We start from the raw sequence: 115,343 nt of genomic DNA, 5'->3' as shown, positions 1-115,343 counted from the left end.
TCTCTCAATCTAGAAGAAAAGGTTAACGTTAATATTAGATGTGATTCTTGAGATAATATCATACTCTGGAGTCCCTATCTTAATAGCGTTAGCCTTTTTTGTTGTTTTATTTTGTGTTCTCACTTTTTTACTATATCTTTGCGACTCGGAATAAAGTTAATCTATAATTAATTAAAGCAACAAATGAATCAGGAAGACGATATCAAAAAAGCTATTGAGGTGATGAAACAAGGCGGAATCATACTTTATCCGACAGATACTGTATGGGGAATTGGTTGTGATGCTACCAATGCAGAAGCTGTTGCAAAAGTCTATTCATTGAAACGTAGAGACGATTCTAAAGCTCTAATCTGTTTGGTTGATTCTGATAATCGTCTACAACGTTATGTTCATAATATCCCTGATGTTGCTTGGCAACTAATTGATGCTGTAGAGAAACCAACAACATTAATTTTAGATGGTGCAGTGAACCTTGCACCTAACTTGATAGCAGAAGATGGTTCTATTGGTATTCGAATCACAAAGGAACCCTTCTCGCATGAATTATGTTATCGATTCCAAAAGGCTATTGTGAGCACATCCGCTAATATAAGCGGTGAGCCTGCTGCTCAGAACTATTGCGATATTTCTCAAGAGATACTTGATGGTGTAGACTATGTTTGTCAGTCTCGTCGTCAAGGACATAAGCCCCATACACCTTCTAGTATTATAAAGTTGAGTGTTGATGGTGAGGTGAAAATTATTAGAAAATAAGTAAACGTATAGATGGAAGTATCGGCTAAATTAGGCTTTCTCTCTCGATTTGATGTTTGGCGTCAGAAGCATATATCTAATCGTGAGTTAGTTTTAGTACTAGCATTTGCTATTGGTTTTCTTGCTTCTTTAGCTGCTTATATTCTCCATATTATTATTGGTCAGATAGAGGAACTTGTTACTTCAGGCTTCCATGTGATGACAATTAATTGGCTCTATCTGCTTTATCCTGTTATAGGTATTTGGCTTACGAGTTTATTTGTCAAATACATAGTTCGTGATAATATCTCCCATGGTATTACACGTGTCCTGTATGCTATTTCCACAAAGCAATCTCGTTTGAAAGCTCATAATACATGGTCTTCTATTGTTGCATCTGCCATTACGATCGGATTTGGTGGTTCTGTTGGAGCTGAGGCTCCTATCGTATTGACGGGCTCCGCTATTGGAAGTAACTTAGGACGCATTTTTCATCTAGACAATCGTACACTCATGCTCCTTGTGGGATGTGGGGCGACAGCAGCAGTATCTGGTATCTTTAAGGCTCCTATTGCAGGGTTAGTCTTTACGCTAGAAGTATTGATGGTAGATCTTACCATGGCTTCTTTGTTACCAATACTTATTTCCTCAGTAACAGCAACATGCTTTTCTTACTTCTTCACAGGTGGATCTCCGATGTACCACTTCCAAATGGATTATCTTTGGAGTCTTGAACGTGTACCGCCTACGATACTCCTTGGTATTGCTTGTGGTTTTATTTCGCTTTATTTCATGCGCCTTATGTCGTGGTGCGAAAATGGTTACGGCAAACTTTCTAAGTATCCTTATCTAAAGCTACTTGTTGGTGGCTTAGTACTATCCTCTCTCATCTTCCTTTTCCCTTCTCTCTATGGTGAAGGCTATAACAGCTTAGGGTTATTTATTGAGGGGAAGACTGAGGCTGACTGGATGCAAGTTATGAGTGGTTCTATGTTTGCTGGTCAAACGAACTTACTTGTACTCTATGTTGGTTTCGTTATGCTTACTAAGGTTTTTGCTACTAGTGCTACAAATGGTGCAGGTGGATGTGGTGGAACTTTTGCTCCAGCACTATTCATTGGAGGTTTTGGCGGATTCTTCTTTGCTCGTCTTTGGAATATCCAACAGTTAGGTGTTTATGTTCCTGAGAAGAACTTCACGCTCTATGGAATGGCTGCTGTCATGGCAGCTGTCATGCATGCGCCCTTGACTGGAATATTCTTGATTGCGGAATTGACTGGTGGGTATCAGCTTTTTATACCTTTAATTATTGTAACCATCTGCTCTTATCTGACAATCAATATTTTCGAGCACCATAGTATCTATGCTGTCCGATTAGCCAAACAAGGCAAATTAGTCACGCATCACACAGACAAGTCTATCCTTACGTTGATGACAATGGATAAGATTATTGACCGTGATTTTACCTCTGTTGCTCCTGATATGGAAATGGGGCAACTCATTCATGCCCTTAGTTCGAGCCGCAATGATTATATCCCAGTTCTCAATGAAAGCGGCTGCCTTATGGGCGAGATAGATATTACCAAACTTCGCCATATTATTTTTCGTACAGAGCTTTATCATCGATTTCATGTGAGTCAACTTATGACTGCTCCAGCAGCGACATTAGGTGTTAATGATCCTATGGAGGATGTGATGAAAACGTTTGATAGTACAGGAGCGCAGTATTTACCAGTGGTAGGTTTAGATGGTCATTTGGTAGGATATATCTCACGAATACGATTGTATAGTATGTATCGTCAGTTCGTTGCAGATTTCAGTGCCGAGTAAGTCTTGCTCTTACTCTCATTTTATTCAGCATCCTTAATTGTAAAATCTCAAAGAATGAATAGTAAAGATATACGCATCATCTTTATGGGTACCCCCGAGTTTGCGGTGGAGTCCTTAAAGGCTTTAGTAGAAAACGATTATAATGTAGTAGCCGTCGTTACTCAACCTGATAAACCTGTTGGGCGGCATCAAGAGAAGCTGCAACCTTCTGCAGTTAAGCAGTATGCTTTAGAAAAAGGCTTACCAGTACTTCAACCAGTGAAGATGAAGGATCCTGAGTTTATCGAGGAACTTCGTTCTTATCATGCGGACTTACAAGTTGTTGTTGCCTTCCGTATGTTACCGGAAATCGTTTGGGCAATGCCTCGTTTGGGAACTTTCAATGTCCATGCTGCTCTATTGCCTCAATATCGCGGTGCTGCTCCCATTAATTGGGCAGTAATCAATGGAGAGACGCAAACGGGTGTTACGACTTTCTTCCTTGATAAAGACATTGACACGGGTAGGATTATTATGCAAAAGCCATTCGACATCCCTGATACAGCTGATGTTGAATATGTTTATGATGGTTTAATGCACTTAGGGGCAACAATAGCAATAGACACAATCAATCTTATTGCCTCTAAGTTGCCAGAAGATAACTTGGATGTTGATTTCTCTCATGTCTTAGACGAGATTAGTGTACCCCAAGAGCAAGAGAATATCGAACTCAAGAGCGCACCGAAGATATTTAAGGAAACCTGCGAGATAAATTGGAGTCAACCAGCAAAGACCATTTATGACTTTATTCGTGGACTTAGTCCTTATCCTGGTGCATGGGGTTCGTTAGTCTTGAATGATGGTTCGAAGAGCAAATCATTGGTTATGAAAATCTATAAAACATCAAAGACGAATCGTGCAGCCACAGGCACAGTTGGTAGCCTTGTTGTTGAGAAGAATCATTTATATGTGAATACCACAGATAACTTGCTTGAGCTTTTGGATATTCAATTATCTGGAAAGAAACGCATGGGTGCCCCCTCTTTTCTTAATGGCTTTAAAGTAATCTCTAACTATCATTTCTGTTAATTTTTATGGACTAATACGAAAAGAGACAAGAGAGTTCTCCTTACCATCGAACAAACGCCCTTCTGGATTCCAAAAGGGCGTTTGTTAGTTTTAAAGAGAAGGTATACTTGTATGTGGAGATATTGAATAGGTCAGAATAGAAAGGTCTGGAACTATTTCGAGAAAGTTAGGAGCTTTTTATTAAAAGTTTAAGAACTTTTGAGGGCTTGCTATATAACGAGATATAGATTATTTATTTTTGAGATAAAACAAGTTACGGCACTACCAAACGATTGTTTGATAATGCCGTGATAGAGACATTTATAAATATTGGGTTTAATCGCTCTAAATAGAGCTTATGCTTTTAACCAAGGAAGTGGATTTCGCCGATGAAATAGAGTAGGATATAGCCTAAGATGATAGAAACCAGACCACAGGTTAGTCCCGTCTTTAGCATATCCTTTTGTTCGATTAAGCCTGTTGAGTAAGCAATGGCGTTCGGCGGTGTTGATATTGGTAAACACATTGCTGTTGATGCAGCAATGGCAATACCAATGAGGACTGTGCTTGTACCACCAATACCACCAAGCTTGTTGCCCATACCACGGCATACAACAGCGAGGATGGGAACTAACAAAGCTGCGGTTGCTGTGTTTGAAATGAAGTTAGAAAGGAAGAAACAAATCAAACCAGAGACGGCAAGGATGACGATAGGACTCCAATTGCCGAACGGAATACTCTCAATAGCGGCATCAGCCAAGCCTGATCCGTTCATACCCAATCCAATAGCAAAACCTCCAGCAACCATCCAGATGACGCTCCAGTTAATCTCCTGCATATCTTTTGCGGTAATAACGCCCGTGACAGCGAAAATTGCCATTGGAATCATTGAGACAGTGTTGGTGTCAATACCTGTGATGTCCTTTGGAATTACCCATAAGAGAATTGTGATAATGAAGGTAATGATAACTACCCACATACGCCATCCACGGTGTACTTCACCATCAATCTTTAGATGGATAGTCTTTTGTGTGAAAGGGAAGAAATACAGAATAATTCTCCATGATAACAGCATTAAGACGATTACAAGCGGTGCCATGAATGCCATCCAGTGCATGAAGTCGATATTCATGTTAAGACCTGCTGGATCATTGAGATATTTAAGTGCGATGAGGTTTGGAGGTGTTCCAATCGGTGTTCCCATACCGCCGAGGTTGGCTGCAATGGGTATAGACATCGTCAAGGCAATACGTCCTTTGCCATTAGCAGGCAGGGCTGCAAAGACAGGAGTAAGGAAGGTAAGCATTAAGGCAGCTGTGGCTGTGTTCGAGATGAACATTGAGAAGAGTCCTGTGATAAGTAGGAATCCCAAAAGAACATTCTCACTCTTGTTACCGAAAGGCTTGATAAGGTTACGTGCCAAGAGTGTGTCAAGTCCCGACTTCGAAGCGGCAATCGCCAATATAAAGCCCGCAAGGAAGAGCATAATAATTGGGTCAGCAAAGGATGCCATGATTTCCTTCGAATCAAGTAAATCCCCGACTCCCTCGCCTTTGAATACTCCAAAAGCGTTCTTAGATACGGTGACACACATGATAGACATGATGCTTAGCGAGGTTGCCCATGCAGGGATGCACTCCGTCAGCCACGACAGGGTAGCAAACACAAAGATTGCAATGATACGTTGTTGTACAATGGTTAATCCATCAATACCGAAAGCACTTGTTGGAAGGTTCCAAACGATAGTTGTTACGGCGATAATAGCCAGTAGTTGCCAAACATGTTTTGTTTCGACGTGGCTACTAAGTGCATTAGACTTTTCTTCAGCCATGGTGTTGGTTGTTTAGATTAATACTTTAGATTGTTTAGTTATTTGTGGTCGCTAAAGTATAAAAAATATCCTTAAAGAACAAGAGAATACCTCTTTTTTTGTATTTTTGCATATCAATTTCTAAGTTATGCGCCAATTATCAGTACTTGTCCTTTGTTTCTCATTGTTGGTTTCTTGTAGTCTTCGACAGCAAAAGGCAAACGAAGAAATAGGGGAGACAGGGTTTAAATATGCTCGGAATATCACAATGGAGCATAAAGATGGTTATGTTGTTGTAAAGTTGCTGAACCCTTGGAAGAAAGGAACAGTCCTACAAACATATTATCTCATGCCACGTAATGTTGAGTCGGAGAATATCTCGGATGGAGTACGTGTGGATGTTCCGATCCAGCGAAGCGTTGTGTTTACGACGGCTCATGCGAATCTTCTTGAGATGTTACATGCTCAGAAGGCTATTGTGGGTGTTGCTGATTTGAAGTATATGCTTATCCCCGATGTTCAACAGCGAGCACGGAAGGGTGAGATTGCTAATTGTGGTGAGTCGATGAAGCCCGATGTAGAACATATTATAGACTTAAAGCCTGATGCTATCCTGCTTTCTCCTTTTGAGAATAGTGGTGGTTATGGACGATTGGAGGAGATTGGTGTACCCCTTATTGAGTGTGCAGATTATATGGAGCGTTCAGCCTTAGGGCGTGCCGAATGGATGAAGTTCTATGGAATGTTATATGGTCGTGAGCATGAAGCAGACTCCTTGTTTGCGGTTGTAGAGCAGAACTATAAGGATTTGAGTGCAAAGGCGAAGAAGAGCAAGGTGAAGCGAAGTGTCTTGCCAGATAGGAAAGTTGGTGCTGTTTGGTATTTGCCCGGTGGAGAGAGTAGTGTTGGCTTATTGTATAAGGATGCCAATGGTTCTTATGCTTATGCGCAAGACAAACATAGCGGTAGTCTTTCAATGCCCTTTGAGACGATATTAGATAAGTTTGGAGACAGTGACTTCTGGATTCTCAGTTATAATGGAAACTTCAGTTTGAATACCTTATTGGCGGAGTATCAAGGCTATGGAGCATTGAAGCCTTATAAAACAGGAGAGGTTTATGGCTGTAAGGTGGATAGTACGCCCTACTTTGAGGAGGTCAGTTGGCGACCAGATTGGCTACTTTCTGACTTGATCCAACTCTTCCATCCCGACTTGCATTTAGGTGCGATGCGTTATTACAAGAAACTTAAATGATGAAGAGGAACGTCAGTATCATCCTATTGTTAGTGGCTGGCATAATCATGCTATTTGCCATGAATCTTATAGTGGGTTCGGTGAGGATCCCATTAGCCGATGTCTGCGATATACTCTTTGATAAGTTTGATGGCAAGGAGAGTTGGAAGTATATCGTAATGGAGAATCGACTCCCTCAAGCCTTAACAGCAATGCTATGTGGTGCGTCGCTGGCAGTCTGTGGTCTAATGCTTCAAACTGCATTTCGTAATCCTTTGGCTGGTCCTGATGTCTTCGGAATCAGCTCGGGAGCAGGATTAGGAGTGGCAATCGTGATGTTATTCTTAGGTGGAAGTGTGTCAACAACCCTGTTTACCGTATCAGGTTTCCTTGCTATTCTTACATCTGCATTCATCGGTGCAATAGTCGTTACGATGATTATTCTGTTTCTTTCGACCATGGTAAGGAACAGTGTACTATTGCTTATCGTTGGTCTGATGGTGGGCTATGTCTCCTCGTCAGCTGTGGCATTATTGAATTTCTTTGCTTCGGAAGAAGGGGTAAAGAGTTATATGGTATGGGGTATGGGCAACTTTGGAGGTATATCAATGGATCACATGTTGCTCTTCGCTTTACTCTGTTTGGTTGGTATCATAGCCTCCATATTCTTAATAAAGCCCCTCAACATTATGCTCTTAGGCACTCAATATGCAGAAAGTCTTGGTATCAATATCCGCCAGATACGTAACCTATTACTCGTGACAATCGGTTTATTGACAGCCGTAATAACAGCCTTCTGTGGACCTGTGTCTTTCCTTGGTTTGGCTATACCTCACATGACCCGATTATTATTGCATACGGAGAACCATCAGATTCTTTTACCCTACACAATTCTTTGTGGTGCCGTGATTGCGTTGTTGTGCAATCTTATTTGCTATTTACCGGGAGATGGAGGGATTATTCCTCTTAATGCTGTTACGCCGCTCATCGGTGCACCTATTATTATATATGTCATAGTGAAACGATAGGTATTTGCCCATACCTACACAATAACTGAACGATTGATAATATAGATACCCGTAGAGTTTCATGGCATGAGACTGTGTGTCTCAAAGCCTGAAACAGTGTGTCTCAAAGCCTGAAACTGTGTGTTTCAAGGGCTGAAACAGTGTGTCTCAAACTTTGAAACGACTATGAGACACTATTCTATTCGAAAGAGTAACGATCAATGTAATTGTCAAAACTTAACTTTTCGGTGTAACCATACGAACGGAATATGTCGATAATATCCGCTTGTTGTTCAGGAGTGAGCGTAAGTTGTCCGTTCATATAACGATAGTAAGTAGGGCGACTTCCGAGATATTGCTGTATTTCTCTGCGTATCGGCGTGTCGTCTACATGCTTGACATTGAGAAATAGATTATGGAATCCCCATGCTGCACGTATCACTTTCTTCTCTACATAAAACTCGCATCTGCCGTTTTGTAGCGCATTGGGGAAGACGGCTAAGCCTATTTTTTTGTCTTCCGGTAGATGTTGTCCAACAAAATAACGCATACAAGTATCCTTGTGTGGGCAATCTTTGTTGAAACAAAGTTCCCATATTGATGGGACGGAATCGAAGTTGAATGCTGATTTATCCATGTTTGCTTTTATAGAATATAGAAATAGTTATATCAATAATAGCGGTGTCCTATATGGGATGTAAAATGACTGACTTCCATTTTGGAAGGAATCATTCGCCCATAAACTTACCCATGAAGCATACATTACCGAATTGGTCTGTAATGTAATAGAAGAATGGGTGATCCGCTGTAAACGTGAATCTTGTTGGGTGTGTTGTCATACCAAGAGTCATCATTGAGGTTGATTGAACGGCTTTTGCAGCTACTCCTTTCTCATTAACATCCAGTCTGATCTGTTGATACACCTTATCTATATATAAGGGTGACGGGCTCATCTGACTGAAATCTGCTGCTTGTTGAGAGAAAAGAACGCCTAATCCTGATTTGGTGTATAGCTCTTTCAAAGGTAATTTGATAGATGTTGAGAATTTAGGAAGAGCAATCTCCACCTCGTCATATTGCTTATGTAGCTCTGTTAACTTATAAAGTGTACTATCCTTAAAGTTGTTGATGATATCTCTCAATTGATAGCCTTTGTTAGGGAGAACGACATACATATTGAAGCCATTCTGCATGCCTAAGGTCAAAACCTTGTATTCCTTTCCTTCATAACCTCGGAAGTTCTTGTCTTGATCAACGGTGTGCATCATGTGAACCTTGGTCTGTTTACCATCTTGCTTATAGAAAGTTTGAAGATCTGTACTCTCTTCCATAAACTCATAACTCCATGGGATTCGTAGAGCTACAGCATTGATGATCTGTGCAGAGTAAGGAGTTGAGACATCTATTGGTAGTGTCGTGATGTCGCCTTTCGTTACCTTTGCACAAAGGGTATCAGCCTTTATCTTCTCTTCTTGTTGGTTAGCTGAGGCAATGATATTCGTGAAGTAATAATCTTGAAGTGCTTTCTGATATTCGGGTAATAGTTCCGTTGCTTCATTGAGAGCGATGAAGTTAGCGGTGACCATATACCCATTAGATGATTTCTTATCCTTTGAATTACCTGCGCCTATATTGGAGAAGGTCTCTCGCCTTTGACCTATAAGTATCTTCTTATTAAGTTTGTTGACATCATCAAGTTGCTTTTCTGAATATCCAAGAACATGGCATAATGCCTGCTTTGTTTTCCCAGCAGCACCATTGTTTAACATGTTAAGAGAATAGATGACAGCAGTCGGTGAGAATACAATGCTCTTCTCGTTCTCTTTATTGGATAGTTGCTGAAAGAGTTTTAGTCCGAATGCGTTAGAAGAAGATATGAGCTTGCTCTCTTCCGTTGAAAGAGTGTAGTCTGGGACTTCTTCCTCAGTAGCAGCTTCTTCGAGCGTTTTAGCAGTCTGATTGGTATTGATGCAGCTTGCAAATAGCAATAGAAATGGGAGGTAGAATAATCTTGTTTTCATAAGGCAATGTTGTTTTGAATTAATGATTAAGACTTCAAAGGTACAAAATATATTCTTTTGCTTGTATATTCGTAACTCTTTGATAACCAACACTTTAAAAATATTATACTTTTTACGTGTTATTAAGCGTAAATACAAAGGTAAAAAGAGTATTTGGAGTGACAAAATAATAGGGAACAACTTAACACAATTTAACTAATAGGGGATAAATTCTATATATCAAAAATGATATATAAAGGTATGGTATTTCTTCTAATATACAAATTAAAAATTAAACTCATATATAAATATGAAAAATCAAAATTGATATTTCATTTATATTTATATAAGACCCATACCCCCATATAATAGGGGGTATATATTTATTAATAGAATTTTTTGGACTTTGGAAACTAATATGTGTGTAAAGAATAGTTAGGGTGGGGTATAATACATTGATTATCAAATAGTTACATACCCCCCCTCTAACAAAAAATACATTTGAAAAACAATATAATATTATTAATTACAACACATAACAACAATATAGAGTACAATATTAAATATATGATATATTATTTTCTTATCAATAATATTAGTAAGAATATATTACATTTGATTTAAGCGTATTTTAAAGCGTTTTAAGACGTTGTAATACATTTGTGGTATTGTTGTTCACAAGTTGAAAGATAACGCAATACAACGCATTTAAATGATATGTTTTTAAATGATAGAAAAAAAGAAATAACCATACCTTGATAGTTGGTAGTGTTGTTGGTGGTGTTGATATTATTATTATTATATTATATCATTTGCAACTACTTTGATAGTGTTGTAATGATATAATATAATGGTGTGGTTTCTTTTTTTTATAAATAAAAAATGGCAATACATATATCAGTATTACCATTATTTAAATCATTCATAAGGTGTTGGTTTCTGTACTATCTTCTTATTTTCCTCAAATTTAATTGAAACATATTCAACACCTAATTTGTTTAATCGCTTTATTATTTTTTTTCTTCTTTGGGTGTTTGCGGTATTATTGTTATTAAATTTAATATTTCCCCATAATTCCTACATGGTATCATACTCTACATTGTTTTAATTTTCGTTATTTTGTTTTTCGTTTCTTCATTGATTAAATTACATTTATCTACATATTGTTGTTTCGCTTGTTCTTTTTCTTTCCTTGCCTTTTCTTTTGCTCTTCGTATTGCATTGGTTTTCAGCATATTCAATTTATACTTTGCGAATTTACGCATATTATCCATTGTCTCGATACTTTCCATTTTCTCCATATTATATTAATTTAATGTGTTATTTTTTGCCTTTTTGTACATATCAAAGAACAAATTAATTCTACAAGGTTGGTAACTTGAATTTGCCACGTACTCAAAGGTGTTATCCAACTTTGCAGCGTCATAACCTTTCCTTTGTTGCCGTAAAATCTGTACACATTGCAAACCATCATATCCGAAGGCATTGTAGAAGATATTGCATAACGTCAATGTATCAGTATGATTACGGGTTACAATTATGTTATTTGCCATAATATCATCAAATACCATGCGTAACTTGTTCTTATCCCTTTGCGTAATTGGTCTATCTGTACCCTCTTTCATTGATACGCCTTGAGTGGCTCTCAATGAAATTTGGGGTCTGTTATTATTAGGTATGGTTAACTTCTTATCATATAATACGCATGAATCGTTCCAATACTCATTGGTATCATAACTTACATAACGTTGCCTATTGTGATTCCAACATTGCTTGTCGATTACAATTCCTAATTCCTTGAAATCACTTTGTAAGGCGTTAAATACCTCCTTGAAATTATCTTTGTTTGCGTATTCCTTCTTAAATGGTATAAGGCAATATATACCTTTCCCACCAACTGACATTGCGCAATATCTTACAAATGGTAACTTTGTAACAATTTCCTTCATGTTATAAACTGACAAATTAGGGTTATCCTGTCCGTCAATATCAATGGCAATAACGTTATTAATTTTTACCACATTTTCCTTTTTCAAAGTTTCCCCCTCGCATACGCATGACGGCGTAAATGCAAGCAATTTGCCCTTTAAATTATTATATAACGCATGATTCTTTGCCTTATCAATTTTTCTAATTTCGTCTATTTGTTGGATATGTTTTTTTCCCTCGTTTATGGCTGTAATTATATCAATTTTTCCTTTAATTCTGCCACGTTTGGCAATTGTGACTATTACCATATTTTATTGTTTTTCAATATGTTATTTTAATTTGCTTTACCAAATATTTCATCTAATACCTCATCATTATCAACGTTGATAAATTCCCTTGTTTGTTTGTCAAATTGTAGGGAAATTTCATCACCACCATTATTGCCACCGAAAAATTCGTATCTTCGTTTCAGCACACGAAATGTTGATATGCAATTTTCCTTGTCCGTTATCTCAATAGATAGCATGAAGTCACACGTGCTTTCCATGAAAGTACCACCATAACTTGTATTTATGGAGGGTCGTTGCCCCTCCTTCAATCTGATAGAGTGTGCACAAAGTATAATGGAAATACCTAATTTCTTTGTCAACCTTGATAAATTTAATAGGTATTGTTTGCGTATGAGGTCGGTGACATCAGTACCCATAAGTGCCTCGATACACGTTGCATTATCTACTATGACAAGTAAGTTATCAAACTTTGCTGCCACTTGAGTAATTGCCTCCATAACTTCATCAAATGTATTTAATTCCATATTGAGAATATGATTATTTTTTAACATTTCCTCAACACTACCATTGAAGTATTTTGTTAACAATTTAATTTCCAACCTATCAGGTGTTTCCATCATTATATAAAGTACGTGCCAATTATTTAGTTTGGATAACTTTACACCATAATAATTAAGAAAGGTTGTTTTGCCCTGACATGGTGGGGCTTGAAGTATTCCGAAGTACCCCTTTGCCAACTTGAAGATATTATCCAAATTATTATTTATTCCAAAGGTACTTGTTGGCGGTTCTGCTAACTTTGCGGTGGCTGTTTCTATATCATATAATTTTAATTCCATCTTTTTTTAAAAATCTTCGTACACTTGCACAAGTGGGTTATTTTCTTTCTTTTCAACTTTACTTGCAACTGCCTTCTTTGGCGTTGCTGCTTTCGTTGATGGTATGGTTTCTTTTTTTATAACCTTTTTTTTAGCCATATTTTGCTTGATAATATCTATTGTTTTTGTTGATAGCACCCATTTTGATGTGTGAAATATCCTACCTTTTACTTCGTGGTACGCACCCTCAACACTTTCAATATAGCCATTATCAACTAATACTTTAATCAACTTATCGATGTATTGCCTTTGATTTTTGGGGGCAATTTTGCCCTCTCCCATTCTTTGGGCAAAGTATAACTTTTCTGCAAATATTTCGCTTTCTATTTTACCTCCCCTTGTTGCCAAATCAATTAGCATTTGTAACAAAAACCCCTCCTTGAGTGGGTGCAAATTTGGAAAATTATCATTATTAAATTTCAATATAAAATTTGTATATGTCATTTTATATCCTTTCAAATTTTAGTAAGTGTTTGGGGTGGTGTTGTTACCACCCCTTGCACGAAATTATATATAATTGTGTGGTGGTTGTTGTATCACTTTCCCACCACACTCAAAGAAAGGATATTATATTTTTTTTCTAATCATTTTCATATTGAAGTAAGTACATCGCATTGTGTATCTCTCTCCATTTTTTTTTTGAGTTTGTCAGAAATTGCCTTCTTTTGTTCTTCGCTCATTCTTGCATGTCGTGCTTTTTGGGAGGCACTCATTTTTAATTTTGTCTCATCAGTATGATTTTTTACACTCATATTATTTTATTTTTAAATTTATTATTATTGTAATAATTAATTACTTTCTACAATAATAAATAGTATTTAATTTCAGGAAATAAACATTTTATTTAAATTAATTCATAAAAAACCTTGCAATATATTGAATATTAGCAAGTTATGAATTAATTTTTTTATTATTATTTTTATATTTTAGATTAAATTCTAATTAAAATATAATAATATTATGTAAATCAAGTAATATAATATAAATTATTAATTCTTAATTACAATGCAAATATATGTTCTTTGTTTTTAAAATCAAAATTTTAAAGATACTTTTTTTATATTTTTTTTGATTAAATTAAATTTACCTATATAATATAAAGATGTACGCATACACGTGCGTACATTATATTATATAATTCGATTTAAGGCGGTTTTAAGCCATTTTAAGGCGTTATAAACGCTTTGGGGTATAATTATAAGGGTAAAGGGGAAATAACGCCTTGTAGCGCATTATTTGGGGTATTTCTTTTTTGGGGGTATTTCTTGTTGTTGGTGGTGGGTATGTTTTGTTGTGTATTGTCGTAATTGTCGGTGTTTATCGCATTGCTCCCCCTTGAAGGTACGCATGCTTGCACCTTTCTTTCTTTTTGGGCGGTTCTTTTCTTTTCTTTGCCCTTGAAAAGGTGTTGTACTTTCAACGACTTACTTTTGGTATGGTTCTTTTTTTTTATTAATATAAAAACCACACCCCATTGATTGAGTGTTTAAACGAAATCAATGGAAGGGAGAAAAAACAAAGGTATATGGCTTTGCTTTTTTCTCCTTATATATATGTAATATATATATTAATTTAATGTAGGGACCCACAGGGTCCTTAATAGGGACCCACAGGGTCTCTATGCTTATTTAAAAATAATAAGGATAAGCACCCTGTGGGTCTCTATGCTTATTTGCATTATATAGGTCTACTTAATAAAAAAAAATAACCACACCAATATAACGACTATTCAAGCAACACAATTAACCACCAACACCACCCATTATATTTGGTGGGTACTGCCAAAGTAAACCCACCAAATATATAATGGTGTAAAACTACTACTATAAGGTATGGTTTTTTTTATAAAAAAAGGAACAAAACATTTACGCCTTGTTCCCTTTATATTTCATGGTAATTTATCAATTTCAATTAATTGTACCACCTTGTGCTTGCGATATGCTATTAATTATATCCATATCGCTTTGGTGCATATATACATTGGTTATCATTTGTTCAGTACAACCCATCATTTTTGCAATACTCCCTTTGTCGGTGGTATTTCTAACTTGTTGAGTGGCAAACGTGTGCCTACCGTAATGGCTTGAAATTTCCTTAAATAGTGGTTTTCCATTTACACTATTACGAGTAATATTTGCACGTTCAAATAACTTTTTCAAAATAACATTATACTCTTTTCTCAAAAAATTATAGCAACTTTCTTTTACTTTGCTTTTTTGCAAAATTTCGATAAGTCCCTTAACTTCTGTTGTAAGTTCAATATAGGAAAATTTGTAATTGTTCATTTTGGGTCGTGAACCCTTTTTATTCACAACTTTAATGAAGATTTTAACCCCATTTGATATTACTTGATACTCCCCTTGTAAGATTGTATAAAGGTCGCTAACTCGTTGACCTGTAGCGATTTGCAACAAAAATAAGTTTTTATAAAATTCTTCACTTTCGTTGAAACATTCAACGACCTTAAAGGAAGTAATATCCTCGCTTGTTATCTCTTCCTTTTGCTTTTTATTTTTAACAAAATTTTTAAGCAAAACAAGTTTTGGCTCAATATAATTGATACCTTTTTTTCTCTCATTGGTTGCTGCTAATTCATTAATTACTTGACAAAGTAATCGTAATTTGTAATTAATGGTATCAGGTTTCACACCCTTTTTTGTCAAATACTCTCTATACGCAATTACTCCATCAACATTGAAAAGAGAGTAACCATCTCTTTGATTGGTTTTCTCAACCCATTTAACCCATGCCATTAAATCGTAGTAGTATTGATTTAGCGTACCTTCTGATTTTGGGCTATTTTCTTTCCAATTTTTAAAAACTCGCTTAATTGCCTTTGTGGCTTTTGGCGTTCTTTTTGCGCTAATAAATTGTGCAGTAATAGGCATTTTATTTTTATTTTTAATTAATACTTGACATTTTGGCAACTTTTCCTTATAATTGCTTTCATTGTCATCAACACCTGTAATATACCCTTTATTTTTTAAAGTCCCATACTCATTTTGTGAAATTATGTTAATGGTTTTATTTTCTATTAATTTTCTAATTTCGTCTATTGTATAACTATTACCCACGCATAACGTACACTTAATATCAGTAATTAATTGATTGATAGTTAGTTGTTGTTGCTTCATTTCACTACTCATACCCTTTGCGGTTAATATTGGTAGTTGCTGCTTACTATTCCAATACTTCGCTATTACCTTTGCAAATGGCAATTTATATTGTTTGTTTTTTCCCTTCTCTCCAACATACAATACAAGGTAGATAAGGGTATAATTGTTTTTATCCTTATCATTCCTAATATTGAAATTAATACTTTTTAACAATACCTTTTCCATAACTTTTTCGTGTTAAATTCGTTCTAAAACATGGTATTACACCATTTTTTTGCTTTACACGTTTTAAGTATAAATTGCTCTATAAATTATTGATTTTCAGTAAGTTATAAACCATTAAAATGGTGTTAAAAACAAAATATATTCTTTTGTTACTCTCTAATTGCATGTTTTTAAGTGATACTTAAACTTTTCTAGTATTGTAGCCCTGTACTGCACAATTTTTTATAAATTTGCAGTTGAAAACCATTCTTAGTCTACTGACTATTAGTGTATATTCATATTAATCAATCAATACATGGATAATTTAAAACTATCACCAGTGCGGAAAACTATAGTGGGAGTGCAATTCCTTTTTGTAGCTTTCGGTGCTACTGTTCTCGTCCCTTTGCTTGTTGGGCTTGATCCAGCAACAGCGTTATTCACAGCAGGTATAGGAACTTTTATCTTTCATTTGGTTACGAAAGGTAAGGTTCCTATTTTTTTAGGTTCATCATTTGCCTTTATCGCACCAATCATTGCTGCTTCAAAGCAATGGGGAATGCCCGGTACATTGGCAGGAATAGCAGGAGTCTCTCTCGTTTATTTTGTTATGTCAGCCTTAATTAAATGGCAGGGAAAGAAACTATTAGATAAGTTATTTCCTCCAGTCGTTATTGGACCAGTAATTATTTTAATTGGTTTGTCATTATCGACATCGGCTGTTGATATGGCAAAGACGAATTGGTTATTGGCATTTGTTTCATTAGCTGTAGCTGTGAGTGTATTGTCTTTGGGGCGTGGTTTAATGAAACTTGTACCTGTTATCTGCGGTATCATTTGTGGTTATATCGTTGCTATTTGTATGGGAGTTGTTGATTTCTCACATGTCGAGGCAGCACCATGGTTGGCTTTGCCTCCTGCCTTGTCAGACTTTCATCTTCCACAATTCGCTTGGGAACCATTCCTCTATATGATTCCTGTGGCTATTGCACCAGTGATAGAGCATGTGGGCGATATTTATGTAGTTAGTGCTGTTGCAGATAAGGACTTCACTGCCTCTCCAGGATTACATCGCACAATGTTAGGTGATGGTTTGGCTTGTTTGGCTGCTTCTTTCTTTGGTGGACCTCCAGTTACAACTTATAGTGAGGTAACAGGAGCGATGAGTATTACAAAGGTAACACACCCACAAGTAATTCGTATTGCTGCTGCAACAGCTATTGTATTCTCGGTTATTGGTAAGTTGAGTGCTCTCTTACAGAGTATTCCTGCAGCCGTGTTAGGAGGTATTATGTTATTGCTCTTTGGTACCATCGCTTCTGTAGGTATTCAGAACCTCATTCAGCATAAGGTTAACTTCAACCGTACTCGCAATATCATAATAATATCCATTACGTTGACAATGGGTATTGGAGGAGCCGTACTACAATGGGGTAGTTTCTCGATCAGTGGTATCGGACTATCGGCAGTCGTTGGTGTTATCCTGAACCTATTGTTACCTCCAGCAAAGGAAAAGAAAGTGCAAGACTAATGATTGCGTAAGGATTCGCGATATTGTTGTTTTATCTTGCGCTCTAAGTCCTCCAATGTCTTTTTACTAGTAAGCATGCTTTTGATAAGGCGATAGCCAAGCCATATAATGACCATGCCTACAAGTGCTATAAGATATTGGAGGATTATATTGTTCACCAGCCCTTTTGTAAAGTTCTCACAAATAACGAATCCTATTATGAAGATGATATAATCTATCATTCCCCAGCTATTATAGCTTTTGGCAATGCGTTGATATTCTTCATTGTTAGCGAGAACATCATTTCGGTTCTCCGCCCATTTCTTTTCAAATTCTTCGTTAGTCATCTTTCTAATATTATGTGTTAAATGCTATTGATGATATGGATATGTAAGGATTAAATCTTCATTAAATCACTCATGATGGCATCACTAACATATATTCCATTATGCGTAAGATGTAGCCATCCATCATCTTCTTTTAGTAAATTCTGTTGTATTAAAGGTTTCGCAAGCCGCATGAGATAGTCTTGATAAGGCTCTGAAAGTGTAGATAATTGCAATCCTTCCCGGGTGCGGAGAGCCGTCATTATCATATCATTATAATGTGTATCCTCATCTATAAATTCTTCTTCATAAGGACGTTTGTTGTCCTTTAATGCAGAAATATAGGCTTTGATATCTGCTACATTCCAACTTCTTTTACTGTTGTTATAAGAGTGGGCTGCAGCACCAAGTCCAATATAGGGTACATTATGCCAATAAGAACTATTGTGTAAAGAGCGGAAAGGACTTTGGTCTCTGCCCTTTGATGTTTGACCTTTGAAGTTTGATCTTTGAGGTTTGAGTTTGGCAAAGTTGCTAATCTCATAATGCTCATATCCTGCCTGTGTAAGACCATTGATGAGTAGATCATACATTTGGCGATAAAGTTCATCATCCATTTCTTTTACCTTCCCATTCTTTAATAGCTGATAGAGTGGAGTACCTTCTTCGTACATAAGACTATAAGCAGAAAGGTGTTCAACGTTTAGTTGGATAGCTCTATCAATGTCCGACTTCCATTCATTCATTGTCTCGTTTGGGAATCCAAACATAAGATCAATAGATATATTATGAATTCCGATTTTACGTAATCTTTTTATTGCAAGTTCAACTTCATCTGCCGTATGCCTTCTATGTAAGAAACGTAGACGTTCATCCGAGAATGTCTGAACACCCATAGATATTCTATTGATAGGTAACTTTTGTAAGTCACGTACAAATGTATCTGTTACATCGTCTGGGTTACACTCCATAGTTATTTCTAAAGGACTATTATTCTTATTCCATGTTATGTGAAATGCCTTTTTGATGGTTGAGAATATCTGTTGTAGACTCTTATATGTTAATTGCGAAGGAGTCCCCCCTCCTAAATATATACTCCTTATAGGTTCATCTAGTTCGTTCGCCCGAAGCTGCATCTCATTACAAAGAGCATTTACATATTGTTCTTCTATTGTAAGTCCGTTATCCTTTTGCCTTGTTGGAATAGTAGAATAAAAACCACAATATATACAGCGACTTGCGCAGAAGGGAACGTGAACATATAAGCCTGCCATGATTCTGATGTTGTGTTATATATAATGTAATGCTGTGGGAAACATTGCAAATGTACTAATAAGTTTTAAAAAATAACGCCTTTTGAGTAAAAACTTTTGGTGCTTTCATAGGAAATGGCTACCTTAGGCGACTGAAAATAAGAGCTAAGGCTCATAACCTAAAAGCAAATTATAAGTTTATTACTAATAGCTTAAATCTATCGGATATGAGGGTATATCAGACAAACGAAATTAAGAACATTGCCTTAATTGGCAGTGCGGGTAGTGGCAAGACAACTCTTGCCGAAAGTATGTTATTCGAAGCTGGTGTTATCAAGCGGCGTGGTACGGTTGAAGCTAAGAACACGGTTAGTGACTATTTCCCAGTAGAACAAGAGTATGGTTACTCGGTGTTCCCAACTGTTGTCCATGTTGAATGGAACAACAAGAAGCTAAACATTATTGATTGTCCAGGTAGTGATGACTTTATTGGTGGTGTTATCACTGCTCTTAATGTTACCGATGAGGCTGTCATTCTTATTAATGGTCAATATGGACCAGAGGTTGGCACACAGAATAACTTCCGCTATACAGAGAAACTCAAGAAGCCTGTTATCTTCTTGGTAAATCAACTTGATTCTGATAAATGCGACTTCGATAATCTTATTGCAAGTATGCAAGAGATCTATGGCTCGAAATGTGTTCCAGTACAATATCCATTAGAGACAGGACCAGGGTTTAATAGTCTGATTGATGTTCTGTTGATGAAGAAGTATAGCTGGAAGCCTGAAGGTGGAGAACCAATCATTGAGGATATTCCTGCCGATCAGATGGATAAGGCTATGGAACTTCATAAGGCACTTGTTGAGGCAGCAGCAGAGAATGATGAAGGGTTGATGGAGAAGTTCTTTGAAGAAGAAACACTCTCTGAAGACGAGTTGCGTGAGGGTATTCGTAAAGGACTCATTACACGTTCTATATTCCCAGTCTTCTGTGTATGTGCTGGTAAGAGTATGGGTGTTCGTAGATTGATGGAGTTCTTAGGTAATGTCGTTCCGTTCGTTGACGAAATGCCTAAACTACATAACACACGTGGTGAAGAGGTCGCTCCGGATTCTAAAGGTGCAGAATCACTCTATTTCTTCAAGACGGGTATGGAACCACATATCGGTGAAGTAAGTTACTTTAAGGTGATGAGTGGTTGTGTGAAGACGGGTGATGATCTCACTAACTCTGATCGTGGTTCAAAAGAGCGCGTTGGACAGCTTTATGCTTGTGCGGGGGCTAACCGTATTCCTGTTGATATGCTAAATGCAGGTGATTTGGGTTGTATGGTGAAGTTGAAGGATGTTAAGACTGGTAACACTCTCAATGGTAAGGGGACAGATCAGCGTTTCGACTTCATTAAATATCCTAATTCAAAATACTCTAGAGCTATCGAGGCTAAGAGCTCACAAGAGACAGAGAAGCTCATGGCAGCATTATTAAAGATGCACCAAGAGGATCCGACGTGGGTTATTGAACAAAGTAAGGAGTTGAAACAAACAATTGTTCATGGACAAGGCGAGTTCCATCTTCGTACTTTGAAGTGGCGTTTAGAGAACAATGAGAAGCTACAGGTAACCTTTAAAGAACCTAAGATTCCTTATCGTGAGACGATAACTAAGCAAGCAAAGGCAGAGTATCGCCATAAGAAACAGAGTGGTGGTGCTGGTCAGTTCGGCGAGGTTCATTTGATTGTCGAGCCATACGCAGAAGGAATGCCTGATCCAACAACCTATAAGTTCAACGGACAAGAGTTTAAGATGAATATCAAGGGACGTGAAGAGCGTGATCTTCCTTGGGGTGGAAAGCTCGTGTTTATCAATTCTGTTGTCGGTGGTGCTATTGATGCTCGTTTTATGCCTGCTATATTAAAAGGTGTCATGGATTGTATGGAGCGTGGACCATTAACGGGTAGTTATGCGCGTGATGTTCGTGTGATTGTCTATGATGGTAAGATGCACCCAGTTGACTCTAACGAACTTTCTTTCACTTTGGCAGCTCGCCATGCTTTCTCTGATGCCTTCAAAGCTGCTGGTCCAAAGATTCTTGAACCTATTTATGACTTGGAAGTCTACGTACCAGGTGACTATATGGGCGATGTGATGAGCGATTTACAAGGACGTCGTGCCATGATCATGGGTATGGATTCAGAAGCAGGCTATCAGAAGTTACAGGCAAAGATTCCTCTAAAAGAGCTTGCTAACTATAGTATTTCTCTCAGCTCCCTCACTGGTGGTAGAGCTAGCTTCACAACTAAGTTTGCTAGTTATGAGCTTGTTCCTAATGATCTTCAGCAGAAGCTAATTGCAGAGCATGAGGCAGAAGTAAAGGACGAAGAAGAATAGCATAATCATTTTAAGGTTAATAGAGTAATCCAAAGGGTGCGTTCACTCTTATTTTGTAATGATGAGAGTGTAATGTGCCCTCTTTTGTGCACTCTATTATTGCTTAGTTTTACTTTAACTTAAGGTTCTTTTGGCATTTAAGTTAAAGTATGATAGATGTTTAATTTAAAGTATTCTTATGTCTTTATCTTGGCTTGCTTATACGTTAATATGTCTCTTTATCCTTTCTCTGTGGATAGAGGAAGTGTCGTTCTTGATTACTTACTTATAGTATTTACTTAACATTTAATCTTATTGTCATTTCCTTAGTCCTCCTCTTTATACAATGATTTTGATACGCTTGACAATCATTAATTATATATTCTCAAAAATGTTAATTAATTAAAATCGCATTCTATTAATTAACGTTTATGTGTTAATGGATTAATAAAATATTATCTTTGCAATCGTGAACATCGTAGTAGAGCTGTAGTCTGAATATACTTCTGGGATCGCAGCATACACGAATAGAAGTAATAATAATGAAGAAGAAGACAATTTGGATTATTGCAGTAATCATGGGATTATCATTCCTAGGCTTACTTCTACTCCAACTCAATTACATAGAAGAAATGGCTGAGATGAAGAAAGAACAGTTTGACGAATCAGTCAATCGTGCTCTTTATCAGGCTTCTCGGAATATGGAATTGAATGAGACCCTTCGTTATTTAGAAGATGATGTAAATAAGAAAGAACGTAAGCAGTCGGAACAACATTCAACTTCAAAGGATAATTCCGTTGCTACACATCAAACTCTAGCAGTAGATAGTCAAGGCGATGCATATACATCTTTTGAAGCGAAGTTATTACAATCGAAGCCATCATTGACCCCTAAGGCAATGATTCTCCGTAATGATAGTAATTCGCTTTCTGCTACAAAACGTAACATGCAAGAGATTGTTCGTAATCGTTATGTCTATCAGAAAGCAATGCTTGAAGAGGTTGTATATAATATACTTTATTCAGCATCAGATAAGCCTCTAAAACAACGTATTAACTTTAAATTGTTAGACCAAGATTTAAAGGCGGAGATGATGAATAATGGTATTAACATCCCCTATCATTTTACGGTTACAACGCAAGATGGTCGTGAAGTCTATCGTTGTCCAGATTATGTATCGGATGGGGAAGAGAATACTTACTCACAGGTGTTATTCCGTAATGACCCAGTGAATAGAATGGGAGTTGTGAAGGTACACTTCCCTGAGATGAATAATTATATCTTCTCTAGTATTCGTTTTATGATACCTTCAATCATCTTCACGTTTGTATTGTTGGTAACTTTTATCTTCACTATTGTAACGATCTTCCGTCAGAAGCGTTATAGTGAGATAAAGAACGATTTTATCAACAATATGACACATGAGTTGAAGACACCTATTGCAAGTATCTCTTTGGCGGCACAGATGATGAACGACAAGAGTTTGGAAAAGTCTCCGAAGATGGTGGAACACTTGGGCGGTGTAATCAATGATGAGGCTAAGCGCCTTCGTTTCTTAGTTGAGAAAGTATTGCAGATGAGTATGTACGATAGAAAGAAGGCAGTACTAAAGAAGAAGCATACGGACTTAAACGAAATGGTTGAAACTATTGCACACTCATTCGCACTGCGAGTAGAACATACTGGTGGTAAAGTCTATACGGAGATTGAAGCTGTTGATTCAACCGTGTATGTTGATGAGATGCACTTCCAGAATGTGATATTTAATCTCTTGGATAATGCTGTCAAGTATGCAAAGCCAGACGAACCATTAAATGTCTATTTGAAGACATGGAATACGAATGAACACCTTTATCTTTCTGTGCGTGACACAGGTATGGGAATAAAGAAAGAAAACTTAAAGAAGATCTTTGATAAGTTCTATCGTGTACATACAGGTAATAGGCATGATGTAAAAGGATTCGGTTTAGGTTTAGCTTATGTAAAGAGAATGGTTGATTTACATAGTGGTGAGATTAAAGTATTAAGCGAGTTTGGTAAGGGAACTAAGTTTATTATAAAACTTCCCGTAATTCGTGATGAAGAAATAGAAGATGAAGTATAAAAATAAACATTAAAAGTTATAGATTATGGATGATAAGTTAAAGATTTTATTGTGTGAAGATGATGAGAATCTCGGAACACTATTGAGTGAATATTTACAGGCAAAAGGCTTTCAAGCTGACCTTTGCCCAGATGGTGAAGTAGGCTATAAGGCTTTCTTGAAGAATAAGTATGATATTTGTGTACTTGATGTGATGATGCCAAAGAAAGATGGATTCACACTAGCACAAGAGATTCGCCAGGCAAATGCGGAAATTCCTATTATCTTCCTTACAGCAAAACAACTGAAAGAAGATATACTTGAGGGCTTCAAGATTGGTGCAGATGACTATATCACCAAGCCTTTCTCTATGGAAGAACTTGTTTTCCGTATTGAGGCTATTCTTCGTCGTGTAAAGGGAAAGAAGACGAAAGAATCTACTATGTATAATATTGGTCGGTTTACTTTCGATACACAGAAGCAATTGTTGACATTAGATAATAATCCAGAGAAAGTAACTAAGCTTACTACGAAAGAGAATGAATTGCTAGCTTTGTTGTGTGCTCATTCTAATGAGATACTCCAACGTGATTATGCCTTAAAGACCATTTGGATTGATGATAATTACTTCAATGCTCGTTCAATGGATGTGTATATCACAAAGCTCCGTAAACACTTGAAGCCAGATAATCAAATAGAGATTATTAATATTCATGGTAAAGGCTACAAGCTTATTGTGCCAGACGAAGATTGAGAACTGTTGGTTAATGACACATTAACTATTTAATAGGAGTAAGTAAAAGTCCAATAGGAATCTTCATAATATGCAATCCTATTGGGCTTTGCTTTTTGTTATCTAATGGTTGCTTGAATTCAAGGTAAATCAAGTTTGTTACCTTTTATAAATACAATAGTTCCACCAATGATCAATATCAAACCTGAGAATAATAGAGTATTCCTTTGAAAGGAAATAATGACATGTATTGTAAATAAGAGAATGCCAATGATGATGGCAATAAGACCTAAATATTTGATATATCTTCTCATAACGAACCTGTAATTATGCTATACGATGAGCAAAAGTACTAAAATTATTTGGTCAATTGCATGGAAAGTAGTACTTTTGCGTTGCATTTGCGTATGCAAGGTGCATTTTTAATTCATTTTATATATTTAAAGTAGTATGAATCAATACGAAACCGTTTTCATTTTGACTCCCGTTTTATCTGACGAACAGATGAAGGAAGCGGTCGCTAAATTCAAGACACTGCTCACTGATAATGGTGCTGAGATCTTGAACGAGGAGATCTGGGGTCTGAAGAAGTTGGCTTACAACATTCAGAAGAAGTCATCAGGCTTCTACGCATTGTTAGAGTTCAATGCAGAACCATCAGTTATTAACACTCTCGAAACCGGCTTCCGTCGTGACGAGAAGGTTATTCGTTACATTACCGTTAAGCAGGACAAGTATTCTGCAGCATACGCAGAGAAGCGTCGTGCTAAATGGGCAGCTAAAAAGGAGGCATAATTATGGCAGAGCAGAAATCAGAGATCCGTTATTTGACAGCTCCTTCTATCGACACAAAGAAGAAGAAGTATTGCCGTTTCAAGAAGAGCGGTATTAAGTACATCGACTATAAGGATGGTGAGTTCTTGAAGAAGTTCCTTAACGAGCAGGGTAAGATCCTTCCTCGTCGTATCACAGGTACTTCATTGAAGTATCAGCGTCGTGTGGCACAGGCTGTTAAGCGTGCTCGTCAGATTGCATTACTTCCATACGTAACCGATTTGATGAAGTAAAAAGGAGGTCAATAGATGGAGATTATATTAAAAGAAGATATTATCGGTCTTGGATACAAGAACGATATCGTTAATGTAAAGAACGGCTACGGTCGTAACTATCTCATTCCAACAGGTAAAGGTGTTATCGCATCTCCTTCAGCTAAGAAGCAGTTGGCTGAGAACTTAAAGCAGCAGGCATCTAAGCTTGCAGCTCTTAAGGCTGAGGCAGAGAAGAAGGCATCACAGTTGGATGGTGTAGAACTTGTTATTGAAACAAAGGTATCAGCTACTGGTGTAACTTACGGTTCTGTTAATGCAGCAACTGTAGTTGAAGAGCTTGCAAAGCGTGGTATTGAGATTGATCGCAAGATTGTCACAATGCACGATATGAAGAAGGTAGGTACTTCTGAAGCTACTGTACACTTCCACAAGGAGGTTGAGGTTAAGATTCCTGTAACTGTTGTTGCAGAGAACCAGCCAGCACCTGCTGTTGAGGAGGCTCCAGTAGAGCAGCCTGCAGAGGCACCTGTTGCAGAGGAGGAAGCTCCAGCAGCTGAGTAATTCAACAAATGACATTTTGCACTGTAAAGCAGTAATGTTAGATAATAGTCCCTTTCACTTCCGGGTGGAAGGGATTTATTAGTTTATTATGAAACGAATAGTACTTACCGGCGGACCTTGTGCCGGAAAAACGACAGCACTTGTCAAGATTATCGAGCATTTCTCCAGTCTCGGTTACAAGGTGTTTATTATTCCTGAAGTGCCAACGCTCTTTAGCCAAGCAGGTATGGATTACCTTACGGATAATCACGCTTTCTTTTATGAAGGAGAGAAAGCGACACTAGAAATGCAGCTTGCTTTGGAGGATAAGTTTACGCGGATAGCCGAAACAATTACTACTCCAACCATCATCGTTTGTGATCGTGGAACGATGGATATTTCTGCTTATATGAAACCAGAAATGTGGGATGAGATTACGGCTGGCGTTGGAACCTGTTCGGAGAAGTTACGTGCTAGATATGATGCGGTACTTCACCTTGTCAGTGCTGCTGATGGTGCAGAACAATTCTATACCACGGCTAACAATGCGGAGCGTACAGAAGGATTGGAGCTTGCACGTGAACTTGATAAGAAAGTCATTCAAGCCTGGTCAGAGCATCCTCATCTGCGTGTAATCAACAACCACGAGAACTTTGACACAAAGATCAATCGTGTTATTCAAGAGATATCGAATGTGCTTGAGATTCCGCAGCAGATTGTAGAAGAACGTAAATATATTGTTCGCTTAACAGGTGAGATTCCTGATGCTATAGAAAGTGAGATTATTCAAACTTATCTCACCTCCGACCCACGTAGTGAGGTGCGTCTTCGTCGTCGTACATTGAACGGCGTTTCTGTTAATGTTCGTACAACGAAAAAGACCTTAGCAAACAATGCACAGGTAGTTACCGAGCGACAGATTGATAATAACCTCTATGAATCCTTAATGCGTCAAGCCGACCCTTATCGTCAGTCAATCCATAAGATTCGTAAAACCTTTATATGGCGTGGTCAATTCTTTGAGCTTGATACCTATTTATCTCCAATGCGCAATCTTCAGATACTTGAGACGAAAGGCATTGTTGACCATGAGGATGTCAACTTCCCTCCCTTTATCGAGGTTGTAGAAGATATTACAGGTAAGACAGAATATTACAATTACAACTTAGCCTTGAGAAAGTAAGAGGTTAAGTTGAGCATAACTTAAAAAGGTGCCGTAACTGAGTTATCAGTTGTGGCACCTTTTCCGTATATCTAAGGTCTAAACCTTATTTCTTCTTTGCAGCTTTATCAACCTTCTCCCAATACTTCTTACCCTTTTCTTTTAGTTGGTTCGTAAAGGCAATGGCATCAGCATTAGCTTGTGCCTCGTCAGCAGGAGATGCGTAAGCATGACGGAAGCCCTTAATCTTATTCCATTCACCACGTGTAAAGTCAGGTACTTCCACAGGGATATTACCATTATCCATAGAGATAGAACCTAACTCGGCTAGACAGCACCATTCAGCTAAGTCGTACACATCAATATCCAATGGCAAGCCGTTCTGTAAGCAATAAACTAGACGTGAATCCATAATGAAGTCCATTCCGCCATGACCACCAACTTCCTTCGCTTGTTTCTCATACTTTGTGATGATAGGACTTTCGTTCGCCTTCTCCAAAGCTTCTCTATCTTTCGCTGATAAGTAGCTGTGCCCCGATAAGTCATCTGCTGAAGGGGTTACACCTGCTTTTGCAAGCTCTTGAGACGATAAAGCATAGCCTTCAACAGGATATTTATTAGCGAATCCCTTTGTACCAGTCAACTGATACATACGATTGTAAGGCTGTGGAGTCATTACGTTATGAATAATCTCAATCACCTTTCCATTCTCTGTGCTGATCAGCGTTGTGGTTTGATCACCATTGCGGAACTCCTTACAAGGCTCACCGCTCATTTGTTCAACGTGCATCTTACCATTAACAGACTTTGTATCCATTGCTATAAGCGTCTTCATACGATCGCCACGGTGAATGTCTAACACTTGTGCAATAGGACCTAAGCCGTGAGTAGCATATACATCACCACGGAACTTCTGGTTGTAATCCAATCTCCAGCCTAACTTATCCTCTTTATCCTTCTTCCAATAAGCATTCCAGAACGGAGTAAGGTCGTGGCGATAAGCTCCTTGTACATAAAGAATCTCACCAAAGATACCTTTCTGAGCCATGTTTAAAGAGTTCAACTCAAAGAAGTCATAGCAGCAGTTCTCAAGCATCATACAATGTAGACGATTCTTCTCTGATAATTCGATGAGTTGCCATATCTCTGACATATTCATCGCTGCAGGAACTTCTATTGCAACGTGCTTACCATGTGTCATTGCTTCTTTTGCAACCAGGAAGTGATGTTTCCAATCAGGTGCAATATAAACAAGGTCTATATCTTTGCGCTTACACAATTCTTTGTAACCATCTTCGCCCGAATAAATATCCGCAGCAGGCATACTAGCCTTACGTAAATATTGCTGACACCTTTCTGCACGATCCTTCTCAAAGTCACACAACGCCATAACTTGTATTCCAGGGATATGCGTCCATCGTTCAACGGCACCTGGACCACGCATACCAAGTCCAACGAAGGCTACACGTACAACCTTCATCTTTGGTGTTGCAAGGTTTAAAACACTTTGCTCACCAGCAGGACGGGTAGGAACCTCTGTGACAGCTTTTCCGTTAACAATCTTGTAAGGCCAATTGAATTGTGCTAAAGCATTCGTTGGTAATAAGAAACTGCCTGCAATGAGTATTGCAGCAAATGTCTTTTTAATTCTCATAGTTTGGGTTTTAATTTATTGATTATTGGTTTTTAATTATAATTGCATGGCAAAGATACTGAATATTAATAAGACATGAAAATACTTTGCAGTTTAATTTCGTAAATAAGTTGTATGCTCGCCCCGCAATATGAGATAGAAGCATCGGACTTATAGTTACGCTCACTACCTTTACATATAATGAAGTGAATCGTCTTTATATTGGAAGTACTTCTTTATACACGTTTGTATAGTCTATTATACAGACGTGTATAACCAATTATACAGACGTGTATAACCAATTATACAGACGTGTATAATCAATTATACAGACGTGTATAATCAATTATACAAACGTGTATAACCAATTATACAAACGTGTATAATTTATTATACAAACGTGTAGAGAAGAGATTATTAACTTAAAGTACCTTCGTACTTTAAGTATAAGTACAATCGTACTCTAAGTTAGAGGTCACTTGTACTTTAAGTATAAGTACGTTTGCACTTTAAGTTATACGTCATTCGTACTTTAAGCATAATAGTAAGTGCGCTATGAATTAGAGAGTTATAGTGTTTAAATTCATGCTTACTTAAACTTATAGAGTATCATCGAACCCGAGTTCTTCTTGCAGTTAAATCCATGGTTTATGCTATGTTTCTATCGGCTTTAGTAAGCTGCGCTTGCCTTGATCAGTTGGATAGACCTATGTGCGTATCGTCTACAGCTTATGCCTATTTAATATATATGCTTTGGTTTTAGGGCGTAATTCTTCATTATCTATTTAATTTTCTGTACCTTTGCACTCACAAAGTATTAATAATTAAAGCATAAAATAAGATGAAAGCATTTGTATTCCCTGGACAGGGATCTCAGTTTGTTGGGATGGGTAAGGATCTTTATGAGAACAGCCCATTGGCAAAAGAATTATTCGATAAAGCAGATGAGATTCTTGGTTTCAAGATCACAGATATTATGTTCGCAGGCACTGATGACCAACTAAAGGAAACGAAGGTAACTCAACCAGCAGTATTCCTTCATAGTGTAATCTCTGCCCTTTGCTTAGGTGACGAGTTTAAGCCAGATATGGTAGCGGGTCATTCATTGGGTGAGTTCTCTGCTCTTGTTGCTGCGGGTGCATTAAGTTTCGAGGATGGTTTGAAGTTGGTTGCAGCTCGTGCTAACGCAATGCAGAAGGCATGTGAGCAGAACCCTGGTACTATGGCTGCAATTATAGGCTTGCCAGACGAGAAGGTTGAAGAGATTTGCGCTCAAGTGTCAAAGGAAGGTAAAGTTTGTGTAGCAGCCAACTTTAACTGCCCTGGTCAGTTAGTTATTTCAGGTTCTGTTGACGCTATCAACGAGGCATGCGAGTTGTTAAAGGAAGCAGGTGCTAAGCGCGCATTACCATTGAAGGTTGGTGGTGCTTTCCACTCTCCATTGATGCAGCCAGCTAAAGACGAATTGCAGGCAGCTATTGAGGCAACTAAATTCAATGCTCCAAAGTGCCCAGTTTATCAGAATGTAGATGCATTGCCGCATACCGATCCAGCCGAGATTCAGAAGAATTTGATAGCTCAGCTCACCTCAAGTGTACGTTGGACGAAGAGTGCCCAGAACATGATTGCTGATGGTGCTGATGAGTTCATCGAGTGTGGACCTGGTAAAGCATTGCAGGGTATGCTTGGACGTATTGACAGAAATGTTAATGCTCACGGCATAGCTTAATACTATAGCTAATAGTCCCTCTTCTTAACCTCTCCTTGCTTTAGGAGCGATACGGAAGAGGGACTTTTGTTTATCCATTGTATGAAAACTAAATTAGTTATCTATCAAGTCTTCACTCGTACTTTCGGTAATAAGAACCTTACGAGAAAGGAGAACGGTACATTAGCAGAGAATGGGGTAGGGAAGATGAATGACTTCGACGAGTCGGTACTTCGTCGCATTCATGACTTCGGTGTCACTCATCTTTGGTATACTGGTGTTATCCGTCATGCAACGTGTACTGATTATTCTTCTTTCGGTATTCCTTGTCAGAACCCACGAGTTGTAAAAGGATGCGCTGGTTCCCCATACGCCATTACTGATTATTATGATATTGACCCTGACATTGCGGTTAATGTTGATGAGCGCATGGCAGAGTTCGAGGCTCTTATTAGTAGAACACATGGTGAAGGACTGAAAATGTTCATCGACTTCGTGCCTAATCATGTTGCACGTCAATATAAGAGTATAGCAAAGCCGCAAGGAGTGAGTGATTTAGGAGAAGGCGATGACTTAGGGAAGCATTTTGATTCACAAAACAACTTCTATTACTGTCCGGGTGAAGCACTCGACCTGTCTGGGGTAGCCGAGAATGAATATGCACACGGAGCGGAGCCTTACCATGAATATCCAGCCAAGTGCACGGGTAACGATCGCTTCGATTCGCATCCACAGCAGAATGACTGGTATGAGACGGTGAAACTCAATTATGGAGTAGACTATTGTGATGCTGGTGGGCGTAGTTATCATTATCATCCCATTCCTTCTACTTGGAAGAAGATGACTGAAATACTCCTCTTTTGGGCAGCTAAAGGGATTGATGGTTTCCGTTGTGATATGGCGGAGATGGTACCACACGAATTCTGGTCATACGCCACACAACAGGTCAAGGAGCGATATCCTGACGTGATATTCATCGGAGAGGTATATGATCCTAACCAGTATCGTATGTATGTTGAGTCTGGCTTTGATTACTTATATGATAAGGTGGGTATGTACGATTGCATACGTGGTGTCATCTGTGACGAGCGTCCGGCTTCTTCTATCACGCACGAGTGGCAGCAAGTTGACGATATACGCGACCACATGCTTTACTTCCTAGAGAATCATGATGAGCAACGCATTGCCTCCAACTTCTTTGCTGGTGACCCGTGGAAAGGAGTGCCGGGCATGATTGTTTCCGCATTGCTCCAGCAAAATCCAGTTATGGTTTATGCAGGGCAAGAGTTTGGCGAGCGGGGTATGGATAAAGAGGGCTTCTCAGGACGTGATGGTCGTTCAACCATCTTCGACTATTGGACGAGTGAAGCTATTTATAAAGGTTTCTTCAATCACGAGGAACTTACAACAGATGAGAAGAGATTATCATTGGTCTATCAAGGTCTGCTTCGCTTCTGCAATCGCGAGAAGGCAGTGCGTGAAGGATTGACATTCGACCTCATGTATGTTAATAATCAAAGCTATCAGTTCAACCCTCGCAAACAATTTGTCTTCTTGCGCAAGGCTGACGATGAAGTGTTACTCGTTGTAGCGAACTTCGATCAGAAACGTGTGCAAATCAATGTTACAATTCCTGCTCATGCCTACGACTTCCTTGGTTTACCAGAGCGGGAAGTAGAGATGACCGATTTGCTTTCAGGTTTTACGAAGATGGTAGAACTGAAACGAGATGGACAGGTTGCCTTAGATGTCGAGGCAAATTATGGTAGGATATATAAGTTTAACGTAAAGGAGAAGCCCATGGACTATGTATTGAATACGCATAACAAGGAGGAATTCCCACCGGCTCATACAGCAGAACATTTATTGAATCAAGTCATGGTTCGTATGTTTGGGGCGGAGCGTAGTAATAATGCACATATTGAACGAAAGAAGAGTAAGATGACATTCATCCTTGATCATAAACCTAATCGTAAGGAAGAGAAGGCTATTGTTGATGAGATGAATCGCCTTATAGCAGAGGATTTGCCAGTAACGTTCGAAATGGTTGATAGGAATCATATTCCTGAAGGAGTGAGCTTGGATAAGCTACCAGATGATGCTTCCGAGATGTTACGACTTGTGCGAATAGGCGACTTCGATGTGTGCCCTTGCATTGGTAAGCATGTTCGATCAACGAGTCAGATAGGTCGCTTTGAATTGTTAGGTACTAATTGGGACGAATCAAAACATGCCTTCCGTATTCGGTTTAAGGTTGTTGTATAGAAAACTCTCACTACCACTATAAGGATGTGACAAGTTAATCAACCCTCGAAAGTCAAACAAATGACTTTCGAGGGTTTCCTATGAATGGGAAAAAGAGATGTCAGAGGTACGCTGATGCTGTTTGATAGATGTTTAGGCAAATGCTAGTAATACGATATTCAAACGTGTAGGGATGTATTTATGAACCTTCAATTACTTGTTTGTTATACTTATATGCGGGCTCCGTATTAAATTTATACGGATCTTGTTATATTTTTATGCGTATTGTGTATTTACGGAATACGTATGTTTTTATATTATCTAAGTCTGATAATTAATTATCAGACTTAGATAAAGTATTATCAGACTTAGATAATTAATTATCACGCTTAGATAATAGAATTACGCACGTACAAAAAGAATGCAGAGCATATAGAAAAACAAAAGAGAACTAAGGAAGAACAATTACAACACATGTGTTGTGAGTTAGTTTCTCTTATACAAACAAATAAGAGATAAGCTCTTTGATTGTGCTTACCTCTTACTTGTTTTACCTTTCTTTCTTATCTAATGACTTGTGAGCGACTTATGATTTATCGCTCTGTTCCTTCATATCAATAAACTGCTTGTTTGCATCATAAAACTCATATTGCAAATAAGCTAGCTTCTGTGAAGGAATAATATTTACGCCTAATCCGTATCTCATTTGCCACTTACGTTTTAACGAGATGAAACCCTTGTTAATGTAAGCAGCTACGTATGGGTGGACGTGTAGGTAGAACTTCTTTACTCCTACCTTATTGACAAGGCGATCAATCTTTCGCTCTAGCTGGTCAGTAAAGAGGATACTTGAGTGAATCTTACCTGTTCCAAAGCAAGTGGGGCAATTCTCATCTACGTCAACATCCATTACAGGACGAACACGTTGGCGAGTAATCTGCATTAAGCCGAACTTACTTAATGGAAGGATGTTGTGACGGGCTCGATCCTTCTGCATGTTCTTACACATACGCTCGTAAAGCATCTGTCTGTCTTCAGCAAGATTCATGTCTATAAAGTCAACAACGATGATTCCTCCCATATCACGTAATCGAAGTTGACGTGCTAATTCGTCGGCAGCTCCAAGGTTTGTGTCAAGTGCGTTCTGCTCTTGTGCTTTCTCCTTGGTTCTGTTACCACTATTTACATCAACAACGTGCATAGCCTCTGTGTGTTCAATGATGAGGTAACAACCATGCCCGTAGTTGATTGTCTTGCCAAAGCTAGACTTGATTTGCTTTGTAACATCGAAATTGTCAAAGATAGGCACCTTTCCATTGTACTTCTTCACTATGCTTGCCTTTTCAGGGGCTATTAGAGAAACATAGTGGCGTACAGCTGTGCAAATGTCATCATCATTGACATAGATGTTCTCGTAGGTTGGGTTGAAGAGATCACGTAACATAGCAACGGCACGTCCAGTCTCCTCAAATACTAATTGAGGACGCTCTTGTGTCTTCTGTACCTTCGTGATAGCTTCATTCCAACGATTCAGAAGGACCTTCATCTCTGCATCAAGTTCTGCAACACGCTTGCCTTCAGCTACAGTTCTAACAATTACGCCAAAGTTCTTTGGAGTGATACTTTGGATGAGTTGCTTTAGGCGTGCTCGTTCTTCGCCGCTCTTAATCTTAGATGAAACACTGACTTTATGCCCAAAAGGTATAAGCACCAGGTAGCGACCAGCAAATGATATTTCGCCTGTAAGACGCGGACCTTTGGTGGAAATGGGTTCTTTGACAATTTGTACCAATACTTCTTGACCTACTTGCAAGGCATTCTGTATCGTGCCGTCTTTTTGTATGTCAGGGAGATGATTGGCTTTCTGAATGGGATAAAGTTTTTTACGATCGCTCTGAACCTGTTTCAGATATTTGGCGTAGGAGTTGAATTGACTCCCTAAGTCTAGATAATGAAGAAAGGCGTCACGCTCATAACCTACATCTACAAAGCAGGCGTTTAGCCCAGGCATCAGCTTCTTTACTTTTGCCACGTAGATGTTTCCAACCGAAAAGCTAGCTTCTCTTGGTTCACGTTGATATTCAACCAAACGCTTATCCTCGAGTAGTGCTATCGAAATCTCTTTCTGTTGGACATCAATAATTACTTCGCTTGTCATCTATCTTCTCTTGTTATAAACACCATGATTGTATCGAATCGTATAAGTTAGCTATAAATGTTTTATACGTTATGATTTGTGGTAATAAATAATACACCTAATCGTACTACATGATATTTATAGGTAATAAAAAAGGCGGAACCTGCCGTCGCATTCCATGGTTGGAATTAATTGCGATGACACGCCCCGTCATGTTTGAAAGTCGTAATAAGTGCTTTCGGCCTATGGGGCTTACTTACTCTTATGTCTGTTCTTTCTTAATCTCTTTTTACGCTTGTGCGTAGCCATCTTATGTCCCTTTTTCTTTTTTCCGTTTGGCATAGCTTTAATGTTTTAAATTGTTATAATATTTATGTTTACTTATTCTTCATATCCTCAATGAAAGTCTTTGCAGGCTTGAAGCTTGGGAAATCATGTGCAGGGATTGTGATTGTCGTATTCTTTGAGATGTTACGAGCTGTCTTTTCTGCACGATGCTTAATAATAAAGCTACCGAAACCACGTAAATATACGTTCTCTTTCTTCCCTAATAAGCTATCTTTGATTGAATCCATGAATGATTCAACTACAGCTGAAACGTCTTTCTTGGCAATACCAGTTGATGTTGCAATCTCATTGATAATGTCTGCTTTCGTCATTTCCTTTTTATTCTTTTTATGTTTAATTCTTTATTCTCTCATTATTTCGGATTGCAAAGATACTCATTTTCAGCTTAATAGAGAAATGTTTTGAGTGTTTTTTTGCAAAAACTCTCTGTGATAGTTCCCTACTCTTAAGTTTTTTGTATCTTTGTAACCTAATTATATAAGGTGTATGAAGATTGCCATTGGAATTGATGTGGGGATTTCAACAACGAAGATTGTTGGAATTAGAGAAGGGAAGGTCGTTAAACCTTTACGTATAAAGGCTACTGACCCTGTGACTTCCTTGTATGGTGCATTTGGTAAATACTTGTATGATAATAAGATTGATTTATCAGATGTAGAGCAAGTGATGTTGACAGGAGTTGGCGCTCATTATGTTAATAAGCCTGTTTATGGACTTCCAACAGCAAAGGCTGATGAGTTTTTAGCTGATGGTTTGGGAGCTCAGTTTGAGTCGAAACTTCAACGGATGATAGTTGTCTCTATGGGTACAGGAACCTCTTTAGTGCTTTGTGATGGCAATGAAATCCGTCACATTGGTGGTATTGGTATTGGAGGCGGTACATTAAGTGGGCTTTCTCGGTTGTTATTACAGACAGATGATGTTAAAGAAGTTGTGTCTTTAGCAATGAAAGGAGACATCTCACGCATTAATCTTCAGATAAAAGATATATCAACGAGTCCACTACCAGGTTTGCCTATGGATGCAACAGCGTCTTTGTTTGCAAATGCACAAGTAAATGCTAGTAGGGAGGATATTGCTCTTGGTTTAATAGGTTTAGTGTTGCAATCAATAGGTTCTGCAACAATCTTAAGCTCCTTAAATAGTGATATTCGTGATTTCGTTCTGATAGGTAATCTCACTTTGTTACCACAATGCGAATTACTTTTTCCTGTCATGGAGAAGATTTATGATGTTCGATTTATTATTCCCAAGTATTCGGAGTATTGTACGGCTATTGGTGCAGCATTGCAAGGGTTAAAGCGTGGATAAGTATTGCTTATTATTATCTGATAATGTTTTGACATTCATCATGCTATTAGTTAAGTCTTAATAGTCGGGGATATACGAAAGCCTTTCTTGCGATAGAGAAGATGCTCTTCTACGTGCAAGAAAGGCATTTCTTTAAGTGCTAAAGAGGCTTATCTCTATCTTCAATATTTATTAATTCCTTTATACCTCCTCACACCATATAGTGTGAACCAACATCACCTATATATTAAAAGATTTATAGTACACCTTTAAAAAAGATTTATTAATTTGTGATTTTCATTGAAAATATTTATCTTTGCAACTATAGGTTATGAGGATCTGTACATTACTTTAAAACTGAATGGCGTGAGAAATAGATATCTTATTATATTACTATTACTTCTAACTTCTCTTTCAGTCTTTGCGCAGAAGATAGAGATAGGGTCGTGTGTTACCAGTGATGGGGGGAATTACCATGGGCAGATGTTCCGAGGGAAGCCTAATGGTAAAGGTAAGACGGTCTACAAAAATAAGGATGTCTATGAAGGCGAGTATATGAAAGGTTTGCGCCATGGGGATGGTACTTATATCTTTGCTGATGGTGAGAAGTATGTTGGACAATGGTTCCAGAATCAGCAACATGGAATGGGAACCTTTTATTTTTCGAATGGGAACCGATATGAAGGCTTGTGGTATAAAGATTATCAACAAGGTCAAGGCACCATGTTTTATTACAATGGAGACAAGTATATCGGTAATTGGGAACATGATAAACGCAATGGAGCTGGTAAGTATATCTTCGCAAATGGAGCCTCATACGATGGTATGTGGGCAAATGATATGAAGAACGGAAACGGCTGTTTTAAGTGGACGGATCATTCTTCGTTTACGGGTAACTGGGTTAATAACATAAAAGAAGGTAAGGGCGTTTATATCTATTCGGATGGTGATAAATACGATGGTGAATGGAAGAACGACCTTCAGAATGGTAAGGGGATCTACAAGTTCAAGGATGGCGAGGTTTATGAAGGCGAATATGTAGATGGTCAGCGCACAGGACAAGGTATTTTCCAATATAAGAATGGAGATCAATACACAGGTCATTTCCTAAATGGAATGAAGTCTGGTTTTGGTACGATGTCCTGGCATAATGGGGATATATATACAGGTTATTGGGAAAAGGATTTGCAAAATGGGCAAGGAAAGTTGACTAAGAAGAATAAAGACGTCTATGAAGGGCAGTTCAAGAATGGTGAAGTTGAAGGGCTCGTTATCATTCACTATGTTGATGGAAGCAAGTTCAAGGGAAACTATCATAATGGTAAACGAAATGGTAGTGCTATTGAAGAAACTGCTAATGGCGTACGCTTTGAAGGCAACTATAAGGACAACCAACGTGACGGAAAGTTCATAGAGCGAGACAAGAATGGTAAGATTACTGCCGTCGGATATTATGAGAATGGAAAACGTCATGTCAACTAGCTTAACTTAAAGATATAATAACGAACAAAATACATTTACCATGGTTACAAAGAAGAGTATAACTAAGAGTGCACCTAAAGATGTTGTAAAGAAGAAGAGTAAAAGCGCACCGGCTCATATTGGGCTTGTTAAGAATGACTCATATTTATCTCCGTATGAAGATATTATACGTGGGCGGCATGAGCATGCGCTTTGGAAAATCAAGCAACTGACGCAAGACGGGAAGATGACCCTTTCTGATTTTGCCAATGGATATAACTATTATGGGCTACATCTTACCGATGAAGGCTGGGTCTTTAGGGAGTGGGCACCTAACGCTACAGATATCTATCTTGTAGGCGATTTCAATGGTTGGAACGAGTTACCCTCTTACAAATGTAAGCGTATTGAAGGTACAGGTAACTGGGAGTTGCGTCTTCCTGTTCATGCAATGGAGCATGGGCAATACTATAAGATGCGAGTTCATTGGAATGGTGGAGAAGGAGAGCGCATTCCTGCTTGGGCACAGCGTGTTGTACAAGATGAGAATACAAAGATATTTTCAGCACAGGTATGGAATGTTGAAAAGCCATACGTTTGGAAGAAGAAAAACTTTAAACCTAACACCGATCCACTACTGATTTACGAGTGTCATATAGGAATGTCACAAGATGCAGAGAAAGTTGGTTCATATACAGAATTCCGTGAGAATGTTCTGCCACGTATTATAAAGGATGGTTATAATGCTATTCAGATTATGGCAATCCAAGAACATCCTTATTATGGTAGCTTTGGTTATCATGTTAGTTCTTTCTTTGCGGCTAGTTCGCGCTTTGGTACTCCCGAAGATCTGAAAGCACTTATTGATGAAGCACATTGCAATGGGATAGCGGTTATTATGGATATAGTCCATTCGCACGCTGTAAAGAATGAGGTGGAAGGACTAGGAAACCTTGCTGGTGATCCTAATCAGTACTTCTATCCAGGTGATCGACACGAACATCCAGCTTGGGATTCTTTATGCTTTGATTATGGTAAGGATGATGTACTTCATTTCTTATTGTCTAATTGTAAGTATTGGTTAGACGAGTATCACTTTGACGGCTTCCGCTTTGATGGTGTAACCTCCATGCTTTATTATAGTCATGGCTTGGGTGAAGCTTTCTGTGACTATGGTGACTACTTCAATGGACATCAGGATGATAACGCTATTTGTTATCTGACGCTTGCTAATTGTCTTATTCACGAAGTAAACAAGCATGCTATCACGATTGCAGAAGAAGTATCTGGTATGCCTGGATTAGCTGCAAAGTTTAAGGATGGCGGCTATGGTTTTGATTATCGTATGGCAATGAATATCCCTGACTATTGGATCAAGACCATTAAAGAATTGCCAGACGAGGCTTGGAAGCCATCATCTATCTATTGGGAAATAAAGAACCGACGTGCGGATGAGAAAACCATTTCCTATTGCGAATCTCACGATCAAGCACTTGTTGGAGATAAAACGATTATCTTCCGTTTGATAGATGCCGATATGTATTGGCATTTCCGTAAGGGAGATGAGAATGAAATGGCTCATCGTGGTATAGCATTGCACAAGATGATTCGCTTGGCAACTATTGCGGCTATGAATGGTGGCTATCTCAACTTCATGGGTAATGAGTTCGGTCATCCAGAATGGATCGATTTCCCACGCGAGGGCAATGGTTGGAGTTATAAGTATGCTCGTAGACAATGGAATCTCGTGGATAATAAAGAACTCTGTTATCATTATCTTGGTGACTTCGATCGTAAGATGTTAGAGGTTATAAAGAGTGAGAAGAAATTTAATGCAACACCTTTACAAGAGATATGGCATAACGACGGAGATCAAATATTAGCTTTCAGTAGGGGAGAACTATTGTTTGTATTCAACTTCTCACCAACTCGTTCTTATGCTGATTATGGGTTCTTAGTACCAGAAGGTTCTTATGTTGTAGAGTTAAACTCAGATGCGAAAGAGTTTGGAGGCAACGGCTTTGCTGATGATTTAGTAGAACATTTCACCAACCCAGACCCTCTTTATACCGATCAACATAAGGGATGGCTTAAGTTATATATTCCTGCTCGCAGTGCAGTAGTATTGAAAAAGAAGTAAGTAGATGATGGAAAGTAGGTTTATACGCATAGTATGTGCTGTTTTGTTTTGTTTATTCTCATTCTGCTATCTCTATTTCTTTCAAGCAGATGTGATGACGATTGTACAGCATTTAGCGTCAGGGGGACAAACGTTCTATAATCCTTTGTTGGGTGCAGTACTGATAACGATTACCTTAAAGTTATTGCAAATAGGTGTCAGTTCCTGGACGAAACTCTCTAAGCGTGGCTATGCTTTAACCTACTTTCCCTCTTTCCTTCTTTTGACAATAGTATCGGATATTAGACCAACTGCTACTGGGGTTACTTTAGGTAGTTGGTTGTGGATAGCTCCATTATTGCTTATCCTTTATGCTATTATCGTAATAATGACAAAGCGATTTGAACCTTATGAACCAGAGTTACGTAGTTTTGGCATATTCTCTCAATTAACATGGATGAGTTTAGCTATCTTCCTTTCGTTCTTCTTGTTCACAGGACTCTTCAGCAATACCGATAAGTATTATCATCAGCGCGCAAAGGTTGAGACTTTGATAGATAAGAGAGATTATGCAGGCGCATTACAAGTTGTGAAGACTATGCCACATACCGATTCCGTCACTTCGATGTTGACTGTGTATGCGGTTGCACGTAGAGGACACTTAGCTGATAGTCTATTCTACTATCCCTTGGTAGGAGAGGGAAGAGCCTTACGTCCTGGAAAAATTCATTCATGGCTCCAGCCCGATAGCGTTCTACTAAAGGTAACTCGCACCTCTGCCAATTATCAATTAACAGGCTTCCTCCTCGATCGTAACCTTCAAGAGTTTGTGCGTTACCTACCGCAATATTACCCAGTAGATAGTCTCCGTCCTCGATATTATAAGGAGGCATACGAACTTTACGTGCTTCGTAAGAAAGGACTCACACCAGATAAACCTTATAAGAAAGGTAGTTATACCGCATATTACTTCTCAAAGTAGAAGTCTTTCCTAGCCTTTCTCTACAACCTCCATTCTATTAGGAGGAGCCACCTTTTACCTAATCACACTCATTTAAAACCTTACGTCTATGAAGCGGCTAATACTCTTTTGTTTGATATTATGCTCCACCATCCCTATCATTGCACAGCAAAGCATGACATGGGAGGAATGTTTTGAACAGTTTTATGCAGAGAGTGATATCAATGAGTCAGATAAAGAGGAAATCTTTGCTATATTGTCCGAATTGGCAGAACGCCCATTAGACCTCAATACTGCTACACGTGAAGACTTAGAGTGTATTCCTTTCTTGAATGCCCAACAAATAGAAGATATCCAAGCGTATGTATATCAATACCATGGGATGCGAACGTTAGGCGAGCTATCCATGATAGAGTCCTTAGACTTCCAGCGAAGACAATTACTCTCTTACTTTGTTTATCTGTCGCCAGTAAATGATAATAAACCATTCCCCAGTCTGAAAGAAATCCTAAACAAAGGGCGTCACACATTACTCTTTACTTTCAAAGTCCCTTTCTATCAGCGAAAGGGCGATATAAATGGCTATCTCGGCTATCCGTATAGTCACTCCTTCAGATATAACTTTCATTATAGTGATTATTTCCAACTGGGTTTGATAGGGGCACAAGACGCAGGCGAACCCTTCTTATCCAATAAGAATAAGTTAGGCTATGACCACTATAGCTTTTATATCCAACTGCGTAAGCTGGGCAGAATAAAGAACTTGATTCTGGGAAGATACAAACTTAGTTTCGGACAGGGACTAGTCATTAATAATAATTTGAGCTTTGGTAAATATGCCGCTTTATCAACGTTGGGCAGACAGAATAATGGGATTCGGGTATATTCTTCCCGCTCTTCGATAAACTATTTGCAGGGAGTGGCTGCAACCATCGAACTTGCTCACAATTTGGATCTAACCACATTCCTTTCATATCGAACGATTGATGCATCATTAACAAGTAACGGAGATATAAAGACGATTCTTAACACTGGATATCACCGCACTGCGAAGGAGATGGAACGGAAAGATAACGCTTCCCAATTCACAACTGGAGGTAATCTTAACTGGCGATGTGGCAGACTGACGCTTGGATTGACCGCACTCTTCACTCACTTTGATAAAGCTCTTAGCCCTAACACAGATCTGTATTATCGTCGTTATGCGCCATCGGGCAATGACTTTTGGAATGTTGGTATAAACTATAGCTATATGCGTAAGCGTTGGAGTTTGGCAGGTGAGACTGCAACCAGCAATGGAGGGACATTGGCTACAATCAATAACATTTCTGTTCAAGTGAAGTCGAACTTATCATTATTAGCCATGCAACGTTACTATCGTTACGATTATGCGGGATTGTTCGCACGTGGTTTTGCCGAAGGAGGGAAGATTCAGAATGAAAATGGATTGCTCTTAGGAACTAATTGGGAAATAAAACATGGACTTTCACTCATAGCTTATACTGATTATTCTTATTTTTCTCATCCTCGTTTTGGATCGCATACTGCTAGTCATACTTGGGATAATGTCCTAAATCTATATTACACACATAAAGTCTGGTCCTTATGTGCAAGATATAAATTTAAATTGAGGGAGAAAGACGATTTCAATAAGACCGCACTTATCAATGAGATTACCCAGCGCGGAAGATTAGCATTGAATTATAAGGCAAAAACGTGGAATAGCAAGACGCAATTCGATATATCAGTATGTCATTACCTCAACAATAGTATTGGATACATGGCGAGCGAAAGCGTTACGTGGGCACCCAACTCCTGGCTTCAACTCACAGCATTACTCGGATACTTTCACACAGATGATTTTGCCTCACGCATCTATATCTATGAGCGTCGACCACTTTATTCGTTTTCCTTTCCTTCATTCTATGGGATAGGTTTACATTACGCTCTATTTGCACGTGCAGATCTTTCTCCCAATCTAATGCTTATCCTCCAATCCTCTACAACCAGTTACTTTGATCGTGATAAGATTTCATCAGGTTTGCAACAGATTAATAGCTCTACAAAGTCCGATTTAGAACTACAAATACGGTGGAAATTCTAGTAATTTTGACGGGTAGTGTCCTAAAAAGTGTGTAAGTTTTCTCTTTCTTTTCTTTGTATCTTATTCATTTTTCTTTCTTTTGTTTCCAGAATTTCCATTGATAAATTTTTCTTGCATATGTTGTTTTTGTTTCTTGCATTGCAACACTTGCAAGTAGGAAAAGCACAGACTTACTTGTAGGCATTGATGTCCTCATTTTTATGGTTCTCTTATATTTTCTATTAAGTCTTTCAATCCAGTTAGTCGTATATTGCACCTTTGCACTTGCACAGGGAAGTCCATATATGTAAAGTAAGCGATGTCTCGCTCGGCTTTATACTTTTTCAATATTGGGTATTTCTTTTCCCATTTGGCTACAAAAGTAATAAATTGTTCATATCCCAACAAAGATTTCATCTCTTTGTCTTCTAAAGCAAAGACCTCATTGAGTTCTTCTGCTATCTGCGGTTTATCTTTATGTGAGACACAATTTAGTATTTGTCGCTTAATATGAGCTACGCAAAACTGATGAGATGCCTGGGGGAAAGCTGCACAAACAGCATTCTGTATTCCTTGAAGTGCATCAGATACTACTAAGTCTATTTGAGTAACTCCTCGCTCTTTCAACATTTCAAGCTCTTCCTTCCAGCATATAGCCCCTTCAGTGGGATGATTGACTACACTTAACACCTCTCGGCTTCCATCTTCCAATACTCCTAAAATGGTATAATAAGCCTCTTTAGAAACCTGTTTGTCCCTACGAGTGGCAATGAAAGTAGCATCATCGATATAAACAGCCAAATAATGAGAAGAAAGCGAGCGGTTGAGCCATTGATTAACGTCTTCACGGCAACTGGTACTTAAATAAGAAACTTGCTGTTTGCTATAAGTGCGTCCATAAATGGTTTCAGATATTTCACCTATCTGCTCAGTGGTAAGACCTTTGGTGTAAAGAAGGTTGAACAACTTTGCACGTTCTTCACTTTCACTACGAATTAAGCCTAAAAGAACAGGATAGAAATTACCACTGCGACTGCGTGGAATACGAAGAGAAAACTCAAAACCAAGACTGTACCAACGACGAGAACGAAAGTCATTACATTGTTCATGGGCATTCTCGTTGACAAATAAATCACGTTCATGTTTCATAAGAGAATTCATGATTAAAGACTGAAGCGTAACAAAACCCTCGCTACTGCTTGTGTAATTGGAAAGAATTTCCGAAATTTGTAATTGTGTAAGTTCCATTGTTTCTTTATTTTAATGTTTCCAAATACAAAGATAAGAAAAATATGGGCTTACACACTTTTCTAAGATAGTACCTTTTGACGTGCCTAAAGATACCAATTTATATAGAAAATTAGGAGCTTTATAATTCGTTGAAAATCAATCATATATAGGATTTACAAAAAACGTGAGGGTGTGTCAAAATAGCCACACACTCTTTTTTATGCACAAAGCCCCGACTTTCTCAAGCCAGGGCTTTGCTATTTCCTAAAGTTTTTGTACCTTTAGGCATACAAAAAATCTCATTATGACAAAGGTACACTTTCGTTCTTACATACACAAGAAAATGATTCTTTTTCCTCAAAGAATCGATAAGGATATCGCAGAAGATAACCCTGTTCGTCTTTTAGACGCCTTGGTGGATAATCTTATATTGGATAATGTCTACAAGCTTTATAAGCCCAGTGGGCGTAAGCCTTATCATCCACAAATGATGCTCAAGGTGATTCTTTACGCCTATATGAATAATATCTATTCCTGCCGTCGTATAGAGTCGCTTCTCAAGCGTGACATTCATTTCATCTATCTGGCAGGATATGAGCAGCCTGATTTTATTACCATCAATCGTTTTCGTAATCGTGTGAAAAAGGAAATCAACAATATCTTCACACAAGTGGTATTAGTACTTGCAGCCAAAGGTTTGATAAGTCTTGACGTTGAATATATTGACGGCACAAAAATAGAATCGAAAGCCAACAAGTATACCTTCGTTTGGAAGAGAACCGTGGAAAAGAACCGCGCCAAGTTGCAGGAACAAATACGCACACTCTTGCTTCAGGTTGATGATGTCATAGCGCAGGACAATGCCGCTAAGACAGAAGGTGTCGAGTTTACTGCAGCTCTGCTCGATGAGATATCCGAGGAATTGAACAAGTCTTTGGAATCAGCCCCTGAGCCTAAGACAAAAGAAGAGAAGCAGGCTGTTAGAACCAAGAAAAAACAGCTTAAAGAGCTTGAGAAGAAACGTAATAAACTCCAAGAGTATGACCAACACCTTGAGATTATGGGGGAGAGAAACTCCTACAGCAAGACCGACCTTGATGCTACGTTTATGCACATGAAGGAGGATGCTATGCGGAACGGACAGACTAAGCCTGGATATAATCTGCAGATAGCAACTGAGAACCAGTTTATCATCGACTTTGCACTCTATGCTAACCGTACAGATACGCTTACACTTCCTTCTTTCTTGGAGTCCTTCAACTCACGTTACCATCGTTATGCCAAGACAGTCGTAGCCGATTCAGGGTATGGCTCCGAGGAGAACTATCTGTTCATGGACGTACATAATATGGAAGCCTATGTGAAGTATAACTACTTCCATAAAGAGCAGCATCCACGCTATACACCTAACCCATTCTGTCCTGCAAGCCTTTATTATAATAAGGAACAGGATTTCTACTTTTCTACTCCTCTTTACTTCATCTACCGCATAATTCGTTATTTACTGCAGCTATGCCGCTAATTTCATATAAAATGATTTGTTGGGCTTCCAATAGCTTATATAAACTTCTATAGAGCATCTGAAGGTGACTGTCTGCCCTATGGGACAGCATATGAAGCGTATAGGCATGAAGCGTTCCCTAACCTCTAATGGATTCGTTACTTACAGTGTACGTTATCAGGCAGAACGCTGTGATGGTTGTCCGTTGAGAGGCTCATGTTTTAAGGCAAGAGGGAACAGAATTATAGAAGTAAACCATCAACTACAGTACTATAAACAAAAGGCACGGGAACTACTGACCTCGGAAGAAGGCATCAAGCATCGAGGACGAAGGTGCATAGAACCTGAAGCTGTTTTTGGACAAACAAAATACAATAAAGCCTACAAGAGGTTTAGGCATTTTGGAAAAGACAAGGTCAATATGGATTTTGCCTTCTTTGCTATTGCCTTTAACATAGGAAAAATGTGCAAAAAAAATAATCTCAAGGAGCTAAAAGCTATTATGGAGGTACTTTTAGTCACCTTCAGATGCTCTATAGAAGTTTATATAAGCTATTGGAAGCCCAACAAATCATTTTATATGAAATTAGCGGCATAGCTGCAGTAAATAACGAATTATGCGGTAGATGAAGTAAAGAGGAGTAGAAAAGAGGATGTGTCCATTTTGACACACCCTCACATTTTATCGAAAACGGAGGTACGTTTTTAGTAAAACGGAGGTACGTTTTTTCGAGTTTACATATTTAAACTCAAAATTACGTCCGAGCGGATCTAAAATATTCACTTAAAATCTTTGTTGATTCAGGGGTGATATGATCGATGTTTTTGATAATCTCCCCATGTTCCATCAAGACAACTCTGTCGCTGATATCTATTGTGTGTTGAAGATTGTGACTAGAGATGATGACAGAGGCATGATACTTATTTTTGTAATCGACTAACAACTTTTTAAGAAGATTCTGACTACTGGGATCAAGGAAGTTGAAAGGTTCGTCCAGAATTACTGCACTCGCCTTGGGAAGTAAGGCAGCTACTATTCCAACTTTCTGCTTGTTACCAGCTGACAGCTCGCGGATATACTTTGTTTGACCGATAATCTCACTGCTTAAAAACTCCTTATAATCCTCAAGTGTTTCTTCCAATCCTATGGTTTGGAGATTGTTCGCCCTAAGAATAAACGAGAAGAACTCCTCTGCTGTGAGGTAGTCTATCAGGAAAACCTCGTCTAAGTAAGCTGTTATATACCCTTTCCACGCTGTATCAATATTCGAGATAAGTTGTGTGGGGTGGGTAGGGCAGTTCTTATCAGAGTCTGATTTGTCTTGTAGCTGCTCAAATTGAAAATCTACTGACCCACTGTCAGCTTTCAGAAGATTAAGTATCAACCGGAAAAGTGTAGTCTTTCCCGCACCATTATTCCCTACTAATCCTATGATCTCATTCGTAGGAAAACAAAATTCGGGGATAGACACTGCGGTCTTATCCCCGAATTCCTTAGTGAGTTTATTAATTGAGATTGCGACCATGGCAATTCTTAAACTTCTTTCCACTGCCACATGGGCATGGATCGTTAGGACGTGGAGTCTTTTCTGCGTGATATGGAGTGCGATTTACCTGCTGAGCTCCCTCACGGGTATCCTGCTGTGCAGCGGCACGCTGGTTAGGATCGTCAAGTTCCACCTTCTCCTCATTATAACGCTGGCTATGTTGTTCTGGCGCTGCTTCCTGAACTTCATCAGCTTGTTGCATCTCTGGAATCTGACCACGCATGAGAACACTTGTTGTACGATTGTTCATATCGTCAATCATGTTGTCCCACAATTTCACACTCTCTAGTTTGAAGATGAGCAATGGATCTTTCTGTTCGTAAGAAGCATTCTGTACAGAGTGACGTAAGTCGTCCAACTGACGGAGATTCTCCTTCCAATCGTCATCGATGATATGGAGTAGGATAACCTTCTCAAACTGTTTTACAACCGACTTTGCCTCACTTTCGTATGCTTCCTTCAAGTCGCAAGGAATGTTATAAACGCGTGTTCCGTCTGTGATTGGAACCATAATGCGCTCATACATTGCACCTTGTTTCTCATATACGTCCTTGATAATAGGCCATGCTACGCTCTGGATGCGATCTGTCTTGCGCTTAAAGGCGTCCATAGCAGTTTGGAAGCAAGGTTCTGCCAGTTCCTCGTGATCAGTACTCATAAATTCCTCTTCTGTGAAAGGACATTCCATTGTTAGAATCTTTAAGAACTCTTCTCTGCAGCCCTCATAGTCATTCTTCTCAATAATGCTTATGCAACGATCCCAAATGATATTGGATATATCCATACCGATACGCTCACCCATGAGGGCGTGACGGCGTTTCTCGTAGATAACAGTACGTTGCTTGTTCATGACATCATCATATTCCAACAGACGCTTACGGATACCAAAGTTGTTCTCTTCAACCTTCTTCTGGGCGCGCTCAATACTATTTGAAATCATAGAACTCTCAATACGCTCTCCATCTTCGAAGCCTAGCTTGTCCATGACCTTTGCTATACGTTCAGAGCCGAAGAGACGCATCAACTTATCTTCAAGAGATACATAGAAAACTGATGATCCTGGGTCACCTTGACGACCTGCACGACCACGAAGCTGACGGTCTACACGACGACTTTCGTGACGCTCGGTACCAATAATTGCCAAACCGCCTGCATCTTTTACTTCCTTGGTGAGCTTGATATCGGTACCACGACCAGCCATATTAGTTGCGATGGTTACGGCACCGAGTCCATCTACTGAACGTCCTGCCTCAGCAACAATCTGAGCTTCCTTCAAGTGCTGTTTAGCATTCAATACCTGATGTGGTATCTTGCGCATGGTAAGCATCTTACTTAGTAACTCACTAATCTCGACAGATGTAGTACCAACAAGACAAGGACGACCTTGGTTTCTCATTGCCTCTACCTCATCGATCACAGCAGCATACTTCTCACGTGCTGTCTTATATACGCGATCCTCCATATCCTTACGAAGAATAGGGCGGTTTGTCGGAATTTCGACAACATCTAACTTGTAAATGTCCCAGAACTCACCTGCCTCTGTAGAAGCAGTACCCGTCATACCTGCTAACTTGTGATACATACGGAAGTAGTTCTGTAATGTGATGGTTGCGAAGGTCTGTGTAGCTGCTTCCACCTTTACATGCTCCTTTGCCTCAACAGCCTGATGCAAGCCATCGCTCCAACGACGACCTTCCATGATACGACCAGTCTGCTCATCAACAATCTTAACCTCACCATTCAGAACGACATACTCATCGTCCTTGTTAAACATTGTGTAAGCCTTCAATAGCTGTTGCAATGTATGTACGCGTTCGCTCTGTACACCATAATGTGCCATCAGGGCATCCTTCTGATCGATGTATGTTTGCTCATCAATTAACTTGTCATCCTTTTGCTTCTCAAGTACAGAAAGCTCTGTTGTGATGTCAGGTAATACGAATAGCTGATTATCATTTACCTTATTAGCTAACCAAGCTGTGCCCTTATCAGTAAGGTCACAAGAGTTCATCTTCTCATCTGTTACGAAGTAGAGAGGCTCAATAGCCTTAGGCATTTCACGGTTATTATTAGCCATGTAATACTCTTCGGTCTTCAACATGCCTGCCTTGATGCCATCTTCTGACAAATACTTGATGAGAGCCTTATTCTTTGGTAGAGCCTTGAAAGAGCGATACAAAGCAAGGAATCCTTCTTCTTGTAGCTTTTGTGCAGCAGACTTATCGTTCGTTTTCTGTGCTTCTGATAACTTGTGGCGTGCTTCTGATAAAAGCTCAGTAGCTTGCTTGCGTTGAACCTCATAAAGACTTTGTACTAATGGCTGATACTCCTCAAACATTTGATCATCGCCCTTTGGAACTGGACCACTAATGATAAGAGGGGTACGAGCATCATCAATTAACACTGAGTCGACCTCATCGACGATAGCATAGTTATGTTGGCGTTGTACGAGATCGGCTGGAGATACTGCCATATTGTCACGAAGGTAGTCGAAACCGAATTCATTATTGGTTCCGAAAGTAATATCTGCCTGATATGCCTTACGGCGTGCAGGAGAGTTAGGTTGGTGCTTATCAATACAATCAACAGATAGTCCGTTGAACATGTAGAGAGGTCCCATCCATTCTGAGTCACGCTTTGCAAGATAATCATTGACGGTTACGACATGTACGCCATTACCAGTCAAAGCATTGAGGAATACAGGTAGGGTAGCTACCAAGGTTTTACCTTCACCCGTTGCCATCTCTGCAATCTTACCCTGATGTAAGACAACACCACCGAAGATCTGTACATCATAGTGAACCATCTCCCACTTGAGGTCGTTACCACCAGCAGTCCAATGGTTGTGGTAGATAGCTTTGTCTCCATCTATAGTGATGAAGTCCTTAGCAGGGTCAGCTGCGAGTTCTCGGTCGAAGTCAGTAGCTGTTACAATAGTCTCTTCATTCTCTGCGAAACGTCGAGCTGTATCTTTCACAATAGAGAAAGCTACTGGCATAACCTCATTAAGCGCCTTCTCGTAATTGTCAAGAGCCTCTTTATCAAGTTTATCAATCTGATTGAAGATTTCTTCACGCTCATCAATCGGAGTCTCTTCAATCTTAGCACGTAGTTCAGCTATCTTGTCGCGCTGCTCTTTACCTGCATCTTGAACATACTTCTGTATCTCTTTTGTCTTTGCACGTAACTCATCGTTACTGAGAGCTTTAATCTCTGGATATGCTTCCTTAACCTTATCTACGAAAGGTTGAATAAGCTTCATATCACGACTTGACTTATCTCCGAAAAGTGCTTTTAATATCTTATTGAAATTCATTTCTTATTTTTTTATTCGTCCGCTTATGTGTTGTTGTTTTGTTTATGGACGATGGATGTTATTATTCTGAATCTATTTATTCCATACACGTGTCTAACTTATTGTGTATATGGATGTCGCTTTTGAACTTGTTAGGTTCTATTATATAGAGGTAAGGCTGGGTGCACGAATTTTAATCCCCGTCCTTAATGAAGGGTTTGGGAGGAAGGAGGATAATTGTTGTATATGATGTGTATAATGTGTAAATACCGGAGTGTATTTATTAGATAAGTCTACAATAAATGCAATTTGACTTTGTGCAGGCTCTATCTCTTCTTCCTCTTTTATCTGTTTTATTGCATCGAGGATAGAGAGAATATCCTGTTCTATACCTTTAAATGCCTGCTTATGACATAGATCCTCTATTGTAGTATCACCCAATGCAATTCTAAGCGCAGACTGATAGGTCTGTGCTTCTACCCCTGTTGAGGCAAGAATTACAAGTAAAGTGGTGATGTACTTATTCACTTCTAATTATATTTTCTAACCGGTCTATCCAGTCTAATATGTAATATGCAGTGTAAAAGCAAGAATAATGCCACAATTAAGACTGCGGTAGGAATGCGTTGGAAGAATGCACCAATGAAGCCTAATATAATGAGCGAGCCCCATATCTTCCACCATATATTAGCCTCTTGTCGCCTCGTTTTTTTGATAGTCTTATAAAGAAAGAACAGTGGAAGAGGATTGAAGAAACAAATAATAACATTGAGACTTACACATGGATGCTGTGAGAATAGCATCATAAAATAGATGATTCCGATAAGTCCTGCTGCTAGCATAAGTATTGTATCCCATATCCAATACATTTTATGTTTGCGGTTACTTACTATCATCATTATGGTGCATAAGATTACAAATATACATGCTACAGATAGTGGAGATAAAGGTGTTTCTGTATTAATAATAGCGTTTTGTGGTGCTAATAGTTCATGTGTCTCCATTACTAGAGGTGTTCCATTGTATATTGCTTTAGCAAAATCACGTCTTAAATTATCTGGAAGGAATTGCTGTTTAGATTGTGAAACCTTTTTATCTGCGTTTATTCCTAATAGTAAGTCTTCTCCAAACTGTGACCATTCATAATTATGATTCCACTCATGTATTAATGAACGGAATGTTGGTTCTTGCCCTTTGGGCGTAGGATATATGACTTTTCCATGTAGGTGGTTAACTATCATATTTCGTGCCCTCGTAGTGCAATTGTCATAGAAGAAGTTATAACGATAGACCTGATTTTCTGGTTTTAGGTTCTCTTCTATAGCTTTGCCGATAAGTTCCTTATCTTTAGGAGATATATTTAGAACTTGTTCTATGACGCCACGCCCTTCATAACTATATTGGGCAAGAAACATATCCATTGGTTCTGCACCAACACGATAGTCTGTTAATCCAAAGATGAAACGAAGTATGAAGAAAGGTTGATCAGATGAGAATAGACCATAATTAATGGCAATGTCTTGCCCCGTCACCTTATTATTATATCTGATTGCAGTGTGTCCGTACTGAGCCCATATCTCTTTTCCAGGTGAACATGTCAAGAGGGAAATCTGACAGCTATCGTTATTATGATTCACAGGCTGTGCTTCTACTGCTATCTGAAAGACCGACAGAAGACACATTGTTATAATATATAGCAATCCCTTTTTCATTATCGACCGCAAAGATAACAAAAAAGCTTGAGAGCACAAAGAAAGCTTATTAAAAAACAAAATCCCTTATCGTTTTTCCGCTATATAGATTTTTTTTAATAACTTTGCGCCATTATATTGTTTAGACATTATAGTCAAACCAGAAAAAGAAATCGGATGAGAAAGATTATAGCAGTAGTGCTATTGGCAGGAGTGGTTGTACAGTCTTCTGCTCAAAGTGGTACCAATTCGCCTTACAGCCAATACGGGTTAGGAGCTTTAGCGTCACAAGCAACAGGATTTAATCGTGGTATGAATGGATTGGCGTATGGCTTCCATGAGCGTAATCAGGTTAATTATATGAATCCCGCATCCTATGCTTCTGTTGACTCTCTTTCTTTTATTTTTGATGCAGGAGTAGGACTTCATTTGACTAATTATGAAGAGAATGGTCATAAGGTCAATGCAAAGAATGCTAATCTAGAATATATAGTTGCTTCTTTCCGTGCCTTCAAGCATTTAGGTGTTAGCTTTGGAGTATTACCTTATTCGAATGTTGGTTACAACTTTAGCAATACAAAGAATATCAATGCCTTTAATAATCCATCATCTCCAAATGCCACTTTTTCTAATATATATAGTGGTAATGGAGGGTTGCACCAAGTGTATTTAGGTGCAGGATGGTCACCATTCAAAGGCTTTGCTTTTGGCGCAAATGCTTCTTATCTTTGGGGCTCATTGAACCGTAATGTCATTAACACTTATAGTGATACTTACGTTAACACATTGTCCAAGGAATATGCTTCACAAGTTAAGAGTTATAAAATTGACTTTGGTGTACAATATACTCAGAAACTTGATAGGAAAAATAAATTGACTTTAGGCTTGACTTATTCTTTAGGTCATAAATTGAATTCTGATTCAAAGTGTTCTGTGGTTTCAAAGAATTCACAAACTGGTGTTTCGGATACGACAAGCTATATTCTTGCAGATGCATTTGAACTTCCTAACGCTTATGGTGTAGGTATGATGTGGAATCATGACAATCGTTTGAAGATAGGAGTTGATTATCAATTGCAGAAGTGGGCTAAGATTAAATATCCACAGTTAGATGTAAATGGTACTACCATGAACTATCGACTTGTGGGTGGACAGTTTAAAGATCTCCACAAATTAACATTAGGTGGTGACTATTGCAAGGGCGAACGTTATCGTGGATTCTTCGATCGTATGCATTATCGAGCAGGTATTAGCTATGCGAGTCCATACCTAAAGATAAATGGGAAAGATGGTCCTCGCGAGTTATCCGCAAGCCTCGGTGTTGGTATTCCAATCGTTAATGCCTATAACAATCGTAGCATCTTGAATATTAGTGCTGAATGGGTAAACCGTAGTGCAACAGGTTTTGTAAAAGAGAACATGTTCCGAATCAATGTTGGTTTAACGTTCAATGAGCGTTGGTTTGCTAAGTTTAAGGTTGAATAATATGCGTTCCAACCTTTCTATATTATTTGTAAGTTCCGCATTCATTATAATGGGCTATGCTATGATCTCTTGTTCTGAAGAACATGAGCACATGGCTCCTGCTATACGTGATCGTGACTCTGTTCCAGTCATGACCACGTATGGTGTTAATACTCTTATATCAGATTCTGGTGTTATCAAATATAGAATTGTAACAGAACAATGGGATGTCAATGAGAATAAGAAACCATCTAGGTGGACCTTTAATAAAGGAATCTTACTTACTCAGTTTAATTTAAAGAAGCATGTTGTAGGTTATATTCAGTGTGATACCGCTGTTTATTATGATCAAGATCGCCGTTGGGAATTACATGGGCATGTGAAAATACTTACAGCTCAAGGACTTTCTTTTTATAGCAATGAACTTTATTGGGATGAACGTAATCATCAGATGTGGTCACATACTTATTCACATCTCAAGACTCCTGATAAAGAACTAGAAGGAAATTGGTTTAGAAGTGATGAACAGATGACAGATTATGAGATTCGCCAAACGAAAGGGTGGGGAATATTCTCAAATGACAAAGTGTTTTCTGGTTCTAACCTTGGTAATATGCCTATTGATACTGGTCATGTTGACAGTCTGAAGGGTTCTGTGATAAAAAGACGATAGAGGAAATTGGATATAAGTTTAATTATAGAAATTGTAATCACAATGGTTTTATCTGCATTCTTTTCTGGAATGGAGATAGCTTTTGTGTCTAGTAATCGTCTCCTTGTTGAGATGGAGAAAGAGAAGAATGGTTTAGCACAAAAGTGTCTAACTGTTTTTTATAATAATCCTAATGGCTTTGTTTCTACTATGCTTGTAGGAAACAATATAGTGTTAGTTGTTTATGGTATACTTTTCGCACAGCTATTCGATGCAACGCTCTTTCATCAGTATGAGCCTGCTACTCGTGTTGTCCTTGATACGATATTGTCAACACTAATTGTCTTATTTACTGGGGAATTCCTGCCAAAAACTCTTTTTAAAAGTAATCCTAACCGATTACTTACTTTCTTTGCCCCGTTGGCATACATCTTCTTTATTGTCTTATGGCCTATTAGTCGTTTTACAACTTTTATTGCTCGTGTTCTTTTACGTCTTTTTGGAGTAAAGATAGATGAAAAAGAAAATGATGGAACGTTTACAAAAGTTGATCTTGATTACTTAGTACAAAGTTCTATTGATAATGCTGAGAATGAAGATGATATTGAGGATGAGGTGAAGATCTTTCAAAATGCTTTAGATTTTCAAGATACCAAAGTGCGTGATTGTATGGTTCCGCGTACAGAGATAAATGCCATAGAAGAGAATTGTTCGCTTGATGAACTTCAGCAGATGTTTATTGAAAGTGGTAATTCTAAGATTATTGTCTATGAAGGTGACATTGATCATATAAAAGGTTACATCCACTCTTCTGAGATGTTTAGATCGCCAAAGAATTGGCGTGATAATATTCGCCGAATGCCTTTCGTTCCAGAGACAATGGCTGCACAGAAACTTATGCAAGTATTCCTTCAACAGAAGAAGAGTCTAGGTGTCGTTGTTGATGAGTTCGGTGGAACTAGTGGTATAGTATCATTGGAAGATATTGTCGAAGAGATATTTGGAGATATTGAGGATGAGCATGATAACTTGAAGTATGTTGCTAAGCAGACTTCAGACAATGAATATGTTCTTTCTGCTCGTCTCGAGATTGACAAGGTTAATGAGATGTTTGATTTGGAACTACCTGAGAGCGATGATTACATGACGGTAGGTGGACTCATCTTACATGTATATCAAAGTTTTCCTAAACTCAATGAGATTATAACCATTGGGCAATATGAATTTAAGATAATCAAGAGTACCATGACTAAAATTGAACTCGTGAAGCTAAAAGTCAATGTAACTGACTAAGTTTGTGCATGAAAAATTGTGATAATTGCCTTTTTCTTCGTATTTTTGTGGGCAATTTGTTGTACAAAAGGAATAATTAAAATCAAATAATAAATCTAAAATGGCAGCATTAGGAAAAATTAGAAGCAAAGGAGGTATACTGGTAGCCGCTATCGGTTTGGCCTTATTTGCTTTCTTAGCTGAAGAAGCTTTCCGCTCTTGCAATGGAATAAAGAGCGAAACCCGACAGCAGATTGGTGAGATTCTGGGCGAGAAGATTAGCGTTCAGGATTATCAAAAGTTGATTGATGAATATCAGTCTGCAATTAAGTTCACCATGCAACGTGATAATCTTACCGAGAATGAGCTTAATCAAGTAAAGGATCAGGTTTGGCAGCAATTGGTTAATAATCGTGTATTAGAAGCTGATGCAAAGAAGGTTGGATTGACTGTTACAGAACAGGAACTTTCAAATGTATTGAACGATGGTACTAATCCAATGTTAGCACAGACACCATTTGTAAATCAGCAAACTGGTCGTTTTGATATTAATGCACTCCAACAGTTCCTTGATGGTTATAATAAGGCAAAGGCTTCAAACTCTCCACAGCTTGAGCAGATGCAGACGATTTATGACTACTGGCTCTTTGTTGAGAAGAATCTCCGTACACAACTTCTCGGTCAGAAGTATCAAGCTTTGTTAGCTAGCTGTGTTCTTTCAAATAAGGCAGAAGCTAAGATGGCATTCAAGGATAATAATGAGGAAAGTGAGATTCAACTTGCATCCTTGGCATATAGTACTATAAAAGATGCTGATGTAAAGGTTACAGATGAAGATCTTAAAGCTAAGTATGAGGAATTGAAACCAGCTTTCCGTCAGAATACAGAAACACGTGACATTAAGTTCGTTGACTACCAGATTAAGGCTAGTGCTTCTGATAGAAATGCGATTGTTAAGGATATGAACGCACTTCAGAAACAGCTTGCGACAGCTACTGACCCTTCAATGGTTATTAGCAAGAGTGGCTCTATGATTCCTTATCTTGGTTTACCTGTAAGTAGCAAGGCTTACCAGCAGTATCCTGACATAGCTTCAAAGATTGATTCTCTTGCTGTTGGAACAACAGGTGTAACAGAGAATAAGCAAGACAATACATTGAATATTATTCGTGTGATGTCAAAGGCTCAATTACCTGATTCTGTTCAGTTCCGTCAGATACAAGTTGCTGCTAATACTCCTGAAGAGGCTCATGCAAAGGCTGATTCTATACAGAAAGCATTAGCTGGTGGTGCTGATTTCGTTGCCATTGCAAAGCGTTATGGTCAGACAGGAGAAAAGGTTTGGTTCACTGGTCAGCAGTATGAGGTTGCTCCTAGCATGAGCGAAGATAATCGTACATACATTGAGGCGCTCCTTAATGGTGAGGTAAATGCAATCCAAAATGTTGCACTTACACAGGGCAATATTATCCTACAAGTTGTCGATAAGAAGGCTATGAAGACAAAGACAACAGCCGCTATTATCAAGAAACTTATTGATTTCTCTAAGGCAACACGTAGCGATGCTTACAATAAGTTCTCTGAATTTGTTGCTAAGAGTGCAACTGCAGCCGACCTTGAGAAGAATGCTAGTAAGTATGGCTATCATGTACAATCTCTTAACGATGTCTCAACTTCAGAACATTATGTAGCAGGTGTACATGGCACGCGCGATGCACTTAAGTGGCTATTCGATGCTAAGCAAGGCGATGTTTCTCCACTTTATGAATGTGGTGACAATGATCACTTGATGGTTATAGTTCTTTCTGCTATCCATCCAAAAGGTTATCGTTCTTGGGATGACCCACAGGTTAAGGAGATTCTTAAACGTGAAGTAATCAAGGATAAGAAGGCTGAAAAGTTGATGGCTAAACTCAAGGGAGTTAATAGTATTGCAGCTGCTCAAGCTAAGGGTGCTAAGGTTAGCACAGTTAGCCAAATTACCTTCGCAGCTCCTGCTTTCGTACAAGCTACAGGTTCTGCAGAGCCTGCTCTCTCAGGTGCAGTCGCAGCAACTGCTGCAGGCAAGTTCTCTAAGAATCCTGTAAAGGGTAATGCAGGTGTATATGTTTTCCAGGTTGTAAAGAAGGCTCTTCGTGCTGGTTCTAAGTACAACGAGGCTATGGCAATGCAGCAAGCAGCACAACAGAACATGCAGTTCTTGAGTAACTTTATGCAAGACCTTATCCTCAAGGCAAATGTAGTTGATAATCGTTACCTCTTCTTCTAATTAGAATAAGAGTTCAAACTAAATACGGGGCATGTCCTTCATGGGCATGCTCTTTTTAGTTCCTTATAACTTAGTGTAATGGAAAAACACACTTTGCATGTCTAATAATCTTATTAATTGTAATTAATGAAGAGTTCTTTTTAGTGGCTGTTCCACATGTTCCATGATATTACAAGCCTTTTGTAGAACTTCTCCAAAGCACTTGTAATACTTCTCCAGATGTTTTGGAGAAATAGAGTAGAGCATTTGTCTTGCCCCTCTTAGTTAAAACTAAGTACCTTAATACTCTATTAGTTGTACTTATAGCTATCCATTGTTTGAGCCTGTTGAACGATAAACTCAAGTAGTATATATGTACATGAGAAAGTGATGAACTCTTAGTAACTGCTCTAAAAAACAATAGCTATTATCTTATACTTGTTATCCCTTTGTATAATAAAATCGGATAAGAATGTTTGAAGTTTCCCTTACATTCTTACCCGATTGATTCGTTTTTTAGCTTTACTTTATCTTATCTATTTAATAAACTTACGTCTGTTCTGAATGTAGATGCCATGTGGTAAGGCGTCTCTGTCAGTTCCAACATAACGACCATCAAGCGTGTAGATACGGTTGTCAATTATCTGTTGTCCTGTAGTAATATCGTTGATACCAGCAGCAGTTAAGTCTTTGAGATACTCAAAAGTGATGTCTCCATTAGCAGAATCTTCTGTAATATAAAAGAGAGGTTTGTTAAGAGTACTGTGATTAAGTACAATCTGACCTATATTCTGAACATTTCTACTTCCAGGATAAGGGTCACCTGCATAGCTCTCCATATATGCTTTTCTTTTTTCTTTCGTCTTAGCACTATAGCTTGAAATAAGTTCTCTATCGGCAGGTACAATGGTCATTCCAGGTGTTCCTAGTACATCGTTTACATGATCATTGCTGTTAACATTATCTAGTTCATAATTTACACGATAAACAAGCATACCATGACCTGGAAGCTTTGATGCCCAACCCTTATTCTGAATATTGTGTAGTATTAAGTACTCCTTTGCATAAGATGTAGGGATCTTCAAAGCCTCATCAGCTTGTAAAGTTACTTTAGATGGAGTCTCTGTGATTGTAGATAAGGTCTTCCAACCCATTTGCTCCTTCTCCCAAGGGGTATAAGGGGTAGGAGTATAACCATTGTCAGTGTATTCACCACCATCCATTAAATCCCAAATCTCCATAGCTTGATTATCCTTCTGGGCTTCCTTATTGTATGGGTAGAAATCAGGTAAACCCATAGTATGGGAAAACTCATGGCAGAATAAACCTATGCCATTAATACGTTTACTCGGTCCGCTTTTGAAAGTATACCCAGGATAATAATTTAGTTCATTACTAACACCATAACGCATAATCTTTTTGCCACCAATCTCAAGTGGAATTGGAAGTGTCCATGATTTAGGCCAAATAAGGTCATCTTTATATGTTTCAGGGGCTGCATTTTGACCATAACCAGCGAAGAGTACATAAACTAAATCAACGAATCCATCATCGTTGCTATCATAATCAGCAAAGTTGATGCTACCTTGTGCTGCTACTGCATTACAAGCATCAGTAATGAATTCAGCTATTTTTAGATCATGATTATTTTTTCCTGCACCATCTTTACCATAGTACATACTTGTATTAGGGACGGTTATTGGACCAACAATATCAAACTGAGGGGTGAATTGCCCGTTACTCATGTCCTTAAAATATTGCTTTACACTTCCATGGTTTCTTTTTTCATTATTAGCATAGTCTGGCATGAGACTGCTACTTGAATCAAAATTGAAGTAGTCATTGAAACTCTTCTTTGGGTCGGGAAGAGAGAATGATACATCCCTAAATTGTGCTAATATCACTAAGACTTTAGGGCTACCAGTATGTGGAAAATAAGCTGGTGTACGTGTACCAATGGCTCTTGTCTTAGCTCCATGTTGTAGTTGTCTTGAAAGTGTGCTGAAAAACAGGTCATGTCTTGCTAGTTGCTTTTTAATTAGTTTTTTCTCTGCAACTGTTCTCTTGTCTTCGTTATGAGCTAACTGGTTTGATGCTTTTAGCCTTCCATTTGCATCAATATTAGCTATATAAAAATCTTTACCAACAGTTGTTAGTAGAACTCCGTCTGTAGTGGTTGACCAGCTGGCATGTTCATCTCCATGTTGATACACTGTTAGTTGTGTGCCATCCGACAGTGTTATTAAGAAAGGAGCTGGATTAGCTTTGCCAGCCCATGTCGCTAAGGCATTTAAAGCCATACAACATGACAGGATAATCTTTTTATTCATTAGTCTTTATAGTGTTATAATGTTTATTGCATGTTAATGTAATCTATTCCTATTATAGAAGTACTGTCCCCTCTTCACTGTACGCTTGCCATATTCTATAGCATGATGTGGACAATGATGGTAACAGGCGAAGCAGGTGAGGCATTTCTTGTTGTGCAACCATTCGGGTTCGTAACCTAAGCCACCTTTTATATCAGCAACAGGACAAACGTTAGCACAGATGCCGCATTTGACACAACGTTGATGATCCACATGAAAGGGTTTGTCCGTGATGAGGAACCGCTCAAAGAAACCACCTACAGGAACAGAGAAGAACCACGGTAGTGGACCAACCATGAGTTCCTTCCAACCATAAGGCTTATAATCATCCTCTTTCTGTTTCTGAATGATCTTCTTTCCGAAATCTCTTAAATAGATCTCTGCGGCTTGCTTCTTTTCGAGTTCTTTCTCCTTGGTGTCAACATCCATACCTGGTAAGCCCACATACGACTCTGGCATGATGACGGAACCAACAAGGTCAAGGTCTAACATCCTTCCAATAGGGACTTCATGCAGGTGCTGTTGGAATCGTTCCATAGCTTTGGCTATTGTGTCTCCTGCGGTCATTAAGCAGAAACAATGATGCTTTAGTGGTTGATCCTCTTCATCTGTAAGTTTAAGTTTCTGTAGGAATACCCTAACGATGCGTGGTACTCTCCATCCATGTACAGGAAAGACAAAACCAACTTGCTCGCCCTTCTTTAATTGAAACGTACAATCGGTTTTAATGATTTTAGCGATAGAATATAACTCATCTTGGGTTTGTAAAGCTAACGTCTTCGCTGCCCATTGACTATTACCTGTACCAGAGAAATAGAAAATCATGTGACAAAGGTAGTCATTATTTATAAATCTAACAAGATTAATAATAGCTAACTAGCACATTTACTTTGTTTTTTCATAATAATTGCCTATATTTGTGAGCAATACATGAAGTAGCACACTATGAAGGAGAAAGTAGACTTAAAGATGTATCCCTTTGTTAAGTTGCTTATACCATTTGGGTTCGGAATCTTTATGGGACAGTTTGCGAGCAATTCTATCACACTATATTATTGGTGTGGTTTCCTATTGTTTGCAATCATTTTGACAATGTTATCATGGTGTTGGAAATACATTCAAAGTGCATTGCTTCTGCTTTCTATCTTCCTATTGGGGGCTACCTTCTTCACGGCGAAAGAACGAGTTAATCATGTCAATTTACCACAAAGCGAGATAACCTTTGAGGCTGTTTTACTAACAGAGCCTGTTGTGGTTGGGAATGTTATCCAGACAGACTTGTTAGTAGTTAGTCAGTCAAAGCCCATGAAGATAAAAGCAAGAATATTACGTGATAGTTTGACAAACAATTATAAGCATTTACATGTAGGTGATGGTATTATTGCTTCCGCCCGTCTTACCGAGCCAACGAATCTTTTAGGTGGGAGTTTTGATTATGCTAGATGGTTAAGACTGCATGATTATATTGGCGAGACATTCATTTACTATAACCAATGGCAAAAGAAACAAATTCGCCTTGATAAACTCAATTTGTCCCAGCGACTTTCTATTGCTTTCCGACGCTATCAGCATAAGGTGTTAAGCCAATTAAAGAAGAATCTTAAAGGTGATAATTTGGCTATAGTTACGGCAATGACTGTTGGAGATAAAACGCTATTAAACAAGAGTTTAAAAGAGGATTACTCAATAACTGGCGCAAGTCATGTGTTAGCCTTGTCGGGCTTACATCTAACAATTATCTATGGCATGCTTGTTCTTATAATGAGTTGGTGTAGTAGGTTGTTTTCCTTCTTGCGTAGTAAGTTTACAACGGAACCTATCATCCTTTTTGGCGTTTGGCTCTTCGTTATGTTAGTGGGTGCTTCTCCCTCCGTTGTACGTTCTGCAATTATGTTATCTATCTATTCGTTTGTCACCCTCTTAAATAGGGAACGTCTATCAGTGAATGCCCTGTCATTGACAGCCTTTATCATGCTTGTTATTAATCCTTATAGTTTGTTTGACATAGGTTTTCAGTTATCTTTTGCTTCAGTTTGGAGTATCATGCTATTCTATCCACTCATGATAGCAATGTTCCGAAAGGGAAAACTTCTGCACTTTACTATCATGCGTTGGCTATGCTCAATGATAGCATTATCCGTAGCAGCCCAGTTAGGAACCCTACCTCTAATTGTCTATTACTTTGACAGAGTGTCACTCGTCTCACTTCCTTGTAGTTTGATAGCAGTGCCCTGTACAACTCTAATCATTTACATGACAGGTTTATTGTTCTTATTTGCTCCATTATCCTCTTTCTCTTTGTTTATTAGCAAGTGCCTTTCCATAACTATCGAATGGTTGAACAACACTCTACATTGGATTGCCTGTCTGCCAGGTGCTAGCATGGAGCAAATTCATATTTCCTCCCTTCATATTATTCTTTATTATGTGGCATTGTTGACAGCTTGGAGATTATGGAGTTTTTATATTGGCAAGACAGAGTTTAGCTAATTTTTGTGTACCTTTGCACGCAATTATGCAGCGATATTTTATAACACTATCCTATGACGGGACAGCCTATCATGGTTGGCAAATTCAGCCTAATGGTATATCTGTTCAAGAAGTGCTGGAACGTTCCTTATCAACTCTTTTACGTGAAGAGGTTAGTATAACTGGGGGTGGGCGTACAGATGCGGGTGTACATGGACGGATGATGGTTGCTCACTTTGATACAGACAAGACTATAGCTTGCCAGCAACTGGTTTATAAACTCAATCGATTGTTACCCCGTGATGTCTCTGTTAGTCAGATTGTGCCTGTGAGTGAAGACTTACATGCACGATTCTCCGCCACATCCCGTACCTATCATTATTATGTACATACAACGAAGCAGCCCTTCTCACGCCAATACTCATGTGAGATTCACTATCCGTTGGATTTTGATAAAATGAATGAGGCAGCCGACTATCTGATAGGAGAAAAAGACTTCAAATGTTTTTGCAAGACAGGTGCAGATGTAAAGACAACCATCTGCAATCTGACAGAAGCACGATGGATTCCATGTAAGGCGGAACAAGCATTAGTAACTTCAGATAGGATCACTAATTGGTGTTTCGTTATATCGGCTAATCGCTTCTTACGCAATATGGTACGTTCTGTGGTTGGAACTTTAGTTGATGTTGGAAGAGGACGATTATCCTTAGAGGAGTTTCAAGCTATTGTAAATAATGGGTCGAGAAGTGATGCGGGTGAGAGCATGCCAGGTAATGCCCTTTTCTTGTGGGATATAAAATATTAAAGTAGACTTTTATGTGGATCATCTTAGCATTTGTCTCTGCAACTTTGCTCGGATTGTACGATACCTCAAAGAAGTATTCTTTGAAAGGTAATGATGTCATTCCCGTCTTATTTCTTAACACATTATTTTGTTCCCTCATCTTCATCCCACTTATATTGCTCTCACAATATACGAACTTATTAGAAGGGAGTGTTCTGCAAGTTGGAGTAGGAGGATGGGAAATGCATAAGTGGATTATACTGAAGAGTGTGATTGAAATGTATGGCAATGGATAGGTGTAATATTCGCCATTATCTCCTTATTCCTTTTGGCTCGAAGTGGTAAGAAAGAAGGTATAGACTTCAAACATAATACGTGGATACTTTTCTTATTATTAGCGGCTTTAATGGGTACTTGTAGTGGCTTGTTAGACAAATATTTAATGGCAAGTCCAGAGAATGGTGGAGTGGGGATGGATCGTATGTTGGCACAGAGTTGGTACAATATTTACCAATGCTTGATGATGTCAATAGTGCTCCTTATCTACTTATACAAGCGCAAGGGCGGGACTGATACTCAAGTTAAGTTCTCTTGGAAATGGAGCATCTTACTCATCTCTATCTTTTTGTCGATGGCAGACTTTGCTTATTTCTATGCCCTCTCCTTACCAGGCGCAATGATTTCAATCGTGTCTATGGTTCGTCGTGGTTCCGTTATAGTGTCGTTTCTGTGTGGAGCATTACTCTTTAGAGAGAAGAACTTGAAGGCAAAAGCACTTGATCTTTGCCTTGTCATTCTCGGTATGATCTTCCTCTGGATCGGTTCTTATTAGTATGCTTTTGACGTTTAAGTTAAAGTACGATTGCCCTCTAAGTTGAAGTACAAAGGTATTTTAAGTTAAAGTATGATGTTATACAAGTTTGTACAATCGATTATACACGTTTGTATAACTCATTATACACGTTTGTATAATTGATTATACACGCCTGTATAATTGGTTATACACGTCTGTATAACGCGATAGTTCTTATAGGAATATGATAGGACACTAACTTAAAGTATGATTGAGTCCTAACTTAAACGTCTATCATACTTTAACTTAAACTTATTTGGGACTTAGAATGTTGGTCTTTTTCAAGATAAATTAATATCAGAAACTGAGGATTATTTCGAACACTTTCGTTCTATTGTTTTGTGAAGAATAGACAACAAAAAACTTCTGAAATACCAGTTAGTTGGTATCTCAGAAGTCTTAGTTGCCGTCTTTTCGTTGTCTTATTGAATACCTCTTACATTAAGAGCCTTGGCATACTTTGCTGCATTTATTTGATGCTCTTCGTATGTCTTTGCGAAGTTATGTGTTCCGCTAAAGTCCTCTTTTGCGCACATATAGATATAATCATGATGCACATAATTCAATACGGCATCAATCGCCTCAACTGATGCTATACGGATAGGACCGGGAGGTAAACCGCGATACTTATAAGTGTTGTAAGGGCTATCTACAGTCAACCATTTCTGATAGATACGGTGTGCGGTGAAGTTCTTTGTAGCAAACTTAACGGTTGGATCGGCTTGTAGTGGCATATTGATATGCAATCGGTTGATATACATGCCTGCAATTTTAGGCATCTCCGCCACGTTTGAAGTCTCTTCATCAACGATACTAGCTAATGTGATTACTTCGTTCTCTGTTAGTCCTGCGGCTTTTGCTTTCTCTTTACGTTCAAATGTCCAGAACCTCTTACTTTCTTCTGACATTTTATCAAGGAACTTCTCTACAGAAGTGTCCCAATAGAAGTCGTATGTATTGGGAATAAACATTGCAGGAATGGTCTCCGGAGTAAATCCATATTTCTTACATGTTGCTGTAGATTTTAGTTGAGAGAGAAGTTCACTACGTGAGAACATCATCTTACTGCTAATCTCCGTGGCAAGGTCATCTATAGTTCTTACGGACTTTATGGTTAACTTTATTGGTGCCTGTAAGCCGTTGTGGATATGACGGAATGTTTGGAGTGAACCTGCTGATCCAACAGAGAATCGACCAGTACGAATATTATCTTTGTATCCTGTGAGTTCTGATAATTGTTTGAAGACCCAAAAACCCTGTGGGGTTGATAATGGTTGAAGTTTGTTATAGACTGAATCTATATTATCATCTTGGTCTATAAGGACATATTGTTCTTTCCCTGTACGAGACATACTAGCAAAGAAAAGGAAGTAACTAATACCAATCAACACTATGCAGACTATTGCTAATATTAGCTTTTTCTTCGAATTCTTGTTATTCTTCGATTTGTTTGTCATCTTGTTATGCTTAATTAATCAATGTTGCAAAGTTACATAATTCTCCATTAAAAGTGTTGTAGTACGTGATGTAGAGCAATACTTTTTTTGAAATTTAAGATAAAAGTTAGTCTATTCTATGTATTATTGAGTAATTTTGTCCACCGTAAAAAGAAGGATAATGAAAGATTTCGATACTTATATCTTTGATTTAGATGGCACGTTGTTAAGTAGTTTAGATGACTTAGCAGCTAGTACTAATTATGCTTTACGCTGGGCAGGTATGCCAGAGAGAACAACAGAGGAAGTTCGTATGTTTGTTGGTAATGGGGTTAAACTTCTGATGGAGCGTGCAATTCCTGATGGTCAGCAGAACCCTCGTTTTGAAGAAGTATATGCAAAGTTTCGTGAACATTATCTAAAGCACAGTTTAGATAGGACGCGTCCATACGAAGGTGTAATCGGAATGCTTCGAGAGTTGAAACGACGTGGAAAGAAACTAGCTATTGTAAGCAATAAGTTTTATGCTGCAACTCAAGATCTTGCTCGCCATTTCTTTGCTGATACAATAGAAGTCGCGATTGGCGAACGAGAAAATATTCGTAAGAAGCCTGCTCCAGATACTGTGTTAGAGGCACTTCGTCAGTTAGGCGCGTCAAAGGAAGGTGCCGTTTACGTTGGTGATAGTGATGTAGATGTAATGACGGCAAAGAATAGTGGTTTACCTTGTATTAGTGTTCTTTGGGGATTTCGAGATAAGGATTTCTTAATAGAGCATGGTGCAACCTTATTTGTAGAGAAGCCACAAGAAATACTGGCTAATCTATAAAACGATTTTTGTCATGTCGTAAATCATGGATCTTATAGTTATAAGATTTTATTTATTGACATGACAAAAACTAATTTTCTATCTACTTTGTAATAAAGTTCCTTTTAATCATCAAGCAGTGTAGATGAACGAACACGGCTTAGTGTTTCTGGCGTCATCTGTAAATAACTGGCTATGTAAACAAGAGGAGCGCGAAGTACTACCTGTGGCTTCAGTTTACACATTCTCTTATATCGGGCTTGAGCTGTCTCAAAGCGCACAAGGTCAGCATGTATCTGTGAAATAATCAGACTTTCCTCAAGTATTTTACGATACAGGATCTGTATGTTCACGTTGTGTAAAGCCACTTGCTCTAGTTTCTGTCTAGGAAGAGCATAAATCTGTGTTGGCTCTAATGCTTCTACTTGTAACTTTGTAGGTTCCTCTTGAAAAAGGCTTTCGATGCACATTATTATACCATGATCTTCTCCAAGGTGCTCTGTTATCTCCTTTCCATTCTTAAAGTAGAACTGACGTACAAGTCCTTTTTCAACATAATAAAAGTGCTTGCAGATCTCGCCTTCACGGAGAATCATCTGCCCTTTGCTAAATTTCATTGGAACCAAGATGCTCTCAAGAACATCTAGTTCCTCATGTGTCATAGTACTATACTTGCGTGCTAATTCACGTGCAATATCTCTAGTATCATTTGCTAATTCTTTCATTTTTTCCTATCCTTTCTTTTTCTTGTCCTTTAGTCTAATTTCAATACAGCAAGGAAGGCTTTTTGTGGAACCTGTACATTCCCAATCTGTTTCATACGTTTCTTACCTTTCTTCTGTTTCTCCAAAAGTTTACGTTTACGGCTAATATCGCCTCCATAACATTTAGCGGTAACGTCCTTTCGTACCTGCTTAACAGTTTCTCTTGCAACAATCTTAGCCCCTATAGCAGCTTGAATTGCAATGTCGAACTGCTGACGAGGAATCAAATCCTTTAACTTCTCACACATTCTTCTTCCGAATGTGACAGCGTTGCTCTCGTGTGTTAATGTAGAAAGGGCATCTACAGGCTCTCCATTTAACAAGATATCGAGCTTCGCTAGTTTGGAAGGGCGAAAAGAATCTATGTGATAATCAAAAGAAGCATAACCCTTTGATATGCTCTTTAGCTTGTCATAGAAATCAATTACAATCTCACCTAATGGAATCATAAAGATTAACTCCAAACGATTGCCACTTACATAGTTCTGACTAACCAATTCGCCACGTTTATCAAGACATAGCGTCATGATTGGACCAATATAGTCACTTGATGTTATGATAGAAGCCTTTATAAAAGGTTCTTCAATATGGTCAATCATGGTTTGATCTGGCAAACCAGAAGGATTATGAACCTCTTTCTCGTTGCCTTGCTTGTCATAAACCATGTAGCTAACATTCGGAACTGTAGTAATGACGTCCATATTAAATTCACGGTCTAAGCGTTCTTGCACAATCTCCATGTGCAATAGACCGAGGAATCCACAACGGAATCCAAATCCTAGTGCCTGTGAGCTTTCTGGTTGGAATGTAAGTGAGGCATCATTGAGTTGCAGTTTCTCTAGAGAGGCACGAAGATTCTCATAATCGTTTGGATCAATAGGGTAGACGCCTGCGAAAACCATTGGTTTTACTTCTTGGAATCCCTCAATAGCATGCTTGCAAGGAGTATCAATGTGAGTAACAGTGTCACCGACCTTTACCTCCGTTGCATTCTTTATGCCAGATATAATATACCCCACTTCACCTGTAGAAAGTTGTTTGGTGGGTACCATATCCATTTTCAACACACCAACTTCGTCGGCAGTATATTCCATTCCAGTTTGAACGAACTTGACCTTATCTCCTTTCTTTATGACACCATTGTCGACCTTGCAAAGGGTAATAATACCACGGAAGGAGTTGAAAATAGAGTCAAAGATAAGTGCTTGTAGAGGTGCCTTTACATCTCCTTTGGGTACAGGAATGCGCTTAACAATAGCCTCAAGTATCTCTGGGACTCCCTCGCCAGTCTTACCGCTTGCACGAATAATATCTTCAGGATCACAACCTATCAGGTCGACGATCTCGTCTTCGACTTCTTCTGGCATTGCATTAGGCATGTCAATCTTGTTGATGACAGGGATAATCTCTAGATTGTGATCGATGGCCATATAAAGATTTGATATTGTCTGTGCTTGTACTCCTTGCGTTGCATCAACAATAAGCAGAGCGCCTTCGCAAGCAGCAATACTACGTGATACTTCGTATGAGAAGTCGACGTGTCCTGGAGTATCAATAAGGTTTAATACATATTTCTCCTTATCGAAAGTATATTCCATTTGAATAGCATGGCTCTTAATCGTGATGCCACGTTCACGCTCCAATTCCATGTCGTCAAGCATCTGCCCTTCAGTAATCTTGATTGTTTGGGTGTATTCAAGAAGACGATCGGCCAAAGTTGATTTACCATGGTCAATGTGGGCAATTATGCAGAAATTTCTTATATGATCCATCAGTTCGTTCTATAATTCGAGATGCAAATATAATCATAAAATCCGAGAATGTGGAATGGTAAAATAGGAAATTAGCTATTTTTTGTTATCTTTGCAAAGAATAATTGATAGAAAATTAAGCTCATTTGGAGTCTACTTTATGATATATTCCAATGAAATAATAATAAAAAAATTAATTATGAAGCGTTTATTTTATGTTGTTTTGATGGTTACATTTTGTTCTTCTTGTCATAGGAGCTTGGAAGATAGAGCTGCCCAAGAGTGTAAGGAATTTACTGAGAAGAAGTGTCCAACCCCTATAGTAGATAATGTGCGAATGGATAGTATGGTCTTTGAACCAGCAACCCGGACTATTCATTATTATAATACGCTTGTTAGTGCAGCTGATAATAGATTGGTCATTGATAAGCAGAAAGGTAAATTACGGCAAGTCTTGAAAGAGGCTTTAAGATCAGATGCAGGAACGAAGGCTTATAAGGATGCAGGATTCAATTTCCACTATACTTACCATTCTGAGAAAAAGCCATCAGAAGTATTGTTTGATGTAAATTATAATACAAAGGATTATCAATAAATAGATTCTTTATTACATTCAGGATTACTTATAGTGCAGACATCTTGTGTTCCACATTCAAAGACTTATATTGCCATAGATCTTAAATCGTTCTATACCAGTTTAGAGTGTGTTGAGCGTGGCTTGAATCCTTTGACAACTGACCTTATCGTTGCAGATGTCAGTAGAACGGAAAAGACAATTTGCTTAGCGGTATCACCTTCTCTTAAATCTTATGGTTTACCAGGGCGTGCACGTTTATTTGAGGTTGTTCAACAATTGCGCGAAGTCTTATAATAAACGAAAGGAAGAATTGTTGGAAGGTAGCTTTACAGGTAAGTCTTCCTATGCAATTGATTTAGAACAACATAAGGATTGGGAAGTTGATTATTTCATGGCAGTCCCAAGAATGGCGCATAATATTCAACATAGTGTCAAGATATATAGTATCTATTTGCGATACGTAGCACTAGGGGATATGCATGTGTATTCGATAGATGAGGAGTTTATAGACGCTATACTTTACCTTTACAGTTCTAAACTATCAACTCATGATTTTGCAATGAAGATAATTCGTGATGTTCTTCGTGAGACTGGGAAACAGCTACAGCAGGTATAGGAACTAACTTGTATCTTTGTAAGGTGGCGATGGATATCGTGGCAAAGCATATACCTGCTGATAAGGATGGAATTAGAATTGCTGAATTAGATGAACATAGTTATCGTAAAAATCTATGGGATCATAAACCACTTACAGACTTTTGGCGTGTAGGTCATGGTATTGTTCAACGATTATATGCTTATGGAATTGATACTATGGGCAAGATTGCTCGTTATTCTATTGAGCATGAAGAATTGTTTTATAAGCTCTTTGGTGTTAATGCAGAATTATTGATTGATCATGCTTGGGGATGGGAACCATGTACAATGGAAATGGTGAAAGCTTATCGTCCAGAATGTAATTCTATGAGTAGTGGTCAAGTACTACATGAGGGTTATACATTTCAGAAAGCAAAAGTTGTTGTACAGGAGATGGTTGATGCCTTGTCTTTAGATTTAGTTGAGAAACGTTGTGGTGCTGATCAACTTGTTCTTTATGTCGGATATGATAAAGATAGTTTGATATCAAGGGAGTTAAATGACTATACTGGACCGATTTCTAAAGATTGGTATGGACGTAAAGTTCCTAAACATACTCATGGTTCCGCTACTTTTTCTCATTTTACTTCTTCTTCACATATAATGACTCAGGCAGTCTTAAAGTTTTATGAAGAGATCGTTGAAAGAAGGTTGCTTATTAGACGAGTAAATATTTCTTTGAATCATGTTATTCGAGAAGAATTTATCAATAATAGAACTCCAAAACCTATTGAGTTAGATCTCTTTGCGGATAATGATGCCTCAATAAAAAAGCGAAAGAAAAGAACTAGCACGTGAACAGCGAATGCAAGAAACGATATTAAACATCAAACAGCGTTTTGGAAAGAACTCACTATTGCGAGGATTAAATTTTGAAGAAGGCTCAACGGCACGTGAACATAATAAACAAATAGGAGGACATAAAGCATGATAGCTAAGTATGATGACATAATCAATCTCCCTCATCATGTCTCTAAACGACATCCACGGATGAGCCTTTATGATCGAGCTGTACAATTTGCACCTTTCGCAGCCCTTTTTGGTTATGAAGAAGCTATTGCTAAATATTGGTGTCCAATAAAACATATTTTCTATGGCACATATCTTCTCAACATAGCCCGAACAGGCATATCGAGGTTTCATTTTAAATCCCCCATAGAACAATGACAGCTCTTCTGGTGAGGCTCAAATCTTGTCTTTATCTTTTACCAGTCTTTCTGTGGCTGTTCCAGAAAACCTTGTGTTGACACGTAGCTCAGTAGGGGGATTCTTATCATAGTGGGCTAGACCTGAAAAACTCCAACGTTTTTTAATATTCTCCTTTACCAGCGGCATAAGCAGGTTGGCTATGAGAACAACTCATATTTACGTGAGTTTGGTTTAAGAAAGTTCTTCTAAAAGTTGGTAATCTCGTTAGTTTTCGTAACTTTATAGTTGAAATTCAATAATTTACAAAACAACTAAGCGGTGATTACCAAAGACAAAGTTATAGAAATTTTCTGTATTATTGATGAGTTTGACAAGAATTTAAATGTTGAACTGGGCAAAAACCTATGTTTACTTTCTTATAATGGGAATGGGAAACGTTGCAGAAATAGCAAGGGAAGGCTTAGCGAGAGTGAGATCATGACCATACTTATATGTTATCATTTCGGTACATATCGTAATTTTAAGGAGTATTTATCTGAATTGTATCCGTGGTTGGCTCAAGGATGACTTCCCTGCTTCGGTATCCTATAACCGTTTTGTAGAACTCATGCCTCGTGTATTCTTCAAGATGATGCTTTTCATGAAGCTCTATGCCTTTGGTAAATGTACAGGTATAACGTTCGTTGACAATATGATGATTCCTGTTTGTTACAATGTAAAACGGTATTTTAACAAGGTCTTTGCTGGACTTGCCGGGAGTGGCAAGGGGACTATGGATTGATGTCATGGAGTTAAGCTTCATCTTCTTTGCAATGATTCAGGTGAAGTAATAACATTCTGTCTTACAGGAGCAAACGTTGATGACAGGGATAGAAGAGTGTGGTCGGTATTTGCAAAGGTACTACTCTATGGAAAGGTTTTTGCTGACAGAGGGTATATTAAGCAAGAACTCTTCGAAAGTCTATTCAGTCAAGGTATTCAATCTTAAAGCAAAGATGAAGAATAAGCTTATGCTAAGGAATAGATATATCATCGAGTGCATTAATGAACTACTAAAGAACAAAGCGAACATCGTACACTCACGACACCAATCGATACATAACTTTATTATGAACTTATGTTCTGCCCTTACAGCATATTGCTTTTTTGAGACTAAGCCAGGGGCACTGCCTGTATATGCAGAAAAATCAAGGCTGTTAGAACTATTTGCATACTAAACTTAACCCGAACCGACGTATAAAATAGACTTAAACTTATTATTTATTAGGATTATCGGTTATTATAGGTCTTTTCTTGCCAAAATAAGCGCATTTTATAATACTTACAGTTTGAAACTGAAAATCAAGCCTCTGGATGGGTAAAACGGCTGCAATACTGATGGATAAAGATATGCAGAGGTCTCAGTTTATTTTTACTGGACAGCAATAATTCAAAATAACATACAATATCAATCATCTATAATACTATAATAGTACTGGTTCAATAAAATCGGTCAGTTATTAAATAACGTGAGTTCGACGAATTATAAGTGTCTATAGATTTGGTGATTAGCGAAATTTGTTGTAACTTTAAAGAACTAATATACAAACAGTTACAAACAAAGATCGCTATGATCACCGAGGACAAAGTTACAGAAATATTTTGTATGGCAGATGACTTCTGCAAGTTTTTTGATGCTATGACAGCAAAATATACGCTAAAGCCTACCGGAAAAAGAAAATATCATCGAAATTCTACGATGTCAAAGGCAGAAGTTATGCTGATAATGATTCTATTCCACGATTCTGGTTATCGCTGCTTTAAACATTTCTATCTTGAAAAAGTATGTAAGCAGCTTCGCCATCTGTTTCCAAAAGTTGTTCCTTATAACCGTATAGTAGAATTGGAAAGGGATGTAGTCATACCCTTAACCTTGTTTATCAAGAAGGTTCTGTTGGGCAAATGCACGGGTATAAGCTTCGTTGATAGCACACCATTGCGTGTCTGCAAAAACCAAAGAATACATATTCACAAAGTTTTCAAAGGCATAGCTCAAAGAGGAAAATGCTCTATGGGTTGGTTCTTTGGTTTCAAGTTGCATTTGATTTGCAATGAAAGAGGAGAGCTTCTCAACTTTATGATAACGCCGGGAGATGTTGATGACAGTAAGCCTTTGGAATAAAAAGCATTCATAGATTTCATACATTGTAAGCTATTCGGTGACAAAGGGTACATAAGCAAGAATCTCTTTCAAAGACTTTTTGTTGATGGAATACAGCTTATAACCAAATTGAAAAGTAACATGAAAGGATGTTTAATGAGTGTTTCAGACAGACTGTTACTCAGAAAAAGAGCCATTATAGAAACGGTGAATGAAGAACTTAAGAACATTGCACAAATAGAGCACTCCAGACATAGATGCTTTGACAATTTCATCGTCAACTTATTAGGGGCAATTGCTGCCTATTGCCTGTTTCCAAAGAAGCCCTGCATCAATGTACAAAGGATCATGGGCACACAGCTTGCATTATTCTGAATTCGTCGAACTCACGTTAAATAGCATATAAATTCTTGCCGAATCGACTTTATAATAGGTAATTCTGCATTTATTTTTGAAATCTACCCCTAATGAAATAAATCAAGTTCTTTTGGTGGTACATTTACTTTTTCAGCCATTATGTTGAGTTCATCATTCTGTGGATTTTTCATAAATGAGATAAAATCGGTGTAATACATCAGTGTAAGTCTTAGCATGGTTACTAATTGCAAGAAGGCTACGTGTCTTTTTCTCGTTCTGGACATAACAGTACAGAGCAGATTGGCAATGAGTACTACCCATGTTTGTATCTGTATGGCATTTAAGCTGTCACCATAGAAGAAATGCAGCGAAAAGTTTTGTTTGAGCTGCTTATAAAGGGACTCTATAGCCCATCTGCGCTTGTAAATGTCCTCAAGGTCTTTTACATCAAGTTCAAAGTTATTGGTCAGCAAGACAACAGACTTATGTGAGTTATTATCCCATAGTTCCACTCGTCTTGCCTCATGTCTTATCTCCCCCTTCTCAAAGACAATCTTCTTATCCATATGTGTAACTAGTCCGTCAGGGCTTACATAGGTTACAGAGGACAGCTCCCTATTGATAAGGGTCTTCTTCATCTTGGTCACATAGCATACTCCCTCCTCTGTAAGTCTCTGAAACTGTGCATAATCAACGTATGCTCTGTCCATTGTAAGGGTTGCATCCTTGGGAAGATGCACTTCTTTAAGCAGATAATGATCATGCGTAGCGGCAGAGGTGAGCTGTACGACCATGGGAGCGCCAACATTATATTTCATCGCCGTATGAACCTTCATACCATCTCTTTCTTCTTACCACTTTTAAGATGTCTGCCTACACCCTTTAGGATGTTGTCAAAAAGGGTAATCGTAGTTGGATCCATCATATACAGGAGCTTCTCCCACGTCTTCTGCTCACCTTTGGGGCGGCTGTCCGCTAAGAAAGAACTATAACGCTCTAAGAAGTACGCATAAACGTTTGTAAAGAACTCCTGTGGGTTACGCCTATTGGTTTCAGCAAGTACACCAGTTCGGGTTAAGCTTAGTATGCAAATAGTTCTAACTGTCTTGATTTTCCTACATATACAGGCAGTGCCTCTGGCTTATTCTCAAAAAAGCAATATGCTGTAAGGGCAGAACATAAGTTCATGATAAAGTTATGTATCGATCGGTGTCGTGAGTGTACGATGCTCGCTTTGTTCTTTAGCAGTTCATTAATGCACTCAATGATATATCTTTTCCTTAGCATAATCTTATCCCACATGGGCATAAGTTTATTCTTCATCTTTGCTTTAAGACCATGAACAAGTTGAATACCTTGACAGAACAGACTTTTAAAGAGTTCCTGCTTGATATACCCTCTGTCTGCAAAAACCTTTCCATAGAGTACCTTTGCAAATACCATCCAGACTCTACGATCCCTGTCATCTATGTTTGCTCCTGTAAGGCAGAATGTTATTACTTCACCTGAATCATTACAAAGAAGATGAAGCTTGAATCCATGACACCACTCCATAGTCCCCTTGTCACTCCCAGCAAGTCCAGCAAAGACCTTGTTAAAATATCGTTTTACATTGTAACAAACAGGAATCATCATATTGTCAACGAACGTTATACCTGTACATTTACCAAAGGCATAGAGCTTCATGAAAAGCATCATCTTGAAGAATACACGAGGCATGGGGTCTACAAAACGGTTATAGGATACCGAAGCAGGGAAGTCATTCTTGAGCCAACCACGGATACAATTCAGATAAATACTCCTTAAAATTACGATATGTACCGAAATGATAACATATAAGGATAGCCATGATCTCACTCTCGCTAAGCCTTCCCTTGCGATTTCTGCAATGTTTCCCATTCCCATTATAGGAAGGTAAACATAGGTTTTTGCCCAGTTCAACATTTAAATTCTTGTCAAACTCATCAATAATACAGAAAATTTCTGTAACTTTGTCCTCGGTGATCATAGCGATTTTTGTTTGTAATTATTTGTATGTTAACACCTTAAAGTTACAACAAATTTCGCTAATCACCAAATCTATAGACACTTATAATTCGTCGAACTCACGTTAAGATAGTAGAGAAAGACAAGACGGTATTTAATGCGAACATTCATATCACCAAACCTGTTGTGCGGCTGTCACCTTCCAAGAAATACTTTACACTTACGAATGTCAGCTACGAACGCGTGAGTGCTCCGAAGCGGAAGACTAAGTAAGCTATAACTACAGATCGTTCAAAATTGGTGGACTCATCGTATTTATAGACTGAATACGGCTGAATAAGTCGCCTTAGATTAGGCCAATAATTAGGTGTGATGTTGAAGATACAGAGAGCAATCCCATGGTCTAAAGCTTTCTCTATACCTAAAAAGGAACTGATTTATTTTGTATTATCTTTGAATTATAGTACTTTTGCACCAAATTAATTAGACGGATATGCAATTAAAGAAGAAGAGGTGGCATTGCCTTCCGGGACAAGAGCCAACCGAAATGGATTTAAAGATAATGGCGTTTGAGAAACAAGGCAAGCTGGTTCCTACCCGCGATATGATAAAAACGCCTGAGCAGATAGAAGGTATCCGCAAGAGTGGGGTAGTGAATACTGGTTGTTTAGATGCTGTTGCAGAGGCTATTCATGTGGGAATGAATACGCAAGAGATAGACGATATTTGTATGCAGTATTGCAAAGATCACAATGCTATCCCTGCTTGTTTGAATTATGAAGGCTATCCTAAGAGCGTTTGTACTAGTATAAATGAGGTTGTTTGCCATGGTATTCCTAAGGAGGAGGATATTCTTCAAGAAGGTGATATCATCAATGTTGATATGACGACTATTGTTGATGGATATTTTGCCGATGCAAGTCGTATGTTTATCGTAGGCGGTAAGACAACTCCAGAGAAGGAACGCTTGGTTCGAGTAGCTAAAGAATGCCTTGAAATAGGTGCTGAAGCCGCAAAACCGTATTCTTTTGTTGGTGATATTGGTCATGCAATTCAAAAGCACGCAGAGAAGAATGGTTATGGCGTTGTGCGTGATTTGTGTGGTCATGGCGTTGGAATTGAGTTCCACGAGCAACCAGATGTCTTGCATTATGGGCATAAAGGAACAGGAATGTTGCTAGTTCCTGGTATGGTGTTTACCATAGAACCAATGATAAATATGGGTACATGGAAGGTATTTATTGATGCTGACGACCCATACGGTTGGGAGGTTATCACAGGTGATGAGAAGCCTTCAGCTCAATGGGAGCATACATTTGTTATGACTGAACATGGAGTGGAGATATTAACTCATTAAAGAAGTTTGCGAAACAATGGAAGATATTTATATATTAGGCATTGAGAGTAGCTGTGACGATACAAGTGCTGCCGTATTGAAGAATGGAATCATTCTCAGTAATGTGACCGCTTCACAGGAAGTGCATAAGGCATACGGCGGAGTTGTACCAGAATTAGCCTCAAGAGCACATCAACAAAATGTGGTTCCGGTAGTTGATCAGGCTTTGGCTCGCGCAGGTATAACGAAAGAACAGCTTTCTGCAGTTGCTTTTACACGTGGTCCTGGTCTTATGGGAAGCCTCTTAGTTGGTGTTAGTTTCGCTAAAGGTTTCGCCCGCTCATTGGGGATTCCATTGATTGATGTAAACCATCTGCAAGGACATGTTATGGCGCACTTCATAAAAGAAAGTGAAGATGATAACCACATGCCCCCTTTCCCATTCATCTGCTTATTGGTTTCTGGTGGAAACTCACAGATTGTTAAGGTGAATGCTTACAACGATATGGAAGTTTTGGGGCAGACTATTGACGATGCAGCTGGTGAAGCTATTGATAAGTGTTCTAAGGTTATGGGATTAGGATACCCTGGTGGTCCTATTATAGATAAGCTCGCTCGTCAAGGTAACCCCTTAGCATATAAGTTTGCAGAACCAAATGTGCCAGGCTTTGATTATTCTTTCTCTGGTTTGAAGACTTCTTTCTTATATAATATGAGGAAGTGGGTTGAGGAAGAGCCGAACTTTATAGAGAATCATAAGGAAGATATTGCAGCAAGTCTCGAACATGCCATTGTAGATATCCTAATGAAGAAACTTCGTTTGGCAGTTAAACAAACGGGTATTAAGCATGTAGCTGTTGCTGGTGGTGTGTCGGCTAATAATGGTCTGCGTAATGCTTTCCGTGATCATGCCGAGCGTTATGGATGGACAATCTATATTCCGAAGTTCAGCTATACAACAGATAATGCCGCAATGATAGCAAGTGTTGGTACATTTAAATACATAGATAAGGATTTTACTCAGATTGATGTACCAGCATTCAGTAAAGTAACCTTTAAGTAATAACAAATAGAATACCCTATACAATAAGATTATGGATTTTGAAAGTAAGATTATCTCTCGCCAAATCGGCGATATACTTTATGCGTCTGGTTTAACTATTGGTACAGCAGAGAGCTGCACTGGTGGTCGTATTAGCGAAGCAATCATGGCAATCCCTGGTTCTTCTGACTATTATAAAGGTGGTATTGTTGCCTATACTGATGATGTTAAAGAGAGGTTATTGCATGTCTCTCGCGAAACATTAGAGCAATATACAGCAGTATCAGAAGAAGTTGCTCGTGAAATGGTGTTAGGAACGATTGAGGCTATTGGCGTTGATTTCGCAATTGCCTCTACGGGATATGCTGGTCCTGGTGGTGGCACGGCAGAAGCTCCAGTTGGTACAATCTGGCTTGCTTATGGAAGTAAGGATGAGGTAAGAACCTTTAAGCTCACAGAAGACTTTGGACGTGATATTAATCTTGCCATAGCAACCAATAAAGCTATCCGCTTAATGCTTGATTTCCTGAATGATATGGACATAAAGTCCGAATAATACTGCAAAAAAGATTAAAATCAGTAATTAACTTTGCTAAAGTTTTGCTCATTTGAAATCTTTTTGTAATTTTGCATCCTGTTTGGAATAGGTATCAATTAACGAATCACAAAACAAAGATAGAAATGTCTAAGATTTGTCAAATCACAGGAAAGAAGGCACAGCTAGGTTGTAATGTGTCTCACTCAAAGCACCGTACTAAGAGAAGCTTTGATGTAAACCTCTTCAGCAAGAAGTTCTACTATGTAGAAGAAAGTTGCTGGATTGAGCTGAAGATTAGTGCTGCTGGTCTTCGTCTTATTAACAAGGTAGGTCTTGATGTTGCCCTTAAGCAGGCTGTATCAAAGGGTTATGTTGACTGGAAGGACATTAAGGTAATAGGAGACTAAATATCATGGCAAAGAAAGCTAAAGGAAACAGAGTCCAAGTTATCTTGGAATGTACCGAGATGAAGAATAGCGGTATGGCTGGTACAAGCCGTTACGTGACTACAAAGAATCGTAAGAATACTCCAGAGCGTCTTGAGCTTATGAAGTATAATCCTGTTTTGAAGAAGATGACGCTTCACAAGGAGATTAAGTAAGCACGCACTGAATAGTAAAGTTAATAGTTAAAACGAATAGACTATGGCAAAGAAAGCGGTCGCTACCCTCCATGAAGGTTCTTCGGATGGTCGCGCATATTCAAAGGTAATCAAGATGGTTAAGAGCCCAAAGACGGGTGCTTATATTTTTGATGAGCAGATGGTTCCTAATGAGGACGTCAAAGAATTCTTTAAGAATTAATTCTTATAAAGATATAAATAAAGAAGGTTGTAGATTGTATTCTACAACCTTTTTTTGTTTAACCTTATTTACTTCATTAATGAATGAAAAAGTGAGGACTACATTTATTTATGTAGTCCTCACTTTTTATAATTGGTTGTCGTTTTAAATTGACTTGTAACCTTTCGTACTATTGCGAGCAAGCAGATCTTTAAGATTAAGTTCCTTATTGCCGTTGGCTTCGTAAGCCTCTCTCATTTCCTCTTCGCCTTCAGCTTCAGCTTCAGAGTGGGTGAATGTAATACTTCTGTTTTTAAGTTCTGCGATTGCCCAAGCTATTAATGCAATAACAAGTAGTGCAACCAGTCCTATCATTGGAGTTATCATAATTGATTTGTTTTTTATTTCTAATGCAAAATTACATTAAGTTTCGGAAAGCACCAAATTATCTGTTAGTTTTTAGTAACTTTGCAGTATTAAACGTGAAATGTATGAGGTATAGATTTATAATATTCTTAATTATACTTATTTTTATTCCTGTCCAAGCTGTTTACAGTACTAATGATAGGGAAGTTCTAAAACATAATATATCAATGAAGAAAATCTTTTTATGTTCATCTTTTGCTGATGTTGCTTCAATTTTATCCGAATCCATTTCAGTTCCGTTGAGAGGCAAAACTGTAGCATTTATCCCTACAGCAAGCATTCATGAAGAGTATACACAGTATGTGGAAGATGCCAGAGTGGCACTTGATTCTCTTGGACTTATTGTCAAGGAATTGGAAATTACTCAATGCAGTAAGAATGAAATGGAAGAGGTCCTGACAAACTGTGACTGTATCTATGTATCGGGTGGCAACACGTTTTTCCTTTTGCAGGAATTGAGGAAAACGGGTGCCGACAAGTATATCATAGAGCAGGTGGAGAAAGGAAAACTATATATTGGAGAATCTGCTGGAGCTATGATTCTTGCTCCCAATGTTGAATATGCAAAGGGCATGGATGATTGTTATTCGCTGACGCCAGAGTTGGAGGACTTTGTAGGTCTTGGCATTGTTGGATTTTATCCTGTTGTACATTTCGATAGCTTTCCTTTTGAAGAGGCTGCACGAGAAGTTGTCAACAAGAACAGCCATCTGCCCTTGAAGATTATTACAAACCAGCAAGCTATTGCCGTTGTGGGAAACAATATCGTAATAAAAGAAAGAAAATAAGTTTAATTGGCTGAGATGTATCTTTTATACTGCACTATACTATCAAAAAGATGACAAGAAAAGAACGATATACTTATATTTTGGATTACTTCCGCAAGCATGTGGGACATGTGACAACTGAACTTAACTTTGGCTCTGCGTTTCAGTTGCTTTGTGCTACATTGCTTTCTGCCCAATGTACAGATAAAAGGATTAATGCGATTACGCCAGAATTATTCCGACATTATCCAGATGCTAAGACGATGGCTAAGGCAAGTGTTGAAGATGTCTTTGAATATGTTAAGAGTGTTTCTTATCCTAATTCAAAGGCAACGCATTTGGTAGAGATGTCAAGGATGTTGGTAGAGAAGTTTAAGGGGGAAGTTCCTTCTACTCCAGAAGAGCTTACACAGTTACCAGGTGTTGGACGCAAAACTGCCAATGTGATACAAGCTGTTTGGTTTGGAAAGCCAACCTTAGCTGTAGATACGCATGTTTATCGTGTTAGTCATCGTTTGGGCTTAGTACCATCAACAGCAAATACACCACGTAAAGTTGAGGATTATCTGATGAATAATATCCCTACGGAAGAGGTTTCTGATGCACATCATTGGATATTACTTCATGGGCGTTATGTTTGTAAGAGTGCTAAGGCGGATTGTGAACATTGTCCTTTTGATACGATATGTCCAAAGTTGATGAAGGATAGTAAGTTATAAATAGAAGTGAAAGAATATGAACACAAAGAAGATCATGCACTTCCTGAAGGGAATTGCTTCAAATAACAATCGAGAATGGTTTCAAGAACATAAGGCAGAATATGATGCTGTAAAAGATGATTTTGAAAAAGGTGTAGAGCAGGTTATAGCCCAACTATCCACCTTTGATGATGAAGTTGCTCATCTTACAGCGAAAGATTGTACTTATCGTTTCTATCGTGATATACGTTTTTCACCCGATAAGAGTCCATACAAACGTCACTTAGGAGCTTACATCTGTGGACATGGTAGAAAGGCATTGCGTGGTGGATATTATATCCATCTCCAACCTGGTAACTGTTTAATTGCAGTAGGTTGTTATTGGTTACCAACGAACATCCTAACATCATGTCGTAATGAGATTATGGCAAATATAGATGAATGGCGAAAGGATGTTGAGAATGACGAATTTATTAGTCTATTTGGACATCCTAACCAGGGGGAATGGAGTGATGATAAAGTAAGTGAGAAAGGCTTTGGACTAGCAGCTTTAAAGACAGCTCCTAAAGGCTTCCCTAAAGATTATGAGTATTTACACTATCTACGTATGAAAGATTATTGTTGTTGGGTATCTGTTCCTGATGATTTCTTTAATGGTGACAGTTGGCATAAAGAGCTAGAACACATCTGCAAGACAGGTAAACCAATGATGGACTTTATCAATACTGTTGTTGATGATTACGAGTAATATTATCTAGCGATAATCATAAAAAAGAGATATAAGAAAGCATTTACTTACTTATATCTCTTTTTCTTTCTATCTGTTTAAACAGACTTATAATAGTTCTTCTATCTGCTTAGCAATATTCTCAATCTTCTCTGTTGGTTCAAAGCGTGCAACGACTTGTCCTTTCTTATTAATAAGGAACTTAGTGAAGTTCCATTTAATATCCGCTTTCTCCTTGTAATCAGGATCAGTTTCTGAAAGCATTTTGTCAAGGATAGGGTAGAGTTCATGTGATTCATCCCAACCAGCGAAGCCCTTTTGTTCCTTCAAGAACTTGAAAAGTGGATCAGCGTCATCACCATTTACTTTCACCTTCTTGAACCTAGGGAATTCCGTCCCATAATTTAGTTTGCAGAACTCATGAATACTTTCATCAGTACCTGGAGCTTGCTGTCCGAACTGGTTACATGGGAAGTCAAGAACCTCAAAGCCCTTTGCATGGTATTTCTCATAAAGTGCTTCCAGTTGGTCATAGGTTGGTGTGAAGCCGCATTTGGTAGCTGTATTAACAATTAGCAGTACCTCGTTGGCATACTCTTTCAATGATACTTCCTTACCTTTTCTGTCCTTGACAGAGAATTCATAAACTGTTCTCATTTCTTGTTTGTTTTATCTTCTGCTTTTAATAAGAAACTAAATTATTATGTGTTGCAAATGTACTAATTTTATTTGTTTCTCCCTGCATAGTTTAAAGGTTTTTATGCCTAATTCTGTAAAATGTATCGATATATGTCCAGAAAGGATGATAGGGATTTCCCTATTACTAAATAGTGTATTTACATTAAGATTATTAGCTAATTACTGTACTTTTGCATCAAACAAGTAACAGAAACTATAATATTAAAAGATAAGCTTATGAAACGAGTTGCGAAATTATTCTTAGCCCTTGCAGTAGTTGTAAGTCCTATGCTTTTTACAAGTTGTGATGACTATGATGATAATGGTTATTACTATCACAACGATTTAGTTAGTCGTGCAGTACGCAATTATCGTTATGATTATCCTAATGGTTCCGACTATTACACAGCTTATAACTGGTTTTATGCTAATTATCCAGAAGCCTATACCAATGAGTTCTATGCTTTCATGGATGCTATCGGCAGTAGCCGTAATGCTTATTGGAACAGCTATAATAACGGCAATTATAACTGGAATAACAATTACAATAACCAGTACAATTCCTCAAATAACCAACTAGTTGCAGTGGCTCAAACACTAACAGGTGAATGGGAAGGCGACATGATTTATGAGTACACTGATGATAAAACTCACCAGCGTGTGCGCGATCAATTTAAAGCTAACATGAAGTTCTTCCAGTATGACTCTTCTACAAATTCTTTAAGTGGTAATGGTGTTGAAGTTGATACTAACTCAAAGGGTGAAACACAAACGCTTAACTTCTCATGGTATGTGAACAATGATGGTAACATTTATATCAAATATACCAAAACAGGTACTATATTCGTATTGGATAAGAATAAAGGAAATGACGGCTTCCACTTAGGTTACGAACAGGGTAAAGGTTATGACACCTTCTTCGGTACAGGTTATAGTACAAATACCACTGACGTCCTCAAACTCGATCTTGCACGTCAGAGACCGGCTTCTGCTAAGGCTAGCACGCTCTCTACAAGAGTTGCAAGTCAATACACCTCATTTGGTAAGGCAACTCAGAATGATTTTGCGAAGTTCAAGGCAGATGCAGTTGATCGTCTACACGAGAGATAATAGCAGTAGAATCGCTTTTCTATAGCTTCATATATATTAATTAGAATCCCTCTGACTGAGAAGTTAGAGGGATTCTTTGCTTCAATAAATTGTTATAATTGTTTGATACACTTTCTTTTATGACAATTTTTTTGTACCTTTGCAGCCGTTTGACTTCATTGTTGGAATGGAATCATACGTGTGATTGAAAGTGAAATGAAGAAAAGTATTCAATTTTTAAAGGATTGGACCTTACCTGTATCGATAGCCACTGGTGCAGTATTATACCTTCTCTTTGCGTTTATCCCTGCATTGGACAACGCATCGGGCATCCTTGCTCCAGTATTCGAAGCTATCCTTCCCTTATTTATGTTCCTTGTCCTTTATGTCACTTTCTGTAAGGTTGATTACCATAAACTAATTCCCGTGAAGTGGCACTTGTGGGTAGGACTCTTCCAAATAGTTAGCGTAATTGTCATAGTTGGATGGATTATGTACTTCCACGCTACGGGTAAAGCTTTAATTCTTTTAGAAGCTATACTCACCTGTATTATAGGACCTTGCGCCTCAGCTGCTGCCGTCGTCACACAGAAAATTGGAGGTGACTTGACAGAGATGGTTACTTACACTTTCATTTCTAATTTCATTTGCGCTATTCTTATTCCAGTTTGTTTCCCTTTGATAGAAACGAACATGGGTCTTACCTTTACTGGAGCTTTCTTGCTCATTCTTAATAAAGTGAGTTTAGTGCTAATCGTACCGATGATATTGGCATATATTACAAAGCACTGGCACTTGTTACGCCCCCTCTATAGATGGATTATTAATGTGAATGATCTAAGTTATTATCTTTGGTGTGCCTCCTTACTGATTGTTTCTGGAACAACCGTTAAGAATATTGTCCATGCTAATGTAGGTGTTTCTTTCCTCTTACTCATAGCTATTTCGAGTTTGGTACTCTGTTTGTTACAATTTACGGCAGGGAAATCAATAGGAGCCTTCTTCCATAATGCAGTCAATTCTGGACAAGCTTTAGGTCAGAAGAATACAACCTTTGCCATTTGGATAGCCAACACCTATCTTAACCCGCTCTCCACGGTAGGACCAGGATGTTATATCCTTTGGCAGAACATTATTAACAGCGTTGAAATTTGGCATTACTCAAAGTCAAATAAACGCACTAATTAAAATATATTTTGTTGTGAAAAGTATTAAGTATTTAATAGCATTTATTTGTTTACTTTCCGTGCAAGTTATGAAAGCACAGAAAGGTATCGTAGACAACACAAACATTGATCAGGCAATGCGAACCAGGATGGATATTCAACCTGATGAAATGCCCGATCAGTCTATAAGCCAGAAGCCAATAGAAGACGTAAGCGAAATGTCTTTAGAAGCAAAGCCCGTTTCTTCTGTTCAGTCAACAACGCGTGTTGCTAATTCTCGCAATCAAGTTGTTTTACTAATTGGTGATTCTATGGTCGATGGGTTAGGTGCCCGTTTTAATGATTACGCAGTAAAGAATGGCTTTGAATTTCACTCTGTAGTATGGTATGGTAGTACCACGCGTAATTGGGCAAATACACAGGATCTTCAATATCAAATAGAGAAGTTCCGTCCAACCTATGTAATCATAAGTCTTGGAACAAACGACTTGGGCTATTACGACTTTACTAGACGTTCAGAGGCTATACAAACCATCTTAGATCATGTTGGTAATATCCCTTACGTATGGGTTGGACCATTATCATGGCGTAAGATAAAGAATAGAAACATTGTAAATGTAATTCGTGAGCGTACTGGTGCTGAACGTTTCTTTGATAGCAGTTCTATAGTTGCCGCTCGTATAGATGGTATTCATCCTACCCGCCAAGGTGCAGCACACTGGGTAGACAAGATAGTAGAATGGATGGGCGAGCCAGAACTTAATGCTAATCCGATAGAGATGGATAAACCAAATTTCACGACAAACTTTCATCATGATGAGAAGCATGGTATGAGTTATCATGGCAGACGCTAATAACGATCTATCACCAGAAACTTATTCTATCAATCAAGAACAAAGGACTCTTTAGAGCTCCTTTGTTTTTTGTTTCTATATGCTTAAAGTACAGCTGAACAATAAATTATAGTAAAAGTATATTCTAATTGGTATATATACCTGTATATCAATGTGATAATAACATCTACTGCACTTAAACTTTATCATTAATCGCCCCATAACTAAGAGCCGATCAGACCTTTAAGTTAAAGTGCAATATATGTTTAACTTAAAGTCCAAGACATGTTTAACTTAAAGTCCAAGACATGTTTAAGTTAAAGTACGAGACATGTTTAAGTTAAAGTGCAAGACATGTTTAAGTTAAAGTACAAGACATGTTTAAGTTAAAGTACAGAACATGTTTAACTTAGAGTACGATAGTTGCTCTATTTAGAGTATGAATTGACTTAAATTTAGGTGCCATAAGCTGAAAAACTCTCTTTAGCATTCGGCAATTATCTTTACATCTATATTCGTTCTAATAGATGATTAATTACCGTCCCATCGTGATATCAACCATTGTTCATCTTTATTTATGCACATTTTATTTTGTAATGTGCGAAGAAGTATGTACCTTTGCGCACATATTGAAGTAATGTGCAATGGAACAGATTTCGAGTTTTAATGAACTAGTAGAGAAGAGTATCATAAAGTTCTGGGACATGGATGCTCTTACAGATTACAAGGGTAAGACCCTTCAGTATCATGATGTTGCCAGAAAGATTGAAAAGCTACATATCATGTTTGAAGCGAGTGGTGTACAAAAAGGCGATAAGATAGCTTTATGTGGGCGCAACTCCTCGGCTTGGGCGGCTTCTTTCTTAGCCGTGTTGACCTATGGTGCAGTAGCTGTACCCATCTTGCATGAGTTTATGCCCGAACAAATACATAATATTGTAAACCATTCGGATGCTAAGCTTTTATTTGTTGGCGACGTTGTTGTAACCCAGATTGATGCTACAAAGATGCCAAAGCTGGAAGGTATTATTTATATTCCAGATTACTCCTTAGTAGTGAGCCGTACAGAGAAACTAACCTATGCTCGCGAACATCTTAATGAGGAGTTTGGGCGTCGTTACCCAAAGTATTTCCGACCAGAACATGTACATTACTATCGTGAGCAAAGTCCCGATGAATTGGCGTTAATTAACTATACAAGTGGTACTACTGGTCACTCGAAAGGAGTAATGCTTCCTTATCGTTCATTGTGGAGTAATACTGACTTTGCTAAACATGTACTTGGAGATGTCGTCAAACCTGGAAGTAATGTTATTAGCATACTCCCAATGGCACACATGTACGGCATGTCCTTTGAGTTCATTTATGAGTTCCTTTCAGGTGTCCACATCTATTACCTTACACGTATACCTTCGCCAGCTATAATCTCTCAAGCATTACAAGAAGTAAAGCCTATCATTATGATAGCTGTACCCCTTGTGATTGAAAAGATTATCCGCAAGAAAGTCTTCCCTAAGATTCAGAACAACAAGATGCGTTTGCTACTGAACATGCCTGTTATAAACAAGAAAGTTCGTGCAAAGATACGTGAGCAGGTTTATCAAGCATTCGGTGGCAATTTGTATGAAATTATCATCGGTGGAGCTGCACTTAATGGAGAGATCGAGAACTTCTTACGCATGATAGAGTTCCCTTATACTGTTGGCTATGGAGCTACAGAATGTGGACCAATCATTTGCTATCGTGATTGGCATACCTTTGCAAAAGGATCGTGCGGGCAGGCTGCACTTCATCAAGAGGTGCGCATAGATAGTCCTGATCCTGCTAATGTAGCTGGTGAGATTCTGACAAAGGGACCTAATGTTCTGCTGGGTTATTATAAGAATGAGGAAGATACTGCACGTACCATTGATAAGGAAGGTTGGTTCCACACAGGAGACCTCGGATTAATGGACGAGGATGGCAATGTATTTATAAAGGGACGTTCCAAGAACTTACTGCTCGGTAGTAACGGACAGAATATCTATCCTGAAGAGATTGAGGATAAGTTGAACTCTTTGGCACTAGTAAGTGAATGTTTGGTTATTCAGAAGGGCGAGAAACTTATAGCTTTGGTTCATCCGGACTATGACGAAGCACAGAGTCTTGGACTCAATGCGGAAGATATCAAGAATATAATGGAAGAAAACCGTACACAGTTGAATGCCATCATACCAGCTTATTGTAAGGTGTCAGAGATTCGTGTTCAAGAAGAAGAGTTTGAGAAAACCCCGAAGAAGTCTATTAAACGTTATCTCTATACAGAATAAAGTAAGTTTAAACTCTTATAGCACCTAAGGCGCTAATGACATAAGCCTAAAGTAGGAGTGTGTCGATAATATAAATAAAGGCAAATATCCTTGCCTATTCGTAGAATTATTGATTCATTGGATAGGCGAGGATGTTTGTCTTTATATGTATTTCTTACTTATTAAAATTTACATATAACCACTTCTATAATTGCTTTCATTTAAGGATGAAAACATAGCTGTTAACCTATTTCAATTAAAAAAGTCTTTAAAAAACAATACTAAGTTTTTATTTAATATAATTTAGACACAAATCTTCGCCCTATCCGCTTTTATGTAGTACTTTTGTGACTCGTTGAATGATACATAAAATACAATATAAATTGTGAGATAATGGCGGAATCTATTGATATTAGAGAGTTAAATGAGAGAATCGAACGGCAGAGTTCTTTTGTGACAGACCTTACGACAGGAATGAATCAAATAATAGTTGGACAAAAGCATTTAATTGATTCGTTACTGATATCTTTACTTAGTGATGGTCATATCCTATTAGAGGGTGTCCCTGGTCTAGCAAAGACACTTGCTATCAAGACGCTATCACAGCTCATTGATGTGCGTTATAGTCGTATTCAGTTTACTCCAGATTTGTTGCCTGCTGATGTTATTGGTACACAAATCTATTCACAAAAGGACGAAACATTCCACGTAAAGAAAGGACCTATATTCTCTAACTTTATACTTGCAGATGAGATTAACCGTGCGCCTGCAAAGGTCCAAAGTGCACTATTGGAAGCAATGCAAGAACATCAAGTAACCATTGGTGAATCTACATTCACCTTGCCTGATCCTTTCCTTGTTATGGCAACACAGAATCCAATAGAGCAAGAGGGTACTTATATGTTGCCAGAAGCACAAGTGGATCGATTCATGTTGAAGGTTGTTCTTGATTATCCAACATTAGATGAAGAGAAACTTGTTGTTCGAATGAATCTACAAGGCAATGCTCCCTTAATTCGTCCTGTTATTGGTACTAAAGAAATCCTTGAAGCAAGAAAGGTTGTTGAGGATGTTTACTTGGATGACAAGATTATGCAGTATATTACTGATATCGTCTTTGCTACAAGATATCCTGAACGTTATCAGTTAGCTGACTTAAAAGAGATGATAACCTTTGGTGGTAGTCCACGTGCAAGTATCAATCTTGCCAGAGCTAGCCGTGCATACGCCTTTATCAAGCACCGTGGCTATGTAGTGCCAGAAGATGTACGTGCTGTCGCACATGATGTTCTTCGTCACAGAATAGGTTTATCATACGAGGCAGAAGCTGCTAACTTAACTACAGAGACAATAGTTAGTGAGATTATTAACAAGGTGCAAGTACCTTAATGATTCTCGCTTCATTGTTAAGTGTATTGTAAGAAAAGATAGTTTTCATCATTGTATATGGATACAACTGAGTTACTAAAGAAAGTACGTAAAATAGAAATTAAAGCTCTAGGCTTAAGCCAGAATATATTTGCTGGTCAATATCATTCTGTCTTTAAGGGTAGAGGTATGGCGTTTTCTGAAGTACGCGAGTATCAGTATGGCGATGATGTTCGTGATATTGATTGGAATGTTACGGGTCGTTTTCATCGTCCTTACGTAAAAGTCTTTGAAGAAGAACGCGAACTTACTGTAATGTTGGTGATAGATGTGAGTGGTTCTTTAGATTTCGGTACCGCTGGACAACTTAAACGTGAATGTGTGACGGAGATTGCTGCTACATTAGCATTCTCGGCTATTCAAAACAATGATAAGATAGGGGTTATCTTCTTTTCTGATCACGTTGAGAAGTATATCCCACCCAAGAAGGGTAGGAAACATATTCTTTATTTAATTAGAGAGATGTTGACATTTACGCCAAATAGTAAGAAGACAGATGTTGGAGTAGGACTGGAATATCTTAATAAGGTTGTCAAACGTCGTTGTACAGCTTTTGTTATTAGCGATTTCTATACAAGGAAGGATTTTAGTCAGGAATTACGTATCACAAATAGAAAACATGACGTTGTTGCCATTCAAGTATATGACCCACGTGCAAAGGTAATGCCTGATGTCGGCTTGCTGAAAGTTATTGATGCAGAGACAGGACATGAGATGTATGTTGATACACATGATATTCGTGTTCGAAAGGCCCACAATACCTATTGGGAAGAGCGTGAACAGCGATTGCATGATACTTTAACGCAAAGTCACGTTGATAGTGTGGCTATAGCTACTAATGACGATTATGTCAAGATGTTGATAACGTTATTTTTAAAGAGAAGACGATGAAAAGGTTTTTGGTGATAATAGCGTTATTATCTATAGTTGGTGTCAGCTATGCACAGATAAATGTTAGAGCTAGTATTGATTCTACCCATATATTAATAGGTGGAAGAACTAGTTATAGTATTGTCGTAGATGTTCCCCGTGGTACAAAGGTTTCCTTTCCTAAACAGATTGTGCCAAAAGAGCATGCACAAGACTTGGAAGTGCTAAAGGTGAATCGTAGTGTTACGGATTCTTCTAATCATCAGTTGAATAAACGTACCTATGTATTGACGGCATGGAATGCAAAGCATTATACCATTCCTGCACAGAAGGTTGTTATTAATGGTAAGACGAGTTTGACGAAAGCCGTTAGCTTTGATGTTCGTTCTATTCCTGTTGATACGGTCAAGAATACCCCAATGCCACCTGATGATATTCAGCAGGTTAGCCTTACTTTTGCAGAGTGGCTTCCCGTCATCCTAATAGGGCTATTGATTCTTATTCTTTTGGGGCTTGCTTATTATCTCTATAAATCATTAAGTAGACGTAAGGTTAGTAAGAAGGAGCGTGTATTGTCTTCTTATGAACAAGCACTAAATGAGTTGGAAGAGATTCGCTCACAAATAAAGTCTTATTCAGATCAAAAGACCTATTATACGCATGTAACTGATGTCTTGAGAAGATATATTTCTAAGCGTTATAATTTTAATGCCTTAGAGATGACTTCTTCTGAAATCTTGGATAAACTACATGATGAATGTAAGGAGACAGATATTAAAGAGTTAGAAGAAATTTTCAATACAGTAGATCTCGTAAAGTTCGCAAAATACCAAACGGGTGAAAATGATAAGAACTACTATTTCGATAATGTAGTACGTTTCATAGAAACGACAAAGAAAGATGATATTGTTCCAATAGTTGACAAGACTGAGGAGACAAGGAGTCAGCGTACTCGTAAAATTATTAAGTTGGCTATCATATTATTATTAGTTTGTTCTGTGGCTCTGTTCATATATTTCGTGTCAGAGATTATAGGACTTCTAGTGTAATGTAAATTGAAGTAGAAATGGAATTTGCCAATAGTGGATACCTTCTTTTACTCATCTTGTTAATACCTTATTTATTATGGTATTTTCTTTGTGGTAAAGGTAAGGAACCAACCATAAAGATGAGCGATACATTCGCTTATCAACATATCTCAAAGAGTTGGAGGATTCGGATGATCCATCTTCCAATGTTTCTGCGTTGTCTAGTTTATACTTTGGTGGTCATTGTGTTAGCACGCCCACAAACGTATAACTCCTGGGATAATAAGGATGCTGAAGGAATTGATATCATGTTGACGATGGATATTTCAGCAAGTATGTTGACAGAAGATGTGTTCCCTAATCGTATAGAAGTGGCAAAAGAAGTGGCTTCAGATTTTATTAGTGGACGCCCTAATGATAACATCGGTCTGACGATATTTGCAGGAGAGGCTTTCACACAATGTCCAATGACAGTCGACCATGCCGCTTTATTAAATCTTCTTCATAATGTACGTACAGATTTAGTAGTGAAAGGATTAATACAGGATGGAACAGCTATTGGTATGGGACTTGCTAATTCGGTTAGTCGCTTAAAAGACTCGAAAGCAAAGAGTAAGGTTATAATTCTGTTGACTGATGGTAGTAATAATGTAGGTTCTATCTCTCCAATGACAGCTGCGTCTATAGCTAAGAAGTATGGTATAAGAATCTATACTATAGGTTTGGGTAAGGAGTCGGAAGGAGATTTAGGAGCAATAGACTATAAGACATTACAAAATATAGCTGTATCAACAAATGGAGAGTTTTACAGAGCGCAAAGTCAAGCTGAACTTTCCAAGATTTATCAAGATATTGATAAATTAGAGAAGACGAAATTGAGAGTAAAAGCTTATAGTCATTTGCATGAGGCTTATATGCCCTTTGCATGGCTTGCATTATTCATCTTCTGTTTAGATTTACTATTACGCCTGACGGTTTTTAGAAGATTACCATAAGTGATTTGCCTATATATAATAAGGTGAATAACTTATTTAATGTGATAAATGAAGAATGTTTAGATTTGATAATCCTACATATTTATGGTTGTTATTGCTGATACCTCTATTAGCAATGATTTATCTATATTCTCTTCGCCAAAGTAAACGTAGACTTAAACGATTTGGTTCGCTAAAGTTAATGCATCAATTATCTCCAATGGCAAGTCCAAGAAGGAAGTTGGTAAAGTTTGTTTTGGCAGAACTAATATTGACATTGCTTATATTGATAGTAGCTCGTCCACAGATTGGTAATAAGATCGCAAATAATACAAGTAGAGAGGGCATCGAAGTTATTATGGCGCTTGATATTAGTAACTCTATGCTGGCTACAGATGTTGTTCCTTCACGTTTAGATAAGAGTAAACTTATGGTTGAGGGACTCATGAATAAGTTTACAAAGAACAAACTAGGTTTAATCGTTTTTGCGGGCGACGCTTTTGTTCAACTACCGATAACGAGTGATTATGTTTCGGCAAAGATGTTCTTGGATAATATAAATCCTTCATTAATTGGAACACAAGGAACAGACATAGGTAAAGCGATTAACTTAGCTATGCACAGTTTTACACCTAATACTCAAACAGGTAAAGCGATAGTCGTCATTACAGATGGTGAAGATAATGAGGGAGGTGCAGAAGCTATGGCAAAACAAGCGCAAGAAAAGGGTATTAAGGTGTTTATACTTGGTATAGGTTCTACACAAGGAACTACCATTCCAATGCCTAATGGTGAGGACTTGAGGGATGCCAATGGTAATATTGTTAAGACACATCTCAATGAAGAAATGTGTAAGAAAATAGCAGATGCAGGGCACGGAGTATATATACACGTAGATAATAGTAGTGTTGCTGATGCCCTTCTGGAGAGAGAACTTGGAAAACTTCAAAAGGGAGAGATAAATAATGTTGTATATAGTGATTATGATGAACAATTCCAGGCGTTTGCACTACTTGCTGTCTTATCACTCATCATTGATGTCTTTATTCTAGAAAGAAAGAGAAAGTATTAAATAAGTATATGTTTAAGCGGCTTTATTTTATAGTATGTCTTTTGATGATATCGTTTGTTACGCTCAATGCTCAAACGAGTAATCAGTTAATTAGGAAAGGGAATAAGAACTTTTCCTCAAAGAACTATGCGCAAGCTGAGGTCTTTTATCGTAAGGCTATCGATAAGGAACCTAATAATGCTATTGGCAATTATAATTTAGCTAGATGTTTACAGGCGCAACATAAGAATGCAGAAGCAAAAAAGATTTACGAGAAAGCGGCTAAATTAGAAACAGATCCTATTCGCCAGGCTAGTAGCTATAATAATCTTGGTACTATTTATCAAGGAGAGAAAAACTATAGTAAGGCTATTGATTATTATAAGAAGGCAATGCGTGATAACCCTTCTCATAATAACGCACGTTATAACTTCGAGTTATGTCAACGTCAGCAGAAGAAACAGAATAATAAGAAGAACTCTGGTGGCTCTAAAAATAATCAGAATAAAAACAAACAAAATAAGAATCAATCGAACAAAGATAATAAACAGAAGAAGAAGGATAATTCTCAGCAAAAGCCTCAAAACAATAATAATGGGATGAGCAAGAGTAATGCTGAACAATTATTGAATGCGGCTATGCAGCAGGAAAAGGAAACCCAAAAGAGGTTGGCAAAGGCAATGCAACAACCTTCGGATAAAAAACTTGATAAAAATTGGTAACTATTAGAAATATGAAGCGATATATATTTTTACTTTTCATACTTTTATGTACGCTTGGAATGAAGGCACAATATGTTCGTGTCGTAGCTCCTAAGCATGTATCAGTGGGAGAAGAGTTCCAAGTTGAATATACAGTATATACTCAGGATGTTCGTAGATTTCAGTTAGGTAGATTATCTAATGGACTTGAGAAAGTATATGGACCAGCAACATCCTCTCAGTCTAATTATCAGTTTATTAATGGTCATGCTAGTAGTTCCTCTACAGTCACGTTTGCGTATGTCTTTGTGGCTACAAAAAAGGGTAACCTTGGGATAGGACCAGCGAAGATTGTAGTTAATGGTCAAGAGATTGCATCTACGCCTGTAAGAATTAATGTATCTGGTAATGCAAAGGGAGCTTATGCTTCTTCAAAAGGAAGTTACAATGACGTTCAAGATGATCCACGTTCTTCCTCCTCACACATTAGCTCTAAAGATTTATTCATTAAGGTTTCTGCAAATAAAACAACAGTTTACGAACAGGAACCAGTCCTTTTAACTTATAAAGTTTATACAACAAAGAATCTGCGTCAGTTAATTGGTAAAATGCCTGATTTAACGGGGTTCCACGTTCAAGAAGTTAATTTGCCACAACAAAAAACTTTCCATAAAGAGCGTGTAGGTAATCGAGTTTATAATTGTGTTACATGGAGTAAGTATGTCATGTACCCACAGATGACAGGCACTTTAAAAGTACCTGCTTTGACTTTCCATGGCTTAGTTCAAGAGAGTAATAATTTTAATCCATTTGAAGCCTTTGGTATTAATGATGGTATCACGAATATAAAGAAAGATATTCTTGCTTCTGGATTGTCGATAAAAGTTTTACCATTACCAACTCAGCCTTCTGATTTCTCTGGAGGTGTTGGCCATTTTAACCTTTCTGGACAATTAAATAAGAAAGAAGTAAAAGCTGGTGATCCTGTTTCTATTCGTGTTGTAGTAAGTGGAGCTGGTAATCTGAAATTAATAAAACAACCTATTATTCAGATACCTAAAGGTTTTGAAAAATACGATGTGAAGATTACCGACAAGACACAATTAACAGAGAATGGAGTTGAAGGAAATATAATTTATGACCAAGTTATTGTTCCTCAACAAGAAGGAGTTGTTTCCATTCCTCCAGTTAAATTTGTTTATTATGATTTGGTTCAGCATAAGTATGTTACCCTTCAGACTTCTCCGATGGAATTGAAGGTTATGCGAGGTGATGGTAGTTCTAAAGATATTTTATCAGTAGATTTACCTAATGAAGATATTTTACCTTTGAAGGTTGGGGATAGTGCATTGGATAAGGTAGGTCATTTCTTCTTTGGTTCTATTCCATATTATATTATTCTTTTGTTACTACTTGTTAGTGGATCTATTTTAGCTTATAGATATAAGGATCGTTTCGCTCATCGTGTTGATATGGTTCTCAAGCGAGGAAAAAATGCAAGTAGGATAGCTACTTCTCGCTTGCATTCAGCTAATCTATTAAAGATGAAAGGGAGAAATATAGAGTTCTATGATGAAATCTTACAAGCACTTTGGGGCTATGTTGGTGATAAATTAAATCTCCCAATCGAACAATTGTCACGTGATAATATTAGTGAGCAATTAACGGCTATTAATGTTCCAATGGAGGTTATTGACAAGTTCATTACGGCTATTGATGAATGTGAGTATGAGCGTTATGCTCCAGGAAATGAGAAAGGTAATATGCAAAAGACATTTGATGTAGCAATGGAAGCCATTTCAGATATGGAAGAAACGATTAAAAAAGCAAAGGTTCAGAAGTCTAAGAATAATAATATTCTTTCCTTCTTGATTATAGCTTTATTAGCTCTCCCTATCCATGCTTTCTCTCAAACTAAGTCAGATGTTGACAAATTATATCAAAAGGGAAACTATGCACAAGCAGTAAAAGGATATGAAAAGTTATTAGAGCAAGGCGAGTCTGCGGCTTTATACTATAATTTAGGAGATTGTTATTATCGTCTCGATAATATACCTCATGCCGTACTAGCTTATGAACGTGCCCAACGTTTGGCACCTAGTGATGATGACATTCGTTTTAATCTACAGTTGGCTCAATCAAAAACAATTGATAAGTTAACGCCAGAATCTGAAATGTTTTTCGTTACTTGGTATAAGGCTCTTGTAAATCTATTAAGTGTAGATAGTTGGGCTTATTTGAGTCTTATTTCTCTATTTCTGGCTTTAGTATCTTTAGTGGTATATATTTTTGTAGAGAAAGAACTTCTACAGAAATTGTCAAGAGGAACACTCCCTTTATTTTTTGCCCTATTTATTCTTACCACATTCTTTGCTATCCAACAAGTATGTTTGTTAGATGCAAGTAATCATGGTATCATAATGTTACCATCAGCTGTAGTAAGAGAAACACCTGATCAAAAGTCTAAAGAGATATTCATTCTTCATGAAGGGTCTAAAGTAAAGATTACTGATCAAGGTTTGAGTAAATGGACAGGTGTTCAACTTAATGATGGACGACAAGGTTGGGTACAAACCTCTTGTATTGAAGCAATTTAATAAGTTATATATATAAGTTTATTAGTCATTAATTTTGTATGAGTTTTGAAGCCTTACATACAATTGATAAGTGCGTACTACTTACTCTGAATGGAAGCAATAATTTGTTTCTAGACAACCTAGTCGTGACTTTGACTTCTGCCTATACGTGGATATTGTTGTATGGAGCTTTACTTTATTTAGTTATAAAAAATAATGAAAATTGGTGGAAGATAATGCTTATTGTCGGTACCATAGGAATAGGATTATTGATTGTTGATGGTGTGAATCTTGGCATTGTAAAACCCCTTATTGCACGCCCACGCCCTTTAAAGAGTCCTGAATTACAAGGAATCGTTCAATCAGCAAATGGTTATTATGCAAGCGGATATAGCTTTTTCTCTTCCCATACGGCAAATGCTTTTCTAATAGCTGTATTCTTTAGTTTGTTAGTGCGTGATAAGATTTTTTCTTGTTTTATGTTCTTGTGGGCAATAATCGTATCATTAACTCGTCCATATTTGGGTGTACATTATCCTTCAGATATATTTGTTGGTGCAATTTTTGGAAGTACAATTGCCATTCTCATTTATTTTTTATATCTTCGCATTTATATTCGATTCAGTGATAAACTTCATTATATTTCTACACGGTACACCCGCACGGGCTATAGCTTTGCAGATATAGACCTTGTCTTAACAGTACTTGTATTAACATTTATCTATGTGGTATTTCGTGCTTTATTATTAATATAAAAACCATATTATGTCTGAAGATACAAAACATATTAGCATTTCTGATTACAACTATCCACTCCCCGATGAGCGCATCGCCAAATTTCCATTGACTGAGCGCGACCATAGCAAGTTATTGCTTTATAAGCATGGTGATGTATCGGAGGACATTTTTTATAATCTTCCTGAATATTTGCCTAAAGGTGCGTTGATGGTTTTCAATAATACGAAAGTCATTCAGGCACGTATGCACTTTCGTAAGGAGACGGGAGCCCTCATAGAGGTATTCTTAATGGAACCAGCACAGCCAACAGATTATGAATTGATGTTTCAAACAAATCACGAGTGTGCATGGCTTTGTATGGTTGGCAACCTTAAGAAGTGGAAAGAAGGTGCATTAAAGCGTGCATTTGAAATCAAAGGGCAAAAGCTAACACTCACCGCAACAATGGACCGCAGTAAGGTGCAGGAGCAAGCTGGTGGAACCAATCATTGGATTCAATTTGAGTGGGATAATACAAATATATCATTTGCTGAGATTCTTGAAGCCGTAGGTGAATTACCTATTCCTCCATATCTTAACCGTGCTACAGAGGAAAGTGATAAGGAAACTTATCAAACCGTATATTCAAAGATTAAAGGCTCAGTGGCAGCACCTACGGCTGGTCTTCACTTTACTGATAAGGTGCTTAAGGCTTTGGATGAGCATGGTGTTGATCGTGAGGAACTTACCCTTCATGTGGGGGCAGGAACTTTCAAGCCAGTAAAGAGTCATGAAATAGAAGGTCATAATATGCACACAGAGTTTATTATTGTACGTCGTCAGACGCTTATAAAGCTCTTAAAACATAAATGCCGAGCTATAGCTGTTGGCACTACTAGTGTTAGAACTCTGGAGAGCCTATATTATATGGGAGTAAAGCTCGTATCTAACAATAATGCTACCGAGGATGATTTGCATGTAAATCAATGGGAACCTTATGATTTACCTCATAATTCTGACGGATTAGTCAAAGTCAATGGGAAGGTTATCTCTGTGGAAGAATCAATCCAAAATCTGTTGGATTATCTTGATAGAGATGGCTTAAATGCCCTCCATTCCAGTACTCAAATTATTATTGCTCCAGGTTATACTTATAAGATCGTAAAGGCATTGATAACAAACTTCCACCAACCACAATCAACTTTATTATTATTGGTTAGTGCGTTTGTCAAGGGCGATTGGCGTAAGATTTATGATTATGCACTTAGTCATGATTTTCGATTCTTGAGTTATGGTGATTCTTCATTACTGATACCATAACCTAATATTTATTCAAAAAGAAAGATAAGCAATGAAAATAGGAGACAAAGTCCGATTTCTTAGTGATACAGGTGGTGGATTTATTGCTGGTATTAAAGGAAAGATAGTGCTGGTAGAAGACGAAGATGGATTTCAGATACCAACCCCTATAAATGAGATTGTTATCGTGGATGATAGTGCTACTGATCGTGCAAAGATGCGTATTGATCAGCACCAGCGAGGGATGGAAGATGGTAAGGATAATCGGAGTATTAAGCAAAGATTAAGTACTTCTAGTGTTGATGATGAAGGCAATGAAGATTGGCGTAATGTTGATACAGATATTACGTTGGATGATGACCCTTCTCTCAATTTTGAAGCTCCAGTGAAAGAACGTGTAGGTGGAGACGAGTTATCTCTCTATCTTGCCTTTGTTCCGCATGACACAAAGGCTTTATCAACTTCAAATTTTAAGTCTTATCTTATTAATGATTCTAATTATTATGTTCATTTTTCTTATTTGATAAAGGCGGAAGATAAATGGAATCTTAAAGCGGTTGGAGAGTTGGAACCTAATATGAAGTTATTGATAGAAAACTTCACTTTAGCCGACCTTAACGATATGCTTCATGGTTGTATTCAGCTCCATGCATATAAGCGTGATAAGACGTTTGAATTAAAGCCAACCTGTGATATTCAAGTTAATATTGACGCTGTAAAGTTTTACAAGTTGAACACATTCCGTGACAATCTCTTTTTTGATGAACCCGCTTTAATCTATACATTGGTAGAGAATGATAAGTTAAAAGAAAATCAGATGGTCGAGGCTTTAAGAGTGAAGGATGAAGCCATATCTAAAGCCTCATTAACCAGTCTCAACACTTCGAATCATTCGGAAGATGTAAAGATAGAGGAGAAGGCAAAAAAGCTCGCTAATCCTTACAAGTCGAAGAGCCCTCGTTTAGCAAAACAAATGCTTAATGACGATAAGATAGTGATAGATCTTCATGCGGATAAATTACTCGAAACTACTACAGGAATGTCATCAAGCGATATTCTTGAATATCAGCTTGATACCTTTCGTCGTATTATAGAACAATATAAGAGTCAGAAAGGAAAGAAAATAATATTTATCCATGGTAAGGGTGAAGGAGTCTTGCGTCATGCACTTATTCATGAACTTAATTATAAGTATAAGCATTTTTCTTATCAGGATGCTTCCTTCCGAGAATATGGTTATGGAGCTACCCAAGTAACAATAAAATAATCAAACAAGTGCATTTATGAAATATGGTCTTATAAAGGTGGCTGCTGCTATTCCTTCTGTTAGAGTGGCAGATACTCAATTTAATCTTGCTGAGATTGAAAAGCAAATCGCTATAGCGGATGGGAAAGGCGTTGAGATTATAGCCTTTCCAGAACTATCTTTGACAGGATATTCTTGCCAGGATCTATTCCACCAGCAATTGCTTTTAGATAATGTTGAGCAAGCCATTTTATCTTTACTTGATTTCACTCGAAAGTTAGATATTATCACCATCGTAGGGGCACCAGTAGCTGTAGGTTCATTGCTTTTAAATTGTGCTTTGGTTATTCAGCAGGGTAAATTATTAGGTATAGTGGCTAAGACTTACCTTCCCAATTATAGCGAGTTTTATGAGAAGCGTTGGTTTGCGTCTTCTCAAGATCTTCGTCCTAAGCGGATCCACTTTGCTGGTCATCATATACTTGTGACGCCAGATATGCAAATTTTCCGCACTCCTCAAGGGGCGAAGTTTGGTATAGAAATATGTGAGGATGTATGGGCTCCAACCCCACCTAGTAATCATCTTACTTTGGCTGGAGCTGAAATTATCTTTAATCTTTCTGCCAGTGATGAGCTGCTAGGCAAGCATCGTTATTTAAAATCTCTATTGTCTCAACAGAGTGCACGAACCATCTGTGGCTATGTTTATAGTGGATGTGGATTTGGAGAAAGCACGCAAGATGTTGTCTATGGAGGGAATGCCTTTGTCTATGAGAATGGCTTATTGTTAGAGCAGTCAAAGCGTTTTCAGATAGAACCACAATTAGTTATCTCCGAGATTGATGTCGAAAGGTTAAGAGGTGAGCGTCGAACGAATAGCACCTTTGTGAATGCTCAACGTCCAACCGCCACAGGTCTATCGGGCATTAGTGGGCATTATGGCGAATTAGCATTAACCGTTGATTGTCAGTTACAGATATGTCCAGAGCGTGAGTTCTCTTTAACCCGCCAGTTCGAACAACATCCTTTCGTTCCTAGCACGGAAAACATGAAAGATGCTTGTGACGAGATTCTCAACATTCAGGTTAGCGGTTTGGCGAAACGTTTGGTTCACACGAACTGTAAGAGGATTATAGTTGGTATTAGTGGAGGATTAGATTCTACTTTAGCCTTACTGGTTGCTGTGAAGACCTTCGACACGTTGGGCTTTGATCGCAAAGACATAATAGGAGTAACGATGCCCGGCTTCGGTACCACAGATCGCACCTATCAAAACGCCATTACGCTTATGAAAGATCTTGGTGTTACGATTCGTGAAATCAACATAGCTTCATCCGTATTACAACACTTCAAGGATATTGAACATGATGCCAGTGTTCATGATGTGACTTATGAAAATTCGCAAGCTCGTGAGCGTACGCAAATCTTGATGGACCTCAGTAATCAGCTAGGAGGCTTAGTCTTGGGAACAGGCGATCTCAGCGAGTTAGCTTTAGGCTGGTGCACTTATAATGGTGATCACATGAGTATGTATGCTGTCAATGTGAGTGTGCCTAAGACGCTTACCCAATTCCTCGTTCGTTATGTGGCAGAGAGTGGGGTAGGCGAGAGTACCCGTCACACATTGATTGATATTGTTGACACCCCCATCTCTCCAGAGTTAACGCCTGCCGATGAAAAGGGAGATATTGCCCAAAAGACGGAGGATATTGTGGGGCCTTACGAATTGCATGATTTCTTCCTTTATTATGTTCTTCGCTGTGGTTTCCGCCCCTCTAAAATCTACTGGTTAGCCCAAAATGCTTTCCATGATGTCTATGCCGATGGTGTAATTTTACATTGGTTACGCATTTTCTTCTGTCGATTCTTCTCACAGCAATTCAAGCGTTCCTGCTTGCCAGACGGTCCAAAGGTGGGCAGTGTAAGCCTCTCCCCACGTGGTGATTGGCGGATGCCTACGGATGCCATGTCGACGGATTGGCTCAATGAGTTGGAAGGACTAGTATGATAAGGAAGCTATTTTTGTTGATAATATTACATTTGATTCCCCTATGCGTGTTGGCACAGGGGAATCCTTTAGTCCATATCCCAATTACAGAATTACTCCAGTACCAAGTCCAGAAGGGTAAGCACAATGCAACACCTTATTCCTTTAGTAAATATGGACTTCGACAGATTCGGACAGAGCTTGTTGTCAATACCGGTGATTCACGCCAATTATGGGGATGGCACGTAACGCCAAATACTGATTTCGATCAATCTCGCCAACCACTTTATCGTATCTTTTCAAAAGTAGACAATAGTAGCATTGCTGTTATTGATGACAAAGCTGGGACACTGCAAATTATCTTTTGGGATAAAGCGTACTATCTATATTTCGCAAAAGATTTACGCTCTCATGGCTTCTATTTACATCCCAAGAAACCATCTCAAAACATTCTTCGTTTTCTCCGTAAGGACTGTTCCGTTGGAGTAGACGTGACAGTATGGGTTGATATGTATATTTTTACCCTCTTCACCGTCTGATATTCTTCATTAGCCACGAGGCTTAATTGTTAACAATAACGAAATATACTTCCGTGCCCCATGAGGCTGACACCCAGCTTTACAAGTCCTATTTCTGTGCATTTTAATGTCAACATAAGAAACACCAAAAATCTTCGCGAAGAAAATCGAAATTCTTCGCGAAGAAATCTTTTAATATTCCTCTTTGCCAGTATTATAAGCAGATTGGGTATGAGGAACCCTATATATACGTGAGTTCGGGATAAGCTTAGTATGCAAATAGTTCTAACGGTCTTGATTGTTATATATATAGGTAGTGCCTCTGGCTTATTCTCAAAAAAGCAATGTGCTGTAAGGGCAGAACATAAGCTCATGATAAAGTTATGTATCGATCGGTGTCGTGAGTGTATGATGCTCGCTTTGTTCTTTAGCAGTTCATTAATGCACTCGATGATATATCTTTTCCTTAGCATAATCTTTTCCCACATGGGCATAAGCTTATTCTTCATCTTTGCTTTAAGACCATATGAACAAGTTGAATACCTTGACTGAATAGACTTTCAAAGAGTTCCTGCTTGATGTACCCTCTGTCTGCAAAAACCTTTCCATAGAGTACCTTTGCAAATACCGTCCAGACTCTACGATCCCTTTTATCAACGTTTGCTCCTGTAAGACAGAATATTATTACTTCACCTGAATCCATTACAAAGAAGATGAAGTTTGAATCCATTACACCAATCCATTACACCAATCCATAGTCCCCTTGCTACTTCTGGTAAGTCTGGCAAAGACCTTGTTAAAATATCGTCTTACATTGTGACAAACAGGAATCATCGTACTGTCAACGAATGTTATACCTGTACATTTACCAAAGGCATAGAGCTTCATGAAAAGCATCATCTTGAAGAATACACGAGGCATGATTTCTAACAAAACGGTTATAGGATACCGAAGCAGAGAAATCATTCTTGAGCCAACCACGGATATAATTTTGGTAATACTCCTTAAAATTACGATATGTACCGAAATGATAACATATAAGTATGGTCATGATTTTACTCTCGCTAAGCCTTCTCTTACGATTCCTGCAACGTTTCCCATTTCCATTATAGGAAGGTAAACATAGTTTTTTGCCCAGTTCAACATTTAAATTCATCAATAATACAGAAAAATTCTATCCTTGGTAATCATCGCTTATTTGTTTTGTAAGTTATTGATTTTCAACTATAGAGTTACAAAAAATAACGAGATTACCAACTTTTAAAAGAACTTTCTTAAACCGAACTCACGTAGCAAGTGTACTACGGCGCATAACATCTTCAATACTAGATGATGTAGTTTATATACTTCAGCCTTCATTCCAATCTCGACTTCTCGCAGAGAATCAAAGTGTTTGAGAACGCTGAAGAGCATGATAACAAGGTGCGTCCCCCGTCAAGGCACTTAACATGAGCTTCACTTTGGGGTGTTTCAAAGCTAATTTGCTTGATCTTTTGCTTGTCGAGTAATTTTAGGCGTAATGGACATTTGGTAGGCTGAAAACCTCTCGGGTTTTAGTAATGGACATTTGGTAGGCTGGTTATTCCAGCCTACTTTTTTGTATTTATGAATCCATCTATAAACATCTTCTTGTTAGCTTCATTCAATCCATTATGATTATGCAGTGCTCTTTTAAGTTGTGAGTTAATTCCTTCCAACAGGTTTGTTGTATTAGGTATTTGTATATCTGGATGCTGCTCGCACGTATAGAGCCATGGCAGATGTGTCTTAATAGAACGTCTTGCCGTTCTCAGTCTTCTGTGTGTATAAGTTGTCTTACCCGAGATTAGGAGAGTTCGTTCATTTAGGAACTCTTTCCATTTATCACACCATTTATCAAAAGCGGTTATAAACTCTTCTTTTCTCATAGAGAACATCCTTCTCATTAATGCCAATAGTTCAACGCCTGCAGGCAAATGTGGGTTGTTAGTAAGGAGTCTTCTAACTATCTGAAATTGGTGAAATTGACACATTTGTACGGGACAGAAACTTATAGCTTGTAAAAGTCCTATATGCCCATCACACACCACTGCTTTTATCATAGTTCCACGTTCCGCAATATACCAAAGTCCATCAAGATAATCTCTGTTAGTTTCGTTTTTGACAAACTTGCGATAGAGTATTTTGCCTGATGAAGCATCCTGAAAAAGCATCACACCAAATGTCCTGGAAAAGTATGTTGTATCCAATATTATTACTGCAGATTTGGGGTAAGTAGCAGTAAAGCTATCTACCACTAAGCTCAACCTACGTCGTATGGTTCGCTCTGAACATTTATAAAGAGTGGATAGATCAGATATCGTTCGATTTGCCGTCAGATAGTCATTACATAGAGAAATATTATTTATACGCAGACCACCTTGAAATTGTCTACCACAATCCTTGCAGGAATACATCTGAACAGAACGTCGATGCCCATTCTTTTTAACATTTGAGCTATTACAGAAGATACAGTTTTTTTATTCATAGGTTTTCAAATGCTGCAAAGGTAGTAAATAAAAGAATTCCGAGAGGTTTCAGCCTACCAAATGTCCATTACGCCTAATTTTATTACCTGATTATAGACCAGCTGTCCGCTAAAAATGTGTACTTTTTCCCATGTTATTGAAGTTTATTAGCAAAAACAAAAGTAACAAAAAAGGCTGAAATCCAAGAGAGGATTTTAGCCCTTAACTTTTATATGGGGATAAGGTTTACAGATCTTTTTAAAGTTTTGATTGACACTATTGATAATATGGCTAAAGACATCCTAATAAAGGGTATTGAGTAACATCCTTATAAAAGGGTATTGGATGATACTCAAAATATATATAGAAGAATTGAATTAACAAGGATGTGAGTCATAGTGTTTTAATGAATCACATTTACCAATTTTTTAGCCATCATTGTTCTTCAAACTTTCATCGTCCACACATTTGTTTATAGGGACAATAGGAACAAGCATTAAGATTATCCGTAGAGCTAAAAGCAATATTGCGATTAAAGAGATCCCCCAATTGTTGAATGAGATGTTCAAAGAAAGGTTCCTTATATTCCGTAACATCTGTTATTTCTTTCCCTTCCATTGACAATATTGGTGAATAATCATCACCACCAGCGTGTTGAATAAAGAGTAATGCAGGGCTAACCGCATGATGCAAAGGATTAAGCTTATCATCATGCTCTGCTTCAATTAAGCTATAAAACATAGCTTGCATTGTATAGTCACTCTTTTTAAAAGCTACATTCTTTGGATCAAATACCTCGTCAATAGATTTCAGTGGTGCTGCAACTCTACCACCAGTTTTATAATCTACGACTCGTAATTGTGCCTTATCACTATCTGAAAAGACCTCATCTAGTCGATCAACACGCCCGCCGACTCTTAACTCCTTTTCAGTATCGCCCACCTTGATAGTTATACTTCTATTCACATCAAACTCATGTGCAAGTACTCTTAAAGGTGCAGAGCGTTGGTCGATTCGTAATAACTGACGTAAATATTTCACGATGACTTCGCGGTTTATGAGCTGTAAACCATTTAGCTTGGGATAGGTTCTTGTTCCCGCTTCTTTATTAAAGAGTGTCGTGGCAAAGACTTCATCAACAATGTCCTCCAAAGTTAATTGTGAGTTACCAGATGTAATTGACTGTGAACTCTTACCTGTCTTTAATAGATCATCAATGTTCTTAGCTGTAATGATGTCTCTTGGTAGTAACTTTTCATACATCAACTGAGCTGCACAATGAAAGATGTTACCAAATAGACGTCCGTCAATGTCATCTTCTTCAACATCTTCTAATTCACTTATTCCTACAATATATTTAAAGTAGAATTTTAAAGAACAACGAATATAAGTATTAATGGCAGTAGGGGAGAAACGACCTATCTCATCCAACTTATTCATGACAGCATCATCCTTATATACAATCTCTGTATCAATCCTCATCAGTTCTTGACCAGCCTTTAATGCAAGTCGATGAATTGGATGATTCCACTCCACCATTAGTTGTAACATAAAGCGACTCATCTCTCCAGTTTGACTACCTTGTGTGGAATTATTATATAAGAAGGTTACATCTTTTGCTCTTTGAATCAAACCATGGAAATAATAACTATAGATAGACACCTTGTTATCAATGGTCGTTAGTCCATAAGCCTTACGAATCAAGTGAGGAATAAACGAGGCATCATCAACTCCCTTAGGCATATTACCTTCATTGCATGAGAGAACAAGGACATGATCAAAGTCGAGATTACGAGTTTCTAGAACGCCCATGACTTGTACGCCTTGAGCTGGTTCCCCATGAAAAGGAATGCTTGTTGTGGTAATAAGTTGATTTAATAATCTTCGGAAAATTATCTTATCAGCCTCAAGATCCCCACTTGACATTAAGTCGTATAGGCGTGTAAGTAAGGTGTACATTCTAAACACTGACTCCTGGAAAAGAGGATCTTTATTTACTGCTGCACCATTCATTCCTATGATACGGATAGTATCAGATAGCCAATGGATAAGTTCTGGTAAATGTTGCTTATCACTTTGATGATAAGTTAGTTGTGAAATTTCATTCACGTTTACATAAAACTCTTTTTCCTCCTTTATCTTTTCTATCAATCTCTCTGCTTCTGAAATTAGATATTTACCATACGGATGTCGTAATACCCTACTAAGATAACGTAGCCTATAACCCTGCTCCGATTGAGAATAACCTTCTAATTGTAGTGCTAAGAGTTGCATTACCATGGAAGCAATAGGAGTTTGTTTTAAAGGAAAACCTGTTGTTATATTCAATGTCTTTACTTCGTCAGGAATACAATGGATAACAGTTTGTAATAAGTGCTCATCACATAAAACAATGACTGTTCGCTTACCATCCTTATATCGATTATCCTCTTTTAACCATTCTGTAATGTATCGAGCTTGCAGATTTTCTGTAGGAGCTGATATAAAATTTATTTGTTTATCATTCCCAAGGTTATCGTATATCTCATCGTTATCATTAGGCAAACTGTTCGGAAATTTATCCAGCCATTGATGGATATATGTGCCAGCCTCGTTATTTGAGTTCATGTAATATCGATCATAATCCCAATAGAAACTTGCCTTATTATCTTTCTTTAAATGCTTGAATAAGTGCTGTTCAACTTTCTGTAGAACGTTGAAACCGATGAAAATATAATGTTCATACTTTGTTTCAATAGAATTTTGCTCGGCTACATCTCTATATAGCATACCTTCGTAAGCAAGACCTTGTGAACGAAGTCTTTGCTTAAAGTTGTCATATATGTCCTTTAGTCTAGCCCAAAGTGTGATAAACTTTTCACGAATACCCTCTGGGTTATCATCGAAATTAGCGAAGAAACGGCGTAATTCAGTCTTCTGCTCGTCTGTAAGATAACTTACATCATCTAACTCATGCAAGTCTCTGATATTTGCAAAGACCATCTTTGTGTCAGCCATGTTTTTATCGATGTCATCGAAGTCTGCCAATAGTAATTGTCCCCAGCCGTAGAATTGATCTAAAGTTTCATCTACATGACCTGTTACCTCTATGTAGCTCTTATATAAATCGCAAACACTTTTGATAGGATCGGCTACAGTTAGTTTCGAATGTTGACGGAAGAAATCTGATATTGTAATATAAGCGGGACTCCATATTGGCTTACCAGCGAGACGGGCGAGTTCTTGATTGAGGAATAAAGACGCACGTTTGTTAGGAAAGACAACGGCAATATGTGCCAAATCAGTTCCGTATTTATCGAGTAAATCTTTTGCTATATGTTCGAGAAATGATTTCATTTGTTTTGAAGGATTGAATGATGTAAATGCGATTTTGTTACGATACTTTTAATGCTGAATAATACCACTATTGAGTAAGATTGACTTCTTCAACTTCATTACGCATGACATACCACAAATAAGCAAATATGTTCTTATTTCCCATTCGTTGAAGTAATTCAATATATTGTTTTACTTGCTCATGATACTCTGTGCGTGGTTTACCAAATTTGAAATCAACGATAATTATTTCGTTTCCATCGGTCATAACACGGTCAGGTCTATGTTCACGAACAACGCCTTCCTTGTTGTCATATTCAATTATCGTACATTCATTGAATAACTCCCATCGATCAGAAAACCACGATTTAACTTTCTCATTTCTTAAAGCATTAGCTATTTTATTCCTAAGTTCTGTCGAGGTTACTTCATCATTGTAAACAACACCTTGCTGTTCTAAATCCTTTAAACGTGGTTCTATATCTTCCTCCGTTAAAATGGTAGAAAATAGTTGATGGAGGATGTTACCAATCTTGATATATCGATTAGCGTCAGAAGGGTCAACATCTTCACCTTTAATAAAGTCTTCACTCTTATTACTTTGTCTGAACTCGGCAGGGTAGGGGAAGGTCTCTATTTTAATTAGCTTCGACTCTATAGTTTCACTGAAAGGGTTTTTATTTAATAATTGATTATCAACTGGTTTTGTACTATTGTTAGTTTCTTTACTTAATGTACCAAACTCAAATTCTAATGGTTCCGACTCCTTACTATCGCAAAGTGTTGCACCATCCAACTTAGAGCTAAGCGACTCTGTTATTAGTTGTATTATTTGTGAGCGATTACTATTAGTGGGGTCGCTTTCAAGTTCCTTCAGCTTTTTATCCTTCATTCTTTTGCCAGAGATAAAGAGATTCTTACTCGCTCGAGTGAAAGCAACATATAAAAGATTCATGTTATCAACTGTATTTTGCAAATGCTCCTCTTTATAGTCATCTTCAAAGACAGTTCCCATCATACTTTTCTTAGAGAAGTCAATAGGGATTAAAGGTAATTGATTGAATGGATCTTCCTTATCCTTACCATTACACCAAATGGTATTACCAGTGGTCTTTTCTAATTCCCAATCACAGAAGGGGATTAAAACATTATCATATTCCAAGCCCTTACTTTTGTGTATAGTAATAATACGTATACCATCGACTTCATCACTTTGTATAGTATTCTGTGACAAAGACTTTTCCCATTCTTCGATGAAATCGTCAATATCTGCAGGATTATCACGTAGATATTCATTCAATGTATCATAGAAAGCACATACATAAGCACTTTGTCCTTCAAGCTCTTTTAAACCGAACATCTCATAGAGTTGATCAACTAAATCTATCAATGATAAATTGGGTAATTGCTTGAATTGTTCAATATAACTGCTTGGCAAGTTCTCAAATATGTTGTCTCCTGGATGAACTAATATCTCATTACTATTGGTACTATTTTTTAGAACCTGCTGATGGTACAACTTTAATAACTTACTTGCTGTAAGTTTATCATCGGGATGTACTAGTAGTCGGAGGGCAAGAATAATTACATTTACAGCGAGAGACGCATCTAAGCGGAATGCCTCATCTGAAACAATACTGATAGCACTACCGAAATGATGTTGAAAGGTATCAACTATATCTTGAATCACACCTTTAGTACGCACAAGAATTGTGATACTCTTTTGTCTATATCCTAAATCAAGTAGTTGTTGTACGTTATTTGTTAGTTCATTTAAGACATCTTCTTCGTAATTGTCAGAGGGAAATAGTTTTACACTGACATAACCTTTATGATTACTCTTTTTAGGTTGCTGAATAATCTCTTTATATGCCTCAGTAAGTTGTTCAAAATTACCAATACTATCTTGTTGTAATTCCTTGATAGATTGCTCGATTGCTAGAGTAAAGAAGGCATTATTGAATAGGATAATATTTTCTTCGGAACGATAATTGGTATTTAAAGGTTTAATCGCTAATTGTTCTGTAGAGAACTCTTTTTCTATGTTGTTTAAGAGTCTCCAGTCTCCTTGTCTCCAACGATAAATACTTTGTTTGACATCACCTACAATTAGGTTATGAGAATCGCCCTGAGACATACAGTTAATAAGAAGTTTCTTAAAGTTGTTCCATTGTATTGTACTAGTATCTTGAAACTCATCTATCATGATATGTTTTAAATAAGCTCCAATCTTTTCAAAGACAAAAGGGGTGTCACTATCTTTCATTAAATTACTAAGTAAGGATTGTGTATTACTTAGCATAAATCTATTCATGTCTTTGTTTAGTTCGTCTACAGCTTCAGAAATAGAATGAAGTAAACGTAATTGAGAAAGATGTCTTAGTGTAAGGTTACATGATTGATATTCTTTCCAGTTGTTCAGACGATACTCTTCCAATAATTTAAGATCATTGCATAAGGACTTTGAAGCTAGATCTGTAATAATTGTTTTAATTTCCTTTGGACACTTACCAGCAGGCCATTTGTCGGCATTTTCAATACAAGTTTGGACATACTGCGGGGCTAAATCTCCCGTTGGTTTATTTTGAGTTAATTTGCTGATATAGTTATAGATACCTTTTGTACCACGATTAAATAAAGTTGGATTATCGAGATTAGCCTTACTAATTACTGACATCAACTCTTTTGCCATGCTAGTCAGTTTATTAGCGATGGTATTACGTCTTTTTCTAAGATCTTTTATGAAGTTATCAAAGAACCCTTCGTTATTAAAGCATTTGTCCAAAGCTTCCTTATTTTCCTTATAGAAGTCTTGAAATATATTCCTACCAAAGTCTTTAATTTGATCAATTACATTCCATCCTTGATTATCTTCAATGTTTCTATCAATATAGTCACTAATCCATATAAGTACATCTTTTCCTTCCTCAAGGTCATTAACAAGATTATCAACAGCTTGAGCTTCTACTTGAGTATCATTGAGATCAATGCGCAGGTTAGCTGTAAGATTAAGTTCACGTGCAAGATTACGTAAAATCGCTTGAAAAAAAGCATCAATTGTTAATACACGGAAGTAGTTATAATGATGCGTAAGTAATGATAATGCTTCGGCTGCATTTTCACGAATAGTAATCTCTGGTAAATCGGTCTTTGTTTGGACTTGTTCAAAGTAAGGCTGTGATTCCTTTAGAGAATGGGCAATACCATAAAGCTGTGTAAGAATACGCATCTTCATTTCTTGTGTAGCTTTATTGGTAAAGGTAACAGCTAGTATACGACTATAATCCTGGGGATTCTTAACTACAAGTGTAATGTATTCTGAAGCTAATGTAAATGTTTTGCCAGAACCTGCTGATGCCTTATAAATTGTTAGTGCTTTTTCCATGTTTGTATAGCTAAATTCTTGAGTATATAATGAGAACTCTTTTTGCTTTTAGTTGTTTACTCTTATTGCCTTTAACTGGGTACTCTTATTGCTTTAAGTTATTTACTTATTGCCTTTAATTGAATACTCTTATTACTTTAAGTTGTTTACTCTTATCCTACAAATTTAATGATTATATTTCATTCAATTTAGCTTTTAATGTTTTTTAGACTATAAGTACCATTGAAATATAAGTATAACATTAATAGTAATGATGATTATGATAAATAAATTAAAGAAAGGCTCTCCTTTAATGCTTTAAGGTTTGTCATTGTTGATGAGGAAAGGCTGTTATGTGAAAAAGAAAAGGTGTTCTATGTAAAAGAATAGTTGTTATATGAAAATAGAAATCCCGAAAGCCTAATGAAAGAACTTTCGGGATTATCCTCTTTATAGTTATATTCTTACTTTTGAAAGGATTATTCTTGATCTTTTTTAATCAGGTTATTGATCCAAACTTGAATATCCTAATATTTAAAGTAAGAATATTATTCTATCTATTGTCTACTATTTAAGAATATGTGTCAGGTTAAAAGCGGTAACCTAAGGTCAATAATAATTGACTCTTATCGTTCTTAACTTTAGTTCCTGTTGCTATATTATTATACGTAGTTGAGTTGATATTTATATTCTTTACATTTGAGAATGGATAAAAATCACCAGCCTGACTACTATATTGATAAGCTAAGTCTATATTAAACTTATCAATCTGGTAACCAACACCTAAGGTAAAACGATTCGTTGCCTTCCAGTCGGTATAATCAGTTGCTGAAGCATAAGATGTTCCTAATGAAGATAGACCTGGGTCTTTCTGTCCATCGCTAAAATACATTGGACTTACATAATTATAACCAGCACGTAATGCGAGATTTGTTGTTGGCTTATACTCAACACCTAACTTTAAAGTGCTAACAGCTTTTAGAACTTCTCGTGTGTGATTATTCATTTGAGTATCAGCGATAGATGAATCATAATAACTACCAGTCCAATAATCAATGTAACCACCATCATTGATTCTCGTATTGATGCGACTATAATCTTCATACTCATAAGTTGCACCTAAAGCAAGAGAACTTCCGATAGTATGACCTAATGAGAAACCAAACTTCCAAGGAGTCCATATCTTAAAGTCATAAGAGTTGTTTACGTACTTGCTATTATTTGCAGCACCATAGTTTCTATAATCTATAAGACTAGTTGTGTTAGATGTGGTCAGATCATACCATGTTGGAGTCTTTACATATGCACCAATTCTAAATGGTGAAGATTCAATTGGACGTACAATCACACCTGCTGTAACATCAAAACCACTACCAGTGATACTTCTATTATCTGCTACCGAAGCACGCGCACCACTAACTAAATTCTCAGAATATTCACTATATGCGTTATAGTGTACATCCTTTATACCGAAAGTAACACCGAGATATACCCTATCGTTTAGGTTCCCACTAATACTGAAATCGTAGTTACCTATATAACCATTGTGAGCACGATTAAAAGTATAATCATTTCCTCCATCATAGTCATAAGGTTTCGTAGGATTATTAGTTGGAATTAAAGTGTTCCAATAGAGATAATCTATCTGACTAAATGTATAAGCATTACTTTTCTTATTTAAGTCAGAATATCCAACATTCGCATTTGTCTTAGGATCTCTATCTACATAAAAGCCACCATTGCTTTCACTGCCAACTAATCCCTTAATAAATGATTGCTTATTTTGCGAACTACCATTCAACGAATTTGCTGCATTCAGGATATAATCAAAGTTCTTACCTTTATGATAGTTGAAACCAAAGTTAAGGAAGGACTTTGTTCCAGTGCGAGTTGAATATACTCCACCTATTTGGTCAAAGCTAGCATTAGTCTTATTACCATTAGTAAACTCTTTACCATTTGATTGCATGAGTAGACCACCACTAACACTGAGATTACTATGTCTGAACAAACCAAGACCAGCAGGGTTGGTTCCTATTGTTGATATGTCGGCACCCAATGCTTCCATAGCACCACCCATACCTACATAGCGAGCTGTTCCATTGAGATCCTCCCCTACTAACTTTGCATTCTCATAAGTTTCCTGAGCATTTGCTGACATTGCAATCATTAATGCTGTCGCAAATAAAAAATATCTATTCTTCATAATGATAAACATTATTTCCTTTAACTTCTAACTACTTTAAATTATCTGTGTCCTCCAAATACAGAACCGCTACCGCCACGTGCGCCACCAAAGCTTGCACCTCCGCCTTGTGAACCACCGAAGCCACCACCAAAGGAACCTCTACTAGCTCCACCAAAGGAATTATTCTCTGGCATTGAATAAACCTGGCGAGTCTGATTCTGGAAGTCACTTTGACGTTGACCGCCAAATCTATCCTGGTAACTTCTCAGATCATTAGGCTGAGTATTCGTGGTATTTCTGTTCTGACCAGAATAGGTGCGAGGATAGTTTGAATATGTGCGATTTCTATTATAGTTATAATCTCCTGCTGTAGTTCCCCAATGATTAGCCGTACCAGTATGCCCATTGCGATAAGTTACGTAAACTCCTCTATAGCCATAATATGGATAGCCCCAACCATAACTATAGTATCCTCTCCAAGGATTGTACCATCCGTAACCAGCATAACCATAATAAGGATAACCGCCGTAATAGCTGTAGTATGGATATCCGCCATAATAACTGTAATAAGGATAACCACCATAATAGCCGTAATACCATGGATCGTTCCAAGTGTCATACCAGCCACCATAGAAAGGAGAACCAAAGCCCCAACCTACATATATTGAAGAACGACCAGCAAACCATGGATCATAATATCCGCCCCAATAACCATCGAAACGACTCATACGACGACTATAAGCAAAGTCATCATTATTACTATCATATCTACGTGTTAATCCACCATAAATAGTATCCAAGACAACTGAATCGCCATGCAAAGTTGAGATGCGTGACATAAAAATATCATTACCCAAAGAGTCTACGCCAACCTTCTTATAGCTATATTGCCCCCGACGATTATACTCATCATTTGATTTACCAATACCGCTATAGTAAACTGGGCGATCTTCCTCTACCCTATCCTTTAGATATTTTGTTTGTTCCGCCTTTGAAGGTGTGAAATAAAGGTCATCCTGCGCCATTGATAATAATGGCATGGCTCCAAATAAAACCGAAAGTAATACTACTCGTTTCATATGCCTTTTATTTTTTAATTTGTAACTTGTTTAACACCAATTTATTCTCCAATGCACTTAATATACACTTTCGATAG

Annotated in this window: 85 protein-coding genes and 11 pseudogenes; 60 read left to right on the top strand and 36 right to left on the bottom strand. The window is 37.9% G+C overall.

Going from position 1 to position 115,343, the window contains the following annotated elements; genetic code table 11:
- The first annotated feature begins 183 nt into the window (after positions 1–183).
- From J5A55_RS04345 to fmt, 3 genes are read left to right on the top strand one after another with little or no spacing between them, the layout of a single operon-like run.
- Complete coding sequence (locus J5A55_RS04345) at positions 184–753, top strand: L-threonylcarbamoyladenylate synthase (protein WP_004383287.1); 570 nt, start codon at positions 184–186, stop codon at positions 751–753.
- Between the two features lie 12 nt (positions 754–765).
- Positions 766–2,562 (top strand): chloride channel protein, encoded by a 1,797-nt coding sequence (locus J5A55_RS04340; protein ID WP_004383286.1) that lies wholly within the window; start codon positions 766–768, stop codon positions 2,560–2,562.
- A gap of 54 nt (positions 2,563–2,616) precedes the next feature.
- Positions 2,617–3,630 (top strand): methionyl-tRNA formyltransferase, encoded by a 1,014-nt coding sequence (fmt, locus tag J5A55_RS04335; RefSeq protein WP_004383285.1) that lies wholly within the window; start codon positions 2,617–2,619, stop codon positions 3,628–3,630.
- Positions 3,631–3,973: 343 nt separating this feature from the next.
- On the opposite strand, the gene J5A55_RS04330 is transcribed toward fmt, so the two are convergent.
- Complete coding sequence (locus J5A55_RS04330) at positions 3,974–5,440, bottom strand: SLC13 family permease (RefSeq protein WP_004383284.1); 1,467 nt, start codon at positions 5,438–5,440, stop codon at positions 3,974–3,976.
- Between the two features lie 127 nt (positions 5,441–5,567).
- Here J5A55_RS04330 and J5A55_RS04325 point away from each other — a divergent pair, with 127 nt between their 5' ends.
- The gene (locus J5A55_RS04325; RefSeq protein WP_004383283.1) at positions 5,568–6,674 is read left to right on the top strand and encodes an ABC transporter substrate-binding protein; all 1,107 of its coding nucleotides are present in this window, start codon (positions 5,568–5,570) and stop codon (positions 6,672–6,674) included.
- The gene (locus J5A55_RS04320) at positions 6,674–7,681 is read left to right on the top strand and encodes an iron ABC transporter permease (RefSeq protein WP_039851404.1); all 1,008 of its coding nucleotides are present in this window, start codon (positions 6,674–6,676) and stop codon (positions 7,679–7,681) included. The genes J5A55_RS04325 and J5A55_RS04320 overlap by 1 nt, the downstream gene beginning before the upstream one ends.
- Positions 7,682–7,859: 178 nt before the next feature.
- Here the strand turns inward: J5A55_RS04320 and J5A55_RS04315 are convergent, their stop codons facing one another.
- From J5A55_RS04315 to J5A55_RS04280, 8 genes are all read right to left on the bottom strand, one after another.
- Complete coding sequence (locus tag J5A55_RS04315; RefSeq protein WP_004383281.1) at positions 7,860–8,297, bottom strand: DUF6078 family protein; 438 nt, start codon at positions 8,295–8,297, stop codon at positions 7,860–7,862.
- A 91-nt stretch (positions 8,298–8,388) separates the two neighbouring features.
- A complete protein-coding gene (locus J5A55_RS04310; protein ID WP_039851335.1) occupies positions 8,389–9,681 on the bottom strand; it encodes a serpin family protein in 1,293 nt (430 codons plus the stop codon).
- Between the two features lie 1,073 nt (positions 9,682–10,754).
- On the bottom strand, positions 10,755–10,961 hold the full coding sequence (locus tag J5A55_RS04305; RefSeq protein ID WP_004383279.1) for a hypothetical protein: 207 nt from the start codon (positions 10,959–10,961) through the stop codon (positions 10,755–10,757).
- Positions 10,962–10,967: 6 nt separating this feature from the next.
- Positions 10,968–11,897, bottom strand: coding sequence for a BT4734/BF3469 family protein (locus J5A55_RS04300; RefSeq protein ID WP_004383278.1), 930 nt, complete (start codon positions 11,895–11,897; stop codon positions 10,968–10,970).
- A 26-nt stretch (positions 11,898–11,923) separates the two neighbouring features.
- Positions 11,924–12,718, bottom strand: coding sequence for an AAA family ATPase (locus tag J5A55_RS04295; protein ID WP_004383277.1), 795 nt, complete (start codon positions 12,716–12,718; stop codon positions 11,924–11,926).
- Between the two features lie 6 nt (positions 12,719–12,724).
- Positions 12,725–13,201 (bottom strand): hypothetical protein, encoded by a 477-nt coding sequence (locus J5A55_RS04290; protein WP_004383276.1) that lies wholly within the window; start codon positions 13,199–13,201, stop codon positions 12,725–12,727.
- 146 nt (positions 13,202–13,347) lie between these two features.
- Entirely contained in the window at positions 13,348–13,509 is a 162-nt protein-coding gene (locus J5A55_RS04285) for a hypothetical protein (protein WP_004383275.1), read from the bottom strand.
- 1,155 nt (positions 13,510–14,664) lie between these two features.
- On the bottom strand, positions 14,665–16,098 hold the full coding sequence (locus J5A55_RS04280) for a tyrosine-type recombinase/integrase (RefSeq protein ID WP_004383273.1): 1,434 nt from the start codon (positions 16,096–16,098) through the stop codon (positions 14,665–14,667).
- Between the two features lie 295 nt (positions 16,099–16,393).
- Between J5A55_RS04280 and J5A55_RS04275 the strand changes: the two genes are divergently transcribed.
- Complete coding sequence (locus J5A55_RS04275; protein ID WP_004383270.1) at positions 16,394–17,608, top strand: uracil-xanthine permease family protein; 1,215 nt, start codon at positions 16,394–16,396, stop codon at positions 17,606–17,608.
- On the opposite strand, the gene J5A55_RS04270 is transcribed toward J5A55_RS04275, so the two are convergent.
- Positions 17,605–17,934 (bottom strand): hypothetical protein, encoded by a 330-nt coding sequence (locus J5A55_RS04270; protein WP_004383269.1) that lies wholly within the window; start codon positions 17,932–17,934, stop codon positions 17,605–17,607. The genes J5A55_RS04275 and J5A55_RS04270 overlap by 4 nt on opposite strands.
- 50 nt (positions 17,935–17,984) lie before the next feature.
- A complete protein-coding gene (gene hemW, locus J5A55_RS04265) occupies positions 17,985–19,187 on the bottom strand; it encodes a radical SAM family heme chaperone HemW (protein WP_004383267.1) in 1,203 nt (400 codons plus the stop codon).
- 206 nt (positions 19,188–19,393) lie between these two features.
- On the opposite strand from hemW, the gene J5A55_RS04260 reads away from it, so the two are divergent.
- The 7 genes from J5A55_RS04260 to J5A55_RS04230 all read left to right on the top strand — a co-directional run bounded on the left by J5A55_RS04260 (position 19,394) and on the right by J5A55_RS04230 (position 27,124).
- Positions 19,394–21,556, top strand: a complete 2,163-nt coding sequence (locus tag J5A55_RS04260) for an elongation factor G (protein WP_004383265.1) — start codon at positions 19,394–19,396, stop codon at positions 21,554–21,556.
- A 521-nt stretch (positions 21,557–22,077) separates the two neighbouring features.
- Complete coding sequence (locus J5A55_RS04255) at positions 22,078–23,640, top strand: sensor histidine kinase (RefSeq protein WP_004383262.1); 1,563 nt, start codon at positions 22,078–22,080, stop codon at positions 23,638–23,640.
- 25 nt (positions 23,641–23,665) lie between these two features.
- Complete coding sequence (gene rprY / locus J5A55_RS04250) at positions 23,666–24,373, top strand: response regulator transcription factor RprY (RefSeq protein WP_004383261.1); 708 nt, start codon at positions 23,666–23,668, stop codon at positions 24,371–24,373.
- A gap of 429 nt (positions 24,374–24,802) precedes the next feature.
- Positions 24,803–25,147 (top strand): 30S ribosomal protein S6, encoded by a 345-nt coding sequence (gene rpsF, locus J5A55_RS04245; RefSeq protein WP_004383260.1) that lies wholly within the window; start codon positions 24,803–24,805, stop codon positions 25,145–25,147.
- A gap of 2 nt (positions 25,148–25,149) precedes the next feature.
- On the top strand, positions 25,150–25,419 hold the full coding sequence (gene rpsR, locus J5A55_RS04240) for a 30S ribosomal protein S18 (protein ID WP_004353605.1): 270 nt from the start codon (positions 25,150–25,152) through the stop codon (positions 25,417–25,419).
- 15 nt (positions 25,420–25,434) lie between these two features.
- Complete coding sequence (rplI, locus tag J5A55_RS04235; protein WP_004383259.1) at positions 25,435–25,962, top strand: 50S ribosomal protein L9; 528 nt, start codon at positions 25,435–25,437, stop codon at positions 25,960–25,962.
- Positions 25,963–26,050: 88 nt separating this feature from the next.
- Positions 26,051–27,124: an AAA family ATPase gene (locus J5A55_RS04230; RefSeq protein ID WP_004383258.1), complete on the top strand. Its 1,074-nt coding sequence runs from the start codon at positions 26,051–26,053 to the stop codon at positions 27,122–27,124.
- Between the two features lie 85 nt (positions 27,125–27,209).
- Here the strand turns inward: J5A55_RS04230 and J5A55_RS04225 are convergent, their stop codons facing one another.
- Positions 27,210–28,757 carry a Gfo/Idh/MocA family protein gene (locus tag J5A55_RS04225; RefSeq protein ID WP_004383257.1) on the bottom strand — a complete coding sequence of 516 codons (1,548 nt, stop codon included), beginning with the start codon at positions 28,755–28,757 and terminating at the stop codon, positions 27,210–27,212.
- Positions 28,758–29,577: 820 nt separating this feature from the next.
- Between J5A55_RS04225 and fabD the strand changes: the two genes are divergently transcribed.
- Positions 29,578–30,465, top strand: coding sequence for an ACP S-malonyltransferase (gene fabD / locus J5A55_RS04220; RefSeq protein ID WP_004383256.1), 888 nt, complete (start codon positions 29,578–29,580; stop codon positions 30,463–30,465).
- Positions 30,466–30,546: 81 nt separating this feature from the next.
- On the top strand, positions 30,547–32,709 hold the full coding sequence (locus tag J5A55_RS04215; protein ID WP_004383255.1) for an alpha-amylase family glycosyl hydrolase: 2,163 nt from the start codon (positions 30,547–30,549) through the stop codon (positions 32,707–32,709).
- Positions 32,710–33,274: 565 nt separating this feature from the next.
- Here J5A55_RS04215 and J5A55_RS04210 read toward each other — a convergent pair.
- Positions 33,275–34,846 carry an Rne/Rng family ribonuclease gene (locus J5A55_RS04210; protein ID WP_004383254.1) on the bottom strand — a complete coding sequence of 524 codons (1,572 nt, stop codon included), beginning with the start codon at positions 34,844–34,846 and terminating at the stop codon, positions 33,275–33,277.
- 356 nt (positions 34,847–35,202) lie between these two features.
- Entirely contained in the window at positions 35,203–35,484 is a 282-nt protein-coding gene (locus J5A55_RS04205) for an HU family DNA-binding protein (RefSeq protein WP_004383253.1), read from the bottom strand.
- Between the two features lie 175 nt (positions 35,485–35,659).
- Here J5A55_RS04205 and coaW point away from each other — a divergent pair, with 175 nt between their 5' ends.
- The 5 genes from coaW (at position 35,660) to J5A55_RS04180 (ending at position 43,108) form a co-directional block, all read left to right on the top strand.
- On the top strand, positions 35,660–36,484 hold the full coding sequence (gene coaW / locus J5A55_RS04200; RefSeq protein ID WP_004383252.1) for a type II pantothenate kinase: 825 nt from the start codon (positions 35,660–35,662) through the stop codon (positions 36,482–36,484).
- Between the two features lie 345 nt (positions 36,485–36,829).
- On the top strand, positions 36,830–37,945 hold the full coding sequence (locus J5A55_RS04195) for an MORN repeat-containing protein (protein WP_039851401.1): 1,116 nt from the start codon (positions 36,830–36,832) through the stop codon (positions 37,943–37,945).
- Between the two features lie 40 nt (positions 37,946–37,985).
- Positions 37,986–40,064 carry an alpha amylase C-terminal domain-containing protein gene (locus J5A55_RS04190; protein WP_004383250.1) on the top strand — a complete coding sequence of 693 codons (2,079 nt, stop codon included), beginning with the start codon at positions 37,986–37,988 and terminating at the stop codon, positions 40,062–40,064.
- A gap of 4 nt (positions 40,065–40,068) precedes the next feature.
- The gene (locus J5A55_RS04185; RefSeq protein ID WP_039851329.1) at positions 40,069–41,025 is read left to right on the top strand and encodes a hypothetical protein; all 957 of its coding nucleotides are present in this window, start codon (positions 40,069–40,071) and stop codon (positions 41,023–41,025) included.
- A gap of 88 nt (positions 41,026–41,113) precedes the next feature.
- A complete protein-coding gene (locus J5A55_RS04180) occupies positions 41,114–43,108 on the top strand; it encodes a helix-hairpin-helix domain-containing protein (RefSeq protein WP_039851328.1) in 1,995 nt (664 codons plus the stop codon).
- A 190-nt stretch (positions 43,109–43,298) separates the two neighbouring features.
- On the opposite strand, the pseudogene J5A55_RS04175 reads toward J5A55_RS04180, so the two are convergent.
- A pseudogene (locus J5A55_RS04175) lies at positions 43,299–44,335 on the bottom strand (IS256 family transposase); the annotation flags it as partial.
- A 286-nt stretch (positions 44,336–44,621) separates the two neighbouring features.
- Between J5A55_RS04175 and J5A55_RS04170 the strand changes: the two are divergent.
- Positions 44,622–45,776 (top strand): annotated as a pseudogene (locus J5A55_RS04170) (IS1182 family transposase); the annotation flags it as partial.
- Between the two features lie 133 nt (positions 45,777–45,909).
- Positions 45,910–46,416 (top strand): annotated as a pseudogene (locus J5A55_RS04165) (transposase); the annotation flags it as partial.
- 157 nt (positions 46,417–46,573) lie between these two features.
- On the opposite strand, the gene J5A55_RS04160 reads toward J5A55_RS04165, so the two are convergent.
- The 4 genes from J5A55_RS04160 to J5A55_RS04145 all read right to left on the bottom strand — a co-directional run bounded on the left by J5A55_RS04160 (position 46,574) and on the right by J5A55_RS04145 (position 52,372).
- Positions 46,574–47,344, bottom strand: coding sequence for an ATP-binding cassette domain-containing protein (locus tag J5A55_RS04160; RefSeq protein ID WP_004383717.1), 771 nt, complete (start codon positions 47,342–47,344; stop codon positions 46,574–46,576).
- Complete coding sequence (secA, locus tag J5A55_RS04155; RefSeq protein ID WP_004383716.1) at positions 47,325–50,681, bottom strand: preprotein translocase subunit SecA; 3,357 nt, start codon at positions 50,679–50,681, stop codon at positions 47,325–47,327. Before secA ends, J5A55_RS04160 begins: the two co-directional genes overlap by 20 nt.
- A gap of 141 nt (positions 50,682–50,822) precedes the next feature.
- Positions 50,823–51,188, bottom strand: a complete 366-nt coding sequence (locus J5A55_RS04150; protein ID WP_004383715.1) for a hypothetical protein — start codon at positions 51,186–51,188, stop codon at positions 50,823–50,825.
- A gap of 2 nt (positions 51,189–51,190) precedes the next feature.
- A complete protein-coding gene (locus tag J5A55_RS04145) occupies positions 51,191–52,372 on the bottom strand; it encodes an Lnb N-terminal periplasmic domain-containing protein (protein ID WP_004383714.1) in 1,182 nt (393 codons plus the stop codon).
- 156 nt (positions 52,373–52,528) lie between these two features.
- On the opposite strand from J5A55_RS04145, the gene bamG reads away from it, so the two are divergent.
- The 4 genes from bamG to J5A55_RS04125 all read left to right on the top strand — a co-directional run bounded on the left by bamG (position 52,529) and on the right by J5A55_RS04125 (position 58,008).
- Positions 52,529–53,836 (top strand): BamG family beta-barrel-assembly machinery protein, encoded by a 1,308-nt coding sequence (gene bamG, locus J5A55_RS04140; RefSeq protein WP_004383713.1) that lies wholly within the window; start codon positions 52,529–52,531, stop codon positions 53,834–53,836.
- 1 nt (position 53,837) lies between these two features.
- A complete protein-coding gene (locus J5A55_RS04135; RefSeq protein WP_039851398.1) occupies positions 53,838–54,488 on the top strand; it encodes an LPS export ABC transporter periplasmic protein LptC in 651 nt (216 codons plus the stop codon).
- 6 nt (positions 54,489–54,494) lie between these two features.
- Positions 54,495–55,760, top strand: coding sequence for a hemolysin family protein (locus J5A55_RS04130; RefSeq protein ID WP_039851396.1), 1,266 nt, complete (start codon positions 54,495–54,497; stop codon positions 55,758–55,760).
- Between the two features lie 100 nt (positions 55,761–55,860).
- Positions 55,861–58,008: a peptidylprolyl isomerase gene (locus J5A55_RS04125; RefSeq protein WP_004383710.1), complete on the top strand. Its 2,148-nt coding sequence runs from the start codon at positions 55,861–55,863 to the stop codon at positions 58,006–58,008.
- 515 nt (positions 58,009–58,523) lie between these two features.
- Here J5A55_RS04125 and J5A55_RS04120 read toward each other — a convergent pair.
- Positions 58,524–60,317 (bottom strand): M6 family metalloprotease domain-containing protein, encoded by a 1,794-nt coding sequence (locus J5A55_RS04120; protein ID WP_039851393.1) that lies wholly within the window; start codon positions 60,315–60,317, stop codon positions 58,524–58,526.
- A 33-nt stretch (positions 60,318–60,350) separates the two neighbouring features.
- Positions 60,351–61,181: an EFR1 family ferrodoxin gene (locus J5A55_RS04115; protein WP_004383707.1), complete on the bottom strand. Its 831-nt coding sequence runs from the start codon at positions 61,179–61,181 to the stop codon at positions 60,351–60,353.
- A 120-nt stretch (positions 61,182–61,301) separates the two neighbouring features.
- Between J5A55_RS04115 and J5A55_RS04110 the strand changes: the two genes are divergently transcribed.
- The 3 genes and pseudogenes from J5A55_RS04110 to J5A55_RS04100 all read left to right on the top strand — a co-directional run bounded on the left by J5A55_RS04110 (position 61,302) and on the right by J5A55_RS04100 (position 64,444).
- Positions 61,302–62,846 carry a ComEC/Rec2 family competence protein gene (locus J5A55_RS04110; RefSeq protein WP_004383706.1) on the top strand — a complete coding sequence of 515 codons (1,545 nt, stop codon included), beginning with the start codon at positions 61,302–61,304 and terminating at the stop codon, positions 62,844–62,846.
- Between the two features lie 25 nt (positions 62,847–62,871).
- A complete protein-coding gene (gene truA, locus J5A55_RS04105) occupies positions 62,872–63,633 on the top strand; it encodes a tRNA pseudouridine(38-40) synthase TruA (RefSeq protein ID WP_004383705.1) in 762 nt (253 codons plus the stop codon).
- 11 nt (positions 63,634–63,644) lie between these two features.
- Positions 63,645–64,444: pseudogene (locus J5A55_RS04100) on the top strand (EamA family transporter).
- A gap of 443 nt (positions 64,445–64,887) precedes the next feature.
- Here J5A55_RS04100 and mltG read toward each other — a convergent pair.
- A complete protein-coding gene (gene mltG, locus J5A55_RS04095; protein WP_004383702.1) occupies positions 64,888–65,922 on the bottom strand; it encodes an endolytic transglycosylase MltG in 1,035 nt (344 codons plus the stop codon).
- Between the two features lie 160 nt (positions 65,923–66,082).
- Here mltG and J5A55_RS04090 point away from each other — a divergent pair, with 160 nt between their 5' ends.
- Positions 66,083–66,730, top strand: a complete 648-nt coding sequence (locus J5A55_RS04090) for an HAD family hydrolase (protein WP_004383701.1) — start codon at positions 66,083–66,085, stop codon at positions 66,728–66,730.
- 104 nt (positions 66,731–66,834) lie between these two features.
- On the opposite strand, the gene J5A55_RS04085 is transcribed toward J5A55_RS04090, so the two are convergent.
- Positions 66,835–67,434 (bottom strand): Crp/Fnr family transcriptional regulator, encoded by a 600-nt coding sequence (locus tag J5A55_RS04085; RefSeq protein ID WP_004383700.1) that lies wholly within the window; start codon positions 67,432–67,434, stop codon positions 66,835–66,837.
- A 29-nt stretch (positions 67,435–67,463) separates the two neighbouring features.
- Positions 67,464–69,245, bottom strand: a complete 1,782-nt coding sequence (gene lepA, locus J5A55_RS04080; RefSeq protein WP_004383699.1) for a translation elongation factor 4 — start codon at positions 69,243–69,245, stop codon at positions 67,464–67,466.
- A gap of 178 nt (positions 69,246–69,423) precedes the next feature.
- Between lepA and J5A55_RS04075 the strand changes: the two genes are divergently transcribed.
- The 4 genes and pseudogenes from J5A55_RS04075 to J5A55_RS04060 all read left to right on the top strand — a co-directional run bounded on the left by J5A55_RS04075 (position 69,424) and on the right by J5A55_RS04060 (position 74,101).
- Positions 69,424–69,819, top strand: coding sequence for a hypothetical protein (locus J5A55_RS04075; RefSeq protein WP_039851389.1), 396 nt, complete (start codon positions 69,424–69,426; stop codon positions 69,817–69,819).
- Positions 69,820–69,852: 33 nt separating this feature from the next.
- Positions 69,853–71,368 (top strand): annotated as a pseudogene (locus tag J5A55_RS04070) (Y-family DNA polymerase).
- Positions 71,369–71,904: 536 nt separating this feature from the next.
- A pseudogene (locus tag J5A55_RS04065) lies at positions 71,905–72,803 on the top strand (IS982 family transposase).
- 392 nt (positions 72,804–73,195) lie between these two features.
- Positions 73,196–74,101, top strand: a pseudogene (locus tag J5A55_RS04060) (IS982 family transposase).
- Positions 74,102–74,190: 89 nt separating this feature from the next.
- Here J5A55_RS04060 and J5A55_RS04055 read toward each other — a convergent pair.
- Positions 74,191–74,919 (bottom strand): IS4 family transposase, encoded by a 729-nt coding sequence (locus J5A55_RS04055; protein ID WP_004383688.1) that lies wholly within the window; start codon positions 74,917–74,919, stop codon positions 74,191–74,193.
- Between the two features lie 244 nt (positions 74,920–75,163).
- Positions 75,164–76,091 (bottom strand): annotated as a pseudogene (locus J5A55_RS04050) (IS982 family transposase).
- A gap of 104 nt (positions 76,092–76,195) precedes the next feature.
- On the opposite strand from J5A55_RS04050, the pseudogene J5A55_RS12300 reads away from it, so the two are divergent.
- The 7 genes and pseudogenes from J5A55_RS12300 to J5A55_RS04020 form a co-directional block, all read left to right on the top strand.
- Positions 76,196–76,342: pseudogene (locus J5A55_RS12300) on the top strand (HU family DNA-binding protein); the annotation flags it as partial.
- A gap of 220 nt (positions 76,343–76,562) precedes the next feature.
- Positions 76,563–77,426 carry a type I methionyl aminopeptidase gene (gene map, locus J5A55_RS04045; protein WP_004383680.1) on the top strand — a complete coding sequence of 288 codons (864 nt, stop codon included), beginning with the start codon at positions 76,563–76,565 and terminating at the stop codon, positions 77,424–77,426.
- Between the two features lie 16 nt (positions 77,427–77,442).
- Positions 77,443–78,468: a tRNA (adenosine(37)-N6)-threonylcarbamoyltransferase complex transferase subunit TsaD gene (gene tsaD / locus J5A55_RS04040; RefSeq protein ID WP_004383679.1), complete on the top strand. Its 1,026-nt coding sequence runs from the start codon at positions 77,443–77,445 to the stop codon at positions 78,466–78,468.
- A 31-nt stretch (positions 78,469–78,499) separates the two neighbouring features.
- Complete coding sequence (locus J5A55_RS04035; RefSeq protein WP_004383678.1) at positions 78,500–79,003, top strand: CinA family protein; 504 nt, start codon at positions 78,500–78,502, stop codon at positions 79,001–79,003.
- A gap of 125 nt (positions 79,004–79,128) precedes the next feature.
- Complete coding sequence (rpmB, locus tag J5A55_RS04030; protein ID WP_004383677.1) at positions 79,129–79,392, top strand: 50S ribosomal protein L28; 264 nt, start codon at positions 79,129–79,131, stop codon at positions 79,390–79,392.
- Positions 79,393–79,397: 5 nt separating this feature from the next.
- Positions 79,398–79,586 (top strand): 50S ribosomal protein L33, encoded by a 189-nt coding sequence (rpmG, locus tag J5A55_RS04025; protein WP_004383676.1) that lies wholly within the window; start codon positions 79,398–79,400, stop codon positions 79,584–79,586.
- A gap of 43 nt (positions 79,587–79,629) precedes the next feature.
- Complete coding sequence (locus tag J5A55_RS04020) at positions 79,630–79,788, top strand: DUF4295 domain-containing protein (RefSeq protein WP_004383675.1); 159 nt, start codon at positions 79,630–79,632, stop codon at positions 79,786–79,788.
- Positions 79,789–79,932: 144 nt separating this feature from the next.
- Here the strand turns inward: J5A55_RS04020 and J5A55_RS04015 are convergent, their stop codons facing one another.
- A complete protein-coding gene (locus J5A55_RS04015) occupies positions 79,933–80,154 on the bottom strand; it encodes a hypothetical protein (RefSeq protein WP_004383674.1) in 222 nt (73 codons plus the stop codon).
- Positions 80,155–80,258: 104 nt separating this feature from the next.
- Between J5A55_RS04015 and J5A55_RS04010 the strand changes: the two genes are divergently transcribed.
- The 3 genes from J5A55_RS04010 to J5A55_RS04000 are packed head-to-tail and all read left to right on the top strand — an operon-like array spanning position 80,259 to position 82,406.
- Positions 80,259–80,981 carry a Type 1 glutamine amidotransferase-like domain-containing protein gene (locus J5A55_RS04010; protein ID WP_234396082.1) on the top strand — a complete coding sequence of 241 codons (723 nt, stop codon included), beginning with the start codon at positions 80,259–80,261 and terminating at the stop codon, positions 80,979–80,981.
- Between the two features lie 50 nt (positions 80,982–81,031).
- Complete coding sequence (gene nth, locus J5A55_RS04005) at positions 81,032–81,679, top strand: endonuclease III (protein WP_004383672.1); 648 nt, start codon at positions 81,032–81,034, stop codon at positions 81,677–81,679.
- Between the two features lie 16 nt (positions 81,680–81,695).
- Entirely contained in the window at positions 81,696–82,406 is a 711-nt protein-coding gene (locus J5A55_RS04000) for a DUF2461 domain-containing protein (RefSeq protein WP_004383671.1), read from the top strand.
- An 87-nt stretch (positions 82,407–82,493) separates the two neighbouring features.
- Here the strand turns inward: J5A55_RS04000 and J5A55_RS03995 are convergent, their stop codons facing one another.
- On the bottom strand, positions 82,494–83,042 hold the full coding sequence (locus J5A55_RS03995; RefSeq protein ID WP_004383670.1) for a glutathione peroxidase: 549 nt from the start codon (positions 83,040–83,042) through the stop codon (positions 82,494–82,496).
- A 258-nt stretch (positions 83,043–83,300) separates the two neighbouring features.
- On the opposite strand from J5A55_RS03995, the gene J5A55_RS03990 reads away from it, so the two are divergent.
- The 16 genes from J5A55_RS03990 (at position 83,301) to J5A55_RS03915 (ending at position 102,855) form a co-directional block, all read left to right on the top strand.
- Entirely contained in the window at positions 83,301–84,173 is an 873-nt protein-coding gene (locus tag J5A55_RS03990; RefSeq protein WP_004383669.1) for a hypothetical protein, read from the top strand.
- Between the two features lie 195 nt (positions 84,174–84,368).
- Positions 84,369–85,340, top strand: a complete 972-nt coding sequence (locus J5A55_RS03985; RefSeq protein ID WP_004383668.1) for a bile acid:sodium symporter family protein — start codon at positions 84,369–84,371, stop codon at positions 85,338–85,340.
- Between the two features lie 67 nt (positions 85,341–85,407).
- Positions 85,408–86,172 (top strand): SGNH/GDSL hydrolase family protein, encoded by a 765-nt coding sequence (locus tag J5A55_RS03980; RefSeq protein WP_234396081.1) that lies wholly within the window; start codon positions 85,408–85,410, stop codon positions 86,170–86,172.
- Between the two features lie 623 nt (positions 86,173–86,795).
- Positions 86,796–88,460: an AMP-binding protein gene (locus J5A55_RS03975; protein ID WP_004383666.1), complete on the top strand. Its 1,665-nt coding sequence runs from the start codon at positions 86,796–86,798 to the stop codon at positions 88,458–88,460.
- A 372-nt stretch (positions 88,461–88,832) separates the two neighbouring features.
- Positions 88,833–89,828, top strand: coding sequence for an AAA family ATPase (locus tag J5A55_RS03970; protein ID WP_004383665.1), 996 nt, complete (start codon positions 88,833–88,835; stop codon positions 89,826–89,828).
- 57 nt (positions 89,829–89,885) lie between these two features.
- Complete coding sequence (locus tag J5A55_RS03965; protein WP_004383664.1) at positions 89,886–90,758, top strand: DUF58 domain-containing protein; 873 nt, start codon at positions 89,886–89,888, stop codon at positions 90,756–90,758.
- Complete coding sequence (locus J5A55_RS03960) at positions 90,755–91,786, top strand: DUF4381 family protein (RefSeq protein ID WP_004383663.1); 1,032 nt, start codon at positions 90,755–90,757, stop codon at positions 91,784–91,786. The genes J5A55_RS03965 and J5A55_RS03960 overlap by 4 nt, the downstream gene beginning before the upstream one ends.
- Positions 91,787–91,803: 17 nt before the next feature.
- Entirely contained in the window at positions 91,804–92,760 is a 957-nt protein-coding gene (locus J5A55_RS03955; RefSeq protein ID WP_004383659.1) for a vWA domain-containing protein, read from the top strand.
- 55 nt (positions 92,761–92,815) lie between these two features.
- Entirely contained in the window at positions 92,816–93,811 is a 996-nt protein-coding gene (locus J5A55_RS03950; RefSeq protein WP_004383658.1) for a VWA domain-containing protein, read from the top strand.
- A gap of 8 nt (positions 93,812–93,819) precedes the next feature.
- Positions 93,820–94,512: a tetratricopeptide repeat protein gene (locus J5A55_RS03945; RefSeq protein ID WP_004383657.1), complete on the top strand. Its 693-nt coding sequence runs from the start codon at positions 93,820–93,822 to the stop codon at positions 94,510–94,512.
- 11 nt (positions 94,513–94,523) lie between these two features.
- Positions 94,524–97,088 carry a BatD family protein gene (locus tag J5A55_RS03940; RefSeq protein ID WP_004383656.1) on the top strand — a complete coding sequence of 855 codons (2,565 nt, stop codon included), beginning with the start codon at positions 94,524–94,526 and terminating at the stop codon, positions 97,086–97,088.
- A gap of 38 nt (positions 97,089–97,126) precedes the next feature.
- Entirely contained in the window at positions 97,127–97,822 is a 696-nt protein-coding gene (locus J5A55_RS03935; protein WP_004383655.1) for a phosphatase PAP2 family protein, read from the top strand.
- 10 nt (positions 97,823–97,832) lie between these two features.
- Positions 97,833–99,104 carry an S-adenosylmethionine:tRNA ribosyltransferase-isomerase gene (locus J5A55_RS03930; RefSeq protein WP_004383654.1) on the top strand — a complete coding sequence of 424 codons (1,272 nt, stop codon included), beginning with the start codon at positions 97,833–97,835 and terminating at the stop codon, positions 99,102–99,104.
- Between the two features lie 31 nt (positions 99,105–99,135).
- Entirely contained in the window at positions 99,136–100,350 is a 1,215-nt protein-coding gene (locus tag J5A55_RS03925; protein WP_004383653.1) for a DUF2027 domain-containing protein, read from the top strand.
- Between the two features lie 16 nt (positions 100,351–100,366).
- Positions 100,367–102,337: an NAD(+) synthase gene (locus J5A55_RS03920; RefSeq protein ID WP_004383652.1), complete on the top strand. Its 1,971-nt coding sequence runs from the start codon at positions 100,367–100,369 to the stop codon at positions 102,335–102,337.
- On the top strand, positions 102,334–102,855 hold the full coding sequence (locus tag J5A55_RS03915) for a hypothetical protein (protein WP_004383651.1): 522 nt from the start codon (positions 102,334–102,336) through the stop codon (positions 102,853–102,855). Before J5A55_RS03920 ends, J5A55_RS03915 begins: the two co-directional genes overlap by 4 nt.
- Positions 102,856–103,102: 247 nt before the next feature.
- Here J5A55_RS03915 and J5A55_RS12455 read toward each other — a convergent pair.
- The 8 genes and pseudogenes from J5A55_RS12455 to J5A55_RS03880 all read right to left on the bottom strand — a co-directional run bounded on the left by J5A55_RS12455 (position 103,103) and on the right by J5A55_RS03880 (position 115,266).
- Positions 103,103–103,990 (bottom strand): annotated as a pseudogene (locus J5A55_RS12455) (IS982 family transposase).
- A 104-nt stretch (positions 103,991–104,094) separates the two neighbouring features.
- Complete coding sequence (locus tag J5A55_RS12290; protein WP_004383646.1) at positions 104,095–104,247, bottom strand: DUF4372 domain-containing protein; 153 nt, start codon at positions 104,245–104,247, stop codon at positions 104,095–104,097.
- A gap of 176 nt (positions 104,248–104,423) precedes the next feature.
- A complete protein-coding gene (locus J5A55_RS03900) occupies positions 104,424–105,269 on the bottom strand; it encodes an IS256 family transposase, variant Zn-binding type (protein ID WP_039851378.1) in 846 nt (281 codons plus the stop codon).
- Positions 105,270–105,275: 6 nt separating this feature from the next.
- Positions 105,276–105,323, bottom strand: a pseudogene (locus tag J5A55_RS12545) (hypothetical protein); the annotation flags it as partial.
- 450 nt (positions 105,324–105,773) lie between these two features.
- Positions 105,774–108,656, bottom strand: a complete 2,883-nt coding sequence (locus tag J5A55_RS03895) for a PD-(D/E)XK nuclease family protein (protein ID WP_004383644.1) — start codon at positions 108,654–108,656, stop codon at positions 105,774–105,776.
- Between the two features lie 67 nt (positions 108,657–108,723).
- Complete coding sequence (locus J5A55_RS03890; protein ID WP_004383643.1) at positions 108,724–112,020, bottom strand: UvrD-helicase domain-containing protein; 3,297 nt, start codon at positions 112,018–112,020, stop codon at positions 108,724–108,726.
- Between the two features lie 568 nt (positions 112,021–112,588).
- Entirely contained in the window at positions 112,589–114,205 is a 1,617-nt protein-coding gene (locus J5A55_RS03885) for an OmpP1/FadL family transporter (protein ID WP_039851439.1), read from the bottom strand.
- Between the two features lie 41 nt (positions 114,206–114,246).
- Positions 114,247–115,266: a hypothetical protein gene (locus J5A55_RS03880; RefSeq protein ID WP_039851438.1), complete on the bottom strand. Its 1,020-nt coding sequence runs from the start codon at positions 115,264–115,266 to the stop codon at positions 114,247–114,249.
- Between the last annotated feature and the right edge of the window lie 77 nt (positions 115,267–115,343).

It is taken from the genome of Prevotella veroralis (assembly GCF_018127765.1).
Lineage (GTDB): Bacteria > Bacteroidota > Bacteroidia > Bacteroidales > Bacteroidaceae > Prevotella > Prevotella veroralis.
This window is presented reverse-complemented; position numbering and strand designations above follow the sequence as displayed.

Excerpts from the sequence above, each read along its gene's own strand:
- J5A55_RS03965 (WP_004383664.1), top strand. The coding sequence starts at position 89,886 with ATGGATACAACTGAGTTACTAAAGAAAGTACGTAAAATAGAAATTAAA.
- J5A55_RS04230 (WP_004383258.1), top strand. The coding sequence starts at position 26,051 with ATGAAACGAATAGTACTTACCGGCGGACCTTGTGCCGGAAAAACGACA.
- J5A55_RS03925 (WP_004383653.1), top strand. The coding sequence starts at position 99,136 with ATGAAAATAGGAGACAAAGTCCGATTTCTTAGTGATACAGGTGGTGGA.
- J5A55_RS04295 (WP_004383277.1), bottom strand. The coding sequence starts at position 12,718 with ATGGAATTAAAATTATATGATATAGAAACAGCCACCGCAAAGTTAGCA.
- J5A55_RS04035 (WP_004383678.1), top strand. The coding sequence starts at position 78,500 with ATGGATTTTGAAAGTAAGATTATCTCTCGCCAAATCGGCGATATACTT.
- J5A55_RS04115 (WP_004383707.1), bottom strand. The coding sequence starts at position 61,181 with ATGATTTTCTATTTCTCTGGTACAGGTAATAGTCAATGGGCAGCGAAG.
- J5A55_RS04000 (WP_004383671.1), top strand. The coding sequence starts at position 81,696 with ATGAACACAAAGAAGATCATGCACTTCCTGAAGGGAATTGCTTCAAAT.
- J5A55_RS04085 (WP_004383700.1), bottom strand. The coding sequence starts at position 67,434 with ATGAAAGAATTAGCAAATGATACTAGAGATATTGCACGTGAATTAGCA.
- J5A55_RS04280 (WP_004383273.1), bottom strand. The coding sequence starts at position 16,098 with ATGGAAAAGGTATTGTTAAAAAGTATTAATTTCAATATTAGGAATGAT.
- J5A55_RS04190 (WP_004383250.1), top strand. The coding sequence starts at position 37,986 with ATGGTTACAAAGAAGAGTATAACTAAGAGTGCACCTAAAGATGTTGTA.
- J5A55_RS03990 (WP_004383669.1), top strand. The coding sequence starts at position 83,301 with ATGAAACGAGTTGCGAAATTATTCTTAGCCCTTGCAGTAGTTGTAAGT.
- J5A55_RS04305 (WP_004383279.1), bottom strand. The coding sequence starts at position 10,961 with ATGGAGAAAATGGAAAGTATCGAGACAATGGATAATATGCGTAAATTC.
- J5A55_RS03970 (WP_004383665.1), top strand. The coding sequence starts at position 88,833 with ATGGCGGAATCTATTGATATTAGAGAGTTAAATGAGAGAATCGAACGG.
- J5A55_RS04205 (WP_004383253.1), bottom strand. The coding sequence starts at position 35,484 with ATGACGAAAGCAGACATTATCAATGAGATTGCAACATCAACTGGTATT.
- J5A55_RS04310 (WP_039851335.1), bottom strand. The coding sequence starts at position 9,681 with ATGAAAACAAGATTATTCTACCTCCCATTTCTATTGCTATTTGCAAGC.
- J5A55_RS04125 (WP_004383710.1), top strand. The coding sequence starts at position 55,861 with ATGGCAGCATTAGGAAAAATTAGAAGCAAAGGAGGTATACTGGTAGCC.
- J5A55_RS03880 (WP_039851438.1), bottom strand. The coding sequence starts at position 115,266 with ATGAAACGAGTAGTATTACTTTCGGTTTTATTTGGAGCCATGCCATTA.
- J5A55_RS04270 (WP_004383269.1), bottom strand. The coding sequence starts at position 17,934 with ATGACTAACGAAGAATTTGAAAAGAAATGGGCGGAGAACCGAAATGAT.
- mltG (WP_004383702.1), bottom strand. The coding sequence starts at position 65,922 with ATGACAAACAAATCGAAGAATAACAAGAATTCGAAGAAAAAGCTAATA.
- J5A55_RS04160 (WP_004383717.1), bottom strand. The coding sequence starts at position 47,344 with ATGGTCGCAATCTCAATTAATAAACTCACTAAGGAATTCGGGGATAAG.
- fabD (WP_004383256.1), top strand. The coding sequence starts at position 29,578 with ATGAAAGCATTTGTATTCCCTGGACAGGGATCTCAGTTTGTTGGGATG.
- J5A55_RS12290 (WP_004383646.1), bottom strand. The coding sequence starts at position 104,247 with ATGCTCTTCAGCGTTCTCAAACACTTTGATTCTCTGCGAGAAGTCGAG.
- J5A55_RS04075 (WP_039851389.1), top strand. The coding sequence starts at position 69,424 with ATGAAGCGTTTATTTTATGTTGTTTTGATGGTTACATTTTGTTCTTCT.
- coaW (WP_004383252.1), top strand. The coding sequence starts at position 35,660 with ATGAAGATTGCCATTGGAATTGATGTGGGGATTTCAACAACGAAGATT.
- J5A55_RS04340 (WP_004383286.1), top strand. The coding sequence starts at position 766 with ATGGAAGTATCGGCTAAATTAGGCTTTCTCTCTCGATTTGATGTTTGG.
- J5A55_RS03950 (WP_004383658.1), top strand. The coding sequence starts at position 92,816 with ATGTTTAGATTTGATAATCCTACATATTTATGGTTGTTATTGCTGATA.
- J5A55_RS03945 (WP_004383657.1), top strand. The coding sequence starts at position 93,820 with ATGTTTAAGCGGCTTTATTTTATAGTATGTCTTTTGATGATATCGTTT.
- J5A55_RS04210 (WP_004383254.1), bottom strand. The coding sequence starts at position 34,846 with ATGACAAGCGAAGTAATTATTGATGTCCAACAGAAAGAGATTTCGATA.
- J5A55_RS04120 (WP_039851393.1), bottom strand. The coding sequence starts at position 60,317 with ATGAATAAAAAGATTATCCTGTCATGTTGTATGGCTTTAAATGCCTTA.
- J5A55_RS03955 (WP_004383659.1), top strand. The coding sequence starts at position 91,804 with ATGGAATTTGCCAATAGTGGATACCTTCTTTTACTCATCTTGTTAATA.
- J5A55_RS03960 (WP_004383663.1), top strand. The coding sequence starts at position 90,755 with ATGAAAAGGTTTTTGGTGATAATAGCGTTATTATCTATAGTTGGTGTC.
- J5A55_RS04020 (WP_004383675.1), top strand. The coding sequence starts at position 79,630 with ATGGCAAAGAAAGCGGTCGCTACCCTCCATGAAGGTTCTTCGGATGGT.
- J5A55_RS04055 (WP_004383688.1), bottom strand. The coding sequence starts at position 74,919 with ATGAAGGTTCATACGGCGATGAAATATAATGTTGGCGCTCCCATGGTC.
- J5A55_RS04110 (WP_004383706.1), top strand. The coding sequence starts at position 61,302 with ATGAAGGAGAAAGTAGACTTAAAGATGTATCCCTTTGTTAAGTTGCTT.
- J5A55_RS04315 (WP_004383281.1), bottom strand. The coding sequence starts at position 8,297 with ATGGATAAATCAGCATTCAACTTCGATTCCGTCCCATCAATATGGGAA.
- rpmB (WP_004383677.1), top strand. The coding sequence starts at position 79,129 with ATGTCTAAGATTTGTCAAATCACAGGAAAGAAGGCACAGCTAGGTTGT.
- lepA (WP_004383699.1), bottom strand. The coding sequence starts at position 69,245 with ATGGATCATATAAGAAATTTCTGCATAATTGCCCACATTGACCATGGT.
- nth (WP_004383672.1), top strand. The coding sequence starts at position 81,032 with ATGACAAGAAAAGAACGATATACTTATATTTTGGATTACTTCCGCAAG.
- bamG (WP_004383713.1), top strand. The coding sequence starts at position 52,529 with ATGAGAAAGATTATAGCAGTAGTGCTATTGGCAGGAGTGGTTGTACAG.
- rplI (WP_004383259.1), top strand. The coding sequence starts at position 25,435 with ATGGAGATTATATTAAAAGAAGATATTATCGGTCTTGGATACAAGAAC.
- rpsR (WP_004353605.1), top strand. The coding sequence starts at position 25,150 with ATGGCAGAGCAGAAATCAGAGATCCGTTATTTGACAGCTCCTTCTATC.
- J5A55_RS04215 (WP_004383255.1), top strand. The coding sequence starts at position 30,547 with ATGAAAACTAAATTAGTTATCTATCAAGTCTTCACTCGTACTTTCGGT.
- J5A55_RS03895 (WP_004383644.1), bottom strand. The coding sequence starts at position 108,656 with ATGAAATCATTTCTCGAACATATAGCAAAAGATTTACTCGATAAATAC.
- J5A55_RS04185 (WP_039851329.1), top strand. The coding sequence starts at position 40,069 with ATGATGGAAAGTAGGTTTATACGCATAGTATGTGCTGTTTTGTTTTGT.
- J5A55_RS04275 (WP_004383270.1), top strand. The coding sequence starts at position 16,394 with ATGGATAATTTAAAACTATCACCAGTGCGGAAAACTATAGTGGGAGTG.
- J5A55_RS04010 (WP_234396082.1), top strand. The coding sequence starts at position 80,259 with ATGAGGTATAGATTTATAATATTCTTAATTATACTTATTTTTATTCCT.
- J5A55_RS03890 (WP_004383643.1), bottom strand. The coding sequence starts at position 112,020 with ATGGAAAAAGCACTAACAATTTATAAGGCATCAGCAGGTTCTGGCAAA.
- J5A55_RS03900 (WP_039851378.1), bottom strand. The coding sequence starts at position 105,269 with ATGTATTCCTGCAAGGATTGTGGTAGACAATTTCAAGGTGGTCTGCGT.
- J5A55_RS04090 (WP_004383701.1), top strand. The coding sequence starts at position 66,083 with ATGAAAGATTTCGATACTTATATCTTTGATTTAGATGGCACGTTGTTA.
- rpmG (WP_004383676.1), top strand. The coding sequence starts at position 79,398 with ATGGCAAAGAAAGCTAAAGGAAACAGAGTCCAAGTTATCTTGGAATGT.
- J5A55_RS04320 (WP_039851404.1), top strand. The coding sequence starts at position 6,674 with ATGAAGAGGAACGTCAGTATCATCCTATTGTTAGTGGCTGGCATAATC.
- J5A55_RS04145 (WP_004383714.1), bottom strand. The coding sequence starts at position 52,372 with ATGAAAAAGGGATTGCTATATATTATAACAATGTGTCTTCTGTCGGTC.
- J5A55_RS04260 (WP_004383265.1), top strand. The coding sequence starts at position 19,394 with ATGAGGGTATATCAGACAAACGAAATTAAGAACATTGCCTTAATTGGC.
- rpsF (WP_004383260.1), top strand. The coding sequence starts at position 24,803 with ATGAATCAATACGAAACCGTTTTCATTTTGACTCCCGTTTTATCTGAC.
- fmt (WP_004383285.1), top strand. The coding sequence starts at position 2,617 with ATGAATAGTAAAGATATACGCATCATCTTTATGGGTACCCCCGAGTTT.
- J5A55_RS04015 (WP_004383674.1), bottom strand. The coding sequence starts at position 80,154 with ATGATAACTCCAATGATAGGACTGGTTGCACTACTTGTTATTGCATTA.
- J5A55_RS04325 (WP_004383283.1), top strand. The coding sequence starts at position 5,568 with ATGCGCCAATTATCAGTACTTGTCCTTTGTTTCTCATTGTTGGTTTCT.
- truA (WP_004383705.1), top strand. The coding sequence starts at position 62,872 with ATGCAGCGATATTTTATAACACTATCCTATGACGGGACAGCCTATCAT.
- J5A55_RS04135 (WP_039851398.1), top strand. The coding sequence starts at position 53,838 with ATGCGTTCCAACCTTTCTATATTATTTGTAAGTTCCGCATTCATTATA.
- J5A55_RS03885 (WP_039851439.1), bottom strand. The coding sequence starts at position 114,205 with ATGAAGAATAGATATTTTTTATTTGCGACAGCATTAATGATTGCAATG.
- J5A55_RS03940 (WP_004383656.1), top strand. The coding sequence starts at position 94,524 with ATGAAGCGATATATATTTTTACTTTTCATACTTTTATGTACGCTTGGA.
- J5A55_RS04330 (WP_004383284.1), bottom strand. The coding sequence starts at position 5,440 with ATGGCTGAAGAAAAGTCTAATGCACTTAGTAGCCACGTCGAAACAAAA.
- secA (WP_004383716.1), bottom strand. The coding sequence starts at position 50,681 with ATGAATTTCAATAAGATATTAAAAGCACTTTTCGGAGATAAGTCAAGT.
- J5A55_RS03985 (WP_004383668.1), top strand. The coding sequence starts at position 84,369 with ATGAAGAAAAGTATTCAATTTTTAAAGGATTGGACCTTACCTGTATCG.
- J5A55_RS03995 (WP_004383670.1), bottom strand. The coding sequence starts at position 83,042 with ATGAGAACAGTTTATGAATTCTCTGTCAAGGACAGAAAAGGTAAGGAA.
- J5A55_RS04290 (WP_004383276.1), bottom strand. The coding sequence starts at position 13,201 with ATGACATATACAAATTTTATATTGAAATTTAATAATGATAATTTTCCA.
- J5A55_RS03980 (WP_234396081.1), top strand. The coding sequence starts at position 85,408 with ATGAAAGCACAGAAAGGTATCGTAGACAACACAAACATTGATCAGGCA.
- hemW (WP_004383267.1), bottom strand. The coding sequence starts at position 19,187 with ATGGCAGGCTTATATGTTCACGTTCCCTTCTGCGCAAGTCGCTGTATA.
- J5A55_RS03935 (WP_004383655.1), top strand. The coding sequence starts at position 97,127 with ATGAGTTTTGAAGCCTTACATACAATTGATAAGTGCGTACTACTTACT.
- rprY (WP_004383261.1), top strand. The coding sequence starts at position 23,666 with ATGGATGATAAGTTAAAGATTTTATTGTGTGAAGATGATGAGAATCTC.
- J5A55_RS04180 (WP_039851328.1), top strand. The coding sequence starts at position 41,114 with ATGAAGCGGCTAATACTCTTTTGTTTGATATTATGCTCCACCATCCCT.
- J5A55_RS04300 (WP_004383278.1), bottom strand. The coding sequence starts at position 11,897 with ATGGTAATAGTCACAATTGCCAAACGTGGCAGAATTAAAGGAAAAATT.
- J5A55_RS04255 (WP_004383262.1), top strand. The coding sequence starts at position 22,078 with ATGAAGAAGAAGACAATTTGGATTATTGCAGTAATCATGGGATTATCA.
- J5A55_RS03915 (WP_004383651.1), top strand. The coding sequence starts at position 102,334 with ATGATAAGGAAGCTATTTTTGTTGATAATATTACATTTGATTCCCCTA.
- J5A55_RS04225 (WP_004383257.1), bottom strand. The coding sequence starts at position 28,757 with ATGAGAATTAAAAAGACATTTGCTGCAATACTCATTGCAGGCAGTTTC.
- J5A55_RS04285 (WP_004383275.1), bottom strand. The coding sequence starts at position 13,509 with ATGAGTGTAAAAAATCATACTGATGAGACAAAATTAAAAATGAGTGCC.
- J5A55_RS03930 (WP_004383654.1), top strand. The coding sequence starts at position 97,833 with ATGTCTGAAGATACAAAACATATTAGCATTTCTGATTACAACTATCCA.
- J5A55_RS03975 (WP_004383666.1), top strand. The coding sequence starts at position 86,796 with ATGGAACAGATTTCGAGTTTTAATGAACTAGTAGAGAAGAGTATCATA.
- map (WP_004383680.1), top strand. The coding sequence starts at position 76,563 with ATGCAATTAAAGAAGAAGAGGTGGCATTGCCTTCCGGGACAAGAGCCA.
- J5A55_RS04345 (WP_004383287.1), top strand. The coding sequence starts at position 184 with ATGAATCAGGAAGACGATATCAAAAAAGCTATTGAGGTGATGAAACAA.
- tsaD (WP_004383679.1), top strand. The coding sequence starts at position 77,443 with ATGGAAGATATTTATATATTAGGCATTGAGAGTAGCTGTGACGATACA.
- J5A55_RS03920 (WP_004383652.1), top strand. The coding sequence starts at position 100,367 with ATGAAATATGGTCTTATAAAGGTGGCTGCTGCTATTCCTTCTGTTAGA.